Annotated in this window: 107 protein-coding genes and 1 other RNA gene (2 of these 108 running past the window's edge); 61 read left to right on the forward strand and 47 right to left on the reverse strand. The window is 68.3% G+C overall.

The features are described 5' to 3' along the window. A protein-coding gene (locus FDA38_RS12695) for a non-ribosomal peptide synthetase/type I polyketide synthase (RefSeq protein WP_137254235.1) crosses the window boundary here: on the forward strand, positions 1-1,130 show its 3' portion. It extends 9,553 nt beyond the left edge of the window; the window shows 1,130 of its 10,683 coding nt (coding positions 9,554-10,683); its start codon lies beyond the left edge, outside the window; it ends in the stop codon at positions 1,128-1,130. Between the two features lie 423 nt (positions 1,131-1,553). Here the strand turns inward: FDA38_RS12695 and FDA38_RS12700 are convergent, their stop codons facing one another. Beyond that, entirely contained in the window at positions 1,554-2,483 is a 930-nt protein-coding gene (locus FDA38_RS12700) for an ROK family protein (RefSeq protein ID WP_137254236.1), read from the reverse strand. A 224-nt stretch (positions 2,484-2,707) separates the two neighbouring features. On the opposite strand from FDA38_RS12700, the gene nagZ reads away from it, so the two are divergent. Further along, a complete protein-coding gene (gene nagZ / locus FDA38_RS12705) occupies positions 2,708-4,186 on the forward strand; it encodes a beta-N-acetylhexosaminidase (RefSeq protein ID WP_137254237.1) in 1,479 nt (492 codons plus the stop codon). On the opposite strand, the gene FDA38_RS12710 is transcribed toward nagZ, so the two are convergent. Continuing rightward, positions 4,183-5,391, reverse strand: coding sequence for an ROK family transcriptional regulator (locus FDA38_RS12710; protein WP_137254238.1), 1,209 nt, complete (start codon positions 5,389-5,391; stop codon positions 4,183-4,185). The two genes, nagZ and FDA38_RS12710, sit on opposite strands and share 4 nt — an antisense overlap. A gap of 108 nt (positions 5,392-5,499) precedes the next feature. On the opposite strand from FDA38_RS12710, the gene FDA38_RS12715 reads away from it, so the two are divergent. The 5 genes from FDA38_RS12715 (at position 5,500) to FDA38_RS12735 (ending at position 11,814) form a co-directional block, all read left to right on the forward strand. Next, positions 5,500-7,137, forward strand: a complete 1,638-nt coding sequence (locus FDA38_RS12715; RefSeq protein WP_170989716.1) for a glycoside hydrolase family 13 protein — start codon at positions 5,500-5,502, stop codon at positions 7,135-7,137. Positions 7,138-7,354: 217 nt separating this feature from the next. After that, a complete protein-coding gene (locus FDA38_RS12720; RefSeq protein ID WP_233714680.1) occupies positions 7,355-8,482 on the forward strand; it encodes a Nif3-like dinuclear metal center hexameric protein in 1,128 nt (375 codons plus the stop codon). Beyond that, on the forward strand, positions 8,464-9,255 hold the full coding sequence (locus tag FDA38_RS12725) for a zinc ribbon domain-containing protein (RefSeq protein ID WP_137254241.1): 792 nt from the start codon (positions 8,464-8,466) through the stop codon (positions 9,253-9,255). Before FDA38_RS12720 ends, FDA38_RS12725 begins: the two co-directional genes overlap by 19 nt. Then, a complete protein-coding gene (locus tag FDA38_RS12730; protein ID WP_137254242.1) occupies positions 9,252-10,376 on the forward strand; it encodes a bifunctional RNase H/acid phosphatase in 1,125 nt (374 codons plus the stop codon). Before FDA38_RS12725 ends, FDA38_RS12730 begins: the two co-directional genes overlap by 4 nt. Before the next feature lie 4 nt (positions 10,377-10,380). Further along, on the forward strand, positions 10,381-11,814 hold the full coding sequence (locus FDA38_RS12735) for an RNB domain-containing ribonuclease (RefSeq protein WP_137254243.1): 1,434 nt from the start codon (positions 10,381-10,383) through the stop codon (positions 11,812-11,814). Here FDA38_RS12735 and FDA38_RS12740 read toward each other — a convergent pair. Beyond that, positions 11,803-12,360, reverse strand: coding sequence for a TetR/AcrR family transcriptional regulator (locus FDA38_RS12740; protein WP_137254244.1), 558 nt, complete (start codon positions 12,358-12,360; stop codon positions 11,803-11,805). The genes FDA38_RS12735 and FDA38_RS12740 overlap by 12 nt on opposite strands. Before the next feature lie 51 nt (positions 12,361-12,411). On the opposite strand from FDA38_RS12740, the gene FDA38_RS12745 reads away from it, so the two are divergent. Next, positions 12,412-12,888 carry a GNAT family N-acetyltransferase gene (locus FDA38_RS12745; protein WP_137254245.1) on the forward strand — a complete coding sequence of 159 codons (477 nt, stop codon included), beginning with the start codon at positions 12,412-12,414 and terminating at the stop codon, positions 12,886-12,888. Here FDA38_RS12745 and FDA38_RS12750 read toward each other — a convergent pair. Further along, entirely contained in the window at positions 12,885-14,030 is a 1,146-nt protein-coding gene (locus FDA38_RS12750; RefSeq protein ID WP_137254246.1) for an alpha/beta hydrolase family protein, read from the reverse strand. The genes FDA38_RS12745 and FDA38_RS12750 overlap by 4 nt on opposite strands. Positions 14,031-14,103: 73 nt before the next feature. Next, entirely contained in the window at positions 14,104-17,268 is a 3,165-nt protein-coding gene (locus FDA38_RS12755; protein WP_202877666.1) for a S8 family serine peptidase, read from the reverse strand. A 215-nt stretch (positions 17,269-17,483) separates the two neighbouring features. Between FDA38_RS12755 and FDA38_RS12760 the strand changes: the two genes are divergently transcribed. Beyond that, on the forward strand, positions 17,484-18,215 hold the full coding sequence (locus FDA38_RS12760) for a DUF899 domain-containing protein (RefSeq protein WP_137254248.1): 732 nt from the start codon (positions 17,484-17,486) through the stop codon (positions 18,213-18,215). A gap of 18 nt (positions 18,216-18,233) precedes the next feature. On the opposite strand, the gene rnpB is transcribed toward FDA38_RS12760, so the two are convergent. Next, positions 18,234-18,630, reverse strand: an RNA gene (gene rnpB / locus FDA38_RS12765) — RNase P RNA component class A. Positions 18,631-18,640: 10 nt separating this feature from the next. Next, positions 18,641-19,009 (reverse strand): DUF952 domain-containing protein, encoded by a 369-nt coding sequence (locus tag FDA38_RS12770; RefSeq protein ID WP_137254249.1) that lies wholly within the window; start codon positions 19,007-19,009, stop codon positions 18,641-18,643. A 44-nt stretch (positions 19,010-19,053) separates the two neighbouring features. Between FDA38_RS12770 and FDA38_RS12775 the strand changes: the two genes are divergently transcribed. Further along, positions 19,054-20,535, forward strand: a complete 1,482-nt coding sequence (locus FDA38_RS12775; RefSeq protein ID WP_137254250.1) for a S10 family peptidase — start codon at positions 19,054-19,056, stop codon at positions 20,533-20,535. Continuing rightward, the gene (locus FDA38_RS12780; protein ID WP_137254251.1) at positions 20,532-20,999 is read left to right on the forward strand and encodes a GNAT family N-acetyltransferase; all 468 of its coding nucleotides are present in this window, start codon (positions 20,532-20,534) and stop codon (positions 20,997-20,999) included. Before FDA38_RS12775 ends, FDA38_RS12780 begins: the two co-directional genes overlap by 4 nt. A 1-nt stretch (position 21,000) precedes the next feature. On the opposite strand, the gene FDA38_RS12785 is transcribed toward FDA38_RS12780, so the two are convergent. Further along, complete coding sequence (locus FDA38_RS12785; RefSeq protein ID WP_137254252.1) at positions 21,001-21,480, reverse strand: hypothetical protein; 480 nt, start codon at positions 21,478-21,480, stop codon at positions 21,001-21,003. Between the two features lie 62 nt (positions 21,481-21,542). Then, the gene (gene map, locus FDA38_RS12790; protein ID WP_137254253.1) at positions 21,543-22,391 is read right to left on the reverse strand and encodes a type I methionyl aminopeptidase; all 849 of its coding nucleotides are present in this window, start codon (positions 22,389-22,391) and stop codon (positions 21,543-21,545) included. A gap of 53 nt (positions 22,392-22,444) precedes the next feature. On the opposite strand from map, the gene FDA38_RS12795 reads away from it, so the two are divergent. Next, complete coding sequence (locus tag FDA38_RS12795; RefSeq protein WP_137254254.1) at positions 22,445-22,633, forward strand: hypothetical protein; 189 nt, start codon at positions 22,445-22,447, stop codon at positions 22,631-22,633. A gap of 93 nt (positions 22,634-22,726) precedes the next feature. On the opposite strand, the gene FDA38_RS12800 is transcribed toward FDA38_RS12795, so the two are convergent. Next, on the reverse strand, positions 22,727-23,302 hold the full coding sequence (locus FDA38_RS12800; protein WP_137254255.1) for a histone H1-like repetitive region-containing protein: 576 nt from the start codon (positions 23,300-23,302) through the stop codon (positions 22,727-22,729). 295 nt (positions 23,303-23,597) lie between these two features. Here FDA38_RS12800 and FDA38_RS12805 point away from each other — a divergent pair, with 295 nt between their 5' ends. Both FDA38_RS12805 and FDA38_RS42200 read left to right on the forward strand, forming a co-directional pair. After that, the gene (locus tag FDA38_RS12805) at positions 23,598-24,344 is read left to right on the forward strand and encodes a helical backbone metal receptor (protein ID WP_325053068.1); all 747 of its coding nucleotides are present in this window, start codon (positions 23,598-23,600) and stop codon (positions 24,342-24,344) included. A 51-nt stretch (positions 24,345-24,395) separates the two neighbouring features. After that, entirely contained in the window at positions 24,396-24,572 is a 177-nt protein-coding gene (locus tag FDA38_RS42200; protein ID WP_170989712.1) for a hypothetical protein, read from the forward strand. On the opposite strand, the gene FDA38_RS12810 is transcribed toward FDA38_RS42200, so the two are convergent. Further along, the gene (locus tag FDA38_RS12810) at positions 24,569-25,066 is read right to left on the reverse strand and encodes an NUDIX hydrolase (RefSeq protein WP_137254256.1); all 498 of its coding nucleotides are present in this window, start codon (positions 25,064-25,066) and stop codon (positions 24,569-24,571) included. The genes FDA38_RS42200 and FDA38_RS12810 overlap by 4 nt on opposite strands. A gap of 89 nt (positions 25,067-25,155) precedes the next feature. On the opposite strand from FDA38_RS12810, the gene FDA38_RS12815 reads away from it, so the two are divergent. After that, positions 25,156-26,055 carry an aldo/keto reductase gene (locus tag FDA38_RS12815; protein WP_137254257.1) on the forward strand — a complete coding sequence of 300 codons (900 nt, stop codon included), beginning with the start codon at positions 25,156-25,158 and terminating at the stop codon, positions 26,053-26,055. On the opposite strand, the gene FDA38_RS12820 is transcribed toward FDA38_RS12815, so the two are convergent. From FDA38_RS12820 to FDA38_RS12835, 4 genes are all read right to left on the reverse strand, one after another. Then, positions 26,000-27,643 (reverse strand): alpha/beta fold hydrolase, encoded by a 1,644-nt coding sequence (locus FDA38_RS12820; protein ID WP_137254258.1) that lies wholly within the window; start codon positions 27,641-27,643, stop codon positions 26,000-26,002. The genes FDA38_RS12815 and FDA38_RS12820 overlap by 56 nt on opposite strands. 103 nt (positions 27,644-27,746) lie before the next feature. Then, the gene (gene panB / locus FDA38_RS43050; protein WP_233714681.1) at positions 27,747-30,131 is read right to left on the reverse strand and encodes a 3-methyl-2-oxobutanoate hydroxymethyltransferase; all 2,385 of its coding nucleotides are present in this window, start codon (positions 30,129-30,131) and stop codon (positions 27,747-27,749) included. A 164-nt stretch (positions 30,132-30,295) separates the two neighbouring features. After that, positions 30,296-32,068 (reverse strand): NAD+ synthase, encoded by a 1,773-nt coding sequence (locus FDA38_RS12830; RefSeq protein WP_137254259.1) that lies wholly within the window; start codon positions 32,066-32,068, stop codon positions 30,296-30,298. Between the two features lie 73 nt (positions 32,069-32,141). Further along, entirely contained in the window at positions 32,142-32,771 is a 630-nt protein-coding gene (locus FDA38_RS12835) for a GNAT family N-acetyltransferase (RefSeq protein WP_170989718.1), read from the reverse strand. 85 nt (positions 32,772-32,856) lie between these two features. Here FDA38_RS12835 and FDA38_RS12840 point away from each other — a divergent pair, with 85 nt between their 5' ends. Further along, positions 32,857-34,044 carry a DUF418 domain-containing protein gene (locus tag FDA38_RS12840; protein ID WP_233714682.1) on the forward strand — a complete coding sequence of 396 codons (1,188 nt, stop codon included), beginning with the start codon at positions 32,857-32,859 and terminating at the stop codon, positions 34,042-34,044. On the opposite strand, the gene FDA38_RS12845 is transcribed toward FDA38_RS12840, so the two are convergent. Further along, positions 33,990-34,631, reverse strand: coding sequence for a peptidoglycan recognition protein family protein (locus FDA38_RS12845; RefSeq protein WP_202877667.1), 642 nt, complete (start codon positions 34,629-34,631; stop codon positions 33,990-33,992). The two genes, FDA38_RS12840 and FDA38_RS12845, sit on opposite strands and share 55 nt — an antisense overlap. Positions 34,632-34,720: 89 nt before the next feature. On the opposite strand from FDA38_RS12845, the gene FDA38_RS12850 reads away from it, so the two are divergent. Further along, positions 34,721-35,194 carry a hypothetical protein gene (locus FDA38_RS12850; RefSeq protein WP_233714683.1) on the forward strand — a complete coding sequence of 158 codons (474 nt, stop codon included), beginning with the start codon at positions 34,721-34,723 and terminating at the stop codon, positions 35,192-35,194. Further along, a complete protein-coding gene (locus FDA38_RS12855; RefSeq protein ID WP_137254264.1) occupies positions 35,191-36,096 on the forward strand; it encodes an HTTM domain-containing protein in 906 nt (301 codons plus the stop codon). Before FDA38_RS12850 ends, FDA38_RS12855 begins: the two co-directional genes overlap by 4 nt. Here the strand turns inward: FDA38_RS12855 and FDA38_RS12860 are convergent. Next, positions 36,025-36,429, reverse strand: coding sequence for a hypothetical protein (locus FDA38_RS12860; RefSeq protein WP_137254265.1), 405 nt, complete (start codon positions 36,427-36,429; stop codon positions 36,025-36,027). The genes FDA38_RS12855 and FDA38_RS12860 overlap by 72 nt on opposite strands. A gap of 112 nt (positions 36,430-36,541) precedes the next feature. On the opposite strand from FDA38_RS12860, the gene glnA (FDA38_RS12865) reads away from it, so the two are divergent. Next, positions 36,542-37,882 (forward strand): type I glutamate--ammonia ligase, encoded by a 1,341-nt coding sequence (gene glnA / locus FDA38_RS12865; protein WP_137254266.1) that lies wholly within the window; start codon positions 36,542-36,544, stop codon positions 37,880-37,882. Positions 37,883-37,955: 73 nt separating this feature from the next. Here glnA (FDA38_RS12865) and FDA38_RS12870 read toward each other — a convergent pair whose 3' ends face one another. The 4 genes from FDA38_RS12870 to FDA38_RS12885 are packed head-to-tail and all read right to left on the reverse strand — an operon-like array spanning position 37,956 to position 40,305. After that, positions 37,956-38,243, reverse strand: a complete 288-nt coding sequence (locus tag FDA38_RS12870; protein WP_137254267.1) for a YiaA/YiaB family inner membrane protein — start codon at positions 38,241-38,243, stop codon at positions 37,956-37,958. 48 nt (positions 38,244-38,291) lie between these two features. After that, complete coding sequence (locus FDA38_RS12875) at positions 38,292-39,176, reverse strand: aminoglycoside phosphotransferase family protein (RefSeq protein WP_137254268.1); 885 nt, start codon at positions 39,174-39,176, stop codon at positions 38,292-38,294. A 22-nt stretch (positions 39,177-39,198) separates the two neighbouring features. Then, a complete protein-coding gene (locus FDA38_RS12880) occupies positions 39,199-39,753 on the reverse strand; it encodes a peptidylprolyl isomerase (protein WP_137254269.1) in 555 nt (184 codons plus the stop codon). A gap of 45 nt (positions 39,754-39,798) precedes the next feature. Beyond that, the gene (locus tag FDA38_RS12885; protein ID WP_137254270.1) at positions 39,799-40,305 is read right to left on the reverse strand and encodes a hypothetical protein; all 507 of its coding nucleotides are present in this window, start codon (positions 40,303-40,305) and stop codon (positions 39,799-39,801) included. A 158-nt stretch (positions 40,306-40,463) separates the two neighbouring features. Here FDA38_RS12885 and FDA38_RS12890 point away from each other — a divergent pair, with 158 nt between their 5' ends. Beyond that, complete coding sequence (locus tag FDA38_RS12890) at positions 40,464-43,448, forward strand: bifunctional [glutamine synthetase] adenylyltransferase/[glutamine synthetase]-adenylyl-L-tyrosine phosphorylase (RefSeq protein ID WP_137254271.1); 2,985 nt, start codon at positions 40,464-40,466, stop codon at positions 43,446-43,448. A 12-nt stretch (positions 43,449-43,460) separates the two neighbouring features. Beyond that, on the forward strand, positions 43,461-44,174 hold the full coding sequence (gene trmB, locus FDA38_RS12895) for a tRNA (guanosine(46)-N7)-methyltransferase TrmB (RefSeq protein ID WP_137254272.1): 714 nt from the start codon (positions 43,461-43,463) through the stop codon (positions 44,172-44,174). Here trmB and FDA38_RS12900 read toward each other — a convergent pair. Then, positions 44,155-46,740 (reverse strand): family 78 glycoside hydrolase catalytic domain, encoded by a 2,586-nt coding sequence (locus FDA38_RS12900; protein WP_233714684.1) that lies wholly within the window; start codon positions 46,738-46,740, stop codon positions 44,155-44,157. The two genes, trmB and FDA38_RS12900, sit on opposite strands and share 20 nt — an antisense overlap. Before the next feature lie 154 nt (positions 46,741-46,894). On the opposite strand from FDA38_RS12900, the gene FDA38_RS43665 reads away from it, so the two are divergent. The 5 genes from FDA38_RS43665 to FDA38_RS12920 all read left to right on the forward strand — a co-directional run bounded on the left by FDA38_RS43665 (position 46,895) and on the right by FDA38_RS12920 (position 50,193). Then, positions 46,895-46,981: a putative leader peptide gene (locus FDA38_RS43665; protein ID WP_371407990.1), complete on the forward strand. Its 87-nt coding sequence runs from the start codon at positions 46,895-46,897 to the stop codon at positions 46,979-46,981. A gap of 85 nt (positions 46,982-47,066) precedes the next feature. After that, positions 47,067-48,137, forward strand: coding sequence for an ABC transporter substrate-binding protein (locus tag FDA38_RS12905; RefSeq protein WP_137254274.1), 1,071 nt, complete (start codon positions 47,067-47,069; stop codon positions 48,135-48,137). Positions 48,138-48,147: 10 nt separating this feature from the next. Further along, complete coding sequence (locus FDA38_RS12910) at positions 48,148-48,915, forward strand: ABC transporter ATP-binding protein (RefSeq protein WP_137254275.1); 768 nt, start codon at positions 48,148-48,150, stop codon at positions 48,913-48,915. Beyond that, positions 48,905-49,777 (forward strand): ABC transporter permease, encoded by an 873-nt coding sequence (locus FDA38_RS12915; protein WP_137254276.1) that lies wholly within the window; start codon positions 48,905-48,907, stop codon positions 49,775-49,777. The genes FDA38_RS12910 and FDA38_RS12915 overlap by 11 nt, the downstream gene beginning before the upstream one ends. Before the next feature lie 26 nt (positions 49,778-49,803). Then, the gene (locus tag FDA38_RS12920) at positions 49,804-50,193 is read left to right on the forward strand and encodes a PLD nuclease N-terminal domain-containing protein (RefSeq protein ID WP_137254277.1); all 390 of its coding nucleotides are present in this window, start codon (positions 49,804-49,806) and stop codon (positions 50,191-50,193) included. Positions 50,194-50,212: 19 nt separating this feature from the next. On the opposite strand, the gene FDA38_RS12925 is transcribed toward FDA38_RS12920, so the two are convergent. From FDA38_RS12925 to FDA38_RS12945, 5 genes are all read right to left on the reverse strand, one after another. Then, positions 50,213-50,506: a WhiB family transcriptional regulator gene (locus tag FDA38_RS12925; RefSeq protein WP_134097793.1), complete on the reverse strand. Its 294-nt coding sequence runs from the start codon at positions 50,504-50,506 to the stop codon at positions 50,213-50,215. A gap of 199 nt (positions 50,507-50,705) precedes the next feature. Further along, complete coding sequence (gene crcB / locus FDA38_RS12930) at positions 50,706-51,071, reverse strand: fluoride efflux transporter CrcB (RefSeq protein WP_137254278.1); 366 nt, start codon at positions 51,069-51,071, stop codon at positions 50,706-50,708. Further along, a complete protein-coding gene (locus FDA38_RS12935) occupies positions 51,068-51,454 on the reverse strand; it encodes a fluoride efflux transporter FluC (RefSeq protein WP_137254279.1) in 387 nt (128 codons plus the stop codon). Before FDA38_RS12935 ends, crcB begins: the two co-directional genes overlap by 4 nt. Further along, positions 51,444-51,992: a histidine phosphatase family protein gene (locus tag FDA38_RS12940; protein ID WP_137254280.1), complete on the reverse strand. Its 549-nt coding sequence runs from the start codon at positions 51,990-51,992 to the stop codon at positions 51,444-51,446. Before FDA38_RS12940 ends, FDA38_RS12935 begins: the two co-directional genes overlap by 11 nt. Before the next feature lie 9 nt (positions 51,993-52,001). Next, a complete protein-coding gene (locus tag FDA38_RS12945) occupies positions 52,002-52,256 on the reverse strand; it encodes a hypothetical protein (protein WP_233714685.1) in 255 nt (84 codons plus the stop codon). 380 nt (positions 52,257-52,636) lie between these two features. Here FDA38_RS12945 and FDA38_RS12950 point away from each other — a divergent pair, with 380 nt between their 5' ends. Genes FDA38_RS12950 through FDA38_RS12960 form a run of 3 tightly spaced genes read left to right on the forward strand, consistent with a single transcriptional unit; the run spans position 52,637 to position 57,210 of the window. Beyond that, the gene (locus FDA38_RS12950) at positions 52,637-53,716 is read left to right on the forward strand and encodes a 3-deoxy-7-phosphoheptulonate synthase (protein WP_137254281.1); all 1,080 of its coding nucleotides are present in this window, start codon (positions 52,637-52,639) and stop codon (positions 53,714-53,716) included. 53 nt (positions 53,717-53,769) lie between these two features. Next, complete coding sequence (locus tag FDA38_RS12955) at positions 53,770-55,875, forward strand: phosphocholine-specific phospholipase C (protein WP_137254282.1); 2,106 nt, start codon at positions 53,770-53,772, stop codon at positions 55,873-55,875. 39 nt (positions 55,876-55,914) lie between these two features. Further along, positions 55,915-57,210 carry a glycoside hydrolase family 32 protein gene (locus tag FDA38_RS12960; RefSeq protein WP_170989720.1) on the forward strand — a complete coding sequence of 432 codons (1,296 nt, stop codon included), beginning with the start codon at positions 55,915-55,917 and terminating at the stop codon, positions 57,208-57,210. On the opposite strand, the gene ybaK is transcribed toward FDA38_RS12960, so the two are convergent. Beyond that, positions 57,197-57,685: a Cys-tRNA(Pro) deacylase gene (gene ybaK, locus FDA38_RS12965; RefSeq protein WP_137254284.1), complete on the reverse strand. Its 489-nt coding sequence runs from the start codon at positions 57,683-57,685 to the stop codon at positions 57,197-57,199. The genes FDA38_RS12960 and ybaK overlap by 14 nt on opposite strands. Beyond that, positions 57,672-58,358 (reverse strand): helix-turn-helix transcriptional regulator, encoded by a 687-nt coding sequence (locus FDA38_RS12970; RefSeq protein ID WP_137254285.1) that lies wholly within the window; start codon positions 58,356-58,358, stop codon positions 57,672-57,674. Before FDA38_RS12970 ends, ybaK begins: the two co-directional genes overlap by 14 nt. A 76-nt stretch (positions 58,359-58,434) precedes the next feature. Between FDA38_RS12970 and folE the strand changes: the two genes are divergently transcribed. Then, on the forward strand, positions 58,435-59,046 hold the full coding sequence (folE, locus tag FDA38_RS12975) for a GTP cyclohydrolase I FolE (RefSeq protein WP_137254286.1): 612 nt from the start codon (positions 58,435-58,437) through the stop codon (positions 59,044-59,046). A 27-nt stretch (positions 59,047-59,073) separates the two neighbouring features. Here the strand turns inward: folE and FDA38_RS12980 are convergent, their stop codons facing one another. After that, on the reverse strand, positions 59,074-59,397 hold the full coding sequence (locus FDA38_RS12980; RefSeq protein WP_137254287.1) for a hypothetical protein: 324 nt from the start codon (positions 59,395-59,397) through the stop codon (positions 59,074-59,076). Between the two features lie 217 nt (positions 59,398-59,614). On the opposite strand from FDA38_RS12980, the gene FDA38_RS12985 reads away from it, so the two are divergent. Genes FDA38_RS12985 through FDA38_RS12995 form a run of 3 tightly spaced genes read left to right on the forward strand, consistent with a single transcriptional unit; the run spans position 59,615 to position 64,842 of the window. Further along, the gene (locus FDA38_RS12985; RefSeq protein ID WP_137254288.1) at positions 59,615-61,015 is read left to right on the forward strand and encodes a 3' terminal RNA ribose 2'-O-methyltransferase Hen1; all 1,401 of its coding nucleotides are present in this window, start codon (positions 59,615-59,617) and stop codon (positions 61,013-61,015) included. Next, on the forward strand, positions 61,012-63,534 hold the full coding sequence (locus FDA38_RS12990) for a polynucleotide kinase-phosphatase (protein ID WP_137254289.1): 2,523 nt from the start codon (positions 61,012-61,014) through the stop codon (positions 63,532-63,534). The genes FDA38_RS12985 and FDA38_RS12990 overlap by 4 nt, the downstream gene beginning before the upstream one ends. A gap of 30 nt (positions 63,535-63,564) precedes the next feature. After that, positions 63,565-64,842, forward strand: coding sequence for an alpha/beta fold hydrolase (locus tag FDA38_RS12995; RefSeq protein WP_137254290.1), 1,278 nt, complete (start codon positions 63,565-63,567; stop codon positions 64,840-64,842). Here FDA38_RS12995 and FDA38_RS13000 read toward each other — a convergent pair. Next, positions 64,830-65,423, reverse strand: a complete 594-nt coding sequence (locus FDA38_RS13000; protein ID WP_137254291.1) for a TetR/AcrR family transcriptional regulator — start codon at positions 65,421-65,423, stop codon at positions 64,830-64,832. The genes FDA38_RS12995 and FDA38_RS13000 overlap by 13 nt on opposite strands. Positions 65,424-65,502: 79 nt before the next feature. Between FDA38_RS13000 and FDA38_RS13005 the strand changes: the two genes are divergently transcribed. Then, positions 65,503-65,919: an ester cyclase gene (locus FDA38_RS13005; RefSeq protein WP_137254292.1), complete on the forward strand. Its 417-nt coding sequence runs from the start codon at positions 65,503-65,505 to the stop codon at positions 65,917-65,919. A 209-nt stretch (positions 65,920-66,128) separates the two neighbouring features. Here FDA38_RS13005 and FDA38_RS13010 read toward each other — a convergent pair whose 3' ends face one another. Continuing rightward, a complete protein-coding gene (locus tag FDA38_RS13010; RefSeq protein ID WP_137254293.1) occupies positions 66,129-67,109 on the reverse strand; it encodes a carbohydrate kinase family protein in 981 nt (326 codons plus the stop codon). A 94-nt stretch (positions 67,110-67,203) separates the two neighbouring features. On the opposite strand from FDA38_RS13010, the gene FDA38_RS13015 reads away from it, so the two are divergent. From FDA38_RS13015 to FDA38_RS13035, 5 genes are read left to right on the forward strand one after another with little or no spacing between them, the layout of a single operon-like run. Further along, complete coding sequence (locus tag FDA38_RS13015) at positions 67,204-67,839, forward strand: O-methyltransferase (protein WP_137254294.1); 636 nt, start codon at positions 67,204-67,206, stop codon at positions 67,837-67,839. Positions 67,840-67,849: 10 nt separating this feature from the next. Continuing rightward, entirely contained in the window at positions 67,850-68,494 is a 645-nt protein-coding gene (locus FDA38_RS13020; RefSeq protein ID WP_137254295.1) for an ABC transporter ATP-binding protein, read from the forward strand. Then, complete coding sequence (locus tag FDA38_RS13025; RefSeq protein WP_137254296.1) at positions 68,491-70,041, forward strand: DUF6297 family protein; 1,551 nt, start codon at positions 68,491-68,493, stop codon at positions 70,039-70,041. Before FDA38_RS13020 ends, FDA38_RS13025 begins: the two co-directional genes overlap by 4 nt. A gap of 45 nt (positions 70,042-70,086) precedes the next feature. Then, entirely contained in the window at positions 70,087-70,428 is a 342-nt protein-coding gene (locus tag FDA38_RS13030; protein WP_137254297.1) for a PadR family transcriptional regulator, read from the forward strand. Beyond that, complete coding sequence (locus FDA38_RS13035; RefSeq protein ID WP_137254298.1) at positions 70,425-70,985, forward strand: HAAS signaling domain-containing protein; 561 nt, start codon at positions 70,425-70,427, stop codon at positions 70,983-70,985. Before FDA38_RS13030 ends, FDA38_RS13035 begins: the two co-directional genes overlap by 4 nt. Before the next feature lie 87 nt (positions 70,986-71,072). Here the strand turns inward: FDA38_RS13035 and FDA38_RS13040 are convergent, their stop codons facing one another. Then, complete coding sequence (locus FDA38_RS13040) at positions 71,073-71,927, reverse strand: peptidoglycan recognition protein family protein (protein ID WP_137254299.1); 855 nt, start codon at positions 71,925-71,927, stop codon at positions 71,073-71,075. Between the two features lie 109 nt (positions 71,928-72,036). Beyond that, positions 72,037-73,089: an LLM class flavin-dependent oxidoreductase gene (locus FDA38_RS13045; protein WP_233714686.1), complete on the reverse strand. Its 1,053-nt coding sequence runs from the start codon at positions 73,087-73,089 to the stop codon at positions 72,037-72,039. 83 nt (positions 73,090-73,172) lie between these two features. Between FDA38_RS13045 and FDA38_RS13050 the strand changes: the two genes are divergently transcribed. The 4 genes from FDA38_RS13050 to FDA38_RS13065 all read left to right on the forward strand — a co-directional run bounded on the left by FDA38_RS13050 (position 73,173) and on the right by FDA38_RS13065 (position 78,120). After that, a complete protein-coding gene (locus FDA38_RS13050; protein ID WP_137254301.1) occupies positions 73,173-74,567 on the forward strand; it encodes a DUF2252 domain-containing protein in 1,395 nt (464 codons plus the stop codon). Positions 74,568-74,717: 150 nt separating this feature from the next. After that, positions 74,718-75,104: a DUF4234 domain-containing protein gene (locus FDA38_RS13055; RefSeq protein ID WP_233714687.1), complete on the forward strand. Its 387-nt coding sequence runs from the start codon at positions 74,718-74,720 to the stop codon at positions 75,102-75,104. 103 nt (positions 75,105-75,207) lie between these two features. After that, complete coding sequence (locus tag FDA38_RS13060) at positions 75,208-76,176, forward strand: aldo/keto reductase (RefSeq protein ID WP_137254302.1); 969 nt, start codon at positions 75,208-75,210, stop codon at positions 76,174-76,176. 78 nt (positions 76,177-76,254) lie between these two features. Continuing rightward, complete coding sequence (locus FDA38_RS13065; RefSeq protein ID WP_137254303.1) at positions 76,255-78,120, forward strand: glycoside hydrolase family 76 protein; 1,866 nt, start codon at positions 76,255-76,257, stop codon at positions 78,118-78,120. Here the strand turns inward: FDA38_RS13065 and FDA38_RS13070 are convergent. Beyond that, on the reverse strand, positions 78,117-79,130 hold the full coding sequence (locus FDA38_RS13070; protein ID WP_137254304.1) for an aldo/keto reductase: 1,014 nt from the start codon (positions 79,128-79,130) through the stop codon (positions 78,117-78,119). The two genes, FDA38_RS13065 and FDA38_RS13070, sit on opposite strands and share 4 nt — an antisense overlap. A gap of 112 nt (positions 79,131-79,242) precedes the next feature. On the opposite strand from FDA38_RS13070, the gene FDA38_RS13075 reads away from it, so the two are divergent. Continuing rightward, positions 79,243-80,085 (forward strand): helix-turn-helix transcriptional regulator, encoded by an 843-nt coding sequence (locus tag FDA38_RS13075; RefSeq protein ID WP_233714796.1) that lies wholly within the window; start codon positions 79,243-79,245, stop codon positions 80,083-80,085. Here FDA38_RS13075 and FDA38_RS13080 read toward each other — a convergent pair. After that, the gene (locus FDA38_RS13080) at positions 80,082-80,645 is read right to left on the reverse strand and encodes a TetR/AcrR family transcriptional regulator (protein WP_137254306.1); all 564 of its coding nucleotides are present in this window, start codon (positions 80,643-80,645) and stop codon (positions 80,082-80,084) included. The two genes, FDA38_RS13075 and FDA38_RS13080, sit on opposite strands and share 4 nt — an antisense overlap. Positions 80,646-80,726: 81 nt before the next feature. Between FDA38_RS13080 and FDA38_RS13085 the strand changes: the two genes are divergently transcribed. Further along, positions 80,727-81,638 carry an aldo/keto reductase gene (locus FDA38_RS13085; protein ID WP_137254307.1) on the forward strand — a complete coding sequence of 304 codons (912 nt, stop codon included), beginning with the start codon at positions 80,727-80,729 and terminating at the stop codon, positions 81,636-81,638. On the opposite strand, the gene FDA38_RS13090 is transcribed toward FDA38_RS13085, so the two are convergent. Then, positions 81,628-83,325 carry a sialidase family protein gene (locus FDA38_RS13090; protein ID WP_202877668.1) on the reverse strand — a complete coding sequence of 566 codons (1,698 nt, stop codon included), beginning with the start codon at positions 83,323-83,325 and terminating at the stop codon, positions 81,628-81,630. The genes FDA38_RS13085 and FDA38_RS13090 overlap by 11 nt on opposite strands. 131 nt (positions 83,326-83,456) lie before the next feature. Then, positions 83,457-84,881: a type I glutamate--ammonia ligase gene (gene glnA / locus FDA38_RS13095; RefSeq protein ID WP_137254308.1), complete on the reverse strand. Its 1,425-nt coding sequence runs from the start codon at positions 84,879-84,881 to the stop codon at positions 83,457-83,459. Positions 84,882-85,072: 191 nt separating this feature from the next. On the opposite strand from glnA (FDA38_RS13095), the gene FDA38_RS13100 reads away from it, so the two are divergent. Then, positions 85,073-85,528, forward strand: coding sequence for an RDD family protein (locus FDA38_RS13100; protein ID WP_137254309.1), 456 nt, complete (start codon positions 85,073-85,075; stop codon positions 85,526-85,528). Here the strand turns inward: FDA38_RS13100 and FDA38_RS13105 are convergent, their stop codons facing one another. The 3 genes from FDA38_RS13105 to lipA all read right to left on the reverse strand — a co-directional run bounded on the left by FDA38_RS13105 (position 85,529) and on the right by lipA (position 88,568). Continuing rightward, positions 85,529-86,821, reverse strand: a complete 1,293-nt coding sequence (locus FDA38_RS13105; RefSeq protein WP_137254310.1) for an SAM-dependent methyltransferase — start codon at positions 86,819-86,821, stop codon at positions 85,529-85,531. Between the two features lie 101 nt (positions 86,822-86,922). Continuing rightward, positions 86,923-87,618, reverse strand: a complete 696-nt coding sequence (locus tag FDA38_RS13110) for a DUF4191 domain-containing protein (RefSeq protein ID WP_137254311.1) — start codon at positions 87,616-87,618, stop codon at positions 86,923-86,925. Positions 87,619-87,629: 11 nt separating this feature from the next. Next, the gene (gene lipA, locus FDA38_RS13115) at positions 87,630-88,568 is read right to left on the reverse strand and encodes a lipoyl synthase (protein WP_137254312.1); all 939 of its coding nucleotides are present in this window, start codon (positions 88,566-88,568) and stop codon (positions 87,630-87,632) included. Positions 88,569-88,624: 56 nt separating this feature from the next. Here lipA and FDA38_RS13120 point away from each other — a divergent pair, with 56 nt between their 5' ends. The 5 genes from FDA38_RS13120 to FDA38_RS13140 all read left to right on the forward strand — a co-directional run bounded on the left by FDA38_RS13120 (position 88,625) and on the right by FDA38_RS13140 (position 93,821). Beyond that, on the forward strand, positions 88,625-89,917 hold the full coding sequence (locus FDA38_RS13120; RefSeq protein ID WP_137254313.1) for a sensor histidine kinase: 1,293 nt from the start codon (positions 88,625-88,627) through the stop codon (positions 89,915-89,917). Beyond that, positions 89,910-90,581, forward strand: coding sequence for a response regulator (locus FDA38_RS13125; RefSeq protein WP_137254314.1), 672 nt, complete (start codon positions 89,910-89,912; stop codon positions 90,579-90,581). The genes FDA38_RS13120 and FDA38_RS13125 overlap by 8 nt, the downstream gene beginning before the upstream one ends. 117 nt (positions 90,582-90,698) lie before the next feature. Then, the gene (locus FDA38_RS13130) at positions 90,699-91,580 is read left to right on the forward strand and encodes an ABC transporter ATP-binding protein (protein ID WP_137254315.1); all 882 of its coding nucleotides are present in this window, start codon (positions 90,699-90,701) and stop codon (positions 91,578-91,580) included. Further along, positions 91,577-92,743 carry an ABC transporter permease gene (locus FDA38_RS13135; RefSeq protein WP_137254316.1) on the forward strand — a complete coding sequence of 389 codons (1,167 nt, stop codon included), beginning with the start codon at positions 91,577-91,579 and terminating at the stop codon, positions 92,741-92,743. Before FDA38_RS13130 ends, FDA38_RS13135 begins: the two co-directional genes overlap by 4 nt. Before the next feature lie 109 nt (positions 92,744-92,852). Beyond that, positions 92,853-93,821: a LysR family transcriptional regulator gene (locus tag FDA38_RS13140; protein WP_137254317.1), complete on the forward strand. Its 969-nt coding sequence runs from the start codon at positions 92,853-92,855 to the stop codon at positions 93,819-93,821. A gap of 4 nt (positions 93,822-93,825) precedes the next feature. On the opposite strand, the gene FDA38_RS13145 is transcribed toward FDA38_RS13140, so the two are convergent. Continuing rightward, entirely contained in the window at positions 93,826-95,025 is a 1,200-nt protein-coding gene (locus tag FDA38_RS13145; protein WP_137254318.1) for a hypothetical protein, read from the reverse strand. A 109-nt stretch (positions 95,026-95,134) separates the two neighbouring features. Here FDA38_RS13145 and FDA38_RS13150 point away from each other — a divergent pair, with 109 nt between their 5' ends. Then, a complete protein-coding gene (locus FDA38_RS13150) occupies positions 95,135-96,448 on the forward strand; it encodes a sulfatase-like hydrolase/transferase (protein WP_137254319.1) in 1,314 nt (437 codons plus the stop codon). A 5-nt stretch (positions 96,449-96,453) separates the two neighbouring features. Next, entirely contained in the window at positions 96,454-97,836 is a 1,383-nt protein-coding gene (locus FDA38_RS13155; protein WP_137254320.1) for a sulfatase family protein, read from the forward strand. A 3-nt stretch (positions 97,837-97,839) separates the two neighbouring features. Here the strand turns inward: FDA38_RS13155 and lipB are convergent, their stop codons facing one another. After that, positions 97,840-98,556: a lipoyl(octanoyl) transferase LipB gene (gene lipB / locus FDA38_RS13160; RefSeq protein WP_233714688.1), complete on the reverse strand. Its 717-nt coding sequence runs from the start codon at positions 98,554-98,556 to the stop codon at positions 97,840-97,842. Positions 98,557-98,667: 111 nt separating this feature from the next. On the opposite strand from lipB, the gene FDA38_RS13165 reads away from it, so the two are divergent. After that, positions 98,668-100,329 (forward strand): protein kinase domain-containing protein, encoded by a 1,662-nt coding sequence (locus tag FDA38_RS13165; RefSeq protein WP_137254322.1) that lies wholly within the window; start codon positions 98,668-98,670, stop codon positions 100,327-100,329. Between the two features lie 14 nt (positions 100,330-100,343). Here FDA38_RS13165 and FDA38_RS13170 read toward each other — a convergent pair whose 3' ends face one another. The 3 genes from FDA38_RS13170 to lpdA all read right to left on the reverse strand — a co-directional run bounded on the left by FDA38_RS13170 (position 100,344) and on the right by lpdA (position 104,789). Continuing rightward, positions 100,344-101,231 (reverse strand): TIGR01777 family oxidoreductase, encoded by an 888-nt coding sequence (locus FDA38_RS13170; protein ID WP_137254323.1) that lies wholly within the window; start codon positions 101,229-101,231, stop codon positions 100,344-100,346. A 93-nt stretch (positions 101,232-101,324) separates the two neighbouring features. Then, a complete protein-coding gene (gene sucB, locus FDA38_RS13175; RefSeq protein ID WP_137254324.1) occupies positions 101,325-103,271 on the reverse strand; it encodes a 2-oxoglutarate dehydrogenase, E2 component, dihydrolipoamide succinyltransferase in 1,947 nt (648 codons plus the stop codon). Between the two features lie 138 nt (positions 103,272-103,409). After that, positions 103,410-104,789, reverse strand: coding sequence for a dihydrolipoyl dehydrogenase (lpdA, locus tag FDA38_RS13180; protein ID WP_137254325.1), 1,380 nt, complete (start codon positions 104,787-104,789; stop codon positions 103,410-103,412). Positions 104,790-104,974: 185 nt separating this feature from the next. Here lpdA and FDA38_RS13185 point away from each other — a divergent pair, with 185 nt between their 5' ends. Both FDA38_RS13185 and FDA38_RS13190 read left to right on the forward strand, forming a co-directional pair. Further along, on the forward strand, positions 104,975-105,289 hold the full coding sequence (locus FDA38_RS13185) for a hypothetical protein (protein ID WP_137254326.1): 315 nt from the start codon (positions 104,975-104,977) through the stop codon (positions 105,287-105,289). Then, positions 105,286-105,615 carry a cupin domain-containing protein gene (locus tag FDA38_RS13190; protein WP_137254327.1) on the forward strand — a complete coding sequence of 110 codons (330 nt, stop codon included), beginning with the start codon at positions 105,286-105,288 and terminating at the stop codon, positions 105,613-105,615. Before FDA38_RS13185 ends, FDA38_RS13190 begins: the two co-directional genes overlap by 4 nt. Here the strand turns inward: FDA38_RS13190 and FDA38_RS13195 are convergent. Next, the gene (locus FDA38_RS13195) at positions 105,604-107,097 is read right to left on the reverse strand and encodes a leucyl aminopeptidase (RefSeq protein ID WP_137254328.1); all 1,494 of its coding nucleotides are present in this window, start codon (positions 107,095-107,097) and stop codon (positions 105,604-105,606) included. The genes FDA38_RS13190 and FDA38_RS13195 overlap by 12 nt on opposite strands. A gap of 98 nt (positions 107,098-107,195) precedes the next feature. Here FDA38_RS13195 and gcvT point away from each other — a divergent pair, with 98 nt between their 5' ends. The 5 genes from gcvT to FDA38_RS13220 form a co-directional block, all read left to right on the forward strand. Then, on the forward strand, positions 107,196-108,296 hold the full coding sequence (gcvT, locus tag FDA38_RS13200) for a glycine cleavage system aminomethyltransferase GcvT (protein ID WP_137254329.1): 1,101 nt from the start codon (positions 107,196-107,198) through the stop codon (positions 108,294-108,296). A gap of 334 nt (positions 108,297-108,630) precedes the next feature. Then, positions 108,631-109,638 (forward strand): ABC transporter permease, encoded by a 1,008-nt coding sequence (locus FDA38_RS13205; RefSeq protein ID WP_137254330.1) that lies wholly within the window; start codon positions 108,631-108,633, stop codon positions 109,636-109,638. A gap of 41 nt (positions 109,639-109,679) precedes the next feature. Then, complete coding sequence (locus FDA38_RS13210; RefSeq protein ID WP_137254331.1) at positions 109,680-111,437, forward strand: ABC transporter substrate-binding protein; 1,758 nt, start codon at positions 109,680-109,682, stop codon at positions 111,435-111,437. Between the two features lie 95 nt (positions 111,438-111,532). Next, a complete protein-coding gene (locus FDA38_RS13215) occupies positions 111,533-112,525 on the forward strand; it encodes an ABC transporter permease (RefSeq protein ID WP_137254332.1) in 993 nt (330 codons plus the stop codon). Between the two features lie 47 nt (positions 112,526-112,572). Then, positions 112,573-113,380: the 5' portion of an ABC transporter ATP-binding protein gene (locus tag FDA38_RS13220; protein WP_137254333.1), read on the forward strand. The gene runs 320 nt beyond the window's last position; the window shows 808 of its 1,128 coding nt (coding positions 1-808); its start codon is at positions 112,573-112,575; its stop codon lies off the right edge, out of view.

Genomic DNA, 113,380 nt, shown 5'->3' on the forward strand with positions numbered 1-113,380 from the left:
TAGCCGCAGCGGACGGCGACCCAAGAGCACGCCAGGCCCCGCCGGTGCGCGCCGCCGCGGACGATGTTGCCTACTGCATCTACACGTCCGGCTCGACTGGGAACCCGAAGGGCGTCATCGTCCCGCACCGCGGCCCGGTCAACCTGGTCCGGCACTACCTCCGGACCAGGAGATCGCTGCGGACGTTGCAGTGGACATCGTTCGGCTTCGACGTACACGTGCAGGAGATGTTCACGACCCTGGCTTCAGGCGCGGCGCTCGTGCTGATCGGCGAGGACGACCGGTACGACCCGGACGCGGTCGTCGCGGCGCTGCGCGATCACCAGGTCGAGCGGTTGTTCATGGCCTTCAGCCCGCTGACCGCGTTGCTGGCGACCATGCGCCGCCTGCCCGAGCTGCCCGCCCTGCGCGAGATCGTCGCCGGCGGCGAGGCGATGGTGCTCACGCACAAGGTGCGAGACTTCCTCGACGCGCATCCGGACTGCCGGCTGTTCAACGAGTACGGCCCGGCCGAGGCGTCGATTGTGACCACGATCCACGAGGTCGACCCGGCCGAGGACCGTCCGTCGATCGGTCGCCCGATCGAGGGTGTCGTCGTACGCCTGCTGGACGCGGCCCTTCGGCCCGTGCCGGTCGGCGCCGTCGGCGAGATCCACCTCGGCGGCGCGGCGGTGGCCCAGGGCTACATCGGCCGGCCGGAGGAGACCGAGCTGGCTTTCGTACCGGATCCGGGCCATCCGGGCGCGCGCCTGTACCGCAGCCGCGACCTCGGCCGCTGGCGCGCCGACGGCATGCTCGAGTACCTCGGTCGCGCCGACGACCAGGTGAAGATCCGCGGCCACCGGGTCGAGCCCGGCGAGACCGAGCATGTGCTGGCCGATCAGCCCGGTGTGGTCGACGCGGTCGTGGTCGCCCAGGCGAATCCGGGCGGCGACATCTGCCTGATCGGGTACGTCGTCCTCGAGGACAGCGACCCCGCCGTACTGGCGCGGCTGATGCTTGACCTGGGCAAGGAACTGCCGATCTACCTGGTTCCGGCGGACCTGATCCCGATCGAGGAACTCCCGCTGGACGACAACGGCCGCCTCGACCGCACCCGCCTTCCGGAACCGGAGTGGCTCAAGCCGTAGCGAGGTCGGTTCTGCACCGTGGGCGGGGGGTCAGGTTCAGTAGCAGCCCTCCCGCAGCCACCGACCGCCGTCCGCGATGCAGAACCCGCGTTCGATCTCGTCCCTCCACCAGATCGATCACTCACCAAGTCGGTCGGACGCCTCCTGAAGCTCGGTGGTTCCCGACCTGCGGGTCACACGGTTGCGGCGGGAGAGTCTCCTCGCCCGCCGCTCACGTGTCCGGTTGATCCAAGGCCCCCCTCGATCAACCGCTCCAGCCGGTCCCAGGCCCCCCTTGAACCGTCTGCGGATGACGGTGCCCCCACCCCATCCATCCCTTGAATCGGGCTGAGTAGGGCAGGCGTTACACAGATCGCCGATATTCGTAAAAATTGCGCAAAGATGCGCGAGATAAGCCTTACCGAGCGGACCGAGGTGTGCGGTTCAGGCGACGGAGGCCCAGGCGAGGTGCGCCGCGCCGAGCAGGCCGGCGTTGTCCAGCTGAGCCGGCTCCACAGTCAGCTCCGCGACGAACGGCAGCTGCGCCAGTCGCTTCACCCACGCCTGCACCGGGTCGAACAGCACCGGCCCGGCCTTCGCGACCCCGCCGCCGATCACGACCGTGGTCAGGTCGACCGTGACCGCGGTCGCCACGATCCCGGCGGCCAGCGCCTGCGCGCCGTCGTCGAAGATCGCCAGCGCGAGCTCGTCACCGGCCGCAGCGTCAGCAGCCAGTACGGCGGCATCCACGTCCTCGTCCGTCCGCCATCCACGCCGCTTCGCCCGGGCAACCATCCGCGGGCCGCTCGCGTACGCCTCGACGCAGCCGTACGACCCGCAGGCGCACGACTCGCCGTCCTGGTCGACGACCACATGGCCGATGTGCGCCGCGTTGCCGGACTGCCCGATCCACGGCTTGCCGTCGACGACCAGGCCGCCGCCGACGCCGGTCGACACGACGATCCCGAGCAGCGTCTCCGCGTCCCGGCCGGCGCCGCTCCAGAACTCGCCGAGCGCGAAGCAGTGCCCGTCCAGACCGAGAGCCACGGGTACGTCGCCGGTCAGCGCCCGGACCCGGTCGACCAAGGGGAAGTTGCGCCACCCGGTGATGTTCACGGGGGAGACCAGGCCGTGCTGCTGGTCGAGCGGACCGGCGGAGCCGATGCCGACAGCCAGGGGAATGACGTCGCCGCGGACGCGCTTGATCAGCTCACCGAGAGCGGCGAACACCTCATCGGCGTCGCCGGGCGGGGTGAGGATCCGGTCGCCGGTGAGAATCGTGCCGTCCGCGGACACCAAAGCGGCGGCCATCTTCGTGCCGCCGATGTCGATTCCCAGCACGGTCTCCCGCGCTATCGCTTCGTCGTCGCTCATCGTCCCCCCGGTCAGGGCGGTCAGGTCGAGAGACAACGTTATCCGTAGTCGGCTCGAACAGACAGAGGTGAATGCAAGTAATCACGGTAAACCCGCAGGAAGACGGCAGTTAACTGCCATGACAGGTCCTGACAACGATGCCCCTCCAGGCCTCGAAAGGCGGCTAATTATTAGCCGCCGGTGACAGCTGGCGCGCGAACCCCGCGGCAGGAGAGGGTTGGGGGATGAGTGATCAACTGGATCGGGATGCCGCCGGCTCGCTGGTTGTCGGCTTCAGTGGGACGACTGCCACCGACGAGCTCCGGCGGGGCGTCGCCGGTGGGCTCGGGGCGGTCATCCTGTTCACCCGCAACGTCGCGGACGCCGAGCAGGTCGCCGCGCTGACGGCCTCGCTGCGGGCGGAGCGCCCGGATCTGATCGTGGCGATCGACCACGAGGGCGGCGAGTTCAGCCACCTCGCCCCGGCGAACCCGTGGCCGCTCGCCTCACCGCGCCTGCTCGGCGACCTGGACGACCTCGACCTGACCCGGGCCTCGGCCCGCGACGCCGCGGCGACGCTCGCCACTCTCGGCATCGACCTGATGCTCGCGCCGTCGGTCGACGTGAACAGCAACCCCGCGAACCCGATCATCTCCACCCGCTCGTTCGGCCGTACTGCGGACGTCGTCTCGCGCCACGGTGTCGCGTTCGTCGAGGGCGTCCACGAGGCGGGGATCGCGGCCTGCCCCAAGCACTTCCCGGGCCACGGCGACGTGGCGGTCGACTCGCACTCGGACCTGCCACGCGTCGACCGCTCGATCGAGGAGGTCCAGGCGGTCGAGCTCGCTCCGTTCCGGGCGACGATTGCCGCGGGGGCCGACGTCGTGATGAGCGCTCACATCGTGTTCTCGGCGTACGACGACCAGCCGGCCACTCTCTCGCACCGGGTGCTGACCGGACTGCTGCGCGAGGAGCTCGGCTTCTCCGGGGTCATCACGACCGACGCGCTCGAGATGCAGGCGATCACCAAGAACCGGTCGATCGAGGACGCCGCGGTCGAGTCGATCGCCGCCGGCGCCGACCTGGCGATGATCGCGGTCGGTACTGCGGACCCGCACGCCCTGATCGACCGCGTCGCCGATGCCGTGCGCGGCGGCACGCTGAAGGCCGAGCGCGTCGCCGACGCGGCCGCCCGGGTCCGTGCCCTTGCCGCTTCGCTAGGTCAGCGCACCCGGCAGCCGGGTCTCGACGGCGCCCCGATCCGCGAGGTCGCCGCCCGCGTGGTCGCCAACCAGTCGTTCCCCGAGCTCGGCCCGGCGCCGTACGTCGTCGACCTCACCCAAGGCCTGCACCCGGCCTGGAACCCGTACTTCTCGGGTCTCCCTGAGATCTTCACCCGCATCGCTCCCGGCGCGGACGGCGTCGTACTGCGTGGTCAGCACCGCGAGACGAACGCGACCGAGCCCGAGAACGACGCGATCGCCAAGGCAGCCCCAGCCGCCGAGGGCCGGCCGCTCGTGATCGCGATCCAGGACGCCGGCCGTACGCCGTGGATGCGTGAAGCCCTCACCCACCTCCTGCAGAAGCACCCCGATGACGTGTTCGTCCTGTGCACCGGCATCCCGGAGGACCAGGCTCTGATCCCCGAAGGAACGCCCTCTGCGACCACGTCCGGCCGCAACCTGGTCGTCCTGGAGGCCGTCGCGAGGGAGTTGACCCGCTAGCTGGGGCGGCAGCCCAGCTCCAGATCGAGGGCGTGCTGCTCGACGTAGTTGAGGGCGTGGCGGACCGCGCCGACGGACACGATCGCGTCGCCGAGGGACGAGACGGCGATGCGCGGCGGCGTACTGGTGTAGCCGGCCAGGTGCTTCTCGAGGTCGGGCAGCAGCGCGGCGGCGGCCTCCGCGACCGCGCCGCCGAGGACGACGAGCTCCGGGTTGAACAGGATGCCGACGGTGGCGATCACCCGGGCGGTCCGGGCGGCGATCTCCTGAAGGATGCCTAGGGCAACTTCATCGCCCCCGGCCGCTGCGCTGAACACCTGCTCGGCGGTCACCTCGCCGCCGTCGGCCAGCGTGCGCAGCGACGTCTCGACGGCCGGGTCGGCGACGGCCGCCGTACCGTTCTCGCGGGCGATCCGGGCGATGCCGTGGGTGTCGCCGACGCCCTCGATCAGCTTGAGGAACACCATCTCGCCGGCGCCGCCGCGGCTACCGTGCAGCAGCCGCCCGGAGTCCATCAGCCCGGATCCGAACCGCTCGCCGGCCAGCAGTACGACGAGGTCGTCGACGTTGCGCGCCTCGCCGCGCCAATGCTCGCCGAGGGTGGCGAGGTTCGCGTCGTTCTCCAGCAGGACCGGCCAGCCGTGCAGCTCGGTCAACCGCTTCGCCAGGTCGCCGTCGAAGCGCCGCCAGAACTCGTCGTCGACCAGGATGTTTCCCTCCCGGTCGACCGGTGCCGCGACGCCGACGCCTGCCACCAGCACCTGCTCGTTCGACACCTCTGCGGACGCGAGCGCCTCGATCACCGTCTCGTGCACGATCTCGGTCCGCTCGACCGGCGTCTTCACTCCGGCCGCGGACCGCCCGGCCTTGGCCACCGTCTCGCCGCGCAGGTCCGAGACCAGCACGGTCGTCTTCGAGGCGCCGATGTCGATGCCGAGCACATACCCCGCGTTGTTGTTGTACTCGAACCGCCGCGAGGGGCGGCCGACCGACGTACGGCCCGGGTCGAGCTCGACCACCCAGCCCATCGAGATCAGGTCGTTGCAGACCGCGTGCACGGTCGCGCGGGTGAGGCCGGTCGCCTCGATCAGGCCGGTACCAGTCATCACCCGCGCGCGGGTGAGCACGCCCAGTACCTTGCCCGCGTTCACCCGGCGCAACATCGTCGGTGTGGCCGTCGGCGGGGTAGCCGGTGGTTTTGCCATGAAAGCCCCTTGACCTGTCGTCGTACCGACCGCAGAATACATGCAGATTCTAAATTTAGAGCCTATATATAAACCCTGGGTTACCAACAGATTCCGAGTGAGGCGATCGTGACGAGTCCGCAGAGGACCGATCCCGACTGGTGGCGGCAAGCCGTCGTCTACCAGATCTACCCGCGCAGCTTCGCCGACGCCAACGGTGACGGCGTCGGGGACCTGCCGGGCATCATCAGTCGAGTCCCGTACCTGGTGGCGCTGGGGATCGACGCGGTCTGGCTGAGCCCGTTCTACCCGTCCGCGCTGGCCGACGGCGGGTACGACGTGGACGACTACCGCAACGTCGACCCGCGGCTCGGCACGCTGGACGACTTCGACGAGCTGATCGAGGCGCTGCACGCCGAGGGCATCAAGCTCATCGTCGACATCGTCCCGAACCACACCTCCGACCGGCACGAGTGGTTCGTCGAGGCGCTCGAGGCGGCCAAGGGCGAGTCGGCCAGGGAGCGGTACATCTTCCGCGACAGCCCGGACGGCGCCCCCGACGAGCCGCCGTCGGACTGGGACTCGGTGTTCGGCGGTTCCGCCTGGGCCAAGACCGACGACGGCCAGTGGTACCTGCACATGTTCGCCGCCGAGCAGCCGGACCTGAACTGGCAGCACCCGGAGGTCCGCGCGGACTTCCTGGAGACGCTGAAGTTCTGGTCGGACCGCGGGGTCGACGGCTTCCGCGTCGATGTCGCACACGCGCTGGTGAAGGACCTGTCCGAGCCGTTCCCGTCGAAGGCCACGCTGCCGCGGCAGTCGGAGTCGAACGGCAAGCACCCGCTGTGGGACCAGGACGGCGTCCACGAGATCTACCGCGACTGGCGCAACCTGCTGAACACCTACGACCCGCCGAAGTCGGCCGTGGCCGAGGCGTTCGTACCGGCTGCCCGCCGGGCCCGGTACGCGAGTGCCGACGGGCTCGGGCAGGCGTTCAACTTCGACCTGCTGCAGGCCGACTTCGAGTACGAGAAGTTCCGCAAGGTGATCGAGGCGAACCTCGCGCTCGCCGAGGAGAACGGCTCGTCATCGACCTGGGTGTTCTCGAACCACGACGTCGTCCGGCACGCCACCCGCTACGGCCTGCCGAAGAACCCGAAGGGCGGCTGGCAGGACGGCAAGGACTGGCTGCTGAGCAACGGCACCGAGCCGACGGTCGACGTCGCGCTCGGCCTGCGCCGGGCCCGCGCCGCGACGCTGCTGATGCTCGCGCTGCCGGGATCGGCGTACCTGTACCAGGGCGAGGAGCTCGGTCTGCAGGAGGTCGGCGAGCTGCCGGCCGCGAACCTGCAGGACCCGGCGTACTTCCGCTCGAAGGGCGCCGAGAAGGGCCGCGACGGCTGCCGGGTGCCGATCCCGTGGACCGTCGACGGGCTGTCGTTCGGCTTCGGTCCGGGCGGGTCCCACCTGCTGCAGCCGAAGTGGTTCGGGGCGTACTCCGTCCAGGCGCAGGACGGCGACCACGAGTCGACGCTCAGCATGTACCGCAAGGCTCTCGCCGTACGGCGTGGTCTGCGCACCGGCAACTCGCTGACCTGGGTGGACGCGACGGACTGGGTTCTGCACTTCACCCGCGACGGCGGCTGGCAATGCATCACGAACTTCGGCGCGGCTCCGGTCGAGCTGCCCGACGCCGCTGTCGTGCTGTCCAGCGGTCCGCTCGAAGGCGACAAGCTGCCGAGCGCCACAACTGCCTGGCTGATCTAGCCAGGTTCTACAGACTCGTTCCGGTCAAGCCGTCGGCCCCTGTCGACTGCCCTCCCCCTGTGGCCGGAGCGAACCGTCGGAGCGGGTGCGGTGGCGGATGCGGCGGGGCGGTCGCACCTCCACCCTCCCACCGACGGAACTGGTTGTGGCGGGGGCACCGGGCGGCTGCCCCCGTCACAATCCAGCTCTCGATCCAGCAAGTGTCAGGATAAGTACCGTGACGACGCTTGCTGATGTGATCGCGGTGATGGATCGGCTCTACAACCCGGCCTGGGCGGAGTCCTGGGATGCGGTCGGGCTGGTGACCGGCGATCCGGAGCAAGAGGTACGGCGGGTGTTGTTCGCCGTGGATCCGATGCGGGCCGTCGTCGACGAGGCGATCGAGGGCGGGTTCGATCTGCTCGTCACGCATCATCCGTTGTTGCTGCGCGGTGTGAACAGTGTCGCGACGACCACGCCGAAGGGCCGGGTCATCAACGACCTGATCCGCGGCGGTGTCGCGCTGCATGTCTGTCACACCAATGCCGACAATGCGAACCCGGGTGTGAGCGACGCGCTTGCCGCCGCGATCGGGCTGCGGGACACGCGGCCGTTGAAGGCGATGCCGGCCGAGCCGATGGACAAGGTGGTCGTGTTCGTCCCGCTCGAGGAGACCCAGGCGATGCTGGACGCGCTGGCGAAGGCCGGCGCCGGGCAGATCGGCGACTACGAGCGAGCCGCGTGGAGCGGTATCGGCGAGGGAACGTTCCGGCCGCTCGAGGGCGCGAACCCGACGATCGGCAGCGTCGGCGATATCGAGGTCGTCCCGGAGAACCGGGTCGAGATGATCCTGCCGCGGCACAGGCGCCGAGCGGTGGTCGAGGCCCTGATCGCGGCGCATTCGTACGAGGAACCGGCGTACGACGTCTATGAGCTGGCGTCGCAGCCGAGTGAGCGCGGCGGCGGGCGGATCGGCGTACTCGCGGAGCCGTTGCCGCTGGCCGACTTCGCGCGGCTGGTGGCCGAGAGTCTGCCGCGGACCGAGCACGGCGTCCGTGTATCCGGCGAGCTGGATCGGATGATCGAGACCGTCGCGGTGGTCGGGGGAGCGGGCGATTCCGAGTTCGATCGCGTCCGGGCGGCGGGCGTGGATGCGTACCTCACCGCGGACCTGCGACACCATCCCGCCACCGAGGCCCGTGCGTACGGCGACCCCGCGCTGGTCGACGTCGCGCACTGGGCCAGTGAGTGGCCGTGGCTGGCGGATGCGGAGCGGCTCCTGCGCGATGGGCTCGCGGCCCAAGGCAGTACCGTGGACACTCACATCTCAACACTTTGCACGGACGCATGGACCTTGCGGATCTGAGTGCGCCGCCACGACCTAAGGAGACGACTCTGAACGCCGAGCCCGCCGTCCAACGCCGGTTGCTGGACCTGCAGGATCTCGACCTGCAGCTGGATCAGGTCGCGCACAAGCGCGCGTCGTTGCCCGAGCACCAGGCCCTCAAGGACCTGTCCGCCGAGAAGTCCGTGGTCGACCGCGAACTCGTCACCGCCGACACCGAGGTCAGCGACCTGCAGCGCGAGCAGAAGAAGGCCGACAGCGATGTCGAGCAGGTCCGCCAGCGCCGTGCGCGCAACCAGCAGCGGCTCGACTCCGGACAGGTCACCTCGCCGCGCGACCTGGAGAACCTGCAGCACGAGATCGGTTCGCTCGACCGCCGGATCTCCGACCTGGAGGACTCCGAGCTCGAGGTGATGGAGAAGCTCGAGGCCGCCGAGGTCGTCCAGGCCGACCTGCGGACCCGGGCCGAGGCGTTCGCCGGCCGGCAGTCAGAGCTGGAGACGACCCGCGACGGCGCGCTCAAGGAGCTCGACGAGCAGCGCGCGCAGGTGACCGACAAGCGGACCGCCGTCGTCGCCGAGCTGCCGGAGCCCCTGGTCGCGCAGTACCAGCGGCTGCGTGAGCACAACGGCGGCATCGGCGCCGCGCCGCTCGTCGGCAAACGCTGCATGGGTTGCCGGATGGAGCTCGCCCCGTCCGACCTCAACGCGATCAAGGCAGCCCCGCCGGACGCCATACTGCGGTGTGAGGAGTGCGGCCGGATCCTCGTCCGTACCTCGGAGAGCTCGGTATGACCTATTCGCACGTCATCGTCGAAGCTGACGGTGGATCGCGGGGCAATCCGGGACCGGCGGCGTACGGCGCTCTCGTGCGTGATCCGGCGACCGGCGAGGTGATCGCGCAGCAGGGCAGGACGCTCGGCATCGCGACCAACAACGTCGCGGAGTACTCCGGACTCATCGCGGGGCTGGAGCTCGCCGCGGAGTACGCGCCGGATGCCTCGATCGAGGTGCGGATGGACTCGAAGCTGGTCATCGAGCAGATGGCCGGCCGCTGGAAGATCAAGCACCCGGACCTGAAGCCACTGGCGATCAAGGCGCAGGGCCTCGCGCCGTTCGGCACCGAGTGGACCTGGGTGCCGCGTGCGCAGAACTCGGCCGCGGACGCGCTCGCGAACAACGCGCTCGACGGTGTGCCGATCCCGCTGAAGCCGGAGGCCGCGGGACCGGGCCCGGGAGTGGTGCAGGAGCCGTCCGATCTGCAGAAGGCGTTGCAGGGCTGGGGTCCGCAGGCCGAGCCGCCGACGCAGCTGATCTTCCTCCGGCACGGCGAGACGCCGCACACCGTGGAGAAGCGCTTCTCCGGTGCCGGCGGCGACGATCCGGCGTTGAGCGACACCGGTCGCGCGCAAGCGGTAGCCGCAGCGGAGTACCTCTCGCGTATCGGCGGGGTCGACGCGGTGGTGACGTCGCCGATGGTGCGGGCCCGGCAGACGGCCGATGCGGTCGCGTCGAAGCTCGGGCTCGAGCCGGTCGTCGACAACGGCTGGATCGAGTGCTCGTTCGGCGACTGGGACGGGCACACGTTCGCCGAAGTACAGCAGAAGTGGCCGGAGGCGCTGAACGCCTGGATGGACTCGACGACTGTCGCGCCGCCCGGCGGCGAGTCGTTCGACACCTGTGCGCGACGGGCACGGTCGGCGCGGGACGGGCTGCTGGCTCGCTACCCCGGCAAGACAGTCGTCGTGGTCACGCACGTGACACCGATCAAGCTGATGGTCCGATCGGTGCTGCAGGCCCCCATGGCGTCGATCTTCCGGATGGAACTGCGCCCCGCAACCCTGACCGAGATCCACTGGTACGCCGACGGCCTCGCGTCACTCCGCTCGTTCAATATCCAGCCTGCTCTAGTCTGACGGCATGCCGCTGCAGAGAGTTCACTTCGCCGAGGACGTGCCGGAGGTGTTCCGGGCGTCGTTGCAGGACATCCGTCGGGAGCAGGAGGTCCCGGCCGACTTCCCTCCCGAGGTGACTGCCGCGGCGGTGGCAGCGGCTGCGAACGTGCGGCTGCCGGAACTCGACCGGACCGACATCGAGTTCGTCACGATCGATCCGCCGGACTCGATGGACCTCGACCAGGCCTTGCACATCGAGCGGACCGGTGACGGCTACACCGTGCACTACGCGATCGCCGACGTCGGCGCGTTCGTCCAGGCCGGCGACCCGATCGACGTCGAGGCCCGGAAGCGTGGCGAGACGCTGTACGCGCCGGACAAGCGCACCCCGCTGCACCCGCCGGAGCTCTCCGAGGGCGAAGCCTCCTTGCTGCCCGACCAGGTGCGACCCGCCCTGCTCTACACGATCACCGTCGACGCTCGCGGCGAAGGCACCGGTGTCGTCTGCGAGCGCGCGCTGGTGAAGTCGCGGCTCAAGCTCAACTACGCCGGCGTACAGAAGGACCTCGACGCGGGTACGGCGTCCGAGTCGCTGCAACTGCTCCGCGAGGTCGGGAAGCTCCGCGAGGAACGCGAACTGGAACGCGGCGGCGTCAACCTGCCGATCCCCGACCAGGAGGTCGTCACCTCCAACCACGGCTGGGGTCTGGAGTTCCGCGCCCCGCTGCCGGTCGAGGGCTGGAACGCGCAGATCTCGCTGCTGACCGGGATGGCCGCCGCAGGGCTGATGATGAAGGGCAAGATCGGGATCCTGCGCACGCTGCCCGAATCGCACGACGACCTTCGCCGCAAGCTCGGCAACACCGCCAAGGCGCTCGGGATCGTCTGGCCCGACGACACGACGTACGCCGCGTTCATCCACGGGCTCGACCCGAAGGTGCCGGCGCATGCGGCGATGCTCGCGGCGTGCACGGTGCTGTTCCGCGGCGCCGGGTATGTGGCGTTCGCGGGAAGCGTGCCGGCGTCGCCGCAGCATGCCGCGATGAAAGCGGAGTACGCGCATGTCACTGCGCCGCTGCGTCGGCTCGTGGATCGTTGGACCGGGGAGATCTGCGTCGCGCTCTCGGCAGGTACCGAGGTGCCGGCCTGGGTGCGCGAGTCGATGGACGAGATCCCGAAGATGATGGACGACGCGGACCGGCGGGCGCATGCGTACGAGCGGTCGATCGTCAGCATGGTCGAGGCGGGCCTGGTCGCGGACCAGGTCGGGTCCGAGTTCGACGGCGTGATCACGGACGTCGACGAGCGGGACAAGAACCGCGGCATCGTCGCGCTGTCCGCGGTCGCGATCGAGGGCCGCGTCACCGGTACTGCATTGCCGCTCGGCAAGGAGGTCCGCGTGAAACTCGTCGAGGCCGACATCGCCAAGCGGACCGTTTCGTTCGAGCTAGTCGGCTAGGTAGTCCTCCAGCGCGGCCGTCGTTCGCTCCAGGTCGCCCGTCGCAAGCAGGTCAATCAGCGCACCGCGCAGCATCGCCAGTACGCCGGTACGTCGCGCCACCGCATCCGGGTCCGGTTGTGTTGCCTTGAGCAACTCGAGCCAGTCGTCGACCGTCGAACGCGCGAAATCCGCCCACGGCCCCTCGGGCGCGACCAGGGACCGCCCGTACGCCTCGACCCAGAACGTCATCAACGGCCGCCGCTCCGGCGCCGACATCCAGGTCCACAACTCTCGTGCGACCACCTCCAGCCCGGGTGGTACGTCGTGCTGGTCCTGAATGCGCCGTAGAAGCTCCAGCTCATCGGCGCGCGCACGGGCGAGCAACGCCCGGATCAGGCCGTCCTTGCTGTCGAACAGGAACAGCAGTACGCGCGGGCTGGACCCGATCGCGGTCGCCAGCGGGCGCAGCGACAGGTCGGCCAACCCGTGGGTGAGCGAGTAGGCGTACGCGCGCTCGAGCAGTTCCTGCTGGCGAGCAGACGGGGCTTCCTTAGTCGACGGCACCCGGTTAGTATCTCTTACTGAAACAGTCGTGTCAGTAGATCGGGTGGACGAATGATCAGAAAGCTGGGACAGCCGGGCGATCTCGGCTGGGTGGTGCAGGCGCACGCGGAGATTTACGCGGCGGAGTACGGCTGGAGTGCGCAGTACGAGGTGCTGATCGCGCAGATCGTGGCGGCGTACGCGTCCGACCACGACGACGAGCGCGAGGCGGCGTGGATCGCCGAGGTGGACGGGGAGCGGGCGGGCAGCATCTTCTGCGTGCGCGGGCCGGACGAGACGACGGCGCAGTTGCGGCTGTTGCTGGTGACGCCGGCGGCTCGGGGGTTGAAGCTCGGTGTTCAGCTGGTCGACACGTGCCTGGAGTTCGCCCGCGCTGCCGGTTACAAGCGAATGGTGTTGTGGACCAACGATCCGTTGGTTGCCGCGCGCCACATCTACCTGTCGCGCGGATTCCGGCTCACGGCCACCGAGCCGCACGAGATGTGGGGCGACGCGTTGGTTGGTCAGACCTACGAGTTGGACCTCTAGGTCCGGCAGGCCGGAGCGCCTGGCGACGGGGTCTTGTAGATCGCGTGCGACAGGAAGGCGTTGAGGTAGCCGTTCGTGACCGTGAGGGCGTGGCGCGGGCCGACGGTGCCCAGCGGTAGGAACTTCCTGAGCGGGTAGGCCAGGTAGTAGACGCCGTAGTCGGTGAAGTTGAAGTGCCGGCTGCCGGGGATCGTCGCGCACCACGCCGCGCCATTGCTTGCTTTGAGCAACGACAGGGCGCGGTTGCGGTCGGTGTCGTTCTTGGCGTCCGGGCCGCACACGCTGGTGATGCACGAGTCGTCCGCGCCGAGCAGCATGATCGGTGCCTTGACGCCCTTCGTCACCACCTCGCCGAACTGGCTGCCGTCCAGGTCGACCGCGGCTGCGCAGCGTTGGTCCTGCCGACAGGCTTCGAGCGATGCCGCGCCGCCGAACGAGTGGCCGACGTACGACGGTCCGACCGCGGAGTCGACGGAGCCCGGGAGCTGTTTGGCGACCATGCCGGCGGCGAAGCGCGCGTCGGCCGACCAGACCGTGACGAGGTGGTCGCCGACCTGTTGTGAACTCTCGGTGCTGTCACCGAGGTTCGGCGGGTTCGCTTCGGGTTTGCTCTCGACGGTCTTACCGCCGAGGACAGTGAGATTCGCGCTGTACGTCGGCGTGACGCCCGCGACGAGGTACCCGTGACTCGCGAGATCCTCTGCGAGAGCGGCGTACATCGGGGCGGACAGACCCATGCCCGGCATCAGGACGACGACCGGGAAGCGGCCGGGTGCGACGGCGACGCGATCGAGGGCACGGTCCTGGAGGGTGTCGAACGGTCCCTGGAAGACCGCGATCGGCGACTTGAGATGGAGGCCGCTCCACTCGCCCGGGGCGTACTGGACACGGCGGCCGGTGGTGTCTTTGGCGACCGGGTACCAGAGCCAGACGGCGAGCTTGCGGGGGCCGTCCGCGTATGGGTCGCGGCGCGGTGTGTCGGTCCACTCGAACGTCCGGCGGCCGACCTGATAGCTCCCGGTCGTTTCGGGTAGCGATACCGGTTCAGACCGCTGGATCAGCACCCACCCGATGTACCCGGCCCCACCGAGCAGGACGATCAGCAGCAGGATCACGATCCCGGTCCGCACCCGTCTGCGCATACGCCCAGTTTCTCATCGCCTACGGGTCGAACCGGGCTCCGACCCACGCACGCGTGGGCCGGAGCCGGATCGTTCAGCTGACCGACTGGATGATCACGTCTCCCGAACCGATGAGGACGTTCGCATCCGTCCGGGCCTCCACGTTGCCGTAGAGGACCCGCCCTGCAGCGGGAGCCGCGGTCGGGGTCACTGTGGCCGGAACGGTCCACTGTGCTCCCGCGGCCCTTGGTGCGTTGGCATCGGCGACGGCGATCGAACCGTACGCCGCATTGATCAGTACATCGCGATAGTTGTACGTCGTCGTCCCAGACGGCACTGCGAACCCGTCGACGAGGATGACCCAGACGCCCACCGCGGGATTGTTGACGGTGAGCGCCTCCACCGCGGTACTGCCCGCGCTCTGTGCTGTCAGCACACAGGAGCCCGTCGAGCAGTTGTACGCGAACAGGTCGAGGTCGGCGTTGATGTCACTCGCGCCGCCGATCGCCGCGCGGAGCGACGTCGTACCCGGCGTGACATTGACCTGGAACTGCTGCTGTGCGCCGTCGGCGATCGTCGGTGTCGCCAGCTTCGCACTACCGAGCGCAGTACCCACAGCCCTACCGGTGAACGGACCCTGCTGGTTCGTCAGCGTGTAGGAGCGGCTGATCGGCTGGCCGAGCGTGCCACTCGCGATGACGTCCGGGTTCGGCGAGACCGAGACACCGAGCAACGATGCCGACAGTGTGTACGGCGTGTTCAGCAGGTCCGACGTACGACGGGCCTCGACCGTGATCTCCCAGACGCCCGGCTGCGGGTTGCTGACCGTACGGCTGAGCGGATCGCCGCCACACGTCCCGCCGGGGACCGGTGGGCTGTAGCAGTACAGGCTGTTGGTCTCAGCGGATTCGCTCGGTACGCCGTACGGGCTGAACCGGAGGAATCGCGCCTGGCCGGTGCCGGGTGTCGCGTCCGGACCCGACAGATCGACCTTGAACGCAGCCACGCCCGCCGGGACCTGGAAGAAGTAGCTGGTCGTCTGGTTGCGGCCGATCTTGCCGCTGACCGTCTTCGACGGAGTTGCGGTCGTCAGGCCGTACGGCACCACGATCGTGTTCAGGGTCTGGAACTCGATCCCTGGTGAACTGGTGTCGTCGAACTGCAGCAGCGCCGAGTGTGCGCCGACGGACTTGGCCTTGACCAGGACCGGTAGCGACACGTCCGTGTTGAGCGGCAGCTTGACGTTGCCGGCGGTGACGAAGGTGCCGTCCCCGCTGAGCCACGACAGGTTGTACTTCACCGTGCCGGCCGGTCCCGACGTACGACGCAACGTGTACGTGCGGGTGTACTGGGTGCCGAGTACGACGCCCTCGCGGTCGTTGATGCCGGTGCCGATACCCGGCGTCTTGAGGAAGGCCGACAGCGCTGTGCTGACCGGGACCGCGGCGGTGATCGTGTCCGTCCGCGGGCTCTTCTTCAGCAGGTTCCAGGCGGAGTTGACGTTCGCGAGGCCGTTGCCCTGCTCATAGGCGCTGTAGTCGGTCAGGAACCGTGCCGACGAGAACAACGACTTGCGTAGCTGTGCGGGCGTGACCGAGATGCCGTTGGCCTGTGCGGCGCTGAGCAGCACGGCGGCTGCCCCGGCCATCTGTGGCGAGGCCATCGACGTGCCCTGGAACATGCCGTAGCCCGGTGGCAGCGTGTAGGTGCCGACGACCGGTTGTCCCGGTTGCCAGGTCGGGACGGCCGAGATTGCCGAACCAGGCGCGACGATCTCGGGCTTGAGAGCGCCGTCCTCGGCCGGACCGCGGGACGAGAACGGGTGCAGGTTCTCGGCCGGGCCGGTCTTCGAGCCGTAGTTGGCCAGCCAGCTCGCGCTGGTGATGTACGAACCGACACTCACGACCTTCGACGCCACGGCAGGGTCGCCGATCGTGTTCATACCCGGTCCGCTATTACCGGCGGAGAAGAACATCTGGACGCCGTACGTCTCGATCAGCGAGTTGTACAGGTCGGCGCGGGCGTTGTTGCCGTCGTTCAGCGCCGGGAGGCCGCCGATCGACATGTTGATCACGTTCACGTGTGCCTGGGTGACCGCGTAGATCATGCCCTCGAGCAGCGCGTGGTTGGTGCAGCCGGCGATGAACAGACACACCCGGACCGAGACCAGCTTGGCGCCCGGTGCGGCACCGCTCATCTTTCCGCCGAGCAGCTTGTTACCGGCCACGATGCCCGCGACGTGCGAACCGTGCGCGCCGGAGACGATGCCGATGTTGACCGCGTTGTCGGCCGAATCGGTCTGGACCACGAACGGCATCGACTCGTTGATCGCCGTCGCCGGGTTGTCCGTACCGAACGTCCCGATGTCCTTGTTGACCTTGTAGTCGGTCATCGGCTTTTCGTCGGCGAAGTTCTTGTTCTGGTTGGCGTCCACCCAGACCGTGTTCGTCACCTGGTCCCACGCGACACCGAACGTGCCCACCGAGCCCGCCGGGTTGCCGTCGCGGTTGACGTCGTTGCCGAGCTCGCCGCCCAGCCGCGGGTCGCGCTCGTTGAAGACACCGAACTTGACCGTGCCGGCGCCCGGGGGAGCGGTGTAGTCGGCCGGCAGCGCCCCGGTCATCTGGATCCAGGTCGGGTCGTTGTCGTTGTTGACGCCGTTGGTGAACGTCGGGTCGGTGTAGGTGACCCAGTCGACGATCTTCCGCTCACCGGTCGACGTCGTGTTCAGCGCCGGGTGGCTCAGGTCGACGCCGGTGTCGAGGATGCCGACCGTCGTACCGCGCCCGTCCCAGGTCGGGTGGGCGTTGACGAACTGGGCCGAGCCGATGTCACCCGTCGGCATGTACGGGTTGACCCGCGGAGTCGTTGCCTTCGGCGGCTGCTGCGGCGTCGGGTCGACGGTGCCCTCGGGGCGTGGATTCTCGAGCGGAATCACCTCGTCGACGTCGGCGGCCTTGACGCCCAGGACGTTCGCGACGTCCTCGGCCTTGTCGATGTTGATCTTGACGCGCAGGTAGCCGATCGAGTCGGTGCGCTTCTCGACGGTGCCGCCGAGCTTGGCGACCCGCTGCGCGACGTCGTTGCTCTGCCCCTTCTCGGCGGCGACCAGCAGCGTGACCGACTTCTGGCCCTTGGACCGTGCCTTCTGCAACAGTGCCTTGTCGCTGTAGCCGAGATCCTTCTTCGCCCTCGGCGGATCGGCGGCCGCCGGCGATACCCCGGCCATTGCCCCCACAAGGAGCGCGGCGAGCGCCACGACCCCAAACTTCCTGGTTCGAGACAGCATTGTGCGAATCCCCTCCCGTGACCCCGTACCCCTGACTCGTTACAGTTCGTGACCCCCAGGAGGCACAGTCGCACCAAATCCCGTTCAGGGCCAGACCTCGACCTGCAGAAAAACCCTTGCCTTGGGATGTCGAACCAGCGGATCCGGCTCCGACGTAGCCGGAGAATCTTTCTGGAGGAGGATGTATGAACCTGCCTGAGGTCGTGTCCCGGGACGAGTGGCTGGCGGCGCGGGAAGCGCTGCTGGCGGAGGAGAAGGCGTTCACCAAGCAGCGTGACGCCTTGAACACCCGGCGGCGGGAGCTGCCCATGGTGCTGGTCGACAAGCCGTACGCGTTCACCGGCGAATCCGGGCCCGCGGAGCTGCTCGACCTGTTCGAGGGCCGGAACCAGCTGGTCGTGTACCACTTCATGTATCCGCCGGACTGGGACGCCGGCTGCCCGAACTGCACCGGCTTCGTGGACGAGATCGGCTCTCTGGAGTATCTGCACGGCGCGAACACGACGTTCGCGCTGGTGTCGCGTGCGCCTTACGAGAAGCTGGCGGCGTACAAGGCCGAGCGCGGGTGGGGGTTCCCGTGGTACTCGTCGTACGGGAGCGACTTCAACTACGACTACAACGTGACGCTGGACGAGTCCGTCGTACCGTTCGTCTACAACTACCGGACCAAGGCGGACTGGGACCTCCGCCCCGGCAACGACTTCATCCAGCAGGACCAGCCGTTCGACCTGCACGGGATGAGCTGCTTCCTGCGCGTGGGCGACGCGATCCACCACACGTACTCGACGTACGGCCGCGGCCCCGACTCCATGACCTTCACGCCCACGGCGCTCGACCTGACCGCGCTGGGCCGCCAGGAGCCGTGGGAGAAGCCGGCCGGCCGGAGCGTCGTGTCCGAGGACGACCACTGCCACTGAGCCGGTCGGGTGAGGAGTGGAACGGGTCGGTCTGTAAGCCGGATTCTGTGGTGGCGATCATCCATCTACGGTGACCGTTGCCGGGCACCTCCAGCGGCCTACCCGCGAGCTCGGGCGGGCAGCCCTCGGACGCTCGCGCGGACGGTGGTTGCCCACCGCCCTTCTTGGCCTTGCTCCACGTGGGGTTTACCGAGCCTCCACAGTCACCTGTGGAGCTGGTGGTCTCTTACACCACCGTTTCACCCTCACCCGCACTCCCATGAACCACGGGGTTCATCGGAGCCGCTGGCGGTCTGTTCTCTGTGGCACTGTCCCGCGGGTTACCCCGGGTGGGCGTTACCCACCACGCTGCCCTGTGGAGTCCGGACTTTCCTCGGCGCCCTGTGACAGGCGACGCGATCGCCCGACCGACCCGTTCCTTGCTCTCAGGATACGGCCTCCGCGGACACCTCCGGCCACAGGCCGTCGGCACCACGCCGGTACGGGCGTACGTCGACCACCGCATCCAGGTTCAACGGGCCGTAGATGTGCGGGAAACTCATCCCGGCCCCGTCCAGGTCCTCGTCGCACAGCGCGGACACCAGCCGGCCGGTGTCGATGACGAGCAGGCAGAGCGGCTGGTCCACGTCGTCGTACGCGAAGTTGGCCACCATCGCGACCTGTTCGGGCCGGGATGCGTGGATGAACGTGGCGCCGTCGTCGAGGCTCTTGCCGCGGGTCGACCACCGGTAGCTCCCGGCCTCGCGCGCAGCCTCCCACTGGTCCACGAACGCGATGTGCAGAATCGTCGCCATAAACCCAACGCTAGCGGCTGCGACTGTGGATTAGGGTGCTCGACATGGCTGACGAGGAGCAGACGGAAACCAAGTCCGATACCGAGACCAAGCCTGCGAAGCCGGTCGACGACCTGGTGACGTCGCAGCACACGGTGACGGTCGACGGGCAGGAGTTGCGGTACACCGCGACGACCGGGCGGATCGTGCTCCGCGAGGAGGTGTACACCGACGGCAAGTTCGAGGGGCTGAAGCCGAAGGCCGAGGTGTTCCTCACGGCGTACACGCTGGACGACGCCGACGCCGCGGATCGTCCGGTGACGTTCGCGTTCAACGGCGGGCCGGGTTCGTCGAGTATCTGGCTGCACCTCGGGCTGCTCGGGCCGCGGCGCGTGGTGTCGGGTGACGTGGGTGAGCTCGCGCCCCCGCCGTACTCGATCGTCGACAACGAGGAGACGCTGCTCAAGTACAGCGATGTCGTGTTCATCGACCCGGTGTCGACGGGGTTCTCGCGGGCGGTCGAGGGGGAGAAGCCGGGGGACTACCACGGGTTCACCCGCGATCTGGAGTCGGTCGGCGAGGTGATCCGGCTGTGGACGTCGCGGAACGGGCGGTGGATGTCGCCGAAGTTCCTGGCGGGGGAGTCGTACGGTACGACGCGCGCGGCCGGGCTGGCCGCGCATCTGCAGCAGCGGTACGGGATGTATCTGAACGGGGTCATGTTGATCTCGGTCGTGCTGGAGTTCGGGACGCTCGACTTCACGCCGGGGAACGATCTGCCGTACACGCTGTTCCTCCCGACGTACGCCGCGATCGCGCACTACCACGGTCTCGTACCGGACCAGACGCTCGAGGAACTGCTCGCCGACGCGGAACGGTTCGCGGCCGGGCGGTACCCGAATGCGCTTGCCCAGGGCAACCGGATCCCGGCGGACTACCGCGCCGAGGTCGTCACCAGACTGGCGGCGCTGACCGGCCTCAGCGAGGACTACATCGATCGCGTCAACCTGCGCATCGAGCACATGCGCTTCTTCGGCGAACTCCTACGCTCCCGCAGGCAAACGGTCGGCCGCATCGACGGCCGCTTCACCGGCTGGAACGCGGACTACGGCTCCGAGACGCCCGAGCGCGACCCGTCCATGAACGCGATCACCGGCCCGTACGCCGCCGCCCTGAACCACTACGTCCGCGTCGAACTCGGCTACGAGAACGATCTCCCGTACGAGGTCCTCAACATGGACGCCGCCAAGAACTGGTCCTTCAAAGAATTCGAAGGACAGCAGATCATGGTCGCCGACAAACTCGCCGAGGCCATGCGAGTCAACCCCCACCTCAAGGTCTACGTAGCCTCCGGCCACTACGACGGCGCCACCCCGTACTTCGCCACCGAACACACTCTCGCCCGCCTACAGATCCCCGCCGACCTGACCCCCAACATCGAAACCAAGTACTACCCAGCCGGCCACATGATGTACATCCACGAAGACTCCCGCATCCAACAATCCGCCGACCTAGGCACCTTCATCGGCGACGCCTCCAACCGATGATTCTGATCCGCCACCCCGGCGCGCCGCAGCCGACCGCCGTACCTGGCGTCGTACTGCGCCCGCCGTCGGTGGCGGACACGGTCGAACTCGGCCACCTGTACTTCGCCTCCTACGACCCCGGCATCGCCGCCGAATCCGAACAGGCCGCCCTGGAAGACATCAACCTCACGTTCGAAGGCGGCTACGGCGTACTCTCTCCAACCCTCAGCCGCCTGGCCTGGGCCGGCGATCAGTTGGTAGGCGCCCTTCTCACGGTCGAACGCGCCCCCTGGCCCGACACCCCCGACTGCCCGTTCATCATCGAACTCTTCACCGCCCCCTCCCACCGCCGCCTCGGCATCGCCAGACTCCTCCTCAACCACTGCGCAGATGCGACGGTCGCCCTACGCGTGGAGGACAACAACCTGCCGGCACTCACCCTCTACCGCAGCGCCGGCTTCCGAAGTGTTGCTGATGGCAACTGAGTTAGCCGCCTTGGCCTAGCATCGCCGCGCAGGCGACGAGTGCGGTCGCTGTCATCAGGGTGGCGACGAGGTATGCAAGCACGGTCGCCGAGAGTGCCAGTGCGCGGCCGTGGGGTTGGCCGTGTGCGTCGCGGAGTCCGGTGCGTGCACAGCGCACCGCCGCGGCGCTGACCAGTACTGCGGGAACGACCTCGAGTACGAGGCCCCATGCGTCGAACGACGGATCCGTGTAGGCCAGCGCGAACATCGCGTCGGCGCCGGCCCACAGGACCAGCGGCGTGAGTAGCGCGAGCACAATCGCCGAGACGGCGGCTGCTCGTGACCAGCGGTGCCGACCATCGGTTGAGCGCATCGAGAGGCTGCTGCGTAGGCGGCTGGCCGCGACCCATGCCGCGACACCAACTGCGACCAACGCGAGGAACGAGAACAGAGCTGCGTTGTCCCGCTGATACGACTCCGGCATCGGCCGCGATTCGTCCACGGACGTGCAGGCTGCGCCGAGCAGCCCACCTGTACAGCCTCAGCCCGGGTACTGCGTGATGTTCACGGGAGGGTTAGTACTTCGGCGCCGGTGTCGGTGACTACCAGTGTGTGTTCGAACTGGGCGGTGCGTGACTTGTCCTTGGTGGTGGCGGTCCAGCCGTCTTCCCAGAGGTCGTACTCGTACGTGCCGAGGGTCAGCATCGGCTCGATCGTGAAGGTCATGCCGGGCTCGATGACGTCGTCGAAGCGTTCGTCGTCGTAGTGGGGGATGATCAGGCCGGAGTGGAACGACGTCGAGATCCCGTGGCCGGTGAAGTCGCGGACGACGCCGTACCCGAACCGCTTGGCATACGACTCGATCACGCGACCGATGATGCTCACCTGCCGACCGGGCTTGACCGCCTTGATGCCGCGGTTCAGCGCCTCGAGCGTGCGCTCGACCAGCAGCCGGCTCTCCTCGTCGACATCGCCGACCAGGAACGTCGCGTTGGTGTCACCGTGCACCCCGTCGAGGAACGCGGTGATGTCGACGTTGACGATGTCGCCGTTCTCCAACGGACGGTCGTCCGGGATGCCGTGGCAGATCACCTCGTTGACCGACGTGCAGAGCGACTTCGGATAACCCCGGTAGCCCAGCGTCGACGGATACGCGTTCCGCTCGATCAGGTACTCGTGGCCGACCGCGTCCAGCTCGTCCGTCGTCACACCCGGCTTCGCCGCCGCACCGACCGCCTGCAACGCCTGCGCAGCCAGCTTGCTCGCGACCCGCATCTTCTCGATCAGCTCGGGCGACGTCACGTACGAACCGTCGAACGGCGTCGGCGCCGGCTTGTCGACGTACTCCGGGCGCGGGATGGAGGCGGGGACGGCGCGGCGCGGCGAGATGTGGCCGGGAGTGAGGATCGACATGGTGAGATCATTCTATTCAGCTGCGACAAGACTCCCAGGAGGTGGTCATCCAGATGAGCGACGATCACAGCAACGAGTGGTACTACAACACCAAGACCGGCAAGGTCGAGCCGTACTCCGGTGCGAAGTCGGGCGACCGGCTGGGCCCGTACAGCTCCCCGGAGGAAGCCGCCCGCGCACTCGAGAAGGTCCAGGAACGCAACGAGGCCTGGGAGAACGACCCGAAGTGGGAGGACGACTGAGCGGTCGTCCCGACCACATGCCGAGGGGCACCACCGGTTCCGGTGGTGCCCCTCAGGTTTGTTGCGGACGTCGCGCGAATGCGGACGACCGGATCAGCGGGCTACCCGCTTGGCCGCGGTCTTACGGGCCGGGGCCTTCTTCGCCGCGGTCTTCCGGACCGCGGTCTTCTTCGCTGCGACGCGCTTCGCAGGCGCCTTCTTGGCAGCGGTCTTCGCCGGTGCCTTCTTGGCCGCGGTCTTACGAGCCGGCGCCTTCTTCGCAACCGTCTTCCGCGCGACGGTCTTCTTCGCCGTCGTCGTCTTCTTGGCGGCGGTCGTGCGCTTGGCCGTCGTCTTCTTCGCTGCCGTCGTCTTCTTGGCAGCAGTCGCGCGCTTCGCCGGCGCCTTCTTCGCAACCGTCTTGCGGGCCGTGACCTTCTTCGCCGGGGCCTTCTTCGCAACGGCCTTCTTGGCGGTGGTGGTCTTGCGGGCCGGCGCCTTCTTCGCCACCGTCTTCTTAGCGGCGGTCTTCTTGGCCGCACTCACCTTCTTCGTCGCTGTCTTCTTTGCTGCGCTGACCTTGCGCGCGGTTGTCGTCCGCTTCGCCGGGGCCTTCTTCGCGACAGTCTTCTTGGCGGGAGAAGCCTTTTTGGCTGTCGCCTTCCCTGCGGCTGCCTTCTTGGCTGGCACTCTGCCTCCTTGGTGCGGCTGAGGAAAACCACGGTGGATTCCTCGTCGTCATGATGATGACAACACTTGTGCGCCACGTAAAGCACCCGAAACGTCTACAGGTTAAGGCGAACTGGCGGCAAAGAGCGGCACAAATGCCGAAAATCCTTGTGCAGAAGGGATTCCGCCGTGCCGTGAGCATGCCGGACGGTCGCAATAATTTCTTGGCGACACGCGGCAGAATCTGCCGTCAACTGCCCCGATCGGCGAGTGTTGTCCTCGGCAACGTCCTGCGAAGACGAGGTGCAACAGGGTCATGAACAGCATGTACGACGACCTCCACAACACTGTCGAACTACCCCGCGATGTACGTCGTGTGGTCAGCATCGTGCCGTCGTTGACGGAGTCGATCGCGGTCACGCATCCGTCGTTGATCGTTGGTGCGACCGACTGGTGTACGCATCCCGCGGACCTCGATGTCGTACGTGTTCGCGGTACCAAGAATCCCGACATCGACCGCATCCGCGAACTCGTACCGGACGTCGTCGTAGCGAACGCCGAAGAGAATCGTGCGGCCGATCTCGACGCGTTGCGCGAGCACGGAATCGCGGTCTGGGTGACGGCGCCGGCAACAGTGCCCGAATCACTCGACTCACTCGAGCGCATGCTGTCCGCGATCGTCGGCGACGTACCCGGATGGTTGGTGCACGCGCGCGACGTGTGGAGTACGCCGTACGACGGAATGCGCCGGCGGGCCGTGATACCGATCTGGCGGCGGCCGTGGATGGCGTTGGGGCGGGACACGTTCGCGGGCGATCTGCTCTTCCGGATCGGCATCGACAACGTGCTCGCACATTCCGGCGAGCGTTATCCGAAGATCGACCCGGACGCGTTACCGGAGTACGACATCGTGGTGCTGCCGGACGAGCCTTATGCCTTTTCCCCGACCGACGGACCGGAGGCGTTCGGCAATCCCGCGCGATGTATCTCGGGCCGCCATCTCACCTGGTACGGGCCGTCGCTCGTCGAGGCACGGGCGTTGCTGACCGACCAGCTGGCGTGATCTCTGCCTCGTCATCTAGACGCTTAGGTATGCCTCACCTACACTCGCCGGGTGCCGTCGATGACCGCGAAGAAGAAGTGCTGCAAGGACAAGCCGAGGTGCAAGAAGTGCCCGGTGGTGCTGATGCGCCTGTCCAAGGCAGGCTGCGCCGAGCGCATCGACAAGGTCCACTACAAGGTGGACAAGAAGGTCCCGAAGAAGGTGCTGAAGCAGGCGCGGGCCCGCTAGGACGCCCGCCGCAGCGTGATCGCGTCGGCCGCCTCGCGCAGCAGACCGGGGATCGTCACGTGCGCGGCCTGACCGGTCGCCTCGAGGTCGTCGCCGTACCACCAGCCGTGTTTGCTGATGGTCTGCAGCTCGAGCTCCTCCTGGTTCGCGAACGTCACGTCGACGCGGTCCACCGCGACCGCGAAGAAGGTCTGGTGCTGGATGATCCGGCACCCGCCCCACTCGAACTCGATCGTGTTCGTCGCCACCGGCGTACCGAGCGCGTCGGCCGGCAGCACGATGCCGACCTCTTCGCGCAGTTCACGGCTGGCCGCTTCGCCGACCGTCTCACCGGATTCGACGCCGCCGCCGATCGTGAACCAGTACGGCGTCTGCGGTTTCAGCGGGTCCCAGCCGTGCAGCAGCAGCACCTTGCCGTCCGGACGCACCGGCAGCACGCGGGCCGTCGTACGGCGTCGGACCGTTCCTGGTGGTGGCAGCTGGGATTCGCTCACACCACAAAACGGTAAGCGACCCGGGCCGCCGCACGTCGCCTGATGCGGCGCGTCTCACATGGTTGCCGCAGACATCTACGATCGGAAGCATGGCGAGTATCGGTCTTGGGCTGGCAGCGCTGGGTCGTCCGGGGTACATCAACCTCGGGCACGACGAGGATCTCCCGCCGGGGCGGGCGGTCGACGACCTCCGGGTCCGCACCCACGAGCTGCTCGAGCAGGCGTGGCAGGCCGGTGTTCGGTACTTCGACGCCGCGCGTTCGTACGGTCTTGCCGAGAAGTTCCTCGGCGAATGGCTGACACCCGAGCGCCGTACGCAACTCACGATCGGTTCGAAGTGGGGCTACACGTACGTCGGTGACTGGCGGACCGACGCGGACACGCACGAGGTCAAGGACCACGGCCTCGCCACGTTCGAACGGCAATGGCCGGAGACCCTTCAAGCGCTTGGTGGACCGCCGGACTTCTACCTCGTCCACAGCCTGACCGCCGACAGTCCCGCACTCGACGACAAGCGCTTGCTCGACCGCCTCGGTGAACTCGCCGACTCCGGCGTCCGCGTCGGCCTGTCCACCAGCGGCCCACGCCAGTCCGAGACGCTCCGCAGGGCAATCGACCTGGGTACGCCGTTCTCCGCCGTACAAGCGACCTGGAACGTACTGGAGCCGTCCGTGGGCGCGGCTCTGGCCGAGGCACACGACGCCGGCTGGTTCGTCGTCGTCAAGGAAGCGGTCGCGAACGGGCGCCTCACCACTCACGGCGGTGAGACGCCCTTCAACGAGTTCGCGCACCAGCGCGGTATCGCTCCCGACGCGCTGGCGATCGGAGCAGCCATGGCTCAACCGTGGGCGGACATCGTCCTCAGCGGAGCCACGACTGCTTCCCAACTGGCGAGCAACCTCGCCTATCGAGTTGACGGACCGTTGACCGAGTTCATCCAGCAGCCCGAGGAGTACTGGACCGAACGCTCGGCCCTACCGTGGATCTGAGCTCCTGCCGCAGCGCACTTGCTCCCGAGCCGGCCTTCGCCGCCGAGGTGAGTGACGCGTCGGGCTGCGGAGCCGGCACCGGCGGGCACTTGACGTCGGACTGGTTGCCAGGCCGACGAGCCGGCAGCGCACCGGTCTGCAGGTAGGCCACGATGCGGTCGTCGGTACACGCCACACCGGACAGCGAACCGGCGTGCGTCGTACCGCCGACACCTTCGATGAGGACTGCGTGCGGGAACGTCTTGCGGGTCTGCAAGGCGCCCGAGTACGGCGTTGCCGCGTCGAGCGTCTCGTTGATCAGCAGCGCGCCCTTCACGTGACGGCCGTCGACCTTCACCGGGTTGCCGGCCTTCGCGGGCCAGAAGGCGCACGGAGCGTTGAACCATGCGTTGGCCCAGGTCAGGAACGGTGCCTTGGCGTAGGTGCTCCAGTTGTCACGGCGCCAGACGTTCCAGTTCGTCGGCCACTTGGCGTCGGTGCAGGACACACCGAGGTAGACGGCGTACCCGTTGTCGTCGAACGGCGGGGAGCCGTACAGGTCGACCAGGGGAGCGGCGTTGCCGTTGTGGACCCACTCGGCGAACGCGCTCGCCACATCCACCCAGCCGTACACGTAGTACGCGGCCTGCGTGAAGATGTCCGTCCACTCGTCCGGCCCGATCTTGCCGTCGGCGGGATGGCCGATGAGTTTGCGCAGTTCGGCGTAGTACCGGGCCTCGACCACGCGCTCGGTGGTGCCGAGATGCCAGACCGAGTCGTGCGCGGCGACGTACGCGAAGAACACCTTGACGCTCTTGTTGAACGCGAAGTCCTGGTCGAGGTTGGCCTTGTACCAGACGCGGGTCGCGTTGACGACGCCGTCGAAGATGACGCGGCGGAAGCGGTTCGGGTACAGCGTGCCGTACACCTGGCCGAGGTACGTGCCGTACGAGAAGCCGTAGTAGTTGATCTGCGGTGCGCCGAGAGCCTTGCGGATGCTCTCCATGTCGCGGACCGAGTCGAGTGTGGTCAGGTGCCCGAGCAGCGCGTGCTGTGCGCTGTTGCAGGCCTTCGCGTATGCCTTCGACCGGTTGATCCAGACCTGCTCGAGCTTCGGCGTCACCGGGACGTACAGCGGCCGGTTGTAACCGGCGTAGTCCGGGATGCAGCTCAACGCGGGCTGGCTCGAACCGACGCCGCGCGGATCGAAACCGATCCAGTCATACGAATCGCCGGCGCCGTTCGGTACGAACTCACCGAAGATCGCGTAGATCAATCCGGAACCGCCCGGCCCGCCCGGATTCACCAGCATCGGGCCTTGTGCCTGCGAGTCGGGGGTCTTGTGCAGGACCCGCGACACCGCCAGCTTGATCTTCGTTCCGTTCGGACGCGCGTAGTCCAGCGGCACCACGACGTACCCGCATTGTGCGCCCCGGCTGGCGAGTGTCGGATTCGTGCAAGTGCTCCATTGCACCGGCGGTGGCGTATAGCTCGCCGGCTTCGAGTCGGTCTGGGACGGTACTGCGCTCGCCGCTGGAATGGAGCTGATTACTCCACCCACCAGCGCGAACGAGACCCCTGCGGCAACAATCAATCGACGAATTCTCATCGGGCCTCCCCTTTTGCCGCAAACATCGTGAACCCGCGAAACCTGGGGAACAAGGCTTCGCGGGGAGTATCCGGAGAGCTACCCGGACAGCACGATGAGTGGTCTAGAAGGTGTGTTCGTCTCCCGGGAAGGCGCCCGATGCAACCTCCGACGCGTACGTCGCGGCCGCGGTGGTGAGGATGCCGCGCAGGTCGGCGTACTGCTTCACGAATCGGGGCATGCTGCCCGAGCGGAGGCCGGCCATGTCCTGCCAGACGAGGACCTGGGCGTCGGTGTCGCGGCCGGCGCCGATGCCGATCGTCGGGATCGGAACCCGCTTGGTGATCTCGGCGGCGACATCTCCCGGGACCATTTCCAGCACCACCGAGAACGCACCTGCTTCGGCCAATGCGACGGCGTCGTCGATGAGACCGGCGGCCTGATCGCCGCGACCCTGCACGCGGTACCCGCCGATGCTGTGCTCGCTCTGCGGCGTGAAGCCGATGTGCGCCATCACCGGGATGCCCGACTGCGTGAGCTTCTCGACCATCGGCACCATGTTGCGGCCGCCCTCGAGCTTGACCGCGTGCACGCCGGCTTCCTTCATGAACCGTACGGCGGTGTGGAACGCCTGCTCCGGCGACGCCTGGTACGAACCGAACGGCAGGTCAGCGACGACAAGCGCATGCTCGACGGCTCCCGCGACCGCACGCGCCAACGGGATCAGCTCATCGACGGTGACCCGCAAGGTCGTGTCGTAGCCGAACACGTTGTTCGCGGCGGAGTCGCCGACGAGCAGGACCGGAATGCCTGCCTGGTCGAAGATCTCGGCGGTGTACTGGTCGTACGCCGTCAGCATCGCCCACTTCTCGCCGCGGTTCTTGAAGTCGCGGAGGTGGTGGACCCGGTACCGCCGCGGTCGCTTACTTGCCTCGCTCGCACCGCCCGGCGCCGGTTGGCCGCCGCCGGCCGCGGACGGACCTTCGGTCCCGGCCGCAGTACTTGCCGACACCTGCGCGCGGCGTGCGGCCCGATGCGTGGAGACCGGCTCGGCCGGGATCTGACTCGGCGCATCCTGCTGAACGTTCGCCCGCCGACGCGCACCGACCGGCCGCTGCCCGTCAGACTCTTCGCTCACCGGCGCATTGCTCTCGTACTCCGCACTCGGGTCGGACAGATAGCCGTTGCCCTGCTCCTGCTGATACGCCTCGATCATCTCCGGCATGTACGCCGTGATCGTCTTGGTGTCCATCGGGTTGGAACGCGGACCACCGGCCGGACGTCGCGAGCCCTCGTCGCGCCTCGCCGCCTGGTCCTGCCGCACCGCATCCTCGCGCCGCGGCGCCTGGTCCTGCCGCACCGCATCCTCGCGCCGGGCCGCCTGGTCCTGCCGCGGGGCATCCTCGCGCCGCACCGCCTGGTCCTGCCGCACGGCATCCTCACGCCGGGCCGCCTGGTCCTGCCGCGGGGCATCCTCGCGCCTCGCCGACTGATCCCGCCGCAGGGCGTCCTCGCGCCGCGGCATGTCTTGCCGCGGGACGTCGTCTCGTCGGGCGACCTGCTCGGACCGGGCCGGCTCGTCGCGCCTCGGCACTTGCTCCTGGTGCGGCGCTTGCTCCTGGGTGGGCCGCTGTTCCTGGCGGGCGGCGTGCTCTTGGTCTTGCCTGGCCAGCTGTGCCTGCAGCGCCGCCAGCTCCTGCCGGGCCCGCTGCTCGTGCGACGGCACTTGCTCGGGACGCGGCTGCTCCTGGCGCGGCGGCTCGAGACGCTGCACCGGCTCCTGCGGCTGGGCAGCCTCGCGAACCGGCTCCTGCGAAGGCGCCTGGCGCGGCGGCTGCTGCGGAGTGACTCCGTTGCTCGACGTATGCCCGTTGCTCGACACGTGCCCATTGCTCGTTGCAGGCGGCGGCGGTGCAGGGCTCGGCTGCGGCGCCGGTGCACTCCAGTTCGCACTCCCGTTGGACGCATGCGGCGGTCGCGGTGTCACGCCGTTGCTCGACTGCGGCGGTGCCGGCGGCCGCGGCGCCTGCGCACCAGGCTGACCGGGCTGGCCCTGCGGCGGTCGTGCGCCGTTGCTCCCCGGCCCGAACGGACTAGGCCGACCCTGCGGCGGCTGCTGACCCTGCGGCCGGAACGGGCTCTCCTGGTACCGCTCGTACGACTCGTCGCGCGATTCCCCGTAGTACTCAGACCTCTCCGGCCGCTGCGGCGGTGCCTGTCGCGGTTGGTGCTGCGACGGCGGCGGCGCGCTCGGCAGGTACGGCGGCTTCGGCACGTACGGCTGCTGCGGCACCGGGCCGCGCTCGTACGTCCGCGGTGCGTTCGGCAGCGACGGCGACGGGTCGAGACCCAGCCCGGAACCTCCGGCTCCGCGGTCCCGCCAGGTGTCGTTGTCGTAGTCCGAGCGGCGGTGCTCCTCGGTTGTCCGATTCTTCGGTCCGGTCCCGTACGGCGACGGCAGCTCCTCGTCGTCGTCCTGGGTACCGGCCGACAGGAAGTTGTCAACCATGCCGCCATCGTCCCACCGTTGCGGAGGGTGAGCGCCACCGGCTGACGGTGAGCGATCGCTCACATCGTCCGGGTAGGTGTCGCGGGGCAGGCCGGAGCGGTCGTGGGTCTCGTCCGACGAGCCCCACGGGGATTCTTGGGATGGGCGGTACCGCCAGGAGTCGCTCAGTGCTCGGCTGCCTTCCGTGCGTCCTCACGCCATGCATTCGTGATCGGCAACCGGCGGTCCCGGCCGAAGGCCTTGTGGGTCAGCTTCGGGCCCGGTGGGTACTGCCGGCGCTTGTACTCCGCGCGGTCGACGAGCTGGATCACCTTCGTGACCAGCTCGGCGTCGAACCCGGCAGCGACGAGTTCCGCACTGCCGCGGTCCTGCTCGACGTAGTCGTCCAGCATGTCGTCGAGCAGGTCGTACGGCGGCAGCGAGTCGGTGTCCTGCTGCCCCGGGCGAAGCTCGGCGGACGGGGGTTTGGCGATCGAGTTCTCCGGGATCGGGGGCTGCTGCCCCTTCTCCTTGGCGTCCGCGTTGCGCCACTTCGCGAGCCGCCAGACGAGCGTCTTCGGGAGGTCCTTCAACGGTGCGTACCCGCCGACCGCGTCGCCGTAGATGGTCGAGTAGCCGACGGACAGCTCCGACTTGTTGCCGCAGGCAAGCACCAGGTGGCCGTCGGCGTTCGACAGGCCCATCCAGACCACCGCGCGGACGCGGGCCTGCAGGTTCTCCTCGGCCAGCCCGGTCAGGCCGAGCGTGTCGAGGAACGGCTGCACCATCGGCTGGATCGGCACGACGCGGTAGTTCAGCCCGGTCCGGGCGGCGAGCTCGGCGGCGTCGTCCCGGGAGTGCTCGCTGGAGTAGATGCTCGGGTTGGAGATCCCGAACACGTGCTCGGCGCCGACCGCGTCGCAGGCGATCGCGGCGACCAGGGAGGAGTCGATGCCGCCGGACAGTCCGAGCAGCACCGACTTGAAGCCGTTCTTCTGGACGTAGTCGCGCAGGCCCGTCACGATCGCGCCGTAGATCTCGGCCTCGTCGGACAGTTGCGGTGCGATCACCGGCGCCATCGCGTCGTACGCCTCGACCGGATCCTCGTGCAGGACGGTGTGGACGATCTCGATGCCTTCGTAGGTGCCTTCCGGCGTACCTTCGGCGGCCGGGAGGTCCAGGTCGACGATCATGCTGCCCTGCTCGAACTGCGGGGCGCGGGCGAAGACCTTGCCGTCGGCATCGGTGACGAGCGAGTCGCCGTCGAAGACGAGCTCGTCCTGGCCGCCGACGAGGTTCACGTAGGCGAGCGCGCAGCCGGCCTCGCGGGCGCGACGGCGTACCAGATCGCCGCGGACGTCGTCCTTGTTCGCCTCGTACGGCGAGCTGTTGATCACGAGCAGGAGACCGGCGCCCGCCTCGTGGGTGACCGCGGCCGGGCCGCCGTCCTGCCAGAGGTCCTCGCAGATCACCAGCGCGACGTCGATGCCGTGGATCCGGATCACCTGCAGGGTGTTCCCGGGAACGAAGTGCCGGAACTCGTCGAAGACGCCGTAGTTCGGCAGGTGGTGCTTCACCGCGCTGGTGACGACGCGGCCCTGGTGGATCACCGCGGCGGAGTTGGTGGGGGAGCCCTTCGGCCGGCCGAGCCGGTCCACGCCCATCGCCGTACCGCCGGCGCGGTCGAGATACCCGCAGACCACGACGATGTCCCCGAGCCCCTCCTCGGCGAGCCGTTCCGCGAGGTCGTGGATCTTGCCCTGCGACGCATCCACGAACGACGCCCGCAACGCCAGATCCTCCACCGGATAACCGGTCAACCCGAGCTCGGGAAACGCCACCACATGCGCACCTTGCTCGACCGCGTTCCGGGTCCACGCGACGATCTTGTCGGCGTTCCCAGCAATGTCACCCACGGTCACATTCAGCTGAGCAAGAGCAACTCGGAGTTGAGGCACGGGAGCACATTACTGGTTCCCCCCGCTCATCCCCACGCCCCTCCAACCTCTTACGTACGCCGAAGGTCCTTGATCAGTAGTTGGTGGATGTCCGGGCGACCAGGAGCGGGGTGAGAGTCGTCCAGCCGAGGGACTCGTAGAGGGGGCGGCCCGCGGGGGAGGCGGACAGGTAAGCGGTGGGGGTTTGGGCGGCTCGGGCGAGGGCGGTCATGAGGGCTCGGGCCAGGCCTCGGTGGCGGTGGGCGGGGGTGGTGGTGATTTGGTCGGCTACGGCGCCGGTGTGGAGGACGGACATGCGGCCGGTGGCGGCTATTTCGCCGTAGCCGTAGATCTGGGCGTCGATGATGGAGGGGGTTGCGGAGAGCTCGAGGGTGTACGGCGGGGGCACGGGGTGCGAGGCGTGGTCCGCGAGGGTGATCGTCATCAGCCATTCGGTGCGGAGGGGCTCGAGGGGTTTGAGGTTGGCGGCCAGGCGGGCCGGGTCGTCGGTGGTGATCGCCAGCCACGACGTCCCGGGCGGATTGCTGTCGGTCAGCGCGAGATGTGCGGCAGCGGTCGCCTGAGCTTCGGTTGCGACGTACTCGACCCGACGCTCCGGTTCGCCGACGCGTACGACGGTGACGTCGTCGACCTGTTGATAATCGGTCCACCCGCGCGCCGCGGACCATCCGCGCTGCCACCGGGTCAGGGCTTCCTCGTGCACCCGCCTATCGAACAGCGACGAAGGTTCACGCGCGGAGGGACTTTGGATGGACGCGGCACCGGGCCGGCGCGGATTGACTGGTGCCATGAGCATCCAAGCCGGACCGACCGGGCTGAGCGAACGCGCACTCGGCCCGGACCTCGCGCGCGGATTCATGCTGCTGTTCATCGCGTTGGCCAACTCGCACTACTTCGTCTACAGCGACCGCGTCTTCGGCGGCTTCCCGACCGGCGGCTCCGCGATCGATCGCGGGGTCGGCCTGGTGATCTCGACCTTCGTCGACGGTCGCGCGTTCCCGATGTTCGGCGTGCTCTTCGGGTACGGCGTCGCGCAGATCGTCCGCCGGCAACGCGAAGCGGGCCAGGACTGGTGGCCGATCCGCAAGCTCCTCTGGCGCCGCAGCCTCGTCCTGATCGTGCTCGGCTTCCTGCACGCGATGCTGCTCTACATCGGCGACATCCTCGCGGCGTACGGCGTACTCCTGTTCCTCGGCGTCTGGGCCCTGCGCTGGAAGGACCGCTGGCTGTTCATCGTCGCCGCACTCGTCCTCGTCCTCACGGCGCTGCCGAGCAACGACTCGCTCGCAACCTCCTCCGACGCGGCCGACCCGGCGATGCTCCCGCCGAACTTCCTCGGCCAGTTCGCGGACCGCATCGTCGTCCAGCCGTTCATCGCCGGCCTCGGCTGGATCGGCTTCGTCACACCGTTCCTGATCGGCCTGTGGGCCGGCCGCCGCCGCATCCTCGAACGCCCGGCGCAGCACCTCACCCTGCTCCGTACAACGGCACTCCTCGGCCTCACGATCGCCGTCGCCGGCGCGCTCCCGGTCTCGCTCGTCGTCGGCGGCGTACTGACCCGACCGAGCGACCACGCGCTCTCGATCCTCGGACCGTTGCACGACGCAACCGGTGTCTTCGGCGGTTTCGGGTACGCCGCACTGATCGTCCTGATCGCCCGGAGATTGGGCGATCGCCAGGGCCCGGTCTCCCTGGCGATCGCAGCCGTCGGGCAACGTTCGCTGACGTGCTACCTGTCCCAATCGGTCGTGTGGGCCGTCGCGTTCACGCCGTACCTCCTGGACCTCTCGCACACGCTCACCACAACCACGACGGCCCTGCTTGCGATCGCGACCTGGCTGGCGACCGTACTGCTCGCCGACCGGATGCGGCGCGCGAACTACCGCGGCCCGTTCGAAATCCTGATCCGCAGAGTCACGTATCAACCGAGGAGAACAGCGGCCACTCTGTCGCGCAGTTCCGGCAAGCGCGCGTAGAACACGTCACCCGGACATTGCGTCGTGTTGTAGTCCCGGTGCCCGACGATCGCGACATGCGGATCCAGCCCGTACTTCGTGCACAACCACGCGCACGTCAGCACGGACATGTCGAACAACGCGACCGTCACGTTCTCGGTGACGTAGATGCCCTCGTGCTCGATACCGATCGTGTGGCTGTTCTGGTTCGCGGTCTGGGCGCCGAGGACGTTCTGGCCGTTGTTGATCGCCGACAACGACTTGCTCCGGCCCTCCATCAGGAATCCGCCGCGGCTGATCGTGAGCTGGTTGCCCATGTCGATCCAGCCGTTGGTGTCCATGTGCAGGTCCTGGATCCAGTGCTGGACCGAGTACGCGGCCGCGAGCGAGTAGTCCGTGACATTCGGGCTCGCGGTGTGGTGGATGACGATGTGGTCGGGCTTGGCGATCACCTGGGTCGCCGACTTGGGCGGTCGCGCGGACCATTCGGTGCGCGTGTAACAGCGCGGCGCGGGGGCGGCGAGCGCTGTTGTGGTCATGGCTCCGGCCAGGGCGCCGCCGAGCAGTACGCCGCCGGCGGTCGCGCCGAGCAGGGTACGCCGGGACACCCGGGCACGTTGGATATTTTCTGGGGCGGTCATGCCTTAGAAAATTCCCTACCGTCAGGGCCTCCAAACCGGAATGATCTAATGACGTGGTGACACAGAGTCAGGAGCGGCCCGCCGACGTGCGGTTAGGCCCGGTGGGCAAGGGTTTGCGGGTCCTTGTCGCCGTGGTCGGCATCGGTCTGCTGATCAACGGATCGGTGCGCGCATCCGACGACGCGTGGCCGTTCGGGCCGATGTCGCAGTACGCGATGTCGGTGCCGGACGACGCCAAGATCGACTACACCCGGATCAGCGCGGTCACCGATGCCGGTACGACGGTCGACGTACCGCTGAACATCGAGGGCGCCGGCGTCGCCCGGGCCGAGATCGAGGCGCGGGCCGGGGAGATCGTGAAGAACCCGTCGCTGCTGCAGCAGGTCGCGGACGGGTGGGCGCGGAAGCATCCTGACAAGCCGAAGTACGTGAAGCTCGAACTGATCCGCGACACCACCCAGCTGGTCAAGGGCCGGGTCGAAGGACCGCCGTCGTCGCAGGTGCTGGCGACGTGGGAGGTACGTCGATGAGGGCCGTCAACTGGTTCACACCGGCGATCGCGCTGGGGCGGATCGCATGGCTGCGGACGATTCTGTACCTGTTCGTCATCCTCGACATGCACGCGTTCGTCCGCGACACCCGCGACAAGGGCGAGCACCCCGGGCTCTATCAACCGCTGCTCCTGGCCCGGCTCCTCGACCTGCCGAAGCCCTCCGTCGCCAACACGACCGCGCTGTACTTCGTGCTGATCGTCGCCTGCCTGGTCGGTGCGTCGAACTACTTCCCGCGGATCGCCGGCTGGATCGTCGCACCGGCGTTCACCTGGTGGGTGCTGATCGGGATGAGCGACGGGAAGGTCGATCACGACCACCTCGCGCTGGTGATCGCGCTCTGGGTGCTGCCGACCGTCGGCGGTGCGCGCCGCGGGCGGGCGTCGTACGGCGATCAGACCCCGTCAGAGGCGGCCGGCTGGGCGATCCGGTGTGTGCAGATCTGCGTGATCGCGACGTACTTCCTGTCCTCGATCGCGAAACTGCGCAGTGCCGGATGGGCGCTGACATGGCCCGGGAGCGCCGTACTGACCTGGGCGATCGTGCGGCGGCCGCATCCGGTCGGGGAGTGGTTGCTGCACTATCCGTGGGTGCTGCACGTGATGCAGTGGGTCGGGATCATCGGGGAGTTCTGTTCGCCGGTGATCCTGTGGCTCAAGGGGCGGTGGCAGTTGCTCGGGGCCCTGTTCTTCCTCGGGTTCCACGCGGCGAACACGGCGATCCTGCTGATTCACTTCCTGCCGACGGTGGTCTGCTGGCTGGCATTTGCCCCACTCGAACGGATCGTGCCGTGGTTCCAGGCGCGCCGGTCAGACGACGCCGGAAAGGCCGAATACCAGGCCGAAGAGGGCCGGGAGGCCCAGCAGCAGGCCGGCGCGTAGGCGGAAACGGCGGCCGCCCGGGCCCGGCGTACGGACGATGCGGGAGAGGACGGCACCGGCGTACCCGAAGACCAGCGCGGCGAGCAGGATCTGCGTGGTCGGCAGGCTGTCCGCGTCGTGATGGGTCAGGCCGAGCGTGACCAGGCCGGGGCAGCAGAACGCGCACATGCCGAATCCGAGCTCCGGGACCGGCAGCCAGCGGCGGCCGAGCACGTCCCGTTCGGCCGGTCGCTTCCGGCGCAGCGACTGGACGAACCGCGTCGTACTCAGGATCAGGTCGCTGAGGCAGAGGATCGCGGCGACGATGAGCGCTGCATGGAAGATCGTCTGCACGGGAACACGCTAGGCCCCTGAGCATGCCTGTGTCCGCCTGGGCACGTAACGTCTGCTTAACAGAGGCGGGGCACACTGTGAGAAGTTCTGGACCTGGGTGAGAGGTGGACTGATGGACAAGCAGCAGGAGTTCGTGCTGCGCGCGCTGGAGGAGCGCGACGTACGCTTCGTGCGGCTCTGGTTCACCGACGTGCTCGGGTTCCTGAAGTCGGTCGCGGTGGCACCGGCGGAGCTGGAGAGCGCGTTCGCCGAGGGGCTCGGGTTCGACGGGTCGGCGATCGAGGGGTTCGCCCGGGTGACCGAGGCCGACATGCTGGCCAAGCCGGACCCGTCCACGTTCCAGATCCTGCCGTGGCGCGGCGAGACGATGGGTACGGCGCGGATGTTCTGCGACATCAACATGCCGGACGGGTCGGCGTCGTTCGCGGATCCTCGGCACGTGCTGAAGCGGACGCTGTCGAAGGCTGCTGATCTGGGGTTCACGTTCTACACGCATCCGGAGATCGAGTTCTATCTCTTCAAGTCGCTGACGGGCGCGCCTGGCACGACGCCTGAGCCGGTGGACTCGTCCGGGTACTTCGACCACACGCCGCAGGGGATCGGCAACGACTTCCGTCGCGAGGCGATCACGATGCTGGAGTCGATGGGGATCTCGGTCGAGTTCAGCCACCACGAGGGCGGGCCGGGTCAGCAGGAGATCGACCTGCGGTACGCCGATGCGCTGTCGACCGCCGACAACATCATGACGTTCCGTGTCGTGGTGAAGGAGGTCGCGCTGTCGCAGGGCATCTATGCGTCGTTCATGCCTAAGCCGCTGTCGGACCAGCCGGGGTCGGGGATGCATACGCATATGTCGCTGTTCGAGGGCGATCGGAACGCGTTCTTCGAGGGCGGGGCGCAGTACCAGCTGTCGAAGACCGGCCGGGCGTTCATCGCGGGGTTGCTGCATCACGCTGGGGAGATCACTGCGGTGACTAACCAGTGGGTGAACTCGTACAAGCGGTTGGCGGTGGGGGATGAGGCGCCGTCGTTCATCTCGTGGGGTCATAACAACCGGTCTGCGCTGGTGCGGGTGCCGATGTACAAGCCGCACAAGGGGCAGTCTTCGCGGGTCGAGTTCCGGTCGTTGGATTCTGCGGCTAATCCTTATCTGGCGTTTGCGTTGATGCTTGCTGCCGGGCTGAAGGGGATCGAGGAGGGGTACGAACTGCCCGCGGAGGTCGAGGACGACATCTGGTCGCTGACCTCCCGCGAGCGCAAGGCCCTCGGCATCAAACCCCTCCCGAGCAGCCTGGCCGAAGCCATCAGCGCAATGGAAGACAGCGAACTCGTCGCCGAAACCCTCGGCGAACACGTCTTCGACTTCTTCCTCCGCAACAAACGCGCCGAATGGCAGGACTACCGCCGCCAGGTAACCCCCTTCGAACTGAACAAACTCCTACCCGTCCTGTAGGTGCGTGCGCGGGGGAGTGCGGTTCACGGCGTACGGCGCGTACTGCTTCGGCGGGGTTGTGGTGCGGTGGATTTCAGGCGTCGACCTTGAAGGGGTCGTGTTCGGTGAGGAGTTTGTCCAGGCGGGCCTGGTCTACTCGGGTGGTTACGTCGGTGAGTTCTTGGCGGTCGCGGACTACCTTGCAGAGGACGACGGTTGAGGTGACGACGTACAGCATGCCGAGGGACAGGAATGCTCGTACCCACGGCTCGGCCGGTAGGTAGATGAGGCCGACGGTCATCGCGGTGAGGGAGATGCCGAAGGATGCGACTGCCTGGGCGTAGAACGCGGCTGTCTGCTGGGGCTGGATGCTTTTGCTCATGCCGGAATCGTCAGCTACCCGAGCCCCATCCCACATCAGCAAAATCACTCAGGTGAGGCGGTCTGCTTCGGCCAGGAGGAGGTTGCCGAAGGGTTGGAAGCCGATGCTGCAGGCGTAGACGCCGCTGACGACTCGGTGGATGGTTCCCCATTCCCAGATGGCGGTGGCATCCACGCCGGTGCGGGAAGCGAGCCGCTCGGTCCGCGCGCGGAGGTCGTCGCCGAGGTCGGGATTGCAGCGCACGATGGTGCCGAGATCGCAGGCCGGTTCGGCCCGCAGCCCGAGTGGGTCGATGAGCTTGTAGCTGCCGTCGCCGGCCTGCAGGGCGTTCAGCTCGTGGATGTCACCGTGGACCAGAACCGTAGACCGGTCGTCGTGGGCAAGGCGCCGACGCTCCATGCAGTACAGCGCGTCAGCAACGGTGGCCGGCGAACACGGTCGCCCGGCCTGCTCCCACAGTCTCGGCAGCCGCTCGGCGTACTCCGCAGCCAGCTCCGCGCCGGTCGGAAGGTCACTGTCAGGACCGACCGGACGCCACAGCCGAACCGCCACGTCGCACAGCAGTTCGTGCCGGCTTGCAGGATCGGCCACGACGTCGTACATCGGAACCCCAAGCCGCTCCAACAGAAGCGCCCGCCGACCCAAGTCCTCGCGCAACAGCTTGGCGCATCCCTCGCCATTCGCCAGGCGCAGCACCGTAGCCTCCGGCCCGACATCCCGCCCCGGCACCCCGATCTTCAGCACCGCCGGAGTCCCGTCAGCCATCGTCACCTCAACAACCAGAGCAACATGCCCACCCGCCAAGCTGCGCCCGATCACCAAGGACCACTCCCGAGCCAGCGAGTCGACCACACCCGGCAGCTCGTCCAGCCACGACTCATTCCCGTCAGCTATGACCGTCTTCCGCACCTGCTCAGGAATGTCGAGGCTCACCCCGCCAGCCTAATATTCGCGATCAGCCGATGAGGATTTCGAGGATGGTGGTGGGGTTGCGGTTCAGGACCGGGAGGCCTGCGGTGAGGTGGCCGATGATGGTTGAGGGTTGGGGGAGGGGGGTGTTTGTGCGGGCGATGGAGAAGGTGCTGGTGTTGCCGACGCCCGGAGTGTTGCTTAGGGCAACTGTGCCGCGGGGGTAGGTTTCGTGGCCGGTTGGTTCGGGGGTGAAGTGGTAGCCGGGGTGGCCTGTGCCGCACTCGAGGGTTGGTGAGCACGGGGTTTGGTTGTAGAAGCGTTTCAGGGCCAGGTACGTGAAGCTGTGGACCGCGCAGGGAGCGGCGCTGCGGTCGAGGGTGAGGACCAGGTCGCCGCGGTTGGTGCGGACGGTGGCCCGGACCAGGCCGATCGTCGGCGCGAGGGAGTACGGCGGGCGGCCGGTCTCGCCCGCGGTGCGTACGTACTGGCAGTTCTTGAACAGTGTCGGCGCCGCCTGGGCACGGGCGACCCAGCCTTCGACGACGAGCGCGATGGCGGCGACCAGCAGGACGGCGACGACCCGTTTCCAGTGACGCATAGTCCCCAAGGTAACACTGAGTATGCAGATTGCAACAGAGTGTGTTCAGACTCCGGCGGTCTGTGGCGGTGCGTCGTCGGAGGCGTGCTTGGAGGCCCAGCGCGATGCCGCCGTCGAGTGCCGGTACGGCGGATCAGCCGGCGCCGGATCAGTCGCCGCCGGTACGTCGGCAACCACGTCGACCACCGGAGCGCTGGTCACGATCGGCGTACCGTCCGGGGCCAGCGCGTGAACCTCTTCGACCGTCAGCAGCCCGACCGGGCGGACGCCTTCGGTGATGATCACGATGCAGCCGGGGATGACCTGCTGGGCCCGATTCCCCTTGGCCGGAACGAGAATCCCCTCGGCCGGCGTACGCCAGGCGCCGGGCGCGAACCGGCGCAGCGCGATCCCGGCCTGACCGTCCTCGGGTGTTCGCGGCGGGAGGTACGCCGTTGCGGTGTAGTCGTAGTCGTAGTCCGGCTCCGGTGGACCCGACACTCGCCCGCCCTGTTGTGGCGTCAGCCAGAGCACCGTTCCGCGCACGGCGAGCGACCCCGTCATCATGACCATGAGAAGCCATCATGCCGATTACTGAGCGGATCCGCTACACGACACCGTGTATTCCCCGGGATCTGTTCGCGATCCAGCCGAGACTTTGTGAACACCCCACCATTGTGCGCCTCCGAAGCGGTGGTGGGTTCCCGAAGTGGGTTGGGTAGCCTCTGGGGGTGGCTGAGGGTCGGAGAGGGTCGTGGGAGGGACGGCTTGTCCGGCTCGGGTTCGAGGACCCGCAGCGCGCGGCGGGCATGCTCGAGGACCTGGACGCGCTCGACTCGCACAGCCCGATGGCCACCGAGCAGCTGATCACCACGCTCGGGGAGTCGGCCGATCCGGACCTCGCGCTGTACGGCCTGTGCGGGATGGCGGAGGCGCTGCACCGGCACGAGTACGACGTTGCCGCGTTCGCGCGCACACTCGAGATGGACGACGGCTTCCGGCGCCGCCTCGTGTACGTGCTGGGCGCGAGCGAGGCGCTCGGCCGGCACCTCGCCGTACATCCGCGCCATTGGTACGACCTCGCCGACCCCGCCCTGGCCGGTGCCCGCCCGTCCATAGAGGACGTCGCCGCCAAGCTCGCGACCGCGGTCGACGCCGAGAACCCGGTCGACGCCCTCAGGGTCGAATACCGTCGCCTGCTGCTGAGACTGGCCGCGCGCGATCTCGCCGAGGGCCTGCTCGTCGACGAGGTCGCCGCCGTACTCGCGGATCTCGCCGGCGGAGCGCTCGAGACCGCGCTGCACATCGCCCGCAACGAGTACTTCGCCGCGCACCCCGGCGCCGCCGACTGCCGTCTCGCGATCATTGCCATGGGCAAGTGTGGCGGCCGGGAGCTCAACTATGTCAGCGATGTCGATGTCCTCTTCGTCGCCGAGCCGCTCGAAGGCGAGCCGGAGCTGCCCGCGCTCAAGACCGCGACCCAACTCGCCGCCGCCGCGATGCGGATCTGCTCCGCGCACACCGGCGAAGGCACGCTCTGGCCGGTCGACGCCGCGCTTCGGCCCGAGGGCAAGTCCGGCCCGCTCGTCCGCACCCTCGACAGCCACCTCGCCTACTACCAGCGCTGGGCCAAGACCTGGGAGTTCCAAGCCCTGCTCAAAGCCCGTCCCGTCGCAGGCGATGCGGCGCTCGGTCGGGAGTACTCCGAGAAGATCGGAAGCCTCGCCTGGTCCGCCGCCGACCGCGAAGGCTTCGTCGACGACGTACAGGCAATGCGCCGCCGCGTCATCGACCACATCCCGGCCGCGGACGTCGATCGCCAACTCAAGCTCGGCCCCGGCGGGCTGAGGGATGTCGAGTTCGCAGTACAGCTCCTGCAGCTCGTCCACGGCCGCAGCGACGAGTCGGTCCGCAGCGGTACGACGTTGGTCGCGCTCGAGTCCCTGACCACCAGCGGGTACGTCGGACGCACCGACGGCGCCGTACTCGCGGACGCGTACCGCTTCCTGCGCTCGATGGAGCACCGCATCCAGCTGTACCGCCTGCGCCGTACCCATCAGGTCCCGGACGACGAAGCCGACCTGCGCCGTCTCGGCCGCTCGCTCGGCTTCACGAAGAACCCGGTCGCCGACCTGACCGCGGCCTGGAAGAAGCACGCGCTCGAGGTACGGCGGTTGCACGAGAAGCTGTTCTACCGCCCGCTGCTCGCGGCGGTCGCGCGCATCCCGGGCGACGAGGTGCGGCTCACACCGGAGGCGGCGAAGCAGCGGCTGACGGCGCTCGGGTACGCCGATCCCGCGTCGGCGCTCCGGCATATCGAGGCACTGTCCGAGGGCGTGTCGCGGCGTTCGTCGATCCAGCGGGCACTCCTGCCCGCGATGCTCGGCTGGTTCGCCGAATCACCGGATCCGGACGCCGGCTTGCTCGCGTTCCGCACGATCTCCGACGCGCTCGGCTCGACCCCGTGGTACCTGCGCCAGCTACGCGACGAAGGCGCCTCGGCCGAACGCCTCGCGCACCTCCTGGCCAGCGGCCGGTACGCCGTCGACCTGCTTCAGCGCGCACCCGAAGCGACCGCGATGTTCGCCGACGAACGCGAGCTGACACCGCGGACCCAGGACGCGCTACTGGCCGAGATGTCCGCGGCCGCCCGTCGCCAGGACGCCCCGGAGGCCGCGGTCGCCGCAATCCGAGCGGTACGCCGACGGGAACTGTTCCGGATCGCGGCCGCCGATCTGTCGGGACTGCTCGACGTGGAGAAGGTCGGCGAGGCGCTGACCGTGATCTCGGTCGGGACGCTGACGACTGCGCTCGAGGTCGCACGACGAGCCGTCGCGAAGGGCGAGCCCGAACCGACGCGGATGTCGATCGTCGCGATGGGCCGCTTCGGCGGCCATGAGCTCAGCTACGGAAGCGACGCCGATGTGATGTTCGTGCACGACCCGAAGCCCGGCGCGGACGAGAAGGCCGCGACGGACTTCGCGACCCAGGCGGCGACCGAACTGCGCCGGCTGCTGGCGTTGCCCGGCACCGATCCGGCGGTCGCGGTTGACGCCGACCTGCGGCCGGAGGGTCGGCAAGGACCGTTGGTACGGACGCTCGCGTCGTACGCCTCGTACTACGCCAGATGGTCAGCGGTGTGGGAAGCGCAAGCCCTGCTCCGGGCCGACCCGTTGTGTGGGGACGGCGACCTGTGTCAGTCCTTCCGCGAGCTCATCGATCCGCTGCGCTACCCGGAGAACGGGATCAGCGAGCGCGACGTGATGGAGATCCGCCGCATCAAGGCCCGCGTCGACGCCGAACGCCTCCCGCGCGGCGCGGACCCGGCCACGCACACCAAGCTGGGGCGAGGCGGTCTCGCCGACATCGAGTGGACCGTCCAGCTCCTCCAGCTCCGCGAGGCGCACCGCGTCCCGACTCTGCGTACGACGCGCACGCTCGGAGCGCTGTACGCCGGTGTGGACGCCAATCTCGTCGACCCGACCGAAGCGGACACGCTTCGCGCCGCGTGGGAGATGGCGACCCGGATCCGCAACGCGATCATGCTCGTCCGCGCCCGGCCGGGCGACTCGCTGCCGCGCGATCCCCGCGACCTCGCCGCGGTCGCCCAGATCTGCGGCTACCCGCCCGGCGAATCCAGCCGCTTCTCCGACGACTACCTCCGCACCACCCGCCGCGCCCACAACACCGTCGCCCACCTGTTCTGGGACGACTAATAGAATCGTCGGGTGGTTGAAGCAGTGGATCAGGTCAGGCAGACGGGCGTGTTCAGTACGGTCCGGCGGAGTGTTCGGATGACGGCTGGGCAGCGGCGGGTCTGGCAGACGCAGTGGTCAGAGCTGGGCCGGACGCAGGAGGACCTGCCGACCGGCGAGCTGGATCTGGCGAAGTGGTTCGGCCGGGAAGCGCCTACCGTGCTGGAGATCGGCTCCGGGATGGGAGAGGCGACCGCGCAGCTCGCAGTCGCCGCGCCGGAGGTCAACCACGTCGCCGCCGAGGTGTACCCGGCCGGTCTGGGACAGCTGATGCTGTGGGTCGAGAAGTACGACCTCGAGAACGTCCGCCTGCTCCAAGGGGATGCGCTCGACTTCCTCCGCGATCACGTCGCGCCTGGCACGCTGGCCGGCGTACGCATCTTCTTCCCGGACCCGTGGCCGAAGAAGCGGCACCACAAGCGCCGCCTGGTCAGCCCGCCGTTCGTCGCGTTGGTTGCCTCCCGCCTCCAATCCGGCGGAACGTTGCACCTGGCAACGGACTGGGCGGACTACGCCAACCGGATGCTCGAGGTCTGCGAGGCCGAGCCCGCGCTGCGGAACCAGTACGAAACCTGGGCCCCACGCCCCGAGTGGCGCCCGGTCACCAAGTTCGAGTCCCGCGCCCAGGCGGAGGGCCGCGAGGTCCGCGACCTCATCTACACAAAGGTCACGCCGATCGACTCGTGAAGTGCCACTGCCCGGCGGGCACCGTGTAGATCGTGTACCCGTCCTCATATGTAGCCGAGCCCGCAAACGACTGCGGTACGGCGGCAACATCCGAGGCAGCGGCGGACGGTACGTGGACCTCCGCCGTCGTGCCGACCGGAACCTGCACCTCCAACGACAGCACCCGCCCGGTCCGCTTCCACGAGACCGACACCCACCCGCGGATCGTCTCGGTCCGGATGCTCGCCGAGTCCACCTCGTCGCGTGCATCCGGCCGGACCACGATCCGCTCGCAGCCCGCGTCGACGACGCGCAGCCCGGCAACGTTCTCGAAGATCCACTGCACGACCGTGCCCTGGAAGTAGTGGTTGCGCGAGCGCGAGTCGCTCTCCCACGCCTCCCACATGGTGTCCGCGCCGAGGTCGAACCAGTAACCCCAGCTCGGGTAGCTCCGCTGCAGCGCGACCTTGGTTGCCAGATCGCCGTATCCGTGCGCGGTCAGCACAGGCAGCAGTACGCCGACACCCAGGCACCCCGTGTTGAGATGGAACCCGCGCGCTTTGACATCAGCAGCCAGCCCCGCCGCCACCTTCGCGACCATGTCTTCCGGCACGATCCCGAACGCCAGTGGCACAGCGTTCGACGTCTGCCGATAGTCCGGATCCTCAGCCGACCGATACTGTCCCGCGTCGCGATCCAGGAACGCCCGATTCAGTCCGTCGGCCAGCTCACCGGCCGCCTTGCGATAGTCGTTGGGCTGCCCAATCGCCTCGCCGATCTCCGCAGCGACGACGACAGCCCGATACAGGTACGCCGTACCCGTCAGCCGCCGGTCCTCCGGCGCCGGACCGTTGGCGTATCCCGGCGGCAGCCAGTCGCCGAGCACACTGACCGACAACCCGTCCTCGACCCGGCCGAGCTCCCAGGCCAGGTATCGCGTGAGCGAGTCCCAGTGCTCGCGCAGCAGTCGTTCGTCCCCGTACCAGCGATACATCTCGCGCAGCAGGAACGGATACACCGTTGGCCACTCGGTCGCGGGGGAGAGGTCGGTGAAACCCCATCCGCTCGACGGCACGATCACCGGCAACTGGCCGGAATCGGCCTGGCTGTCCCGGATGTCGCCGAGCCACTTGGTGAAGAACCGCGCCAGGTCGAGCGTCGCCAGCATCGTCGGCGAACCCACCTGCGCGTCCCCGGTCCACCCGTTCTTCTCGTAGAACGGCGTGTCCGTCGGGATCCCGTGCAGATTGCTCAGGACCGTACGCCGCATCGCCTGCTCGAACTGCTCGTACGGCGCCTGCGACGAAGCGAACCGGGTCACACCGCTGACGTCCGAGTTCACCACCCGCATCTGTACATCCGCCCGCGCGCCCTCGAGCTGCACGTACCGGAAACCCTTGTACGAGAACCGCGGCTCCCAGACCTCGAGACTGCCGTTGCCGGCCGCAACATATTCGTCCCGCTGGATCCGATCCCCGTCGACGTGCCCGTTCTTGGCCACCACGTTGCCATCAGCAACAGTCTCGCCGTGGGTCAGGCTGATCGTCGTCCCGGCCGGCGCCGACACCGACAGCTTCGTCCAGCCCGCAACCGTCCGCCCGAAGTCCGCGATCCACACACCCGGCCGTACTTCGGTCACCTCGACCGGGTCGACGGTCTCGACCACCCGGATCGGCTCGTGCGCCTGCGCGGTCAGCTTCCCCTTCGGCGCCTCGACAACCGCGGCCGCCGACCAGGACGAGTCGTCGAACCCGGCCGCGTCCCATCCCGGCAGCGCGCGACGGGCGTCGTACGTCTCGCCCACGTACAGCGAGTCGGAGAGCGTCGGTCCACCGGTGATGCGCCACGACTCGTCGGTGACCACCTCGTCCACGCGCCCGTCGTCGTACTCGACAACCAGCCTCGCGATCAGCCGCGGTTCGGCGGTCCACGGCGTCTGATGCCAACGCCAGACGTTGACCGACGTCATCCCGAAGAACCCGCGCCCGAGCTCAGCCCCGACCACGTTGTCGCCCGACCGCAGGAGCTCGGTGACGTCGTGGGTCACGTAGAGCACGGTGCGGTCGTAAGCGGTGAAGCCAGGATCGAGTACGGCGTCGCTGACCGCGTGCCCGTTCAGCCGGAGATCGGCGTACCCGAGGCCGCTCGCATACAACCGCGCCCGGCGCACGGTCCCGTCGACCGCAAACCCGCGCCGCAGCAGCGGAGCGCTGTCGGTCGCCCCGCCGATCCACTGCGCCGACCGGAAGCCCTCGTCGCGCAGACCGGTCTCGAACCATTCCGGTGCAGCCCACTCACCAGCCGCTTCGTCCCACAGCCGGACGGTCCAGTAGTACCGCGTCCGCGCCGCCGTCGGTCCGTCGTACTCGATGCCGAAGGTCCGCGCCGAGTCGACCTTCCCCGAATCCCAGACATCCGCGCCCTCCGGAGTCAACAGCTCCGGCGCGGACGCGACGAGGACCTGGTACGCCGACTGCGTCGCGCCGTAGCCGGGAGCGGTGGCAACCCAGCTGAACCGCGGCCGGTTCACGTCGACGCCGAGCGGTCGGACGGCGTACTCGGTCTTCAGAGAGCGGGGAGTCAGCACGCACAGGACCGTAGGCAGTGGCCCGCGCCGCTTTCAACCGTGTGACCAGATCCGGCCGATGATCGATTCTGATCGTTTGTCTCGGTTAGTGATTCGTCGTCCCAAATGCTGAAACCTCAGCATCTTGCTCGACTTTGTCCGCTTTCATGGAGACATGCAGGTCATCTCGAACGCTCCCGGCGACGCGCTCACGCGGCGCCGGCACGTCGACCTGCTGCGCGTGAACTCCTCCGGTTGTTGACCTACGCGAACCACTCCGCGTACCCGTCAGCCCGCCACCGACCCGTTGGAGTAGGTCCGTGCGCCTCCAGAACAAAGGTCTTCCCGTGAGCATCTCCGCCATCCGTCCGTTCCGCCTGCTCGCCGCCGCCCTGGCCCTGACCTTCGCCGCCGCAGGCTGCTCGCGCGCCGACAGCGGCGCCGACACCCAGGCCGCGTCGGCCGACAAGGGTCCCGCCACCGAGCTGCGGCTCGGCTACTTCCCGAACGTCACCCACGCCGCCGCGCTGGTCGGTCTCGGCAAGGGCCTGTTCACCAAGGAGCTCGGCAGCACCAAGCTGGTGCCGACCAAGTTCAACGCCGGCCCCGAGGAGGTCGGGGCGCTGCTCGGCGGCTCGCTGGACGCCGGCTTCATCGGCTCCGGTCCCGCGATCAACGCCTACGCGAAGTCCAACGGCGAGGCCGTCCGCCTGATCGCCGGTGCGACGTCCGGCGGCGCGCAGCTGGTGGTGAAGCCGACGATCACCAAGCCGGAAGACCTGGTCGGCAAGACCGTCGTCACTCCGCAGCTCGGCAACACCCAGGACGTGTCGCTGAAGAAGTGGCTGTCGCAGAAGAACCTGACCGGCAAGGTCAAGGTCACCAACCTGGAGAACGCGCAGACGCTCGACGCGTTCAAGAAGGGTGACGTGGACGCGGCCTGGCTGCCCGAGCCCTGGTCGTCGCGGCTCGTCCTCGACGCGGGCGCGAAGGTGCTGGTCGACGAGGCGACGCTGTGGCCGGACGGCAAGTTCCCGACCACCGTGCTGATCGTCCGGACCCAGTTCCTGCAGGAGCACCCGGAGACCGTGAAGGCCTTGCTGTCCGGACTCCTGGCCGCGATCGACTACAGCAGCACGAACACGGCCGACGCGAAGGCCGTCGTGAACGACCAGTTGAAGGCAGCGACCGGTAAGGCGCTGAAGCCGGAGGTGATCGACCGGGCGTTCAAGAACATCCAGATCACCGCGGACCCGATCGCGAGCACGTTCCCGCAGCTGGCCAAGGACCAGGTCACGGCCGGGATCGCGAAGGAAGCGCCGAAGGTGGCCGGCTTCGCGGACCTCGGCCCGCTGAACGACGTACTCAGCAAGGCAGGCAAGCCGACGGTTGACGCCGCCGGACTGGACTCGAAGTAGGAGGCTGGCCATGACCGCGACCATCGAAACCTTGCCGGACGTGCTGAGCCCGGTGCGCTTCCATCAAGTAGGTAAGACGTTCGGGACCGGCCGGAAGTCGGTGGTCGCGTTGGACGGCGTCGACCTCGAGGTCGAGCCCGGTGAGTTCGTCTGCCTGCTCGGCGCGTCCGGCTGCGGCAAGACCACGCTGCTCAACCTCGTCGCGGGCCTGGACCAGCCGACGGCCGGGCGGATCGAGCTGAACTCGTCCCGCCCGGCGGTCGTCTTCCAGGAGCCGGCGCTGATGCCGTGGCTGACGGCCGCCGGGAACGTCGAGTTGCCGTTGCGGATGGCCGGCGTACCGAAGTCGCAGCGCCGGGCGAAGGCGGCCGAGCTGCTCGAGCTGGTGCGGTTGGCCGGCATGGGCGACAAGCGCCCGCACGAGCTGTCCGGCGGTATGCGGCAGCGCGTCGCCCTGGCGCGGGCGCTCGCGTCGACGGCCGACAGCACCGACGGCAAGCCGGCGCTGCTGTTGATGGACGAGCCGTTCTCCGCGCTCGACGCGATCACCCGCGACGTCCTCCAGGGCGAGCTGCTGCGGATCTGGCGAGCCACCGGTACGGCGATCCTGTTCGTCACCCACGACGTCCGCGAGGCCGTGCGGCTCGGGCAACGCGTCGTACTGCTGTCGTCGCGCCCCGGCCGCGTCGTACGGGAGTGGGACGTCGAGGACGCTCCCGATGCAGTGGACGAGATCAACACCGCATTGCGCAAGGTGATCAGCAGTCATGCCGCTTGACGTCCAGGAAGGGTCTGTCGAGGCCGGGCTCGATGCACTCGACACCCCGGTCAACACCACCGAGGGTTCTCGGGTACGGCGGATCGCCGCGCGGGTCCTGCCGCCGATCGGGGCGATCGTCATCCTGGTCGCGATCTGGCAGGCGTTGTGGGCCGCGGCGTTCTGGCCCGAGTTCAAACTGCCTTCCCCGGCGGCGGTGTGGAGTCAGATCTGGCAGCTGATCACCAGCGGCGATATCGCCGAGCTGTTCTGGGTCTCGGTGCACCGCGCCGTGATCGGATTCGCGATCTCGCTCGTGATCGCGGTACCGCTCGGGCTCGCGATCGCCAACATCACCGTCGTACGCCGGGGCATCGGCCCGCTGGTGTCGGGCCTGCAGAGCCTGCCGTCGGTTGCGTGGGTGCCGGCGGCGATCCTGTGGTTCGGCCTCAACGACCGCGCCATCTACTGGGTCGTGCTGCTCGGCGCGGTGCCGTCGATCGCGAACGGGCTCGTGTCCGGACTCGACCAGGTCCCGCCGATCCTGCCGCGGGTCGGCAAGGCCCTCGGCGCCGGGCGGTTCGGCGGCATCCGGTACATCCTGCTGCCGGCCGCGCTGCCCGGGTTCCTCGGCGGGCTCAAGCAGGGCTGGGCGTTCTCGTGGCGGTCGCTGATGGCGGCCGAGCTGATCGCGACGTCCCCGGAGCTCGGTGAGGGCCTCGGGCAGTACCTGCACAACGGCATGTCGCTGTCGGACATCTCGATGGTGTTCGCCGGCATCGTGCTGATCTTCGTGGTCGGCGTCGGCATCGAGCTGCTGGTGTTCCGCCCGCTCGAGAACACGGTGCTGCGCGCGCGAGGACTCACCACCTCCGCCCGCTGATCGGCTGCGCGCCGTACTGTTGGAGCGTGGTTCGATTCCTGCCGTTCCTGATCAGCTTGGTGCTCAGCGTGTATGCGCTGTTCTCCTGCATCCAGACACCCGACGAGGACGTGCCGCACCTGCCCAAGCTGGTGTGGATCGTCCTGATCGTGTTCGTCCCGTTCGTGGGGCCGATCGTCTGGCTGCTGATGTCGCGCACCCAGGGCGGCGGCGGCCGCGAGGCCGTCGTACGGCCGTCACGGCCCGTCGGCCGCCCGCCGGCTCCCGATGACGATCCGGACTTCCTGAAGTCACTGGATCGCTACCGGGACCCGCGCACGACCGTCAAGCCACCGGAGCCCGAGGATCCGAAGAACCCCAAGAGCACAGCGAAGGACGACGATTCCCCGTCCGAGAACGACGAGGGAACTGCCTGAGGTTGTAGCGGGGCAGCTCCTACGCTGATTTGCGGTGCTCGGGGAGGACGGTGTTGTCGCGCTCGGACTCCGTGGTGCCGCCCCAGACGCCGTACGGCTCTCCGACGGAGAGCGCGTGCTGCCGGCACTCGGGCTGGACCGGGCAGGTCCCGCACAGCGACTTGGCCACCATCTCGCGGGCGCGTTTGCGAACGCCACGCTCCGATTCGGGTGAGAAGAAGAGCTCCGGGTTGACGTCCCGGCATGCGGCTTGTGACTGCCAGTCCCACAGATCCATGAGCGGGCGGGGCAGGCGAGGCATCCCTCTCGACATGGCAACCTCCTTGACTCACCGTGAGCGCGGACGGGCGCTCGGTGAAAACTATGCTCATCTCTTACGTAGTTCAACCCTTGTTGTCTCGAAGTTCGGGCCATTCGTTATCACCGCGTGCCGTTGCGGGCCGTGATCGGCGCCCATTCAGGCGCACAGCAGGCGGCGCAGGTGTTCACGTCATCACCTCGTGTGACATGAGTCACTTGCTCAACCACGCTCCGACGACGGCTGCAACCAGTCCGGTACCCAGGTTCAGCACCACGTTGAGCAACGCCTTACCGCGATGTCCGGAACCGGCCAATGCGGTCGTCTCGGCAGCGAACGTGCTGTACGTCGTGAACGCGCCGCAGAACCCGACGCCGACGAGCAAAGCGATCGTGTGATTGCCGACGCCGGTCAGCAACCCGAGCAGGAAACTGCCGAGGATGTTGACTGCGAAGGTTCCCCACGGCAACGGGGTCTCGATCCGGGCGCCGAGCAACAACCGGGCGACCATGTGCTTGTCCACCAGGAATCTGAGCGGCGCACCCACCGCGGCCCCGAGGGCGACCAGCAAGATGTTCATCGGCGCCGTCCGCCCAACTGCTCGCCGATCGTTGCCGCTGCCAACGCCGCGGCGATCGTGCCGAAGAAGTAGACGAATGCAACAACCATCTGCACGTGCAGCAACTTCTCGGTGTCGACCGCGAAGGTCGAGAACGTCGTGAAGCCGCCGAGGATCCCGGTGCCGAGGAACGGCCGCAGCAGCGGGTGGTGGCGTGGGGTCAAACGCGCGAGCAGGACCCCGATCGCAAAACACCCCAGCACGTTGGTGACGAACGTGGCCCAGGGGAATCCGGTCGCTCCGTGCGGCACTGCTTCGGCCAGTCCGTAGCGGGCCAGTGAGCCGATCACACCACCGAGAGCGACGACGCCGAGGATTCGAGGAAGTCCCGGCTCAGCTGTCATTCGCCGGATCGTAGCGGTAGTACTCGTGGGCGCCGTGGGCCGTCGCCTTCTCGCCGGTCAGCGCCCGGATCACCGTCGCGTGGGTGATCGCGAGGACCGGTCCGTCGGTGCTGGCGGTGTGCCGGGCGAGCGCGGCCCGGGCCCGCTCGCGGACCTGGGACAGCGGCTCCCACGATCGCTGGACGCCTTCCGGCCATTCCCCGTCGTACGCCTCGAACTCGGCCTGCGCGGCGTGGAGGTCGGTGATGCTGCGCCACAGGCCGGTCTGGTCCGGCAGCCAGTCACGCAGGTCGTAGTCGACCCGCACACCGAGCGCGAGCCGGTGGCCGATGATCGCGGCGCTGTGCAGGGCGCGGGTGAACGGCGAGCTGACCAGGTACGTCGCGCGGATGCCGCCGAGCAGATCGGCGAGCTCCTCGGCCTGCTTCATCCCGACAGCACTCAGCGGGGCGGAGTCGGCCGCGGTCCCCGGCAGGCCCCGGGAATCGATCGGCTCGTAGTCCGGCTCACCGTGCCGGACCAGGTAGATCTGCGTCACGGCCACGTTCTACCTCAGATGCCTGGCCCCTGCCCATCCACGCGAGTGGCCGGGCGGCGGCGATTCGGTCAAGGACGTCGGAGGCCGGACCTGGTGCAGCTCGTCGAAGAGGTTGTCGAGGCCGGCTCGTGGCACCGACGGCGAACTCTGGCCGTCGACCCAGCGGACCTCGGTAGCGCCCTGGTGCCCGTGCACCGCGAGCACCGAGTCGAGATCGGGCCAGACGGCCGTGGCCGGGTTGTCACCCCGCCATCGCAACGCCACCGAACCGTCGCTGAACTCACACCCTTCAGCTACGACTCCGGTCCCTGAAACCCCACTCGGATCCCGATATCGAACCAACTCAAAGGTTCGCGGCCTCACCACCTGGAGCACTCCCCGTCGTCTAGCCGGTCTTGCAGGCCTCAACGAGCCCACACCACTGACGGTTACTGAGTGGGTGCTATTGTCGTTCCCGTGAAGCGCAGCTATTGGCGATTTTTTGAGTGGCCGGCTCTGGTGCCGGGCAGCTCAGCCGATCGCTGACGCCCAACCGCAGACACCGAAGCCGGCCCGAAGCCAAGGACATCCGTCCTTGGCTTTTCTCGTTCCCCAGCCGGCTGCCTGCGCTGCAACGCGAGCGGACCGGCGGAAAGGTCCCCACGATGAACACCCTTCCCAAACCGACCGAACAGGCGCGCGTCGTCGATCGGCGGATCGAGAAGACCGTTCCACTGATCACCCCGCTCGCCCTGCACGACGAGTTCCCGCTGAACGACGAGCTCGCCGGACGCGTGGCCGACGGGCGGCAGGCGGTGGCCGACGTCCTCAACGGCGTCGACGACCGGCTGCTGGTGGTCGTCGGTCCGTGTTCGGTCCACGACGCGAAGGCGGCCCTCGAGTACGCCGAACGACTGCGACCGGTCGCGGAGCGCCTCTCCGACGGCCTGCTGATCGCGATGCGCGTGTACTTCGAGAAGCCGCGCTCCACGCTGGGCTGGAAGGGCCTGATCAACGACCCGGGCCTTGACGGCTCCGGCGACGTGAACCGCGGTCTCCGGATCGCACGCCAGCTGCTCGTCCAGGTCACCCAGCTCGGTCTGCCGGCCGGCTGCGAGTTCCTCGACCCGATCACCCCGCAGTACATCGCCGACACGGTCGGCTGGGGTGCGATCGGCGCGCGGACCGTCGAGAGCCAGGTGCACCGGCAGCTGTCGTCCGGTCTGTCGATGCCGATCGGGATGAAGAACCGGCCCGACGGTTCGATCGCCACGGCCGTCGACGCGATCAAGGCCGCCGCCGTACCGCACGTCTTCACCGGTATCGACCACGACGGCGCGCCCGCGATCCTGCACACCCGCGGCAACCCGGACTGCCACCTCGTACTGCGTGGCTCCGACAGCGGCCCGAACTACGACGCCGAGTCTGTCGCCGGCGCCGTCGAGCTGCTGCGCAAGGCCGGCCTGCCGGAGCGGGTCGTCATCGACGCGAGCCACGGCAACAGTCGCAAGGACCACCGCCGCCAGCCGGTGGTGGCCGAGGAGATCGGCGCGCAGGTCGCGGCCGGCAACCAGGCGATCGTCGGCGTGATGCTCGAGTCGTTCCTGCAGGAGGGTCGCCAGGACCTCGACCCGACCCGGGAGCTGACCTACGGGCAGTCGATCACCGACGCCTGCATGGGCTGGGAGACGACCGAGCAGACGCTCGAGAAGCTGCGCGATGCAGCAATCGCTCGACGCGGATAGCTGTTCATCCGGAGGTCTCACGGTGGCTACGGGCCGACCCTAGGGTCCCGACCATGAGTGAGATCTCCCGGCGGCTGGTGCTCGGTTCGGTGGCGGGTGGGGCAGCGGTGTCGCTGCTCCCACCGTCGCTGCACACCGCGATGGCGCAGCCTGTGCGGCGTGGTGGTCTGCGCGCGATCGAGCACGTGATCGTGCTGATGCAGGAGAACCGTTCGTTCGACCACTACTTCGGGACGTTCCGGGGGATCCGCGGGTACGGCGACCGCCAGCCCTTGCGCCTGCGGAACGGCAGGAGCATCTTCCGCCAGCCGAAGACCGGCGGCGGCGAGGTGCTGCCGTTCTCGCTGAGCAAGGCCGCCGCCGACGAGGGCCGCAACCCCGACGACATCCAGTACCTCGGCGCCCTGGCCCACGGCTTCAGCGACGCGACCCAGGCCTGGGCCGGCGGCTGGAACGACGACTGGGTGCAGGCAAAGACGGCCGCCACCATGACGTACTACGAGCGCCGCGACATCCCGCTGCAGTACGAGCTCGCCGAGACCTTCACGATCTGCGACGCCTACCACTGCTCGGTCAACGGCTCGACCAACCCGAACCGCAACTACCTGTGGTCCGGCACGACCGGCTACGAGCCCGGTACGACGCAGCGTGCGGTCACCAACGCGGCGTACGACTACAACCACGCCGGCTACGACTGGACGGCGTACCCGGAACGGCTGGAGAAGGCGGGCGTCTCCTGGCAGATCTACCAGGAGTGGGACAACTTCACCGACAACGCGATCGAGTACTTCAAGACCTTCAAGGACATCGGTCACCGGATCCTGGCTAATGTGCCGGGCGGCTACCGGACGACCGAGGAGTTCTACGACAAGTTGTTCGCGAAGACCGACGCCGAGCGTGCCGACGCGTTGAAGCAGCTCGACGAGGCCGTCGAGAAGCTGCCGATCAAGGATCAGAAGCTGTTCCGCAAGGCGATGTACCGGTCCGAGCCGGAGTCGCTGGTGCCGCGGCTGCGGGCCGACATCAGGTCCGGCAAGCTGCCGAAGGTGAGCTGGCTCGTCCCGTCCGCGGTCGACTCCGAGCACCCCGGCTCGTCCACGCCGGTGGGCAGCGCGAACCTGATCTACGACGTGCTCGACGCGATCGCCTCGGACCCCGACACGTGGTCGAAGACCGTGCTGCTGATCAACTTCGACGAGAACGACGGGTACTTCGACCACGTCCCGCCGCCGGTCGCTCCGCAGCCGAGCTCCGGCGAGGGCGACGACTGGTACGCCGGTATGCCGATCGGTCTCGGCCCGCGCGTCCCGATGACCGTCGTCTCGCCGTGGTCGGTCGGCGGTCACGTCAACTCGCAGGTCTTCGATCACACCTCGGTACTGCGGTTCCTCGAACAGTGGACCGGCGTCCGCGAGCCGAACATCAGCACCTGGCGGCGTACCGCGTGCGGCGACCTCCTGTCGACGTTCGACTTCGACCGCACCTACCGGCAGCCGTCCGTCGACCAGCCGGGCCTGGTGCCCGCGCCGATCACCCGCTGGCACCCTGCGCCGCCCGCCGACCAAGCGGTTCCGCTGCAGGAGCCCGGCCGCCGCCCGGCCCGCGCATTGCCTTACGGGCCGTCAGTTTCCGGATCGGTTGCCAACGGCAAGTTGATGTTGGCCCTGAGCAACCATGGCCCGCAGTCGGCCCACTTCGCCGTCTACCCGTACGGCGGAGAGCTCCCGGCCCCGGCCCACCTCGACGTACACCACGCGCATCCGGACAAGACCCACGGCGAGACGCCGACCCTGGTCGAGATCCCGGTCGACGGCCCGTTCGAACTCGCGGTGCAGGGCCCGAACCGTTTCTGGGTGGAGGTGGCGGGCTCGTCCGACGGCGCCGCGGCGGCTCTCGACGTACGGATCGAGAACCGTGCCGGAGCGCTCCAGCTCCACCTGGTCAACGGCTCGCGGAAGTCGCTGACCGTGAAGCTCAAGGCGCGCGGGTACGGCAGCAAGACCACAACGATCGAGCTGCGCGGCAAGCAGACCAGCCCGATCTTCTGGCCGACCGACCACGGCTGGTACGACGTCGAGGTCACGTCCCCGGACGACACGACGTACCGCCGTCGGCTGTCCGGTCACCTCGAAACGGGCAAGCCCGGAATCACCGGCTGACGCTGCGCATCGGGGCGTCAGATGGTGTCATTGATCCTCATGACGTTCCCGTACCCCGAGACCGACTACCAAGAAGACAACCGCGGCCAGTTCCACTTCTCCAGCCGCAGCGGCTGGATGAACGACGTGAACGGGCCGGTGTACTACCGCGGTGTGTATCACCTCTACTACCAGCACGCCCCGAACAGCCTGGTCTGGGACACGATGCACTGGGGGCACGCGACCAGCACCGACCTCCTGCATTGGACGCAGCAGCCGATCGCCCTCGACCCACAGGTCCACCCCGGTGACCTGTGGTCGGGTGGCGGGGTCGTCGACCTCGAGAACGTCAGCGGTCTGAAGGACGGTGACGACGACCCGATCCTCGTGTACTCCGGTACGAACGGCGTGACCGTCTTCTACAGCGTGGACGGCGGCAACACGTTCCTCACGTACGCCGACGGCAAGAAGGTCGCCACACCCGGCGGCACCAGCCGCGACCCGAAAGTGTTCTGGGACCCGGTCTCCGAGACCTGGGGCATGGTCGTCTGGTCGGACGAGGGCGGCAACGGCGTCGACTTCTACACCTCGACCAGCCTGCTCGACTGGACCTTCGCATCTCGCTACGCGGCCGAGTGGCTGTTCGAGTGCCCGAACCTGATCCGCATGCCGATCGACGACGGCCACCGCTGGGTCCTGCACGCCGGCAGCGGCAAGTACGTCGTCGGCGAGTGGGACGGTACGGCGTACCACTCGGACTGGACCGAACCGCAGCGGATCAACCAGACCGAAACCTTCGCCGGCGCCGGGTACTACGCCGCCCTGAACTTCGAGAACATGCCCGGCGGCCGGATCGTCTCGATGGCGTGGCAGGGCGAGAACAAGGGCTCCATCTGGACCGGCAACGCGTCGTTCCCGGTCGACCTCACCCTGCACCACACCCCGGACGGCCTCCGCGTCTTCAGCACGCCGATCCCGGAGCTCGCGTCACTGCGGACGAGCTCTGAAACGTGGGACAACCTAACCATCGCTGACAGCACCCAACAACTCCCGGCCGGAAGCACCTACGAGCTCGAGGCGACGGTGGACGTCAGCCAGGCCACGCGCTTCACCTTGAAGGTAGGCCGCGAGGTGACGTACGAGGCTCAACGTCTCGACGGCGCCGAGCTCCGACCGGTCGACGGCAAGGTCAAACTCCGCCTACTGGTCGACCGCGATCAACTGGATGTCTTCGGCAACGACGGCGAGGTCTACCAGAGCTACAACGTCCGTCCGACCGAGCTCGAGCTGACGGCCGAGGGGCGTGCGGTCGTGGAGCAGCTGACGATCCACCAGCTCGGGTCTATCTGGCGATAGCCGCCGTATGCGCCTTCGTCACGGTGATCAGGTCGGCGGGAGACAGGCCGATGTCGAGACCGCGCCGTCCGCCGGACACGTAGACCGTCGGGTGGTCGGTGGCGGTGCTGTCGACAACCGTTGGCAGTGCACGCTTCTGGCCGATCGGGCTGATGCCGCCGACGACGTACCCGGTGGTGCGCTCGGCGGCGTCCGGGTCGGCCATCACCGCCTTCTTCCCGCCGGCCGCGGCCGCGATCGCCTTCAGATCAAGCTGCTTGCCGACCGGTACGACGCCGACCGCGAGCTTGCCGTCGACCTCGACGAGCAGGGTCTTGAACACCTGCTCCGGGTCGAGCCCGAGCGCCTCGGCGGCCTCCAGCCCGTACGACTTCGCGGCTGGGTCGTGCTCGTACGAGTGCGTGGTGAACTCGACCTTCGCCTTCGTCAGCGCCACTGTCGCAGGTGTGCCCTGACTCTGTTTACTCTTCGCCACCTGGCGAGCTTATTCCTGCCGGCACCAGGCGGACGCAGCAGTGGCCGGGCGACGGTGCGAGGCGGGCCTCGTACGGAAGGTCGAGCGTGCTGACGATGCCGGCCAGCAGATGCAGATTCATCCCGCAGACCAGCTTGGGCTGCTCCTGGGCGATCCGCCGGAACGGGCAGTTGACCAGCGCGATGCCGTCCTTGTCCGCCCGCGGCTCGAAGCCGTGCGACGCCAGGATCTCGGTCACCGGTCGGTCGCCCGCCGCTCGACCGATCTCCTCCCCGTACTCCCGCGCCCGCCGGTTGACCGCCTCGCGAGGTGAGCCGCCGGTCTCCTCGGCGTCTTCGACAGCGGCCGCGAGCAGGCGGCCCGCGACAGCGTACTGACGCTCGGGGAGGGAGATCTCGATCTCGCGGTCGGAGCGGTGGTACAGCTTGGCGGGCCGGCCGGCGCCCGGGCCGGTGCGTCCGCTGCGGCGCTCGTAGCAGGTGTCGAGCAGGCCTTCTTCGGTCAGCCGGTCGAGGTGGAACGCCGCTGTCGTGCGCGGGATGCCGAGCTCGGTCGCGGCCTCGTCGCGGCTCACCGGCATCGGCGAGCCGACGACGTACTCATAGAGCCGGCGCCGGGTCGGCTCGTCCAGTACGGCGACCGCCTGAACTCCTGCGTCCCACGACGTGTCCACGGGATGATTCTATCGACAACTTGGGTTGATGTAACAGTTATAGTGGCAGTTCGTTGAGACCTCAGGGAGTGTGCAGATGGCGATCTCGGCAGACCTCGAGTCCGTCCCCCTCCACATCGTCGCGCGGCGGGAGGAGATCGACCTGCCGGCCGCGCAGCGCGCGGTCGCGGATCTGCTCACCGCGCTCGGGCGGGACCCGCAGAGCGCACACCTGGCGGACACCCCGCGCCGGGTCGCGAACGCGTACGCGGAGATGCTCACGCCGCGAGAGTTCGAGCTGACCACGTTCCCGAACGACGAGGGGTACGACGAACTCGTCCTGGCCAAGGACATCCCGGTGCAGTCGCTGTGCGAGCACCACCTGCTGCCGTTCCAGGGCGTCGCCCACGTCGGGTACCTGCCCGGCGACCGGATCCTCGGGCTGTCGAAGCTGGCCCGGGTGGTGGAGCTGTTCGCCCGCGACTTCCAGGTGCAGGAGCGGCTGACCAAGCAGGTCGCGGACTGGCTGCAGGACCACCTCGACCCGAAGGGCGTCGGCGTGGTGATCGAGGCCGAGCACCAGTGCATGTCGCTGCGTGGCGTCCGCGCGGCCGGCTCGCGCACGGTCACGTCGTCGCTGCACGGGATCCTCCGCGACAACCCCAGTTCGCGGCAGGAGTTCTTCGCGCTGACCGGCCTCACCCCGTAGGCCGGGCGGTCAGTCGAAGCTTTTCGGTCAGGCCGACGCGACGGCGGGTGGGTGGTGGTGGGTCCGGCGGCCGGTGGCGAGGATGTGCGTGAGCTCGCCGGGCAGCAGGTCGGTGCCCGGTACCGGCTCCATCTCGGAGACGTCCAGCCAGCGCACCACGGTCGCGCCGCAGTGGCCGTGAACGGCGAGGATGGAATCCAGGTCCGGCCAGACGGCCGTGGAGGGGTTCGCGCCGTGCCAGCGGAGCGCGACCGAGCCGTCGGTGAAGACACAGCCTTCGGCGACGACGCCGGTACCGGAAACCCCGCTGATGTCGGTGTAGCGCACGAGTTCGAACGTCTGGGGTTTCACTGAAGACACCCCGGGGGGCGACAGATTGGTGCCATGATCCTTTCCCCGTAATAGCGTGCTTGGGCTCTCGCCACAAACCGGGGACATGTACCGACTGTCAGCGGGGAAGGACGGTCTGTAGCGACTCATCTTCTCAACACAAGCTAGATCCAAAGGGCCGAACGCGCCAGCCCTCAATCCGCGTGTCTCAATCCTCGACCCGTGATCGAATAGCGCGGTGTTCCTGACGCTTGGTACCGACCTGACCGGAGTAGCCGCGCCCGCGAGTGATTTCGGGTTCCTGTTGCACAAGAACCCGGCCCGCCCGCAGGCGATCGAGGTGACCGGCGGATCGGCCCATGTCTTCTACCCCGAGGCGACCGACGAGCGCTGTACGGCGGCGGTCCTGCTCGAGATCGACCCGATCGGACTGGTTCGGTCCGGCCGCGGCAAGGTGGCGGAAGGGTTCACGCTCGGGCAGTACGTGAACGACCGCCCGTACGCCGCATCGAGCCTGCTCGCAGTGGCGCTGGCGAAGCTGTTCCGGACCGCGATGAACGGCCGCTGCGACGCGCGTCCTGAGCTGGCCGCCCGCGAGATCCCGCTGGAGATCCACGTGCCGGCGCTCCCGTGCAGCGGTGGCTCCGAGCTGGCCGAGCGCTTGTTCGCGCCGCTCGGCTGGAACGTCGACGCGCGCCCGGTGCCGCTCGACCCGGAGATCCCGGCGTGGGGCGATTCGCGGTACGTCGACCTGCGGCTGACCGGCGTACTGCGGCTGGCCGATGCGCTCAATCACCTGTATGTGATGCTGCCCGTGCTGGACGACGCGAAGCACTACTGGGTCGGCTCCGACGAGGTCGACAAGCTGGTCCGGGCCGGCGAGGGGTGGCTCGCGGCGCATCCCGACAAGGAACTGATCTCACGCCGCTATCTCGCGCACCGGCGGTATCTGGCTGATGCGGCCCTCGAGCGACTCGTCGAGGTCGATGGCGTGGAGCTGGCTGACGAGTCGTCGGATGAAGGCTCGGTGTCGCTGGCGGTCGAGCGGCGGGGTGTGGTGGCCGGCGTACTGCGTGAGCTGGGCGCGCGACGGATCGCGGATATCGGCTGTGGCGAGGGCGCGCTGGTCGGCGAGCTATTGAAGGACCCGATGATCGGCGAGCTGATCGCGACGGACGTGTCGGCGCGCGCGCTCATCAGGGCCAAGCGACGGCTGCACTACGACGACCTGCCCGACCGTCAGCGCGACCGGCTGCGTTTCCTGCAGTCGTCGGTCACGTACTCCGACGAGCGCCTCGCCGGGCTGGACGCGGTCGTGCTGATGGAGGTCATCGAACACGTCGACCCACCACGCCTGCCTGCCTTGGCGTACTCCGTCTTCCACACCGCCCGCCCGGGTGCCGTGGTGATGACCACTCCGAACAGCGAGTACAACATCCGCTTCCCATCCCTCCCCGCGGGCAACTACCGCCACCCCGACCACCGCTTCGAGTGGACCCGCACCGAGTTCGAAACCTGGTCCCACGAAACAGCCACCCGCTACGGCTACACGGTCGAGTTTCGCCCGGTCGGCCCGACCGACCCCGAGGTGGGTCCGCCGACCCAGCTAGCCCTTTTCCGACGGGAGGATGCCCGATGAAGATCGACGTACCAGCGCTCTCCCTCGTGGTCCTCGTCGGGGCGAGTGGGTCCGGCAAGTCGACGTTTGCGCGCAAGCACTTCCTGTCTACCGAAGTCATCTCGAGCGACTTCTGTCGTGGGCTGGTGTCGGATGACGAGAACGATCAGGCGGCGACCAAGGACGCCTTCGAGGTACTGAACTTCATCGCCGGCAAGCGCCTCGCGGCCGGGCGGTTGACGGTGATCGACGCGACCAACGTGCAGCCCGAGGCCCGCAAGGAGTTGGTGAACCTCGCGCGGGAGTACGACGTACTCCCGGTGGCGATCGTGCTGGATCCGCCGGAGCGCGTCTGTATCGAGCGGACCGAGCAGCGCGCCGACCGGCAGTTCGGGGCGAAGGTCATCACCCGGCAGCGGTCGCAACTGAAGCGCGGCCTGCGCAATCTCAAGCGCGAAGGCTTCCGGACCGTTCACGTACTGAACACCGTCGACGAGATCGATGCCGTCAGCATCGAACGGACCCGGCTCTTCAACGACCTGAAGGACCGGACCGGTCCGTTCGACGTCATCGGCGACGTCCACGGCTGCCGTCCCGAGCTCGAGCAGCTGCTCACGGAGCTCGGCTACACGATCACCCGCGACGGCTCCGGACGACCGGTCGACGCCGTACACCCGGATCGCCGTGCCGTGTTCGTCGGCGACCTCGTCGACCGCGGCCCCGACACCCCCGGCGTACTCCGTCTCGTCATGGGAATGGTTGCGAACGGCAACGCGTACTGCGTACCCGGCAACCACGAGGACAAGCTGCTCCGCGCGCTCCGCGGGAAGAACGTCAAGATCAGCCACGGCCTGGAGACCACCCTCGAGCAGCTCGCACTCGAGCCTCCCGACTTCCGCGATGAGGTGGCCGAGTTCATCGACGGGCTGATCTCGCACTACGTGTTCGACGGCGGCAAGCTCGTCGTCTCCCACGCCGGCCTCGTCGAGCGCATGCACGGTCGCGCCTCCGGCCGGGTCCGCTCGTTCTGCCTGTACGGCGAGACGACGGGGGAGACCGACGAGTTCGGGCTGCCGGTCCGCTACCCGTGGGCGAACGACTACCGCGGTCGCGCGATGGTCGTCTACGGCCACACCCCGACACCCGAGCCGGAGTGGATCAACAACACGATCTGCCTCGACACGGGCTGCGTCTTCGGCGGATCCCTGACCGCACTGCGCTACCCGGAGCGCGAGCTGGTCTCGGTCAAGGCGGCCGAGGAGTACTACGCGCCGGCCAAACCGTTGCACGTAGCAACGGCTCCCGCGCGCGAGCCCGACGTACTCGAGCTGACCGACGTCACCGGTCGCCGCGTGATCGAGACCGCGACGCACGGGCGCCTGAGTATCCGCGCCGAGCAGGCCGGTGCGGCGCTGGAGGTGATGAGCCGGTTCGCGATCGATCCGCGGCACCTGCTGTACCTGCCGCCGACGATGAGCCCGGTCGCGACCTCGCCCGAGCCCGGTCTGCTGGAACACCCGCGGCAGGCGTTCGAGACGTACCGCGCACAAGGTGTCACCGAGCTGGTGTGCGAGGAGAAGCACATGGGTTCACGGGCAGTCGTGCTGCTGACACGGGACGACGACGTCGCGGAGAAACGGTTCGGTCTCGCCGGCCGGGGTGCGATCCACACCCGCACCGGCCGGTCGTTCTTCGACGCGGACCTGACCGACGAGCTCCTGCTCCGACTGCGCCGCGTCGCCTCCGATGCGGGCATCTTCGAGGAGCTCGACACGTCCTGGCTGCTGCTCGATGCGGAGCTGCTCCCGTGGAGCGCGAAGGCCGAAGACCTGCTCCGCAACCAGTACGCCGCTGTCGGCGCGGCCGCCCGCATGTCGTTGCCCGCAGCAACCGCCGCACTCCGGTCCGCCGTCGACGCCGGGCTGGATGTCGGCGAGCTGCTGGCGTCGATGGAGCGTCGTACGACGAACGCCGCGAGGTTTACCGAGGCGTATCGACGGTACTGCTGGCCGACCGACGGGCTCGACGGGGTGCGGCTGGCGCCGTTCCAGGTGCTCGCGTCCGAGGGAGCGACGTACCAGGATCGACTGCATGCTTGGCATCTTGACGTCGCCGACCGGATGGTGGCCAAGGGCCCGGAGCTGATCACGCAGACCCGGCGGCTGTTCGTCGACGCGGACAACTGGGACGCCGGGATCGCTTGGTGGGAGGAGCTCACCGGTGCCGGGGGAGAGGGTATGGTCGTGAAGCCGGCCGCGAACCTGACCCGCACCGCGAAGGGTCTCGCCCAACCCGGTCTGAAGGTGCGCGGCCAGGAGTACCTGCGGCTGATCTACGGCCCCGACTACACCGACCCGGCCAACTTCACCCGCCTCCGCGACCGCAACCTCGGCCACAAGCGCTCCCTCGCCCTCCGCGAGTACGCCCTGGGCCTGGAGTCCCTCGACCGAGCCGCCCGCGGCGAGCCCCTCTGGCGCATCCACGAATGCGTCTTCGCCGTACTCGCGCTCGAATCGGAACCGATCGACCCACGACTCTGACCGCTGTCCCCGCAGGCAGAAAGAGGCTTCATGACCAGCTACACGATTCCAGGTATGCATGTCCGTGAGCACACCGTCGACGTACCGGTCGACTGGTCGAACCCTGGCGAGACGATCACGGTCTTCGCCCGCGAACTGGTGGATCCGACCCGCAAGGACGAGGACCTGCCGTGCCTGCTGTTCCTGCAGGGCGGTCCGGGCGGGAGGGGTCCGCGGCCGATCGGTGTGACCGGGTGGATCGGGCAAGCGCTGAAGAAGTACCGGGTCGTGCTGATGGACCAGCGGGGTACAGGTCGGAGTACGCCGGTCACCCGCCGGCGGATCGCGGCGATGTCGGCCGAGGAGGGCGCCGACTACCTCGCGTGCCTGCGGGCGGACTCGATCATCGCCGACGCCGAGCACCTGCGGAAGACGGTCTTCGGCGCCAAGCCGTGGTCGACGCTGGGGCAGAGCTACGGCGGATTCCTGACGCTCACCTATCTCTCCAAGGCGCCTGAGGGTCTGACTGCGTGCTACGTGACCGGCGGGCTCGCGTCGATCGATCCGTCGGCGGCCGAGGTGTACCGGCGTACCTATCCGCGGGTCGAGGCGAAGAACCGCGAGTTTTACCAGCGCTACCCGCACAACGTGGAGCGGGTCGGTGCGATCGCGGACAAGTTGGCGGCTGACGACGTGCGGCTGCCGGATGGCGACCGGCTGACGGTACGCCGGTTCCAGACGCTCGGAATCGCCTTCGGGATGAAGCCTGGATACGAGCGCATCCACTGGCTGATCGACGAAGCGTTCGACGGTGACGAGCTCTCGGACACCTTCCTGGGACAGGCTCTCGACTTGTCGTCGTACCTCGAGGAGCCGTTGTTCGCCGCGTTGCAGGAGAGCATCTATGGATCCGGCGAGGGCGCGACCGGATGGGCGGCCGACGCGGAGCGGGCGCGGCGTCCGGAGTTCGCCGAGGACGCGCGACCGCTGCTGTTCACCGGCGAGATGATGTACCCCTGGATGTTCGAGGAGATCCGCGGGCTGCGACCGTTCCAGGGCGCGGTCGAGCTGATGGCGCAGCGGCCGAGCTGGCCCGAGCTGTACGACCTCGACCGCCTCGCGGCGAACGACGTACCGGTGGCCGCCGCGGTCTACTTCGACGACATGTACGTCGACTCCGGGCTGCAGCTCGATACCGCGGGGCGAGTCGGGAACCTGCAGGCGTGGGTGACGAACGAGTACGAGCACGACGGCCTCGGGACGGACCGCGTCTTCGAACGCCTCACCGAACTGGTCGCGTCGATCGGCGGAGGCCCTCAGAGGAGCTGACGATGGAGTGAGTCGGCAACAAACTTCTCGAACTGCTCCGGAGTCCAGCCGGACTCGTCGACCAGCTCCTGATACACACCGGGCGCCGCGAGCGCGCGGTAGACGGCCTGCGCCTGCTTGAGCGGGATCCGTAGATCAGCCTCCAGCGAGGCGATCATCGCATCCATCACTTGGTTGCGCCCGGCAAGCTTCGAGCGCAGGAGCGCTTTGGTTTCAGGGCTTTCGTCGGTCGCGGCCTCGAAGATCAGCACGACGTCGAAGCCGGCCGCGTACAAGTTGGTGAGCCAACCGGCCGCGCCGCGGAGACGGTCTGCCGGGCCCTCGATCGCAAACACCTGCTCGGCCCGCTCGAGTGCGCCGGCCTCACTGAGCCACTGGTCGCAGATCAGCGACAGGATCTCCCGCTTGGTGCCGAACGCCGAGTAGACGGTCCGCGTCGCGACACCGGCCTCCTTGGCGATCGCGTCGATGCTCGTCGCGCCGTACCCCTGCGCGGCGAAGAGCGTGCGGGCCGCGCGGGCGATCCGCAGGCGGGTCTCTTCCGCCTGCACCTGGCGATAGGACTTGACAGCCTCGGGCATGTCGGCACACTATCACTGTGTTCAGTGCAGTGACACTGCATCGAGTGCACTGCTAGTGCAATCTCTTTGAGGGGGAATCATGGAAGGACCACGTGAGGTGCTGGAGCGGATCCTGCACGAGGGGTTCGCGACCGGGAACGACGCGATCGTCGACGAGCTCTGCGCGCCGGACCTGGTCGAGCACCAGTTCCGGCCGGGCCAGTCCGGCGGCGAGGCCCGCGAGCAGGTGAAGGCCGCGATCCGGCAGGTGCACGAACTGATGCCGGACATCAAGTACACGCTGGAGGAGTCGGTCGTCGTCGGCGATGTCGTCTGGGCCCGAGGCCGCGCACGAGGAACCGCCACCGGCGCCTTCTTCGGCCCACCCAGCAACGCCCCGATCGACATCGCCCTCTTCGAGATGGCGCGGGTCGTCAACGGCCAGATCGTCGAACACTGGGGCTGCCCGGACCGCTTCGCCCTCCTCGAACAAACGGGCGCCCTGGCACGGCTCTGACAGCTTGCGGCCATCCGGTCCGCCCCGGGGCGGACCGCTGGAAGGCTGCGGGAATGGGTCAACTGCGGTGGTCGGGCGTGATTCTGACGACGTTGCTACTGGCGGGGTGTGGCGACGGCGGTTCAAGTGTCTGGTCGGACGAAGGTTTCACCTGCGACGGCGGACAGTTGCTCGGGTACGACGTGCACAGGACCGCGATCACGTGCGGATCACGAAGTCTTGAGGGCCTGCTTCGCAGTAGTCGCCGCGTCGGCGCCGTATGCGGTGGTGAGGCGGTCCAGGAAAGTGTCGTGGTCGAGCGTGTACTCCTGGGTGCCGACCGTTTCGAGGACCGTGGTGGCGAGCGTGCAGCCGAGGTGGGCGGCTGACTCGTGGTCGAGGCCCGAGGCACGGCCGGTGAGGTAGCCGGCGCGGAAGGCGTCGCCGCCGCCGGTCGGGTCGACCAGGCCGGGAGCGGGCACGGCCGGAACCTTCGCCAATACGCCGGTCGTGTCCTCGATCACCACGCCGTCGCCGCCGCGAGTGGTCACGCGGACGCCGACCCGCTCGAGGATCTCGTTGTGGCTCCAGCCGGTCTTCTGCACCATCAGGCCGGCCTCGTACTCGTTGCTGAACAGGTACGCCGCCCCGTCGATCAGCCGACGGATGTCCGTACCCTCCATCCGCGCCAGCTGCTGTGACGGGTCCGCCGCGACGGCGATCCCGTGCTGCTTGGCCAGCTCGGTGTGCTTGATCATCGCGTCCGGGTCGTCGGCCCCGATCAGCACCAGGTCGACGCCGCCGGTGGCCTGATGGATGGCGCCCAGGTCGAGCTCGCGCGCCTCGGCCATCGCGCCGGTGTAGAACGAGGCGATCTGGTTCGCGTCCTGGTCCGTCGTACAGGTGAACCGCGCGGTGTGTACGTTCTCGCAGACGCGGACATGCGACACGTCCACGCCGGCCTCCGTCAGCGCCGCGCCGTACTCGGCGAAGTCGGCGCCGACCGACCCGACGAGCACCGACCCGAACCCGAGCTGGGCCATGCCGTAGCAGATGTTCGCGCCGACGCCGCCGCGGTGCACCACCAGCTCGTCGACCAGGAAGGACAAGGAGACCTTGTGCATCTGCTCCTCGAGGAACTGGTCCTTGAACCGGCCCGGGAACGTCATCAGGATGTCGGTCGCGATCGAACCGGCGACGGCGATGCGCATACGGAATGCTCCCTCGGGTGGGGTCGGTGTACGGCCAACAGACAGCCAATAGAGACTACAGGCGACCGAACAAATACACGGAGGGCGGGAATTCATGGGCCATCAGGTACCGGTGACCGAGGAACTGCACGACTACATGGTCGCCCACGGCATGCCGCTGGACGAGATCGCGACCGAGCTGCGCGCCGAGACCGAGAAGCTCGGCAGCCCCGCGGGGATGCTGACCACCGCCGACCAGGCCGGCCTGCTGACCACGCTGACCCGGCTGATCGGCGCCCGCCGTGCGGTCGAGATCGGCACCTTCACCGGGTTCTCCGCGCTGGCGATCTCGCGCGGACTGCCGGACGACGGCGAGCTGATCTGCCTGGACGTCAGCGACGAGTGGACCTCGATCGGCCGCAGGTACTGGGAGCGGGCCGGCGTCGCCGACAAGATCGACCTGCGGATCGGTGACGCGCACGACTCCGCGGCGAAGCTCGACGGCGAGTTCGACCTGGCGTTCGTCGACGCCGACAAAGACTGGTACATCAAGTACTTCGAGACCGTGCTGCCGCTGATCCGCCCGAACGGGCTGATGCTGTTCGACAACACGCTGGCCGGCGGCCGGGTGATCGACGCGGACGGCCCGGCCGACCGCAAGGAGTTCAACGCACACGTCGCGCAGGACGACCGCGTCGACGTGATCATGCTCGGCATCGGCGACGGGCTGACGCTGGTCCGGAAGAAGTGAGCTGCACTAAATGAGCAAGAAGGCGGCGCCGCGGCTGACGGTCACGGACCTGCAGCACAAGTACGGCGACCGGCCGGTGATCGAAGGCCTGACCTTCACGCTGGCCGCGGGACAGGCGATCGCGCTGGTCGGACCGAACGGCGCCGGCAAGACGACCGTCCTGAAGTGCATCGTCGGTTCGGCCGAGCCGGCCGCCGGGAAGATCCTGCTCGACGGTCTGCCGATCGACGAACGGGCCGAGGTCGTACGGCGTGACGTCGCGACGCTGCTCGACGATCTGGACTTCTTCCCGGACCTGACCGCGGCCGAACATCTCGACCTGCTCGCCCGCGCGCACGGCAACGCGTCGCCGGAAGATCTCGTCGACACCACGCTCGACGACATCGGCCTGCTGCCGGCCGCCGACCAGCTGCCCGGTTCGCTGTCGTCCGGTCAGCGCCGTCGCCTCGCACTGGCGACGGCGCTGGTCCGGCCGCGCAAGCTGATGGTGCTCGACGAGCCCGAAGCGCGGCTCGATACCGACGGCGTGCAGTGGTTGTCGAACCGGCTGATCGAGGAGAAGAAGTCCGGTACCTCGATCCTGTTCGCCAGTCATGATCCGGCCCTGGTCGAGACGGTCGCCGACTCCGTCGTGACGCTGACGCCGCTCCCATGAGCTCAGCGGACGGCCCTGTTGTCTTCGATCCCAGCGACTTCGGGGCGATCCCGACGTCTCGGTCGTTGCGGCAGTGGATGCGCACAACCCGGCGACGGCACGCGGATCGATCGTTCTGGCAGATCTTCGAGGACGTGTACCTGGTCCTGTTCACGCTGGCGATGGTCGGCGCGACCGCCGGCAACGTCGTTCGGCACCTGAACTCGAACGCGGCGCAGTGCGCGTCCTGGACCTGCGGCGAGCTGACGCACTGGATGCCGTGGATCCTCGTACCGTTGCTGTTGGCAATCACTCTGCGGATGCTGCTGGCGGTCGGTCCGGTGTCCGCGTCCCGGGCCAGTGGTTTCTGGCTGCTCGCGACGCCGGTCAACCGGGCGGGGCTGCTGCGACCGGCGTACCGGCTGGTGGTCGGTTCTGTGGCGGTGATCGGGTTCCTGGTGGCGGCGATCATCTGGGCGCTGCTCGGGCGACGGTTCGTCGATGTGCTCGAGGGTGCGGTGCTGATCAGCGCGCTGCTGGTCTGCGCTGTGATCGCGACGGTCTGGGCGCAGCAGACGGCCCGACGTTCCCGGTGGACGCTCCGGGTGGCGGACCTGCTGCTGGCCGCGGCCGTGGTGCCGACGCTCGTGCTGGCGCTTCAGCCCGACCCGACCAAGGGCGCCCAGGTGGCCAACGTGGTGCTCACCATCGGCGACGTACAGGACAACAACCTGGGCGGCCCGAGTGGGCTGCAGCTCTTCGTGACCTTTGCAGTGGCTGTTGTGGTGTGCGTCGGGTTGACGACCGTGACTTCGCGGACGCTCGACCGGCTGGGGCGGTCGAGTGTGATCGCCGGTGGTGAACTGCTGGCGGGGCTTGCGGGTGCGGCGAGCAGTTTGGATATCAGCATGCTGGGCGACGTGATCGCCGGGCGGCACTGGCGGTTGAAGGGGCGGGTGCGGTCGCGGCGCGGCATGGGGTCCCGCGGTGGCGCGATCGTGCAGCGGGAGTTCTTCCGGATCCTGCGCTGGCCGCGGCGGCTCGTGATCGCGGGTGCCTTGCTGGTCGTGCCGTACGCCGTCGCGGGCGCGGGGTTCGACGTACTCGTTCCGATCGCGGCCGCGTTCGCCGGGTTCATCGCCGTACGGCCGATGCTCGATGGACTGCGGACGGTCTGCCGTTCGACGGGTCTGGCGCGGGCAATGGGGATGGATCTGCGCGATCTGCGTGTGGTGATGGCGGTGGTTCCGGGGCTGTTCGCGGTGCTGTGGGCGGGGCTCGCGTTCCCGGCGATCGGCAGTCTGTCGGCGACGTTCGCGGTCGCGGGCGGGGTGATCTCCGGTGCGGTGCGGCAGGCGTCCGCGCGACCTCCGACGTACGCCGGTCCGCTTGTCGCCTCGCCGATGGGTGCGATCCCGCCGGGGCTGTTCTCCCAGCCGGCCCGCGGGTTCGACCTGCTGATCCTGTGTCTGGCGCCGGTGCTGCTCAACCTGCCGCCGCTGTGGGTCGTCGCGATCCCGGCGTTCGTCCTCACCGTGATGTTCTCGGTCCGCCCGAAAACTGACTGATCCTCGACTTGGCTTATCTTGGCGTGGACAGGTACCTTGTCTCGCATGGTAGCCGAGAAGGTCTTCACGCAACTGCGCCGCGGGACGCTGGAGTTCTGCGTCCTGGCGCTGTTGCAGGGAGAGCCTCGTTACGGTTTCGAGTTGGTCAAGGCGCTGAGCGAAGTCGACGGGATGGTCACGACCGAGGGCACGATCTACCCACTGCTGGCCCGGCTGCGCCGTGAAGGCCTGGTCGAGACGAGCTGGCAGGAGTCCGGATCGGGCCCGCCGCGGCGGTATTACACCTCGACACCCGAGGGCAGCCAGGCGCTGGCCGCGTTCACCGCGGACTGGCGACGGTTCTGCACCTCGGTCGACAAGATCTTAGAGAGTGGGAGACGGGGATGAGCATGGAACTGGACAGCGATCGCCTGATCGACGCGTACCTGAACGAGCTGGCCGCTGAGGCCGCGGAGTTGCCGGCCGGACGGCGCGACGAACTGCTCGCCGACGTCCGGGCGCACATCGCCGAGGCGCGCGCGGAGGGTGCCACGTCCGAGGACGAGATCCGCGAGATGCTGCAGCGGCTCGGCCGGCCGAGAGAGATCGTCGCCGCCGCGACCGAAGGCCTGGTGCAGGTCGAGGTGCCGCCGCGACTGCGTCCGCGGGACTTCGTCGCGCTCGGGCTGCTGCTGGTCGGGCCGTACCTGCTGTCGGCCAGCGTGATCGTGGCCGTCGTTGCCTGGGGCATCGGCCTCGGTCTGCTCTGGACGTCGAACCGCTGGACGACAACCTGGAAGCTGATCGGCACCTTGAGCTGGCCCCTCGGGTACGCCGCGGCTATTGCCCTGGACACATTCCTCCAGGCCCCGATCTGGCTCAGCCTCCTGGCCGACTCAGTGATCTCCCTCGGCCTGATCCTCGCCCTGGCCCTGAACGCCCGCCCCCCACGTCAGGCCTCGTAGATCAACCACTTGCAGCTTCAGCAGGAACCGGTCGCACTACCTAAACAGGCCCCACCGACAACTGTCGGTGGGGCCTGTTGCGTCGTGTTAGGCCTTGTCGTCGACCGTGGGGAAGGGGTCGAGGTCGGGGAGGTTTGGTTCGGGGTCGGTGGTGGGGTCGGGGCCGGGCGGCTCCTGGGTGGGGTCGCCGTCTACTTGGAGGCTTTTGGGGGCGGTGGCCCAGACGGCGGCGGCTGCGCGGGCGGCGTCGGCGGCGTCGGTCTGGCGTTCGTAGTTCTTGATGTCGAGTGCGTACGCCTTCACCACCGCGGTCAGGTCGCGGCGCAGCTGCTTGTGCACCCAGAGGGCGTACGCCTGCGAGCGTGCCTCGATGAAGTTCTTGAGTTCCTGCATCTGGGCAGGCGTCATGTCGTCGTCCTCCGAATGGCCAGGGGTGAATTCGCCGCGGGCGATCGCGGCACGGGCGGGGTCGCCGGGGCAGTCTGTCGGCTCCGGGCGGACCGCGGAGTGCGGCCGGATCGCCGTACCGCGGGGGTAGAGCCTGCGGAAGTCGGCGATCACCGCGCGGGTGGTCGCCTTCATCGCGGCGGACGGCTGCTCGCCGGTGACGAGCACCAGCAGGATCGCGCCGTACCGCTCGTTCACGTCGTTGTCGCCGTTCGCGCCGGACTGGGTCCGCAGCCCGCGCAGCGTCCAGGCCCGCCCGGACTGGTCGACCGCGACCTGGTACGCGATGTCGGACCAGCCGCGGCTGTCCATGTGGTAGTCCTGCCACCCGCGCAACGCGGACGCGACCGCCGCCTGGGTGTGGATGACCTTCGTCGAGCCGGTGCCCGGCCAGTGGATCACCGCGCCCTCGACCCGGGACACGGTCAGGTTCCCCGGTCCGCCGGCTTTCGGCGGTCGCGCATTCCACGCGGACCGGGGCAGATAGTTGACCATCGATGCTCCTCACGTGCCTCACAGCGCCACATACCCACCGCTGGCGCTCGGTAATCAACCGATCACACTGGGCACGCGGCAGTCAAGCGGTGAGCAGCATCCTTTCAGCTCACTGGCGCAGCAGGGGCAGGAGTTGGTCGCCGATCCGGATGGTTTCTTCGCGGTACGGCGTGTCGGAGAGGATGAAATGGGTGATGCCGAGGTCGCGGTACTTGTTCAGCGACTTGGCAACCTCGTCGGGGGAGCCGACCAGCCACGTCGTGCCGGCGCCGCCTCCGCCGTACTTCCCGGGAGCCGTGTAGAGGTTGTCGTCGAGGACCTCGCCGCGCTCGGCCAGGTCGAGCAGGCGCTGCTGACCGACAGCCTTGAACCAGCGGCGGTCGCGATTGCCCTGCGCCTCGGCCATCTTCGCGACCTTCGCCTCCGCGTCGGCCCACGCCTCGTCGGCCGTGTCGCGGACCAGCGTCGTGATCCGCAACCCGAACTCCAGCGGCGCATGCTCGCGCCCGAGCTCTTTCTCGAGATACCGCAGATGTGAGATCCGCTCCGCGATCCCGTCCAGCGGCTCGCCCCAGAACAGCTGTACGTCGGCATCGGTCGCCGCTACCCGCTGCGCCGCGTCCGACGCCCCACCGAAGTACAGCCGCGGATGCAACCGCCCTTCCCGTACGACGGGACGTGTCGCGACCGTCGATCCGGTCACCGAGAAGTACTCGCCCGCGAACGTCACGTCCTCCTCGGTCCACAACCGCCGTACCAGTTGGAGGAACTCCTTCGTCCGGGCGTAGCGCTGCGGCTGATCGCCCTCGCTGTCGCCGTACGCCGCGAGGTTGTCCTGGCCGGAGACGATGTTGATCAGCAACCGCCCCCCGCTGAGCTCGTCGAGCGTGCTCGCCGACGACGCGAAGTGCGCCGGGTGCCAGTAGCCGGGCCGGATCGCGGCCAGCGGCTGGAAGGTCGTCGTCCGCGCGGCGAGGGCGGTCGCGACCGTGAACGTGTCCGGCCGGCCCCACCCCGTGCCGAGCAGGGCGCCGGACCAGCCGTGGTCCTCGGTGAGCTGCGCCAGCTCGGTCAGGCGCTCGATGCTGTTGTGTCCCTGGACGGTGTCGTCGCCGCGGTGACCGGGGGCAACCTGGTTCGGGATGTACCAGAGGAAAGTCATGGAAATCAGCTTAAGTTCACTCGATTAGTCGACTTAGGATGTCTTGCTGGTCAAGATGGCGGTGCCGGGGCGACTCTGGAGAGATGGACGAGCCACTGACGGCGAAGGAGCGGGCGGCGCAGGGGAAGGCGGTCCGGAAGGAGGTACCGCTCGAGTCCCATGCCGAGGTCCGGCTGAGCCCGACGCGGGACCCGGTCGGGCTCCTGCTCACCCAGGCCGAGGGGCGGGTGCCGGAGCTGGTGCCGATCCGGCACGGCCGCATGCTTGTCTCGCCGTTCACGTTCTACCGCGGTGCCGCGCTGGTGATGGCGGCCGACCTCGCGGAGACGCCGGCGACCGGGCTGCAGGTGCAGCTGTGCGGAGATGCGCATCTGTCGAACTTCGGTGCGTACGCGTCGCCCGATCGGCGGCTCGTGTTCGACGTGAACGACTTCGACGAGACGCTGCCGGGACCGTTCGAGTGGGACGTGAAGCGGCTCGCGACGAGTTTCGTCGTGGCCGGGCAGGACAACGGGTTCGACGCGAAGAAGTGCCGCGAGGTGGTGCTGAGCGTCGTACGGACGTATCGCGAGACGATGCGCGAGTTCGCCGGCCAGCCGATTCTTGCGGTCTGGTACGCGCGGCTGGACATCGAGGACACGGTCGCGCGGTTCAAGTCCTCGCTGCCGTCGGGTCAGCGGAAGGGGCTGAAGGCGGCGCGCGGGAAGCTCGCGAAGGCGTACACGCGCGACAGCATGCAGGCGATCGGCAAGCTCACCACGACCGTCGACGGCCACCGGCGGATCGTCTCGAACCCACCGCTCGTCATGCCGATGAACGAGTTGGTCAACCTCGACGGGGCGCTGGTGCTCTCTCGGCTGCAGAACCTGGTGAGTGGTTATCGACGCACGCTCCAGCAGGACCGCCGTCATCTGCTTGATCACTTCCGGCTCACCGATGTCGCGCACAAGGTCGTCGGCGTCGGGAGCGTCGGCACCCGGGCGTGGATCATGCTGCTGGAGTCGACGGTCGCCGACGAGGCGTTGCTGCTCCAGGCGAAGCAGGCGGGTCCGTCGGCGTTGTCGTCGTACGCCGGATCGTCGGAGCGGATGAACCAGGGGGAGCGGGTCGTCGTCGGCCAGCGGATGATGCAGGCCACCAGCGACATCTTCCTCGGGTGGATGCGCGCGGACACCGCCGACGGCGAGCAGGACTACTACGTCCGCCAGCTCCGCGACTGGAAGATGTCCGCCGACATCGAGAGCCTCAGCCCCGACGCCATGACCCTGTACGCCCGGCTGTGCGGCTGGACCCTCGCCCGCGCCCATGCCCGCTCCGGCGACCGGTTCGCCCTCGCCGCGTACCTCGGCAAGTCCGACCGCTTCGACCAGGCGGTCACCGACTTCGCCAGCACCTACGCCGCGCAGAACATCCTCGACCACGAGACCTTCGCCAAGGCCGTCGCCGACGGCCGGGTCGAAGCCCGGACCAGAGTTTGATCAGGTCCCGTTGTAACGCATCGTGACGAGAACACGATGTAGCGGCCGACAGGGTCGCGCTCTGTGACCCGATCATAGGGGGGAATACTCGTGGGACAGCAGATCGTCCTGCCGAGCCGTGCGGGAATGCCGGTCGCGCAGGGAATGCAGATGAAGCTGCGTCACCCGGTCGGTGTCTGGCTCGGGCTGCCGTTGATCACACTCGGGATCTATCACCTGGTCTGGTACTACAAGATCCACAAGGAACTCGCGCACTTCGACCGCCGGCGCGTGGTTCCGGTGGCCGGCCCGATGCTGGTGCTGCTCTTCCTGAGCTGGACCCTGGTCGCGCCGATGATCTCGTACTTCCGGACCGGCAAGCGGATCGCGGAGGGTCAGCGGGCCGCCGGGCTGCCGGTTACCTGCAGTGCCGGGATCGGGTTGTTGCTGATGTTCGTGTTCGGTCTGGGGACGCTGTACTACCAGCTCGAGCTCAACAAGGTGGTCAACTCGTACGGCGACGCCCCAGTGGGTACGCCGATCTCGCTGTACGTCTGACTCATCGCTGCGACTTGTCGGCGTCAGTAGTAACGCCTGTTGGACTCCTGCGCGGGAGCGTGATCTGGTGGCTGGAAACGTTCCCGTCTTCTAGGAGGGTGTTATGCCGCAGGCAGCGCAGCGTTCGTTGGGTGCAGGGGGAACGGCGGTCAGTGCGCTGGGCATGGGGTGTTGGGCGATCGGGGGACCGCATGCCCGGCAGGGGAATCCGGTCGGTTGGGGTGTCATCGACGACGGTGAGTCGAAGCGGGCGCTGCAGCGCGCGTACGAGCTGGGGGTGACGTTCTTCGACACCGCCGACGTGTACGGCTGCGGCCACAGCGAGAAGCTGATCGCGGACGCGCTCGGCGACGTCCGCGACGACATCGTGATCGCCTCCAAGGCCGGCTACACGTACGTCGAGGAGACCCGCGAGGCGCCGGGTGAGAACGGCGACCCGGACTACATCCGCTGGGCCTGCGACGAGTCGCTCCGGCGGCTGAACACGGACCGGATCGATCTGTACCAGTTCCACCTCGGCGGGTACGACCTGGCCAAGGCGGACGACGTACTCGCCGTCTTCGAGGAACTGGTTGCCGCGGGCAAGGTTCGCGCGATCGGCTGGAGCACCGACGACCCGGAGCGGGCGGCGCTGTTCGCGAAAAGCCCGCACTGCAAGGCGATCCAGCAGCACTTCAACGTGTTCGGCGGGAACGCCGACGTCCTGGCGTTGTGTGAGGAGAAGGGGCTCGCGAGTATCGTCCGCGGTCCGCTCGGGATGGGTCTGCTGACCGGGAAGTTCGACCAGGACAGCAGCCTGCCCGAGGACGACGTACGGCACGGCTGGAACTTCCGCACCGGCGACCAGGCTGAGTCGTTGCGCCGCCTCGACGCGATCCGCGACGTACTCACCTCCGACGGCCGGACGCTCGCGCAGGGCGCGCTCGGCTGGCTGTGGGCGCGTAGCGAGGCGTTCGTCCCGATCCCCGGGTTCAAGACGGTCGCGCAGGTGGAGGAGAACGCCGGCGCCCTGCAGCACGGTCCGCTGACCCCGGCGCAACTGGATGAGATTGCCACGATCCTGGGCCATTGACATCGTTGTCTGGTGCGACGACGATACATCCTCGGAAGCTCGGTGAAACGTTTCCAAGCCGCTCGAGGAGATCCGCCCATGGTCTTGCACCGTCGTACCTTCCGTCTGCTCGTGGCCGGGGCGGTGACGCTGGCGATCGGGCTGGGGTCACCGCCGGCCGGCGCCACTCCGCCGCGTGCCGACGGCCCGACCGCCACCGCGCGCGCCCGCGTCGCGGCCGACGAACTGATGAGCTCGTACGAGCCGAACAAAGCCTGGTTCCCCTCGAGTTGGTGGAACTCCGCGGTCGCGTTGCAGACCATCGGCGACTACATGCAGCGCACCGGCGACCGGCGCTACCTGCCGCAGCTGGACAACACGTTCGAGAAGGACAAGGGCAAGTTCCCGGCCGGCTACCTGTCCGGTGACGAGCTGCTCGGCAACTTCACCAGCCGTGCGATCGACGACTCCGAGTGGTGGGGTCTGACCTGGATCCAGGCGTACGACCTGACCAAGAACCGCAAGTACCTCGACATGGCGGTCAAGATCGCGGAGTACGTCGAGGGCTACTGGGACCCGAGCACCTGCGGCGGCGGTGTCTGGTGGAACGGCGAACGCACGTACAAGAACGCCGTCACCAACGGCCTCTGGATCCGCCTCACCGCCGAGCTGCACAACCGCATGCCGCACGACAAACGCTGGCTCGGCCGCGCGCAGGAGGGCTGGAACTGGTTCACCGCCAGCGGCATGATCAACTCCGCCGGCCTGGTCAACGACGGCCTGCGGGACGACTGCACGAGCAACGGCGACACGGTCTGGAGCTACAACCAGGGCCTCGCGATCGGTGCAGGCCTCGAGCTCTATCGAGCCACCCACGACAGCAAGATCCTCCCAACAGTCCGGCGATTGGCCGACGCGGCGATCGCTCCTGGCGGCCTGGTCACCGACGGCGTCCTCACGGAGTACTGCGATGCGCCGGGCCGGACGTGTGACGACAACGGCAAGCAGTTCAAGGGCATCTTCATGCGCTACTGGATGGACCTCGCCGACACCACCCGCGATCCGCGCTACACCGCCTTCGTCGCGCAGCAGGCCGCTGCGGTCTGGGACAACGATCGGGACGCGTCCGACCGGCTGGGGGAGCGGTGGTCCGGCGCCGAACCGAACGTCTTCGACTGGCGTACCCAGGCCAGTGCGCTCAGCGCCCTGATCGCCGCCGTACCCACGTCGCCGCCGTCCCGATCGTTGTCCGCGACAACCAATCCGGCCTTGCCGGTGATCATGCCCGCGACCGGTAGCGCGACGCATGTGAAGGTCACTGTCGGGCTGCAGGCGACCGGGACGGGTCCGCTCCAGGTCGTGGTCCGCCCGTCCGCTCCTTCCGGATGGACCGTGACCCCGGCGCGGAAGACCGTCACGCTGCGCCCGCACGGTAACGCCGTACCAGTGCACGCCTCCGTGGACCTCGACGTGACGATCCCCGCCGGCACCGCGGACGGCCTCCACTCGGTGACCGCCACCGCGACCTCCGGATCGCTGTCGTTCAGCACGCGGTCGGACATCCTGATCGCGCACACTGCCGACTTCGACACGGGTACGGCGGCCGAGACCCCGTGGCTGTACGACGCGGACGGTTCGCAGAGCAACGGCGTACAGAACCGGTTCGCTGACGGGCACTCGTACTTCGTCTACCGCTTCCCGTTCCCGTCCGACACGACCTCGGCGTCGGCGACCCTGACGATCGACAACGAGTTCGTCGTCCAGGTCAGCGGCGACGGGCAGACCTGGACCACGGTCGCGACCGAGACCAACCCGTACCACGACGGCGAGAACAAGGCCGCCCGCACGTTCGACCTCACGCAGTACCTCGGCGCCGACAAGGCCGGGTACGTACGAGTCTCGGACTCGTTCCCCGACGACGGCTGGGGCGGCCGCGTCTACCACGTCACCGCGACGTACAACTAGGCGGCAGCGCGATCGGTGATCGTCCGGCGGCGCAACGACGCGTCGAGGATGGCCGGGGTGTCGTAGTCCATGTCGAGTCGGCCGACGTCGGTGCCGGGCGGGACGATCTTGTCGAGCTGGTCGAGGATGGCGTCATCGAGGGTGACGTCCATCCCGGCCAGTGCGTCGTCGAGATGCTCCATGGTTCGCGGGCCGATGATCGCCGACGTGACGCCCGGGTGCGCGATGGCGAAGGCCATGGCGAGGTGGGTCAGCTTGAGCCCGGCCGCGTCGGCGACCGGGATCAGCTGCTCCACGACCTCGAGCCGCCGCTCGTCGGTCATGTGCTTGAAGATCGCCGTACGCCGAAGATCCGCCGGCGCCCGCCCGGTCAGCTGCCCCTGGGCGAGCGGGCTCCAGACCAGCGCACCCATCCCGTACTTCTGCACCATCGGCAGCACCTCGCGCTCGATCCCACGATTGAGGATCGAGTACGGCGGTTGCTCGGTCCGGAACCGCTCCAGCCCACGACGTTCCGCGACCCACTGCGCCTCGACGATCTCGCTCGCGGGCGTCGCCGACGAACCGACCGCGCGTACCTTCCCGCTGCGGATCAGGTCGGTCAACGCGGACAGGGTCTCCTCGATATCGGTGTCCGGATCGGGCCGATGCATCTGGAACAGGTCGATGTAGTCGGTCTGCAGCCGGCGCAGCGAGTCCTCGACCGCGGTGATGATCCAGCGCCGCGAGTTGCCGCGCTGGTTGGGGTCGTCGCCCATCGGCAGGTGCGACTTGGTGGCGAGGACGACGTGCTCGCGGCGGCCCTTGAGTGCCGCGCCGACGATCTCCTCGGACTCGCCGTGCGAGTAGAAGTCGGCGGTGTCGACGAAGTTGATCCCGGCCTCGAGCGCCTTGTCGATCATCCGGAGCGACTCGTCGCGGTCGTTGTTGCCGACGGCACCGAACATCATCGCGCCGAGGGCGTACGGGCTGACCTTGATACCGGTCCGGCCGAGTGTGCGGTAATGCATGCTTGTTCCTCCTTGGGATTGCCTCCAGGCTTGCTGCCGGACCGACGGGGGAGAAGGCCCACTTCATCCACGGACAGGTTGTCCCTGGATAGGCCTTGGGGCGTCGCGGATGATGGACCGTGTGATCGATCGTGACGGCCTGGCCGACTTCCTCCGCCGGCGCCGGGAGGTGCTGCACCCGGCCGACGTCGGGCTGCCCGACGGCGCACGCCGCCGTACGCCGGGACTGCGGCGCGAGGAGGTCGCTCAGCTCGCCGGTATGTCCACGGACTACTACTCGCGGCTGGAGCAGTCCCGGGGCGCGAACCCGTCCGAGCCGATCGTCGCGAGCCTGGCCCGCGCCCTCCGCTGCGACCTGGACGAGCGCGACCACCTGTACCACCTGGCCGGCCTCAACCCGCCGCTACGCCGGGCCGGTCGCCATATCCCACCCGGCATGCTCGCGCTGGTCAGCCGTCTGACCGACATTCCGGTGGTCATCTGCACGGATCTCGACGAGGTCCTCTGGCAGAACGCGTTGGCTGACGTCGTCGTCGGCCCGCTCGCCGCCGAGGGCCGGGCCCGCAACCTCACCTGGCTGTGGTTCACCGATCCGGCGATCCGGCGGATCTTCCCCGAGGAGGACTGGGACGTCCACTCGGCCTCGCACGTCGCCGACCTGCGCGCGACGTACTCCCGCCGGATGGGCGACCCCGACATCACCGAGCTGGTCGACGACCTCACCGCTCGCAGCGAGGAGTTCCGCGAGCTGTGGCAGCTGCACGAGGTCGCCGTACGCCGCCTGCCGCGCAAGCGCTTCCTGAACCGCGAGGTCGGCGATCTCGACCTGACCTGCGAGACCCTCCTGACTCCCGCAGCGGACCTGCGCGTCCGCGCCTTCCTCCCGATCGAAGGCACCGACGCCCGCGAGAAGCTGGACCTCCTCCGCGTGATCGGCACCCAGAGCTTCGCCTAGCGGAGCCCGTTCACGAGAAGCGCGAGCAGGCGCTCGGTCTGCTCGCGCTGCTGCTCCGGCTCGGCAGCGATCACCGCGCCGGCCATCGCCGCGACCACGTCATCCGGTCGTACGTCGGACCGGAAGATCCCCGCGGCCACCCCGGCGTCGAGGAAGTGCGCGACCGCGGCGGTGAGCCGGGCGCGGGTGTCCGACTGTGTGATCGCACCCGAGGCGACCATCGCGCGTAGTGACATCCCCATCGCCCGCTTGGAGTCGACGAAGTCGAGGTAGCGGTGCATCCACGCGAGCAGGCGTTCGTCAGCCGGTCCTGTGGCGGCCATCTCGGGAGCGGCGTCGCAGAGTCGCGTCAACTCCTGGCGGTAGACAGCCTCGAGCAGCGCCTCCCGGTTGGGGAAGTGGCGGTAGAGGGTGGCAACGCCGACCCCGGCCCGCGCCGCGACCCGATCCAGCGACAGCCGCACCTCCGACCCGTCGCGCGCGGCCAGGGCGAGGTCGGCCAGCTCGTCGCCGGCCGCGACCACGACCTGCTCCCGCTTCCGCGCAGCATCCGCCCGCATAAGTGGAGAAACCTCCAGTTAGTGCTATCGTCGACCCATAAGTGGAGAAACCTCCATTTCTCACTCTACCTGAGGACTCCGATGACCTCCCAGCGACCAGGCGGCACCGTCAAGCTCGGACAGCACGAGATCCGCAGGATCGGGTACGGCGCGATGCAGCTCGAGCAGGTGGACACCGCCGCGGCCACCGCCGTACTGCGGCGCGCCGTCGAGCTCGGCATCAACCACGTCGACACCGCCTCGTTCTACGGCCACACCACCGTCAACCAGCACATCCGGGCCGCCCTGCACCCGTACGCCGACGACCTCGTCATCGTCAGCAAGGTCGGCGCCCGGCGCCTCGAAGTGCCGGTGCGAGTGCGGTTGGGCGAGGTGGAGGCGCCGGTGCACCTGGCGCTGGCGCAACGGCCCGAGCAGTTGCGCGAGCAGATCCACCTCGACCTGACCTCACTCGGCCTCGAACAGGTGCCGGTGGTCAACCTGCGCCGGGCGGACCACGGCCCCGGCTTGATCGCCGAAGGCGACCAGCTGGTTCCTCTCGACGACCAGCTCGCCGAACTGATTGCCCTGCGCAACGAAGGGTTGATCGGCGCGATCGGCCTCAGCAACGTCAGCACCGAGCAGCTGAAGCAGGCACTGCCGGCCGGCATCGTCTGCGTCCAGAACGCCTACAGCCTCCTCGACCGCTCCTCCGAGGAACAGCTCCAACTCTGTGCGGCCAACGACGTCACCTGGATCCCGTACTTCCCACTCGGCTCGGCCTTCGACCGGATCCCGTCCCCGACCGAGCACCCCGCCGTACAAGCCCTCGCCACCCGCCTCAACACCACCCCGGCCGCCATCTGCCTCGCCTGGATCCTCGCGCACAGCAACCACACCGCCCTGATCCCCGGCACCCGCAGCATCGACCACCTCGAGGAGAACGTCCGCACAGCAGACGTCGAGCTCGACAAGGAGGCCCTCGCCGAGCTCGACGCCGTCGTCAACGCTTGAGCTGGATGCTCTGGGTGTAGGCGTCCTGGTTCGGTGTGTTCACGCCGGGCCGGCCACGGAAATCGGTCCAGCACGGGTGGATGCGGAGGTCGTTGCCGATGGCCACCGCCGAGTAGTCGCCGATGAACACGCCCTGTACCTCGGTGCCGTCGGGTTCGACGGCGAGGAACTGGACCTGCGGGTCCTCCGAGACGGTCGTGATCCGCCGGGTGTCGGCCCGGCCGAGCGACTGGGTGCCGGAGCCGGCCCAGTACGCGTAGTCGAGGTTGATCCCGTTGCGGTCGTAGTGCCTCGTGTACGACGCGATCGCGACCTTGCCGTCGCGCGCCGCGACCGCGCTGAAGAACTCGTCCTGTGGCGTGCCGATGACCAGCGGGCGGGACCAGTTCTTGCCGTTGCCCGATGCGGACACCACGTTGTCGCCGTTCGTGCGCACAGACGCGCCGGTGGTCGCGTCGTACAGGCCGTTGCGGTCGTCGGACCAGACCACCGTCAGCTTCTCGTTGGTCCGGTCGTAGGTGAGTTGCGGGTAGCTGTTCAGCCGGAAGTTCTCCCCGGTCAGCGTGTCCGGGAAGTCGTAGTTGGTGTCGATGATCGCGTGCCGGAACGTGCGTCCGTGATCGGTCGAGGTCGCCACCACCGTGGCGTCCCGATCGGTCGCACCGTCACACGCTGCCGTCGCGCAGACCGAGGCCTCGTAGGCGATGTACAGCTGCCCGTCGTTGCCGACCTGCGGGTTCGAGCCCTGGTCGTACGGCGTGATGCCGCCGGGGAAGTTGGTCAGCGAGGGCGGTACCCGGACCGGCGTCCCGAAGTGGGAGCCGAAGTCGACACTGGCCGACGCCATGATCGGCGACTCGAGATAGTTGTCGTCGTTGTCGTAGGTGAACTTGGTCCAGGTCACGTAGACCCGGCCGTTGGACGGGTCCGCGGCGATCCACGGCTTGTCGTTGAAGATGTGGGTGACCGCCGGAGTGCCGTCCGGGTTGACGCCGTTCATCGCGACGACGTGCGGACCGCCCCAGTGCAGGCCGCCGTCGTGGGACACGTTGACGACGATCGCGGTGGCGTCCTGACCGCCGAGCGGCGCGGACCGGCTGAACAGCAGGCTGGCGAAGTACACCGTGTTGCCGGGACCGAAGGCGACGACCGGGTCACCGGATCCGTCGAACCAGCTGAAGGCGCCGGTTCCGCCCGCGGTGATGGTCAGGCCGGGGATCGCGACGTTCCTCCAGCTGCGTCCGCCGTCGAACGACGTGTACGCGAAGCTGGCGCTGTCGTTGCGGTTCTCGCGCGCGTTGAACAGCCGGTAGTCGTTGGCGCCGGCAACGATATTGCGCGGGTTCCGCGGGTTGACCGCGATCGTGGTCTCGTTCTGGGCCGCGCTGCACCCGGCCTGCGAGCCCACCGGGACTACCGTGTCTCCGACAATCTGGTCGACGTTCGGTGCCGGGTTCCCGTACGGGTTCGGATGCCCGAGGTACGACTGGCACAGCGCCGACTGCGCCGGGTCGTCCTGATCGGGCTCCTCTTCCTCTGCCAGCACTTCCTTCAGCAACGGGTTGTGCACGGCGACCGCGGCGGCGTCCGAAGTGGCGGCGGTGGCGGGCGTAGCGACCAGTGCGAGCGACCCGATCAGGCTGATGACACCCAGGATCGCCGACCGGCGCATGATTGACGGCCTCACAGTGTTCCCCCTTCCGTGCCCCCGAGGGATAACACAGCGCATTCTGCGCCTCACCGGGAGGCCGGTCCAGGGCAGAGAAAAACCCTGTCCGGACCGGCCGGACAGGGCTTCTCAGCTACGTCTCAGTTAACTCAGACGTCGTAGTACAGCTCGAACTCGTGCGGGTGCGGGCGGAGCTGGATCGGGGCGATCTCGGACTCGCGCTTGAGGTCGATCCAGGTTTCGATCAGGTCCTCGGTGAAGACGTCGCCCTCGAGCAGGAAGGCGTGGTCGGCCTCGAGCGAGTCGATCACGGCCGGCAGCGAGGTCGGGACCTGCGGGATGCCCGCGTGCTCCTCCGGTGGCAGCTCGTACAGGTCCTTGTCGACCGGGTCGGCCGGCTCGATCTTGTTGCGGATACCGTCCAGGCCGGCCAGCAGCTGGGCCGAGAAGGCCAGGTACGGGTTCGCCGACGGGTCGGGGCAGCGGAACTCGATCCGCTTCGCCTTCGGGTTCGACCCGGTGATCGGGATCCGGATGCAGGCCGAGCGGTTGCGCTGCGAGTAGACCAGGTTGACCGGGGCCTCGAAGCCCGGCACCAGGCGGTGGTACGAGTTCACCGTCGGGTTGGTGAAGGCCAGCAGCGACGGGGCGTGCTTGAGCAGACCGCCGATGTACCAGCGGGCGATGTCGGACAGGCCGCCGTACCCGGACTCGTCGTAGAACAGCGCGTCGCCGTTGGAGAACAGCGACTGGTGGACGTGCATCCCCGAGCCGTTGTCGCCGAAGATCGGCTTCGGCATGAAGGTCGCCGTCTTGCCGGCCGCCCACGCGGTGTTCTTGACGATGTACTTGAACTTCATCAGGTTGTCGGCGGTCTTCAGCAGCTCGTCGAAGCGGAAGTTGATCTCCGCCTGACCTGCCGTTCCGACCTCGTGGTGCGCGCGCTCGACGACCAGGCCGGCCTTCTCCAGCGCCAGCGTGATGTCGTCGCGCAGCTCGCCGAAGTGGTCGGTCGGCGCGACCGGGAAGTAGCCGCCCTTGTATCGGACCTTGTAGCCGCGGTTGCCGCCGTCCTCGACCCGGCCGGTGTTCCAGGCGCCGGCGACCGAGTCGATCGCGTAGTACCCGGTGTTGGCCTTGGTCTCGAACCGGACGTCGTCGAAGACGTAGAACTCGGCCTCCGGCGCGAAGAACGCGGTGTCCGCGATCCCGGTCGACTTCAGGTACTCCTGCGCCTTCCGCGCGATGTTGCGCGGGTCACGCGAGTACGCCTCGCCGGTGAGCGGGTCGTGGACGAAGAAGTTGATGGCCAGCGTCTTCGTCCCGCGGAACGTGTCGAGGAAGGCCGTGGTCGGGTCGGGCAGCAGCTTCATGTCCGATTCGTGGATCTGCTGGAACCCGCGCACCGACGAACCGTCGAACATCAGGCCCTCTTCGAAGACCTCGGGCCCGAACGACGACACCGGGACGGTGAAGTGCTGCATGATGCCCGGCAGGTCGGAGAACCGGACATCGATGATCTCGATGCCCTCGTCCTTGACGTAGGCGAGCAGCTCCTCAGCGCTGGAAAACATACGTACTCCTAGGGTGGCTCAGAGATTGCATCTGAACGTAGGGCCCGCCGGTTTCTCCGTCGTGACCCTGATGTTTCGCGGATGTTACGCCCAGCGTGTCCGCGCTGACCCACTGGTGTACGGCGGCTACGCCCTGAGATCTTCCGGTCCTGGGTGAACCGGTCGCGGGCGCCGTCCGTAGGCTAGTCATCATGGCATCGTCGGCGCAGCCGGGCACAGGACCCACCGAAGAATTCCGATTTCCGGGGAGCCGGCTGGGTCTGCCGGAGGGCGGCCCGGGCTCGGTCGCGGGCTGGGGTCGCCGGCTGCTGGCGCTGCTGATCGACTGGCTGATCGCCGGCCTGGTCGCGTCGGTCGTGGTCGGCAAGCCGATGTGGGCGGGCGGCAACGACTACAACACGTCACACCTGGCGATCTTCTTCCTGATCACCGCGATCCTGACCGGCCTGGCCGGCGGCACCATCGGCCACCGGCTCTGCGGGCTGCGCGTGCTCAACCTGAAGAGCAAGGACGTTCCGCAGGTCGGGCTGCTCGGGGGAGTGATCAGGTCGTTCCTGATCTGCCTGCTGATCCCGGCGGTGATCTTCGATCGCGATCACCGCGGCCTGCACGACCTGGCCGCGAAGACGGTCGTCGTACGGCGTTGATCAGCGGCGCGTGAGCCGGAGTTGTACGTCGTCGAGGTATCCGGTGCGGAAGCCGGCCTCGGAGTACGCGAGGTAGAACTCCCACATCCGCCCGAACGTGTCGTCGAAGCCCAATGCGGAGATGGCCGGCCAGCGCTCGACGAAGCGGTTCCGCCAGACCCGCAGCGTGCGCGCGTAGTCCGCGCCGAGGTGCCGTACGACGTCCGCCCGTAGGCCGGTGTGCTGGGCGGTGACGTCCTCGATCACCTTGATCGACGGGATCAGGCCGCCGGGGAAGATGTACTTCTGCACCCAGGTGAACGTGTTCCGGGTCGCCAGCATCCGCTCGTGCGGCATCACGATCGCCTGTACGACGGCGACGCCGCCCGGCGCCAACCGGCGCTCGATCGCCTCGAAGTACACCGGCCAGTACTTCTCGCCGACCGCCTCGATCATCTCCACACTCAGTACGGCGTCGAACTCGCCGATCTGGTCGCGGTAGTCCCGCAGCGCGACCTGCACCCGGTCGCCGACACCCGCATCCGCGATCCGGCGCTGCGCCAGCAACGCCTGCTGCGAAGCGATCGTGATCGCCGTCACCCACGCGCCGCGCTGGGCCGCCCGGATCGCGAGACTCGCCCAGCCGCATCCGATGTCGAGCACCCGCGACCCGGACACAATCCCGGCCGCATCGAGGATCGAGTCGAGCTTGCGCAGCTGGGCATCGGTCAGCTCGTCGTACGACGCCGTTGCCAGATCACTGTGAGCAGCATCACCGAAGTACGCCGCCGAATAGGTCAGCGTCGGATCGAGGAACTCAGCGAACATCGCGTTGCTGAGGTCGTAGTGCCGGCTGATGTTCTCCCGCGCGCCGGCCCGGTCGTTCTCCTGGTCGCCCGGCTGGGAGCGGGTGACCAGCCAGCGCAGCGACTGCGCCCACTTCGGCAGCAGGTGCCGGGTCTCCTCGTTGCTGAACCGCTCCGCGAACGGGACCAGCAGGTCGGCCAGGTCCGTACCCGGCTCCGGATCCCAGTCGCCGGCCAGGTACGCCTCGCCGAACCCGGAGCCCGCGTCGTGCCCGAGCCGGTCCAGGAACGCCGACGTCCGGTGCACCCGCATCGCCGGCCCGCCGAGACCGTACGAGCGGTTGCTGTCCAGGTGGATCGTGGCGGGCAGGTCCTTGGCGATCAGCTTGATCGCGGTGGCCGCGCCGTACCTCCGGACCGGATTCGAGCGTGGCCGAGCCAGTGTCGGCCACGTCTCGGCCACCGGTTGGTGCACACGTCGGTGCACTGGCGGCATCAGATCCGTCATGTCAGCTGTTCCCCTGTAATCCGTCCTGGTCGCACCCTAAGGGCTCCCAGCCTCCCCACGGCGCATGTCTGAACAGATCAACTGTCGAGCATGCCGCTTGGTTACCGTCCCCGCATCGCCTGACGGGCGCCCTTCAGGCTGCTCGGCACCGGCCCCTTCGGCATCGGCACCTGCGGCCGGACCGCGTCCAGCGCCTTCAGCCGCTGGAGCAGATCGGTGATCTCCGACGGCTGCATCACCGCCGGCAGCTTCATCACGTACTTGGTCAGCTTGCGGATGTCGATCTCACCCTCGCCCTGACCCGCGACGATCTGCGTCACCGGGGCGCCGCCGGCGACCCGGTTGTGCTTCTTGGCCTCGGCCGTCAGCAGGTTCTTCACCCGGCTCGCCTGACCCTCGCCGACCAGGATGATCCCGGGCCGGCCGACCACGCGGTGGACGATGTCGGCGTTCTTGGTCACCGCGATCGCGGGCGTCACGTTCCAGCCGCGGCGCAGCGTCTGCAGCGCCGACGCGGCCGCACCGGCCTGGCCCTCGATCTGGCTGTACGCCGCCTTCTCGACCTTGCGGCCGAACACCAGCGTCGCGGCCAGGAAGCCGAGCGCGACACCGAGCGGGATCCAGATCACCAGCGGGCCGACCAGGAAGCCGCCGAGCACGGCGAGCCCGACGATGCCGAGGAAGATCCCGGCGAGCACGAGGCCGACCGTCGGGTCGGACTTCTGGGTCAGCTTGTACGCCGACACGATCTGCTTGAGCCGGCTGGTCTTCTCTTCGGGCGCGTCGTTCTTGGCCATCTCTACCTGCTCTACCTGTCCTGGATGTTCATACGTGACTCAACGGCCTGACGGTACAAGCGTCCGGCGCGGTACGAGGACCGTACCAGCGGCCCGGACATGACTCCGGCGAAACCGATCTCCTGCGCCTCGGCGTCCAGCTCGACGAACTCCTCGGGCTTGACCCAGCGCTCGACCGGGTGGTGCCGCACCGAGGGACGCAGGTACTGCGTGATCGTGATGATCTCGCAGCCGGCAGCATGCAGGTCCTTCAGTGCCTGGCTGACCTCGTCGCGGGTCTCGCCCATGCCGAGGATCAGGTTCGACTTGGTGACCAGGCCGTAGTCGCGGGCCTGCGTGATGACGTCCAGCGACCGCTCGTAGCGGAAGCCGGGACGGATCCGGCGGAAGATCCGCGGCACGGTCTCGACGTTGTGCGCGAACACCTCCGGCCGGGAGGAGAACACCTCGGCCAGCTGCTCGGGTACGGCGTTGAAGTCCGGCGCGAGCATCTCGACGCCGGTGCCCGGGTTGAGCTCGTGGATCTGGCGGATCGTCTCGGCATACAGCCAGGCGCCGCCGTCGTCCAGGTCGTCGCGGGCGACTCCGGTCACGGTCGCGTACCGCAGGCCCATGGTCCGGACCGATTCGGCCACCCGGCGCGGCTCGTCGCGGTCCAGCGCCTCCGGCTTGCCGGTGTCGATCTGGCAGAAGTCACAGCGCCGCGTGCACTGGTCCCCGCCGATGAGGAAGGTCGCCTCGCGGTCCTCCCAGCACTCGAAGATGTTCGGGCAGCCGGCTTCCTGGCACACCGTGTGCAGTCCCTCGGACTTCACGAGTTTCTGCAGCGCCTGGTACTCCGGGCCCATCTTGGCGCGGGTCTTGATCCACTCGGGTTTGCGCTCGATCGGGGTCTCCGCGTTGCGCACCTCGAGCCTGAGCAGTTTCCGTCCTTCTGGGGCGATGGTCACGCCCCCAAGGGTACGCGTCCGCGCTCAGGGCCGTCTCACCCGTACGCTGATGAGCTATGTCCCAGAGTTCATGGACCCGGCCCGCGCCGACCGCCCGCGAGCAGCGGTACGACGTACTGCTGGGACTCGGGATGGCGCTGGCGTCCCTGCTCGGGACCGAGCTGGCCCGCGGCGGCTCGCCGACCCATGTCGACCTCGGCATCGGCGGCGTCGAGCCGTACGTGCTGAGCGCGGCGATCGCGCTGCCGCTGTGCTTCCGGCGCCGGTGGCCGATCCCGGTGCTGCTGGTGGTCGCGGCGCTGTTCGTGCTGAACGGCGAGCGGGCGATCTTCGCGTTCGCCGGCAACCTGGTCACCCAGTCGACGATGTTCATGGCGATCTACGCGGCCGTGGCCTGGGCCCGCGACCGGCGGCTGATGAAGGCGTCGGTCGCGGTCGTCTTCGTGGTCATGTTCGGCTGGCTGGCGATCAACTTCGTCCGCGCGCTGCGCGCCAACTCGATCGAGGGTCCCAACCACGCGCTGTTCTCGCCGTACGTCTCGAACGTGGTCCTGGCCGTCGCGCTCAACGTCCTCTACTTCTTCGGCGCCTACTTCTGGGGCCGTACGGCGTGGGGCACCGCCCGGCAGCGGGCCGAGCTCGAGCAGCAGGCGACCGAGCTGGCCGCGCAGCAGGAGGCGAACTCCCGGCGTGCGGTGATCGACGAGCGGCTGCGGATCTCCCGTGAACTGCACGACGTCGTCGCGCACCACATCAGCAGCATCGGCGTCCAGGCCGGGGGAGCCCGGCGGGTGATGGACAGCGATCCGGACGCCGCGAAGAACGCGCTGAACGTGATCGAGGAGTCCAGCCGGAGCGCCGTGAACGAGATGCGCCAGCTGCTCGGCATGCTCCGCGCGGCGGATCCCGACGTCGACGTGACCACGCCGGACCCGAAGGCGCCGCAGGCTGGGGCCGACCGGCTGCCGGCGCTGATCTCGGAGGTGAATGGCCAGGGTCTGGAGGTCGGGTTTCACCAGATCGGCGCACCCTCCGAGCTGCCCAAGACCGTGTCCGTGTCGGTGTACCGGATAGCCCAGGAGGCGCTCGCGAACGTCCGGAAGCATTCGACAGCCCGCAGCGCCCACCTCACGCTGCGTTATCTCGGTGACACGGTCGAGCTCGAAGTACTCGACGACGGCCGCCCGAAGCACGCGCCGGTCGGTAGCCGGCTGGGTCACGTCGGGATCCGGGAACGGGTCGGCCTGCTCGGTGGCGAGAGCGAGATCGGCCCGCGGCCCGTGGGAGGATTCCGGGTCCGGGTCCGCATCCCGCTGGACCCGCCGGCGTTCGGAGGGATCGATGACTGACCCGATGCGGGTCCTGCTGGTGGACGACCAGGACCTGGTCCGGGCCGGCTTCCGGATGATCCTGTCGGTCGAGCCGGAGATCGAGGTCGTCGGTGAGGCGTCCGACGGCGAGAAGGCGATCGAGCTGGCGCTGGCGCTGCGGCCTGACGTCGTACTCATGGATGTCCAGATGCCCGGCATGGACGGAATCACCGCGACCCAGCGGATCGTCTCCGAGGACGCCGGGAAGGTGGTCATCCTCACAACCTTCGACCGCGACGACTACCTCTTCGAGTCGCTGGGGGCCGGCGCGAGCGGGTTCCTGCTCAAGAACACCGCGCCCGAGGACCTGGTCGAGGCGATCCAGATCGTCCACTCGGGGCACGCGCTGCTCGCGCCCGAGGTGACGCGGCGGGTGATCAAGCGATTCACCGGCGGCGGCGAACGCGTGTACCGGCCGGACCTCCTCGCGGACCTGACCGAGCGTGAGCGCGAGGTCCTCGGCCTGATCGCCCGCGGCCTCACCAACACCGAGATCGCCACCCAACTCTTCGTCGGCGAGGCCACGGTCAAGACCCACGTCTCCCGCGTCCTCCTCAAACTCGGCCTCCGCGACCGCGTCCAGGCCGTCGTCTTCGCCTACGAATGCGGCCTGGTCACCCCGGGGGACGACACCTCCGCCTAGCGGGTGACCCGCGCGATCACCCTCGCGGGCGACGTACCGGGAGGCATGTTCTCACTAGGTTTGTCAGTGTCGGGTGAACGCCCGGCGGGGGCTGACCTGTAGGGAACGGTGACACACATGCTGAGGGTGGCTGGGCTCACTCGGCGGTTCGGTGATCATCTGGCGCTGGACGACGTGACCTTTGACGTCGTACCTGGACGGATGACCGGATTCGTCGGGGCCAACGGTGCCGGTAAGACGACGACGATGCGGATCATCCTCGGGGTTCTGGCCGCGAACGCCGGTCAGGTGCTCTGGAACGGCGAGCTGCTGACCCAGGAGGTACGGCGCGACGTCGGGTACATGCCCGAGGAGCGCGGGCTGTACCCGAAGATGAAGATCCGCGACCAGCTGGTGTTCTTCGGCCGGCTGCACGGGCTCTCGCCGGAGAGGGCTTTGGAACGGACCGACAAGCTGCTCGAACGGCTCGGGCTGGCCGAGCGGGCGACCGACGCGCTGGAGACGCTGTCGCTGGGCAACCAGCAGCGGGTCCAGATCGCGGCCGCGCTGGTGCACGAGCCGATCGCGCTGGTGCTGGACGAGCCGTTCAGCGGCCTCGACCCGCTCGCGGTCGACGCGATGGTGGACCTGCTCCGCGAGGAGGTCACCTCCGAAGTACCGGTGCTGTTCTCGAGCCACCAGCTCGACCTGGTCGAGCGGTTGTGCGACGACCTCGTCGTACTGTCCCGCGGCAAGGTGGTCGCGGCGGGTTCGGTCGCGGAGCTGTCGGCGGGCTCGACCTCGACGTACCGGCTGGTCGTGGACGGCGACGCGGGCTGGCTGCGCGACGTACGCGGCATCGAGGTACGCGATGTGGCCGGCGGCACGGCGCTGTTCGACGTACTGGATGCGGCCGTCGAGCAGAAGATTCTTCAGGAGGCGCTCAGCCGCGGACCGGTCCGGCAGTTCGGGCCGGAGCGGGTGGCGCTCAGCGACGTCTTCCGGGAGGCGACCCGATGAACGTGTTGGACAGGCCGTGGGCGCTGATCGCGGAGCGCGAGATCAGCACGAAGCTCCGGGACAAGACCTTCATCGGCTCGACGCTGGTGATGCTGTTCATCGTGATGGTCGCGGTGATCCTGCCGGCGATCCTCGCGGGCAAGGGCGGGGCGGACAAGATCGCGGTCGTCGACGATGCGGCTGCCAAGGTCGTGCAGCAAGCGTCGACGACGATCGGCGGTGACGGCTATGAGGTGGTCCGCGCCGGCGATCGACCCGCCGCGGAGAAGCTGGTCACCGACGGCGACGCGAAGGCGGCGCTCGTGCCCGGCACCGACGGGTACGTCGTGATCGGCAAGGACAGCGTCGACTCGGGGATCGAGAGCGCGCTCCGCGAGGCGGCCGCGACCGTCGGCATGGAGACGAACGCGTCGAAGGCGGGGCTGACTCCCTCTGAGTTGCACGCCGGTACGAAGGTCGAAGTACAACTGCTGAAGCCCGGTCCGCTGCCGGATATCGTCTCGCAGTTCGTGAACATCGGGCTGGCGCTGGTGTTCTACATGACCGCGCTCGGCTTCGGCATGATGATCGCGCAGAGCGTCGTACAGGAGAAGGAGAGCCGGGTCGTCGAGATCCTGGCCGCCGCGGTGCCTATCCGGTCGCTGTTGTGGGGCAAGGTGCTCGGAAACACCGTGCTGGCGCTCTCGCAGATCGTGGTGATCGCGGCTGCGTCGCTGATCGGGCTGTTGGCGACTGATCAGGCCGACATCCTCGAGGTGGTCGCACCGGTCGCCGGGTGGTTCGTGGTGTTCTTCGTGCTCGGGTTCGTGGCGCTGGCCGGGTTGTGGGCGGTGGCGGGTTCGCTGGCCACGCGGCAGGAGGATCTCGGCTCGACCACGCTGCCGGGCCAGATGATCCTGATGATCCCGTTCTTCTTCTCGGTGTTCGCGGGTTCGTCGTCCAAGACGGTGGCGTCGTTCGTCCCGATCGCGTCGTCGATGTCGATGCCGGGCCGGATGCTGACCGAGGACGTGCCGATCTGGCAGCCGCTGGTCGCGATCGCGCTGCTGCTCGGCGCGACTGTGCTGATCGTCCGGCTGGGCGCGCGGCTGTACGAGCGGACGCTGCTGCAGACGGGGCGCCGCCTTGGGTACCGCGAGGCCCTTGCCCTCGAAACTTCGTAGCACATCGTCACAGCCGGGCCCGGCGTTACAGGTCCGGGCCCGGCTGTGACAAAACCGCAATGTTGGGTACCTGTGTGCTGTGCCTACACCTGGACTACGGTCTCAACGCATGAACGTCGAGCTGCGCCACCTGCGGGTGGTGGTCCTGGTGGCAGAAGCGGGGTCCGTCGGACGGGCCGCCCGCTGGCTCAAGGTCAGCCAACCGAGCCTGACGGCGCAGCTGAAGCGGATCGAGGCGGCGTTCGGCGGCGAGCTGTTCGAGCGCTCCCGCACCGGGGTCACGCCGACCCCGCTCGGTAGGTACGCCGTCGATCGCGCGCGGGCCATCCTGGTCGACGTCGACCACTTGTCCGCGACCGTGTCGGCGATGACCGCGGTGGAGTCGTCCGCAGTACGGCTCGGTGGGTTCCCGACCGCGCCGATGTCCGGGATCGCGTCCCGGCTGCGTTCGCACGGCGAGATCGAGCAGGTCAGCATCGAGGTCGAGTGGTCCACCAGCGTGCTGTTGCAGCAGTTGGAGAGCGGGCGGTTGGACTTCGCGTTGCTGCGGGAGTTCCCGGGGTTCGAGCTGCGGCTGCCGGCGGGCGTCGAGTCCACGACGGTGGTCGAGTCGGAGTCGGCGTACGTCGCTCTGTCGGCGGACCACCCGGTGGCGGAATCGACGCGGGCGCGCGGTGAGGTGGAGCTGGCGTCGCTGTCCGACGAGGAATGGATCGGGGAGCCGCCGGACGACAGCGGGTTCCATGTGCTGTTCCGGGCGGCGTGCGAGGCGGCGGGGTTCCAGCCGAAGGTGGAGCATCACTCGGTGGACACGTCGGTGCTGATGGGGTTCGTGACGAGCGGTCAGGGTGTGGCGCTGATCTCGCCCACGTCGTACCGGATGTTGTCCTCGGATGTCACGACGCGCACTCTTGCGGGTGACCCGATCCATCGGAAGCTGGTGCTTGCGTGGAGCACCGAGTCACCGCGTGCGCAGATGGCGGGGGACGTGCTGGGGATGGCGAGCGCGGCGTACGACGAGGCGATCACCGAGCACGCGCGACGGGGTGCGCACCAGCAACGTATGCACGTCGCTTGAGGCACTAGGCCGGCTTGACCACCGGATTCTCGAACGCCAGGTAGAACTCCCCGGTGTCCTCCGGGTCCTCCATCCGCTCCCGGTACTGCGATCCCACCTGCTCCTTACCCGAAAACTCCGCCGCCTTCGGCCGCTCACCTTGAGCCTGCTGCGGCTTCGCCGGCGCGGCCTCCTCAGCCTTGGCTTCCGCCGCCTTCACCTCAGCCGGCGCCGCCTCCTCAGCCTTGACCTCCGGGGCCTTCACCTCAGCCGGCGTAGTCTCCGTCGCCGGCATCGCCTGGGTCTCGTCGACCGGCATCGCCTGAGTCTCGTCGCCTACCTCGGCGTCCGGCGTCTTCGACTCGGCAGGCTTGTTCTCCGCGACCGGCATCGCCTGGGTCTCCTCGACCGGCGCCGCCTGGGTCTCCTCGACCGGCTTGGCCTCGGCTGCCGGAGCTTCCTCCGCTACGGGCTCCTCCTGCGCGGGGGCCTGCTCCTGCTCCGGATCCTGGTCTGCAGCGTCCTCCGGCACCGACGTGGCAACCGTCTCGTCGCCTACGTAGTTGCCCCGAGCATCATCCTCCGGGAACTGCCGCGTCTGCTCGAACTCGGCGCCGAGCGGGAACTGCCGGGTCTGCTCGTCCGCCTGGTTCCGCGGCTGCACCGGCTCCGGCTCGTCGAACAGATCGTCGTACCGCGAGTGGCTCTCGTACGGCACCGGCTCCGCATAGGTGCTCCCGGCAACCGGGTACACCGCCGCGACATCCGCCTCCTGCTGCGCCTGCGCCGCCTCCTGCTCGCGCTGCAGCCGCTCCTCCTCGACCCGCACCCGCCGCCGCTTCTGCACACTGCGGACGATCAGCTGGATCCCGTACACCAGCGAGATCACCCCGAGGATCGGGACGACCCCGTTCAGCGTGTACTGCTTCGACCCGTCGATCATCCCTGTGGTCACGCCGGGGACGTCGTTCAGGAAGTTCGTGGTCCGGTTCGGGATCCAGAGCCAGCAGTAGACCTGAACGCCGAAGGCGAGGAACGCCCCGAGCGCGGCCGCGCCCGAGAAGTACGACACCACGGCCCAGAAGACCAGCGCGCCGATGCCGAAGGCAAGCGCCAGCTCCTTCGCATTCAGCTCGATACCACCCGGTGCCGCGAGTACTCCGAAAACGGCCGGTCCGGCCAGAGCAACGGCTACGCCGAGCAAGAACCCAAGAAATTTGGCCACAACCCCAAGGTAGCGACGATCGGCTGTCACACCCTGCAGACACTTCGGCGCGCCACACCAGACACATCCGCCCCAAGCGCACCGGCAATCGCTTGCCTAGGCTGTTCCCGTGGACCGTCCTCCGAACATCCTCGTAGTCCTGTCCGACGAGCACACCGCCGCCGCAGCGGGGTGGGCCGGCCATCCGCACGTACGGACGCCGCATCTGGACCGCCTGGCCGCACAGGGCGTTTCGTTCGACCGTGCGTACACGAACAGCCCGATGTGCGTCCCGTCCCGGCTCTCGCTGATGGCTGGGCAGTACGTGCACCAGATCGGCGCCTGGGACAACGGCGTGATCCCCGGTCCGTCGTACCGCACCTGGGGTCACCATCTGCGCGAGGCCGGCTACACCTCGGTCATCGCCGGCCGGACGCACTTCAACGGACCAGACCGCCTGCTGGGCTTCGACAAGCGCCTCACGGACGACTTGGACTTCTGGCTGGACCACAGCGGACGCCCACCTCGCCGTACGCCGGACTGGCGGCGCCCGACCAACTCACACGTCACCGAACAAGGCACAGGCGCCCACGTCCACACGCAGCACGACATCGCTACAACCGATGCCGCACTGGACTTCCTGCGCGCTCCCGGCGACGACCCATTCCTGCTGTACGTCGGCTACATGCACCCGCACTTCCCATTGGTCGCCCCACCGGAGTTCCGTGCGCTGTACGACGCTGCCGACGTCGAACTGCCATCCGTCGCCGACGACCAGCACCCAGTGATCTCGTTGCTCCGACACGGCTTCCGCAACGACGAACCGCTGACAGAGGAGCAGATCCGCGAGGCAACGGTCTGCTACTGGGCGCTGATCAGTCACCTCGACCACCAGATCGGCCAGCTGCTGGCCGCCGTACCGGACGACACAGTGGTCATCTACACCAGCGACCACGGTGAAATGGCCGGCCACCACGGCATCTGGCAGAAACAGTGCTTCTACGACCCCGCCGTACGCATCCCGCTCCTGCTGCGCCACCCAGCCCTCACGCCCGACCGCATCGATGCCCACGTCAGCCTCATCGACCTCCTGCCCACGCTCAGGGACATTGCTGGGCTGGCGTCCGATCCCGCTCTACCAGGCCATTCGTTGCTCGACCCAACGGATCGCCCAGTGCTGTCGGAGTACCACGCCCAAGGCATGCTCGACGGCGGCTTCATGCTGCAGTCGGGCCCGTGGAAGTACTGCTACTACGGCGCCGCCAACCCGCCACAGGTCTTCAACCTCGACAACGATCCACTCGAGCAGAACGACCTGTCCGGCGACACAGCTCTGGTGCATCGCCTGGACGCCGAGCTGAGACTGCTGCTCGACCCAGACGCAACCGATGAACGTGCCAAGTCCGACCAGGCCGCCCGCATGGCTGTCTCCACGAGAGGTTGAGCCCCATGTCAAGCTCGAATACGTCTGCTCCGAACATTCTGCTGATCGTTTCCGACGACCACGGGTACGCCGACCGCGGCGGCCTCGGCCTGCACCCCGACGTACACACCCCGTCCCTCGACCGTCTCGCCGCCGAGGGCGTGACCTGCACCGATGCCTATGTGACAGCGCCGATCTGCAGCCCGTCCCGCGCCGCGATCATCTCCGGGCAGTACCAGCAGCGGTGGGGCGGCCAATGGTTCGACTCGGCCGCGTTCCCGCCGGACGACGTACCGAGCCTGGCGGAGATCCTGCAAGGCCAGGGCTACCGCACGGGCTACTTCGGCAAGGTGCACTACGGCCAAGAGGACGTGGGGGACAGGGCCTGCCCACCGCACCACGGCTTCGAGGAAACGCTCTACGGACTGGCCGGCCACTCATTCGGCCGCTTGAACTACCTGCACCACTCAGAGGATGCAATGACGTCGTACGGCCAGCCCGCGGCACACCACATGGCCGTGCAGCCGCTCCTGTCCGGTGACTCTCCGGTCGAGCACGAGGGCTTCCTGACGGCCGAGTTCGGACGGCGGGCAGCCGAGTTCATGGGTACCGCGGACGAGCGCCCGTACTTCTGCATGGTCGCGTTCAACGCAGTACACAACTTCTGCTGGCAACTGCCCGACTCCGAGCTGGAGGCACGTGGTCTGCCCGCGTTCCGCGACTGGTCCCCGGACACCGACGGCGCCTTCACGGAGTGGTACGACGACGTGATCGTGCCGAACCTTCCGCACGGCCGCGAGTACTACCTCGCCCAACTGGAGCTGATGGACGCCGAGATCGGACGCCTCCTCGACGCGGCCGACGAGAACACCATCGTCGTGTACATCACCGACAACGGTGGGTCGACCTGCAACTTCGGCGACAACGCGCCACTCCGCGGGACGAAGTACACGCTCTGGGACGGCGGCATCCGCATCCCGATGATCTGGCGCTGGCCGGGCCAGCTGCCGGCGGGCCGCAGTGCCGACGCTCTCGTCAGCACGATGGACCTGGTTCCCACTCTGGCCAGCGCGGCTGGTGCTACCGTCACCGAAACCGACGGCCTGGACATCCTTCCGACCCTCGCCGGCACCTCACCTGCGGCCCACGAGACTCTTCACTGGGACTGCGGCTTCCAATGGGCCGTCCGGTCGGGGTCGTGGAAACTCAGCTGGGTGGCCGACGACGCCAACACCCAGCATCTGAAGGCCTACGAACACGCGCCTATGGGCAACGGCTGGTCCCTGACAGACCTCTCCACCGACATAGCCGAGCAGACCAACCAGTACGCCGAGCAGCCGGACGTGGTCGCCCGCCTCAACGACCTGCACACGGCATGGCGGGCCGAGGTCGGCCTGCCCGCTAGCTGAGGCTCAGACTGTCAAGCCGTACGTGATCGCGGTCGGACCCTCGTCGGCGTGCTCGATGTCCGGGCTGCGCTCGTACTCTTCCCACGCGAGCAGTTCGTCGAGGTGCCGACGTACCGAATCCAGCACCTCGGTCACCGCGACCTCGCGGCCGAGCTCCTTCGACAGCGTCGTCACGTCCGCGTCCGAGATCCCGCACGGCACGATCCGGTCGAACCAGGCCAGATCGTTGTTGCAGTTCAACGCGAACCCGTGCATCGTCACGCCCTGCGCGACCCGGATCCCGATCGCCGCGATCTTCCGCTCGCGCCCACGCTCGTCGGCCGCGACCCAGACACCGCTACGTCCCTTGACCCGGCCGGTCTTCACGCCGAAGTCCGCGCAGACCGCGATCAACGCCTCTTCGAGCCGCCGCACGTAGTCGACGACGTACACATGTGAGGCCAGCTTCACGATCGGGTACCCCACGAGCTGCCCCGGCCCGTGCCACGTGATCTTCCCGCCGCGGTCGACGTCGACCACCGGCGTACCGTCGAACGGCCGCTCCTGCGGCTCGGTGCGCTTGCCGGCCGTGTAGACCGGCGGGTGCTCGAGCAGGATCACCGTGTCCGAACCGGTGCCCTTGGCAACCTCCGTATGCAGCCGCCGCTGCTCCGCCCATGCGGTCTCGTACTCCACCGCGTCGGCCCCGAAGCCCGCTTCCACATACTCGATAACCCTCACCCGATCGAGTGTAAGCGCCCCCGACCACGCCCTCGCCGTGGCCTCCATCACCACCACCTGCCTGTGGATAACTTCGACGGCGGATGTCGCGATCGGTGCATCCTCTTGGGCATGGACCTCGCCGACTTCACCGGGTACAGCCTGCGCCGGCAGCTCGGGTCCGGACCGACCGGCACCGTCTGGCAGGTCCGTGACCGCACGTCGGGCCGCAACGCCGTACTCAAACAGATCCCGATCAGCGCCGTATCCGACCTGAGGAGACTCCGTGAAGACCTGAGCATGCTCACCCGCATCCAGCACCCGCACATCGCGCGCGTGCTGGAATTCCGGGAGACCGAAACAGACCTGATCGTCATCAGCCAGTACGTCCCCGCCGGCAGCCTCGCCAAGCTCCTGGCCCGCCGCGGCCCGCTGTCCCGCGGCGAGCTGGTAACCCTCCTGGTCCCACTCGCCGAGGCCGTCGCCCACCTTCACCGCTCGAACCTGGCCCACGGCGCCATCACCCTCCACAACGTCCTCCTCGACGCCGACGGCCGCCCCGTCCTCTCCGACGCAACCCTCCATCCCGCCCCACCAACCGCCGACCTATCCGCCCTAACCTCCCTGTCCCACCAAGCAGGCGCAGACCCCACCGTCTTCACCCCAGCCCTCTTCACCAACACCCCACCCACCGCCCTCCCACGCCAGCTCCTCTCCCTGGCCACCCCCACCCCCATCGACCTAGCAGTCCCCGAAGCAACCCCGCCGGCGGCGACAGCTGATGCGGCAGGAGCTGCAGCTACCGCGGGCGGCCCGACCGCGGGTGCCACCCCGGGTGATCCCCCTGTGGGTCCTACCCCGTCCGGCGGGCCGGACTTGTCTGCTCTTCTCAGCGCCCCTCGCCCGAAGACCTCCGACGAGACTCCAGGCGACGACGACCCGATTGCCCTGTCCCGCGGCCCGCTGGCCGCACCCCCGCCCAAGCCACCCACACCACCACCCCCATCCCCCGACCGCCCCGAACAGTCCCCAACTGCAACAGGAGGCTCAAAGCCCAGCCGCCCAAAACGCCGCACCCCATCCCGCCGCGATCGCGTCCTGAGACGCCTCCAACACCTGCCGCACGACGCCCTCGCCACGGTCTTCGGCCGAGGATTCCGACGCCCGCCGTACGGCACGCTCGCGCCAGCTGGCCTGGCTGCTGTCGTCGTGCTGGCCATCGGCGTCGTCACGCTCCGGACCCTCGACGCCCCCGCAACCGCCCAAGCCGACCCAGCCCGTCCGCGACCCAGCCAGCCCAGCACCACACGGCAACAATCCGCGGAGCCGAGCGCAACGCAATCGCAGCCCACCCGCCCGCCGCCAACGGCGTCCGCGACTGCCGAGCGGACGACTTCGAGCAAGTCCGCGTCCCCTACATGGACGAGGACTCTCCAGGCGCTCGACGCTCAGCGGGCTCAAGCCTTCTGGACCCTTGATCCCGACATCCTCGACCGCATCTACGTTCCAGGCAGCTCACCCTGGCGGTCCGACCACGCGCTCCTGTCCAGCTACCGCAAGCAGCAGATCCGGGTCGAAGGTCTCCGGGTCCAGATCGACAGCTCCACCATCACCCACCGCACGCGAATCACGATCACCCTCAAGACAACCGACCACCTGGCCGCCGGCCAAGCAGTCGACCAGACCGGCACCACGACCCCACTTCCGCGCGGCACCCCGACCACCAAACTCATCACCCTGACAACCAGCCCAACCACCAAGGCCTGGCGCATCACCGCCATCACCCAACCCTGACCCCCGGCCGGTGTTCAGGAGAGCGCGGCCGAGAGCGCGGTGGTGACCGTCGGGTAGTGGAACGCGAAGCCTGCCGACTGAAGGCGCGTTGGCAGCGCGCGTTTGCTTCCGAGGAGTTCCCAGGCGAACTCGCCCAGGGCGGCCTTCATCAAGAAGGCCGGGACCGGGACAAAGGCTGGGCGGTTGAGCGCCGTCGCGAGAGCCGCGGTGAATTCGGTGTTCGTGGCTGGGGTGGGAAGGGCGACGTTGACCGGGCCACTGATCGTGTCGTTCTCGGCGACGAAGCGGACGGCTCGGAGCCAGTCCGTCAGAGAGATGACGGGGAAGTACTGCGTGCCCGAGCCGAGGCGGCCGCCGAGGCCGATACGGAAAGGAAGGGAGAGAAGCTGGAACGCAGGAGCGTTGCGATCGAGTACGACGCCGGTGCGCAGCGCGGCCACCCGGCTACCTGCCGTACGGGCGGGCTCGAGCGCGCCTTCCCACAGTCGTACGACGTCGGAGAGGAAGCCCTCGCCGAGTTCGGAGTCCTCGGTGAGGATGCGGTCCCCGAGGTCCGTCCCGTACCCGCCGATCCCGCTCTGCGTGATCAGCACCGGATGCCGGTCGAGCTGCGACGCGACCGTGGCCAGAGTCGCCGTCGTACTGACGCGGCTCTCGCGGATCGTGTTGCGGTACGTCGGGGTCCACGGGCGGCCGATGTTCGCGCCGGCCAGGTTGACCAGGACATCGGGGTCGCCGAGGTCGGCCGGATCGAGTTCACCGCTCGCCGGGTTCCAGCGGATCTCGTCCGGCGTCGACGGCGCACGGCGTACGAGTCGGAGGACCTGGTGGCCGTCGGCAACCAAGTCGCGGGCCAGGGCCTTGCCGAGGAAGCCGGATGCCCCGGCCAGCACGTACTTCATCCCGCTTTGCTCCTTGTCGGTTCACTGAACACAAAAGCGCCGGTGCCCGTCTCCGGGGGAGACAATGCACCGGCGCCCTGTGGTCCGATCGGATCAGACGTCGAACTGGGCCTCTTCGAGGCGCTTCTTCACAGCCGTCAGGTACCGGGCCGCGTCGGCGCCGTCGACCAGACGGTGGTCGTAGGTCAGCGCCAGGTACACCATCTGCCGGATCGCGATCGTCTCGCCGAGCTCCGGGTGGGTGATGACGACCGGGCGCTTCACCACAGCACCGGTCCCGAGCATGCCGACCTGCGGCTGGTTCAGGATCGGGGTGTCGAACAGCGCGCCCCGGCTGCCGGTGTTGGTGATGGTGAACGTACCGCCCGCCATCTCGTCCGGCAGCACCTTGTTGTTGCGGGTGCGGTCGGCGAGGTCGGCGATCTTCTTCGCCAGGCCGGCGATGTTCAGGTCACCGGCGTTGTGTACGACGGGGACCATCAGGCCGCGCTCCACGTCCACCGCGATGCCGAGGTGCTCGGCGGCGTGGTACGTGATCTCGCCCTTCTCCTCGTCGATCGACGCGTTCAGCTTCGGGTACTGCTTCAATGCGTCGACGGCGGCGAGGGCGAAGAACGGCAGGAACGACAGCTTGGTGCCCTCGCGGGCCTCGAACTCCGCCTTCTTCGCGTTGCGCAGCTTTGCGATCTCGGTGACGTCGACCTCGACCACGGTGGTCAGCTGGGCGGAGACCTTCAGCGAGTTGACCATGTGGGCCGCGATCGCCTTGCGGATCCGGCTCATCTTCTCGGTGGTGCCACGCAGCGGGCTGATCGTCGCAGCCTGCGCGGGGGCCGCGGCCGGAGCAGCAGCCGGGGCGGCCGGGGCTGCGGCGGCAGCCTTCTTGGCCTCGGCGGCGGCGATCACGTCCTGCTTGCGGATCCGGCCGCCGACACCAGTTCCCTGTACGGCGTTGAGGTCGACCTGGTGCTCAGCGGCGAGCTTGCGGACCAGGGGAGTGACGTAGTTCGGACCGTCGGTCGCAGCACCGTTCGGAGAAGGCGCGGCGGCCGCGGGTGCCGGAGCCTGCGCAGCTGGAGCCTGAGCGGGAGCAGCCTGCGGGGCCGGAGCAGCAGCGGCCGGAGCCGGCGCGGCGGCCGGGGCAGCAGCCGGGGCGGCGGCAGGAGCCGGGGCGGCCTGCGGTGCCGGTGCCTGAGCAGCCGGAGCCTGAGCGGCAGGTGCCTGGGCAGCCGGAGCCGGGGCAGCCGGGGCCTGGGCAGCTGGCGCTTGAGCGGCCGGGGCCGGAGCAGCGGCGGGTGCCGGGGTTGACGCGGGGGCAGACTGGGCGGGGGCTGCGTCGCCGGAGCCGACGATGGCCAGCTCGGCGCCGACCTCGACGGTCTCGTCCTCGGCGACCTTGATCTCCAGGAGCTTGCCGGCGATCGGCGATGGGATCTCGGTGTCGACCTTGTCGGTGGAGACCTCGAGCAGAGGCTCGTCGACAGCGACGTCGTCACCGACCTGCTTGAGCCAGCGGGTGACCGTACCCTCGGTGACGCTTTCACCGAGCGCCGGGAGCGTGACCGACGTACCGGAAGCAGCACCACCGGACTGAGCCGGCGCGGCCTCAGCCGGGGCTGCCGGCTCGGTCTGAGCCTGCGCCGGTGCGGCCTGCTCGGCCGGAGCCTCGGGAGCCGGAGCGGCCTCGGCCTGAGCCGGTGCGGCCTCGGCGGCCGGCTGCTCGGCGGCGGGCTGCTCGGCCGCGGGCTGCTCGGCGGCCGGGGCCTCCTGGGCAGGGGCGGCCGGAGCGGAGGATGCTTCGCCGGCATCGCCGATGACGGCGAGTTCGGCGCCGACCTCGACGGTCTCGTCCTCGGCGGCCTTGATCTCGAGCAGGGTGCCGGCCACCGGCGACGGGATCTCGGTGTCGACCTTGTCGGTCGAGACCTCCAGCAGGGGCTCGTCGACGGCAACCGTGTCGCCGACCTGCTTGAGCCAGCGGGTGACGGTTCCTTCGGTGACGCTCTCCCCGAGGGCCGGCAGGGATACAGAGGTCGGCATGACGGTCGTTGCTCCTTCGTCTGATCGGTCGAGTGTCAGCCTACGGTGCCGCCGGAGCGGGCGAGATCCGGGTTACGGGCCTCGCACGCTCCTACGGCTCAAACCTACTGGGACGGTCCAGCAAGCGGTCCAGAAAGCTCAGTCATGGAAGTGCAAAGGTTTCCCGGCGAGCGCCAGGTGCGCCTCGCCGAGGGCCTCGTTCTGGGTCGGGTGCGCGTGGACCAGCGGCGCGACGTCGGCCGGGTACGCCTCCCAGTTGTAGATCAGCTGCGCCTCGCCGATCAGCTCACCGACACGCGAGCCGACCATGTGCAGCCCCACGACCGCGCCGTCACGAGCCCGGACCAGCTTGACGAAGCCGGACGTCTTCAGGATCTGCGACTTGCCGTTACCGCCGAGGTTGTAGTTGAGGATCTCCACCTCGCCGTACTTGGCGCGGGCCTGCTCCTCGGTCAGTCCGACCGACGCGACCTCCGGCTCGGAGTACGTCACCCGCGGGATCCCGGCCTCGTCGATCGGCGTCGGCGCGAGGCCCGCAAGGTGTTCGGCGACGAAGATGCCCTGCTGGAACCCGCGGTGCGCGAGCTGCAGCCCCGGCACGATGTCGCCCACGGCGTACACGCCCGGCACGCTCGTCTGCAGTGTCGGGTCGACGGTCACGAACCCGCGATCGAGCGCGACCCCGACCTCTTCATACCCGAGGCCCGTGGTGTTCGGTCCGCGGCCGACGGCGACGAGCAGTACCTCGGCCTCGATCACCTCACCGCCCGCGACACTCACGCGTACGCCGGAATCGGTCACCTCGACCGACTCGAACGGTGTACCGGTCTTGAAGGCGATCTTCCGCTTCCGGAACGCCCGCTCGAGTGTCTTCGAGCAGTCCGCGTCCTCGGCCGGGACCAGCCGCGGCAGCGCCTCGACGATCGTCACGCGCGTACCGAACGAGGTCCAGGCCGAAGCGAACTCGACCCCGATCACCCCGCCGCCCAGGACGACGGCCGACTCCGGGACCCGGTCGAGCGTCAGCGCGTGCTCGCTCGCGATCACCCGGTCGCCGTCGATCTCCAGGCCGGGAAGCGAGCGAGAGTAGGAGCCGGAGGCAAGGATCACGTTGCGACCCGTGTACGTCGTGTCGCCGACCTGCACCGTGGTGGGGGAGGTGAGCCGCCCCTCGCCCTCGACGACCGTGATGCCGCGCGCCTTCAACTGGCCCTGCAGACCCTTGAACAGCCGGTCGACCACGCCGTCCTTGTACTTGTTCACACCGCCCATGTCGACGCCCTCGAGCGTCGTCCGGACACCGAACTGCTCACCCTCGCGGGCCGAGTCGGCGACCTCCGCGGCGTGCAGCAGTGCCTTGGTCGGGATGCATCCGCGATGCAGACAGGTCCCGCCGACCTTGTCCTTCTCCACCAGCGCCACGGACATGCCGAGCGTCGCAGCGCGCAGTGCGGCGGCATAGCCACCGCTGCCGCCACCGAGAATCACCAGGTCGTACGTCGTACCACTGTCAGTCACAGGTTCCTCCGTGGGTGTGGTCCAAGGCAGGCGGTCCCGGATCGCGGTTCCGGCCCGGCGCAATCTTGTCACCGATCCGGCCCCGATCCACGCCGGGGCCGGATCGCACCGGGGACATCGCTACTACCCGCAACCGTTATCCAGGATTTCGGCCACAACTTGCACACATAGTGGACACTTACCTCATGAAGTGGTTCGGTCGCCGGCAGAAGGCCGGAACGATGCGCCGGGCGGACACTCCGGACCAGGCGCACCTGAGGGAGTTCGTGCAGACCCGCCAGGGAGTCGAGGGATTCGTCGAGCCGCGGACCGCGGTGACGGAGTACACCCTGCTCCTGGTGGCCATCGACGGTGAGTGGACCCGCCGCCGGGTCCCGTCGGTGCAGTGGGCGCACAACTTCGCCAACAAGCTCGGCATCCCGTCGTACGACGCGGCCGTGGTCGGGTACCCGCCCCGGATGCGCGAGTACAACGCGCGGATGAAGAACAACGGTCGGTGAAGGAAGAGCGCGAGTTCTTCCCGTCCGGCGTGCTCGCCTGGACCGATGCCGGCAACGGGATCTCCGAGCGGGTGCTGAGCCGCGATGCCGACGGAACGCTGACCCGGTTGGCCCGCTGGGCGCCGGCGACGGTTTCAGGTGCCGAAATCATCCGTCACGAATACGTCGAAGAGGTCTACCTGCTCGAGGGTGAGCTGACTGATCTCACCCTCGAGCAGACGTTCCGCCCCGGCGACTATGCCTGCCGGCCGCCGGGGATGCCGCACGGTCCCTACCGAACAGAGACCGGCTGCACCATGCTGGAGATTCGCTACTCAGCTCGCTGAGGCGGCCAGCTCGACCAGGGTCCGGACCGCGTACCCGGTGCCGCCGTTCGGGATGTAGCCGGACGCGCCGCCGTCGTTGAAGGCCGGGCCGGCCACGTCCAGGTGCACCCAGTCGATGCCCTCAGCAACGAAGTCGCCGAGGAACGCGGCCGCTGCCAGTGCACCGCCCCAGGCCTCGCCGGTGATGTTGGCCAGGTCCGCGACCTTCGAGTGCGACTTCAGCTTGTCGAGCATCTCGGCCGGGATCGGCAGCGGCCACATCGATTCGCCGGCCGCGATCGCCGCGTCGACCACCCGGTCGCGCGCGGTGTCGGTGTTCGCGAACGCGCCGGCCACCTTGGTGCCCAGGGCAACGACACACGCACCGGTCAGCGTCGCCACGTCGACGATCAGGTCGGGCTGGTCCTCCGACGCCCGCACCAGCGCGTCGCCGAGCACGAGCCGGCCCTCGGCGTCGGTGTTCAGCACCTCGACGGTCTTGCCGCCGTACATCGTCAGTACGTCGGACGGCCGCGCCGCCGAGCCGGACGGCATGTTCTCGGCCATCGCGGCGTACGTCGTCACCTGTACCGGCAGACCGAGCCGCGCGATGGCGAGCGTCGCGCCGATGACCGCGGCGGCGCCGGCCATGTCGGACTTCATGCTGACCATGCCGGTCGACGTCTTCAGCGACAGGCCGCCGGAGTCGAACGTGATGCCCTTGCCCACGAACGCGAGGTGCGTCACCGGCTTGCGCGGCGTGTAGGTCAGCCGGACCAGCCGCGGCGGGTTGGCCGAGCCCTGGCCGACGCCGAGGATGCCGCCGTACCCGCCCTTTGCGAGCGCCTTCTCGTCGAGCACCTCGACCTTGACGCCGTACTCCTTGCCGAGCTTGACCGCGTCGGCGGCGAACTCGACCGGGTGCAGGTCCGACGGCGGGGTGTTCACCCAGTCCCGCACCTGCGCGACGGCGTCCGCGGTCACCTCGGCGCGCTCGAGCGCGGCCTTGGCGTCCTTGTTGCGAGCAAGGTCGGTGAGCAGCGTCAGGTTGCCCGGCGCCTCAGAGCTGTCCGAAGACTTGTACGCCGTGAACGCGTAACGGCCCATCAACGCGCCCTCGGCCACCGCGCGGATGCACTCGGCGTCCGGCATCGGCAGGGCGAACGCGACCGACTGGGAGATCTTGGCCGCACGCACACCCGTGCCGGCCGCGGTGCGCAGGTCCTCGGTCTTCAGTGCGCCGTCCGGGGCCGCGCCGAGGCCGACCGCGATCAGCGTCGCCGACTTACCCGGCTTCGGCCCGGGCACCTTGGTCACCTCCCCGGCCTTGCCGGTGGCGCCGAGTCCGGACAGCACCTCCACCAGCTTCCCGCCGTACGCGGCGTTCAGCGACTCGGTGCCGGCCGGCAGGGTGACGCCGCCGCCGAGTTTGACCACGCCGATGACCACGGCGTCGGTCTTGACGCCGGCGGCATCGGACTTGCTCAGGGTGATGGTGGTCACGAAATCCTCAGTCCTCCTTGACCGGCGACTCAGATGGCCGGTCGTGACGGTACGTGCAAGCTGCCTGAGCATGCTACGCGTCGGGTAAGTTCCGCTCCATGACCGAGTCGCCTGAGTTGAAGAAGTCCCCGCTGCACGAGCGCCACGTCGCGCTCGGCGCCAAGTTCGCCGAGTTCGGCGGCTGGGAGATGCCGTTGGAGTACTCCGGTGTCGTCGCCGAACACACCGCGGTCCGTACGTCGGTGGGCGTCTTCGACGTGAGCCATCTCGGCAAGGCGACCGTGACCGGCCCCGGCGCGGCGGCGTACGTGAACGCGTGCCTGACCAACGACCTGGGCAAGATCGCGCCGGGCCAGGCGCAGTACACGCTGTGTTGCAACGCGCGCGGGGGAGTGGTCGACGACCTGATCGCGTACCTGCACGGTGACGACGAAGTGTTCCTGATCCCGAACGCGGCGAACACCGCCGAGGTGGTCCGGCTGCTGCAGGCCGACGCACCCGCGGGCGTCGAGGTGACGAACGTCCACGACGACTACGCGATCCTCGCCGTACAGGGCGCGAACAGCGACGAGGTCGTCGCCGCGATCGGCCTTCCGACCGGACACGACTACATGGCGTTCGCCACAGCAGACTTCGGCGGTACGCCGGTTGTCGTGTGCCGTACTGGTTATACCGGCGAACGCGGGTACGAGCTCGTCGTACCGAACGCCGCCGCGGTCGCGGTGTTCGACGCGCTGCTGGAGGCCGGGAAGCCGTACAACATCGTCCCGGCCGGCCTCGGCGCCCGCGACACATTGCGGACCGAGATGGGGTACCCGCTGCACGGCCAGGACATCACGCCGGACATCACGCCCGTCCAGGCGCGCTCCGGCTGGGCTGTCGGGTGGAAGAAGGAGCACTTCTGGGGTGACGAGGCCCTGCGCGCCGAGAAGGAGCGCGGACCGGCCCGGATCCTGCGCGGTCTCCGGGCGGCCGGACGCGGCATTCCGCGGCCGCACATGACGGTTCTGGATCAGGCCGGAACGGAGCTCGGCGAAGTCACCTCCGGGACGTTCTCCCCGACCCTGAAGAAAGGCATCGCGCTCGCCCTCCTGGACGCGACGGTAAAGGAAGGCGATCAGGTAACGGTCGACATCCGCGGCCGCCAGGAGTTGTTCGACGTGGTCAAACCGCCGTTCGTCACCGTGCACGTCCGCTAGGGCCAAAACGGTAACTTTCTGTAATAACGTGGCACAAATTGGCCACTGTCGGTGCTGTGCCGACGCGTTTTGCGAAGGATTGACTGCGAACGGTGACGAATCGGGGCAAATGTTCCGTTCCAGTACCCGTTCCGGTAACGATTTGTGCACTGGTGCCGGGCACCGCTGGTTTGGTGTCACAGTGTCAGGCAGGCTTTCCCGCGGTTGTGGGGGATCGGCTCTGTCAAGGGGATTTGACCAGAGCCCTCCACAAAGCAAAGGCTCGGCACGCTATCCACCGATAAGTGCCGGATCTGCGGACCGAAATCCGGCCGACTGAACTGACGGAGTGCGAATGAGTATTGGGTCGCCCGACTCGACCGTAGGGATCGAGGACCACCCGGCGTCGGCGGAGCCGGTCCGCACCTCGGCCACCCCGCACGGGAAGTCGCCGAGCCGGATCGCGTTCGACCGGTTGCGCAAGGACCGGGTTGCGGTGATCTGCGCGTCGATCGTGCTGTTCTTCATCCTGATCGCGGTCTTCGCGCCGCTGCTGGCCAAGCTCGAGGGCCAGGACTACAGCACCTTCCACACCGACCTGATCGACGAGTACGGCTACCCGACGATCGGCGTCAACAGCTCGCACTGGTTCGGTGTCGAACCGAAGACCGGTCGGGACAACTTCGCCCGCTGGGTGTTCGGCGCCCGCCCGTCGCTGATCATCGCGTTCCTGGCCACCGTCGTCGGCACCGTGATCGGCGTCGTGATGGGTCTGCTCGCCGGCTTCCTCGGCGGCTGGGTCGACCGGGTGATCTCCTGGCTGATCGACTTCGTCCTGAGCCTGCCGTACCTGCTCTTCGCGATCGCGCTGGTGCCGATCGTCGAGTCGATGCGCGGCGGTTCGTTCAACCTGACGCCGCAGCAGCAGGCGTCGATCCGCTTCTACGTACTGATCTTCGTCCTCTCGTTCTTCGGTTGGGCCGGCCTGGCCCGGATCATCCGCGGCGAGGTGCTCTCGCTGCGAGAACGTGAGTTCGTCCTTGCTGCCAAGGCGATCGGTGTGCCGACCCGGCAGGTCCTGTTCAAGGAACTGCTGCCCAACCTGGTCGCCCCGATCGTCATCTCGGCCTCGCTTGCGCTGCCCGCGTACGTGACCGCGGAGGCCGGACTTTCCTTCCTCGGTGTCGGACTCGTCGAACCGATCCCCTCCTGGGGTCAGACGATCGCCGTCGCCACGAACTGGTTCAAGGCCGACCCGATGTACCTCTGGCTGCCCGTGATCGGGATCACCGCTCTGGTGCTCGCTCTCGCGCTGCTCGGAGACGCCATCCGGGACGCCTTCGACCCCAAGACTCGCCGGTAGTTCGGCGATTGCCCCAGCGGCAGAAAAGGAGAAACCCGACCATGCAGTGGAAACGGATAACCGCGGTTGCGGCGACGGTCATGCTGGCCGCCGTGGCCTGTGGCAGCCCGTCCTCGAACAGCGGCAACAAAGGTGACACCAACAACGTGGGGGGCGCTCAGGCCAAGGCTACGGACCCCACTGCGAAGGGCCCTGCACCTGACGTCGACGGAGCCAAGAAGGGCGGCACGATCACGGTCCTGAGCGACGTGACGCCGGACACCTTCGACCCGACGAACATCTACTACGTCGACGGCAACCAGATCGGCAAGCTGTTCTACCGGGCGCTGACCCAGTACCGCCTGGACGGCCCGGACCACAAGCCGGTGCTGGTTCCGGACCTCGCTGAGGACCTCGGCACGAAGTCCGCGGACGGTCTGACCTGGACCTTCAAGCTGAAGCAGGGCATCAAGTACCAGGACGGCACGCCGGTCACGGCCAAGGACTACGCGTACGCGATCAAGCGGTCCTTCGCGCACGACCTGTACGACGCCGGACCCACGTACCAGCAGCAGTTCTTCCTGGACGGCGACAAGTACAAGGGCCCGTACGGCGCCGGCGGCGCCGACTACAAGGGTGTCGAGACGCCGGACGACCACACGCTGGTCATCAAGCTGGCGAAGAAGTTCGACGACCTGCCCTACTACGCGGCGTTCCCGATGTTCGCGCCGATCCCGCAGGCCAAGGACACCCAGAAGAACTACGAGCAGCACCCGATGGTGACCGGCCCGTACCAGGTCCAGTCCTACACCCCGGGTACCGAGCTCAAGCTGTCGAAGAACCCGAGCTGGGACCCGAACACCGACCCGGTGCGGCACCAGTACGTCGACGGCTGGGACTTCAAGTTCAGCCAGGACCTGATCAAGGCCCAGCGTCAGGTGCTGGCCAGCTCCGGTCCGGACGCCGACGCGGTGAACTACTCCAACCTGGACGTCTCGCTGCTGCCTGAGGTCAAGGACCAGAACCAGCTCGTCAAGGGCCAGTCCCCGTGTTCGATCATGTACACGATGGACACCCGGAAGATCCCGCTGGAGGTCCGCAAGCTGATCGCCAAGGCGCACCCGTACGACGCGTGGCGCAAGGTTGCCGGTCTGAACCCGACCGACGACCCGCCGTCGTCGACGATCCTGCCGCCGGCCGTTCCGGGCTTCGAGAAGTACGAGCTCCCGGGTCTGACCGGTACCGGTAAGGGCGCCGAGGACGACGCGGTGGCCGCCGAGGTCAAGTCCGAGCTGGCCAAGCTGGGCAAGTCGAACTTCGAGCTCAGCTGGTACTACTCGATCGACGACAAGATCTCGACCCAGACCACGCAGCTGCGCAAGCAGATGTTCGAGAAGGCCGGCTTCAAGGTCCGCGCCATCGGCGTGCCGAAGGCGAAGATCCGTACCTTCACCGGTGACCAGAACGCTCCGGTCAACATCGGCAAGACCCCGACCGGTTGGTGCTCCGACTGGCCGAGCGGTACGAGCTGGTTCCCGGTTCTGTTCAAGTCCGACGCGATCCCGCTGGGCAACAGCGTCGGTCAGCTGCAGGACAAGGCCCTCGACGCCGAGATCGACGCGATCACGGCCAAGACGCCGGACGAGCAGCTGAAGGAGTGGTCGAAGATCGACAAGGAGATCCTGGAGAAGTACCTCCCGGTCCTGCCGCTCTACTACAGCTCCAGCAACATGCCGATCGGTAAGAACATCGGGCACGCGATCAACGACCCGACACAGGGCATCTTCGAGTTCACCTCGATGTTCCTGAAGCAGCCCTGATCGGCCCGTTCTGAAGTAGTAGTCAGTCAATGAACGGTGATGTGGTGCCCGGACCACCGTCCGGGCACCACATCGATCGGTGAGGAGACAATCCCGTGCTCTATTTCGTGGCGCGCCGACTGGTCAGCGCGCTCAGTGTCGTGTTGGCAACGCTGATCGCGACCTTCGCGTTGTTCTTCATCGCGCCGACCGATCCGGCCGGTGCGATCTGCGGCGAGCGCCAGTGCACCCAGCAGCGCTACAACGAGATCAGGCAGAACCTGCATCTCGACCGCCCCAAGGTGCAGCAGTTCGCGGAGTACACCGCGGGAATCTTCACCGGCCGCGACTTCACCACGTCGGGTGTCACGCAGCACTGCGCGGCGCCGTGCCTCGGCTTCTCGTTCAAGAACGACCGCCCGGTCACGGAGATGATCAAGACCCGGTTCCCGGTGACGGTCTCGCTGGTGCTCGGGTACGCCGTCCTGGTCCTGACGATCGGTGTGTTCGTCGGATCGATGGCGGCGAAGAGACGCGGGACCCTGGGCGACCGGGCACTGATGACCAGCACGCTGGTGGTCAGTTCGGTGCCGTACTACATCGTCGCCCTGATGGTCGCCCTCTACCTGACCGTGCTCTATCCGATCCTTCCACGGGGTGAATGGACACCACCCTCGGAGAATCCGGCGAAATGGTTCGCCGGTCTGCTGACACCGTGGCTGGTACTCGGCATCTACAACTGCACCGCGTACGCGCGGTACTCACGCGGCTCCATGGTCGAGACGCTGAGCGAAGACTTCATCCGCACCGCGCGGGCCAAGGGCCTGTCCGACCGCGTGGTCACCTACAAGCACGCGCTGCGCTCCGGGTTGATCCCGGTCGTCACGATCTTCGGTCTGGACGTCGCCGGCAGCCTCGGCGGCGCGATCTTCACCGAACGGATCTTCGACCTCCCCGGTCTCGGCGTACTCGTGCTCGACAGTTTGAACAGCTACGACCTGCCGGTGATCATGGGCACCGTGCTGGTTGCCTCGGTCATCATTGTCGTGATGAACCTGCTGGTGGACATCGGCTACAGCCTGATCGACCCGCGGGTGAGGCTGTCGTGAGCACCCCAGCACCTGAAGACAGGGCCCCCGAAGACCGGAAGGACAGCATGGCCGAGAGTGCAGCCACTCCGGCGGACGCGACCGCGCCCGTCAAGCGTGGCCCGTCGGTCGCCACCCGTGAGCGCCGCGACGGTTCGATCAACCCCAGCGGTGAGACGCCGTACCTGGTGGTCGAGGACCTGAGCGTGAAGTTCCCGACCGCGGACGGTCTGGTCAGCGCGGTGAACGGGCTGAGCTACTCGGTCCCGCTCGGCCGCACGCTGGCGATCGTCGGTGAGTCCGGATCCGGCAAGTCGGTGTCGAGCATGGCCGTGATGGGCCTGCACGACCGCAAGCGGACCCGGATCACCGGCTCGATCCGGCTCGGCGGCGACGAGCTGCTCGGCCTGTCCGAGAACGACCTGATGAAGATCCGCGGCGACGCGGTGTCGATGGTCTTCCAGGACCCGCAGTCCTCGCTGCACCCGCTGTACACGATCGGCAACCAGCTGGTCGAGGGGTACCGCGTGCACCACAAGGTCTCCAAGGACGTCGCGAAGAAGCGGGCGCTGGAGATGCTCGAACTGGTCGGCATCCCGAACCCGCCGCGGCGGTTCGCGCAGTACCCGCACGAGTTCTCCGGCGGTATGCGGCAGCGCGCGATGATCGCGATGAGCCTGATCAACGATCCGAAGCTGGTGATCGCCGACGAGCCGACCACCGCGCTGGACGTGACCGTGCAGGCGCAGATCCTGGACCTGCTGAACAACCTGCAGAAGGAGTTCGGCTCCGCGATCGTGCTGATCACGCACGACCTCGGCGTGGTCGCCGAGATGGCCGACGACGTCCTGGTGATGTACGCCGGGCGCTGCGTCG

The organism is Kribbella jiaozuonensis (genome assembly GCF_005233875.1).
Taxonomy (GTDB): domain Bacteria; phylum Actinomycetota; class Actinomycetes; order Propionibacteriales; family Kribbellaceae; genus Kribbella; species Kribbella jiaozuonensis.

What these genes read in the sequence shown, in the direction of transcription:
- FDA38_RS13000 (WP_137254291.1), bottom strand. Translation starts at nt 65,423, where the DNA reads ATGCCCGAGGCTGTCAAGTCCTATCGCCAGGTGCAGGCGGAAGAGACC.
- FDA38_RS12770 (WP_137254249.1), bottom strand. Translation starts at nt 19,009, where the DNA reads ATGGCGACGATTCTGCACATCGCGTTCGTGGACCAGTGGGAGGCTGCG.
- panB (WP_233714681.1), bottom strand. Translation starts at nt 30,131, where the DNA reads ATGGTTGACAACTTCCTGTCGGCCGGTACCCAGGACGACGACGAGGAG.
- FDA38_RS13015 (WP_137254294.1), top strand. Translation starts at nt 67,204, where the DNA reads ATGGGCCATCAGGTACCGGTGACCGAGGAACTGCACGACTACATGGTC.
- FDA38_RS12730 (WP_137254242.1), top strand. Translation starts at nt 9,252, where the DNA reads ATGACCTATTCGCACGTCATCGTCGAAGCTGACGGTGGATCGCGGGGC.
- folE (WP_137254286.1), top strand. Translation starts at nt 58,435, where the DNA reads ATGGCGATCTCGGCAGACCTCGAGTCCGTCCCCCTCCACATCGTCGCG.
- nagZ (WP_137254237.1), top strand. Translation starts at nt 2,708, where the DNA reads ATGAGTGATCAACTGGATCGGGATGCCGCCGGCTCGCTGGTTGTCGGC.
- FDA38_RS12855 (WP_137254264.1), top strand. Translation starts at nt 35,191, where the DNA reads ATGAGGGCCGTCAACTGGTTCACACCGGCGATCGCGCTGGGGCGGATC.
- FDA38_RS12915 (WP_137254276.1), top strand. Translation starts at nt 48,905, where the DNA reads ATGCCGCTTGACGTCCAGGAAGGGTCTGTCGAGGCCGGGCTCGATGCA.
- FDA38_RS12795 (WP_137254254.1), top strand. Translation starts at nt 22,445, where the DNA reads ATGAGCGACGATCACAGCAACGAGTGGTACTACAACACCAAGACCGGC.
- FDA38_RS13105 (WP_137254310.1), bottom strand. Translation starts at nt 86,821, where the DNA reads ATGACGGATCTGATGCCGCCAGTGCACCGACGTGTGCACCAACCGGTG.
- FDA38_RS13080 (WP_137254306.1), bottom strand. Translation starts at nt 80,645, where the DNA reads ATGCGGGCGGATGCTGCGCGGAAGCGGGAGCAGGTCGTGGTCGCGGCC.
- FDA38_RS12910 (WP_137254275.1), top strand. Translation starts at nt 48,148, where the DNA reads ATGACCGCGACCATCGAAACCTTGCCGGACGTGCTGAGCCCGGTGCGC.
- gcvT (WP_137254329.1), top strand. Translation starts at nt 107,196, where the DNA reads ATGACCGAGTCGCCTGAGTTGAAGAAGTCCCCGCTGCACGAGCGCCAC.
- glnA (WP_137254266.1), top strand. Translation starts at nt 36,542, where the DNA reads ATGGACAAGCAGCAGGAGTTCGTGCTGCGCGCGCTGGAGGAGCGCGAC.
- FDA38_RS13075 (WP_233714796.1), top strand. Translation starts at nt 79,243, where the DNA reads ATGGACCGTGTGATCGATCGTGACGGCCTGGCCGACTTCCTCCGCCGG.
- FDA38_RS12870 (WP_137254267.1), bottom strand. Translation starts at nt 38,243, where the DNA reads ATGAGCAAAAGCATCCAGCCCCAGCAGACAGCCGCGTTCTACGCCCAG.
- glnA (WP_137254308.1), bottom strand. Translation starts at nt 84,881, where the DNA reads ATGTTTTCCAGCGCTGAGGAGCTGCTCGCCTACGTCAAGGACGAGGGC.
- FDA38_RS12815 (WP_137254257.1), top strand. Translation starts at nt 25,156, where the DNA reads ATGGCGAGTATCGGTCTTGGGCTGGCAGCGCTGGGTCGTCCGGGGTAC.
- FDA38_RS12725 (WP_137254241.1), top strand. Translation starts at nt 8,464, where the DNA reads ATGGACCTTGCGGATCTGAGTGCGCCGCCACGACCTAAGGAGACGACT.
- FDA38_RS13100 (WP_137254309.1), top strand. Translation starts at nt 85,073, where the DNA reads ATGGCATCGTCGGCGCAGCCGGGCACAGGACCCACCGAAGAATTCCGA.
- FDA38_RS13170 (WP_137254323.1), bottom strand. Translation starts at nt 101,231, where the DNA reads ATGAAGTACGTGCTGGCCGGGGCATCCGGCTTCCTCGGCAAGGCCCTG.
- FDA38_RS12935 (WP_137254279.1), bottom strand. Translation starts at nt 51,454, where the DNA reads ATGACAGCTGAGCCGGGACTTCCTCGAATCCTCGGCGTCGTCGCTCTC.
- FDA38_RS13205 (WP_137254330.1), top strand. Translation starts at nt 108,631, where the DNA reads ATGAGTATTGGGTCGCCCGACTCGACCGTAGGGATCGAGGACCACCCG.
- FDA38_RS13125 (WP_137254314.1), top strand. Translation starts at nt 89,910, where the DNA reads ATGACTGACCCGATGCGGGTCCTGCTGGTGGACGACCAGGACCTGGTC.
- FDA38_RS12990 (WP_137254289.1), top strand. Translation starts at nt 61,012, where the DNA reads ATGAAGATCGACGTACCAGCGCTCTCCCTCGTGGTCCTCGTCGGGGCG.
- FDA38_RS13210 (WP_137254331.1), top strand. Translation starts at nt 109,680, where the DNA reads ATGCAGTGGAAACGGATAACCGCGGTTGCGGCGACGGTCATGCTGGCC.
- map (WP_137254253.1), bottom strand. Translation starts at nt 22,391, where the DNA reads ATGTCGATCCTCACTCCCGGCCACATCTCGCCGCGCCGCGCCGTCCCC.
- FDA38_RS12925 (WP_134097793.1), bottom strand. Translation starts at nt 50,506, where the DNA reads ATGTCGAGAGGGATGCCTCGCCTGCCCCGCCCGCTCATGGATCTGTGG.
- FDA38_RS13130 (WP_137254315.1), top strand. Translation starts at nt 90,699, where the DNA reads ATGCTGAGGGTGGCTGGGCTCACTCGGCGGTTCGGTGATCATCTGGCG.
- FDA38_RS12995 (WP_137254290.1), top strand. Translation starts at nt 63,565, where the DNA reads ATGACCAGCTACACGATTCCAGGTATGCATGTCCGTGAGCACACCGTC.
- FDA38_RS12950 (WP_137254281.1), top strand. Translation starts at nt 52,637, where the DNA reads ATGAACACCCTTCCCAAACCGACCGAACAGGCGCGCGTCGTCGATCGG.
- FDA38_RS13025 (WP_137254296.1), top strand. Translation starts at nt 68,491, where the DNA reads ATGAGCTCAGCGGACGGCCCTGTTGTCTTCGATCCCAGCGACTTCGGG.
- FDA38_RS13135 (WP_137254316.1), top strand. Translation starts at nt 91,577, where the DNA reads ATGAACGTGTTGGACAGGCCGTGGGCGCTGATCGCGGAGCGCGAGATC.
- FDA38_RS13035 (WP_137254298.1), top strand. Translation starts at nt 70,425, where the DNA reads ATGAGCATGGAACTGGACAGCGATCGCCTGATCGACGCGTACCTGAAC.
- FDA38_RS13070 (WP_137254304.1), bottom strand. Translation starts at nt 79,130, where the DNA reads ATGCATTACCGCACACTCGGCCGGACCGGTATCAAGGTCAGCCCGTAC.
- FDA38_RS13005 (WP_137254292.1), top strand. Translation starts at nt 65,503, where the DNA reads ATGGAAGGACCACGTGAGGTGCTGGAGCGGATCCTGCACGAGGGGTTC.
- FDA38_RS13050 (WP_137254301.1), top strand. Translation starts at nt 73,173, where the DNA reads ATGGACGAGCCACTGACGGCGAAGGAGCGGGCGGCGCAGGGGAAGGCG.
- FDA38_RS12820 (WP_137254258.1), bottom strand. Translation starts at nt 27,643, where the DNA reads ATGAGAATTCGTCGATTGATTGTTGCCGCAGGGGTCTCGTTCGCGCTG.
- FDA38_RS13055 (WP_233714687.1), top strand. Translation starts at nt 74,718, where the DNA reads ATGAAGCTGCGTCACCCGGTCGGTGTCTGGCTCGGGCTGCCGTTGATC.
- FDA38_RS13060 (WP_137254302.1), top strand. Translation starts at nt 75,208, where the DNA reads ATGCCGCAGGCAGCGCAGCGTTCGTTGGGTGCAGGGGGAACGGCGGTC.
- FDA38_RS12750 (WP_137254246.1), bottom strand. Translation starts at nt 14,030, where the DNA reads ATGCGCAGACGGGTGCGGACCGGGATCGTGATCCTGCTGCTGATCGTC.
- FDA38_RS13165 (WP_137254322.1), top strand. Translation starts at nt 98,668, where the DNA reads ATGGACCTCGCCGACTTCACCGGGTACAGCCTGCGCCGGCAGCTCGGG.
- FDA38_RS13020 (WP_137254295.1), top strand. Translation starts at nt 67,850, where the DNA reads ATGAGCAAGAAGGCGGCGCCGCGGCTGACGGTCACGGACCTGCAGCAC.
- crcB (WP_137254278.1), bottom strand. Translation starts at nt 51,071, where the DNA reads ATGAACATCTTGCTGGTCGCCCTCGGGGCCGCGGTGGGTGCGCCGCTC.
- FDA38_RS12780 (WP_137254251.1), top strand. Translation starts at nt 20,532, where the DNA reads ATGATTCTGATCCGCCACCCCGGCGCGCCGCAGCCGACCGCCGTACCT.
- FDA38_RS12805 (WP_325053068.1), top strand. Translation starts at nt 23,598, where the DNA reads ATGAACAGCATGTACGACGACCTCCACAACACTGTCGAACTACCCCGC.
- FDA38_RS12710 (WP_137254238.1), bottom strand. Translation starts at nt 5,391, where the DNA reads ATGGCAAAACCACCGGCTACCCCGCCGACGGCCACACCGACGATGTTG.
- FDA38_RS13010 (WP_137254293.1), bottom strand. Translation starts at nt 67,109, where the DNA reads ATGCGCATCGCCGTCGCCGGTTCGATCGCGACCGACATCCTGATGACG.
- FDA38_RS13040 (WP_137254299.1), bottom strand. Translation starts at nt 71,927, where the DNA reads ATGGTCAACTATCTGCCCCGGTCCGCGTGGAATGCGCGACCGCCGAAA.
- FDA38_RS13120 (WP_137254313.1), top strand. Translation starts at nt 88,625, where the DNA reads ATGTCCCAGAGTTCATGGACCCGGCCCGCGCCGACCGCCCGCGAGCAG.
- sucB (WP_137254324.1), bottom strand. Translation starts at nt 103,271, where the DNA reads ATGCCGACCTCTGTATCCCTGCCGGCCCTCGGGGAGAGCGTCACCGAA.
- FDA38_RS12880 (WP_137254269.1), bottom strand. Translation starts at nt 39,753, where the DNA reads ATGCGTCACTGGAAACGGGTCGTCGCCGTCCTGCTGGTCGCCGCCATC.
- FDA38_RS12700 (WP_137254236.1), bottom strand. Translation starts at nt 2,483, where the DNA reads ATGAGCGACGACGAAGCGATAGCGCGGGAGACCGTGCTGGGAATCGAC.
- FDA38_RS12775 (WP_137254250.1), top strand. Translation starts at nt 19,054, where the DNA reads ATGGCTGACGAGGAGCAGACGGAAACCAAGTCCGATACCGAGACCAAG.
- FDA38_RS13110 (WP_137254311.1), bottom strand. Translation starts at nt 87,618, where the DNA reads ATGGCCAAGAACGACGCGCCCGAAGAGAAGACCAGCCGGCTCAAGCAG.
- FDA38_RS13185 (WP_137254326.1), top strand. Translation starts at nt 104,975, where the DNA reads ATGAAGTGGTTCGGTCGCCGGCAGAAGGCCGGAACGATGCGCCGGGCG.
- FDA38_RS13085 (WP_137254307.1), top strand. Translation starts at nt 80,727, where the DNA reads ATGACCTCCCAGCGACCAGGCGGCACCGTCAAGCTCGGACAGCACGAG.
- FDA38_RS13155 (WP_137254320.1), top strand. Translation starts at nt 96,454, where the DNA reads ATGTCAAGCTCGAATACGTCTGCTCCGAACATTCTGCTGATCGTTTCC.
- FDA38_RS13140 (WP_137254317.1), top strand. Translation starts at nt 92,853, where the DNA reads ATGAACGTCGAGCTGCGCCACCTGCGGGTGGTGGTCCTGGTGGCAGAA.
- FDA38_RS12960 (WP_170989720.1), top strand. Translation starts at nt 55,915, where the DNA reads ATGACGTTCCCGTACCCCGAGACCGACTACCAAGAAGACAACCGCGGC.
- FDA38_RS12840 (WP_233714682.1), top strand. Translation starts at nt 32,857, where the DNA reads ATGAGCATCCAAGCCGGACCGACCGGGCTGAGCGAACGCGCACTCGGC.
- FDA38_RS12735 (WP_137254243.1), top strand. Translation starts at nt 10,381, where the DNA reads ATGCCGCTGCAGAGAGTTCACTTCGCCGAGGACGTGCCGGAGGTGTTC.
- FDA38_RS12745 (WP_137254245.1), top strand. Translation starts at nt 12,412, where the DNA reads ATGATCAGAAAGCTGGGACAGCCGGGCGATCTCGGCTGGGTGGTGCAG.
- FDA38_RS12955 (WP_137254282.1), top strand. Translation starts at nt 53,770, where the DNA reads ATGAGTGAGATCTCCCGGCGGCTGGTGCTCGGTTCGGTGGCGGGTGGG.
- FDA38_RS13045 (WP_233714686.1), bottom strand. Translation starts at nt 73,089, where the DNA reads ATGACTTTCCTCTGGTACATCCCGAACCAGGTTGCCCCCGGTCACCGC.
- FDA38_RS12885 (WP_137254270.1), bottom strand. Translation starts at nt 40,305, where the DNA reads ATGGTCATGATGACGGGGTCGCTCGCCGTGCGCGGAACGGTGCTCTGG.
- FDA38_RS43665 (WP_371407990.1), top strand. Translation starts at nt 46,895, where the DNA reads ATGCAGGTCATCTCGAACGCTCCCGGCGACGCGCTCACGCGGCGCCGG.
- FDA38_RS13030 (WP_137254297.1), top strand. Translation starts at nt 70,087, where the DNA reads ATGGTAGCCGAGAAGGTCTTCACGCAACTGCGCCGCGGGACGCTGGAG.
- FDA38_RS13065 (WP_137254303.1), top strand. Translation starts at nt 76,255, where the DNA reads ATGGTCTTGCACCGTCGTACCTTCCGTCTGCTCGTGGCCGGGGCGGTG.
- FDA38_RS12760 (WP_137254248.1), top strand. Translation starts at nt 17,484, where the DNA reads ATGAACCTGCCTGAGGTCGTGTCCCGGGACGAGTGGCTGGCGGCGCGG.